The following is a 112,262-nucleotide window of genomic DNA, read 5'->3' as shown; positions in this document are numbered from 1 at the left end:
GCCGCGCAGCTGCGGCGGGAAGCGGCCGAGCAACCGCCGCTGTACTGATTGCCCCGCGCCAGCGGCATAATGCGGCTCGAACTTGAAGGAGCCGCATCATGCTGCAAACGGTGGAACAGGAAACCGGCGCCTCGCCGCAGTGGTCGGTGATCTGGTTGCACGGCCTCGGCGCCGACGGCCATGATTTCGCGCCGATCGTGCCGGAACTGGTGCGGCCGCACTGGCCGGCGCTGCGCTTCGTGTTCCCGCACGCACCCGTGCGGCCGATCACGATCAACAACGGCGTGCCGATGCGCGGCTGGTACGACATCGTGGGCATGGACTTCCGTTCGCGCGCCGACATGGCCGGCGTGCAGGAATCGGTGGTGCAGCTGGACGCACTGATCGCGCGCGAGATCGAGCGCGGCATCGCGCCGGAGAAGATCTTCCTGGCAGGCTTCTCGCAGGGTGGGGCGATCATCCTGACGGCCGCGCTCTCGCGTACCGCGCCGCTGGCCGGCCTGATCGCGCTGTCCACCTATCTGCCTGAAGCCGACAGCGCCACGCGTGTCGACGGCGCGGTGCAGGTGCCGGTGTTCATGGCCCATGGCAGTGGCGACCCGGTGATCCCGCAGGCCGTCGCAGCGCACAGCGCGCAGGCGCTGCGTACGCTGGGCCTGGATGTGGCGTGGCACAGTTACCCGATGGCCCACCAGGTCTGTGCCGAGGAGATCCAGGCACTGGGTGACTGGCTGCAGGAACGCCTGGGCGCCGCCTGAGCCATGTCGCCGGCCAGCACACCGCCGTGGATGCCGGAACTGTGCCGCCTGCCACGGCTGGCGGCGATGCTCGGCCTGGCCGAGCTGGTGGTGGTGGTACTGGCGCTGGCGCCGGACGGCAGCCGTCACTGGACCTTCGGCGAACTGCTGTCGGCCAGCGGATTCGCGCTGTGGCTGGCGCTGGCGGTGACCGCCAGCCTGTGCCTGCTGCGGCAGACCCTGTCGCGGCTGCCGCCGGTGCTGGGCGCCATTGCGGCGACCGTGCTGGCAACCCTGATCGCGGTGGTCTGCGCTGGCATCGTGCACGCGCTGTACGCGGTGCTGGGCGACAGCTTCGCCAGCGGCATCAGCTTCTGGCGTTTCACCCTCGGCAGCGCGGCAACCACGGCGCTGATCGCCGCGCTGGCGCTGCGCTACTTCTACGTAAGCGATCGCTGGGCCGCGCAGGTGCAGGCCAACGCGCGCGCGCAGGCCGACGCGCTGCAGGCGCGTATCCGCCCGCATTTCCTGTTCAACAGCATGAACCTGATCGCCAGCCTGCTGCATCGTGACCCGGCAGTCGCCGAGCGCGCGGTGCTGGACCTGTCCGATCTGTTCCGTGCCGCGCTGGGGGCGGGCGAGGGCGATTCCACCCTTCGCGACGAATGCGAGCTGGCCGAGCGCTACCTGTCGATCGAATCGCTGCGCCTGGGTGAACGCCTGCAGGTGCGTTGGCAGCGCGACGAGCCGCTGCCATGGGACCTGCCCTTGCCAAGGCTGGTACTGCAGCCGCTGGTGGAAAATGCCGTGCTGCATGGCATCTCGCGCCTGCCCGACGGCGGCACCATCGAACTGCAGCTGGCGCGCGAGGGCAATGAACTGCAGATCCGCGTACGCAACCCGGCACCCGATCCGCAGGCGCCGGGGCTGGCGCTGGCACGCGGCGCCGGCCATGCCCAGCACAGCATCGGCCATCGGCTGGCCTGGCGCTTCGGCAGCACCGCGCGGATGACGGCTGGCTGGAGCGAGGGCTACTATGCCTGCCAGGTGACAGTGCCGATCCAGTGAGGGAACGATCGTGAGGGTAGTCATCGCCGACGACGAACCGCTGGCGCGCGAGCGCCTGCGCAGCCTGTTGGCGGCACAGGACGGCGTGGACGTGGTGGCCGAGGCCGGCAACGGTGAGCAGGCCCTGCACGCGTGCGCGGAGCTGCAGCCGGACCTGGTCCTGCTGGATATCGCGATGCCCGGGCTGGATGGCCTGGAAGCGGCCCGCCACCTGGCCAGCTTCGAACCTCGGCCAGCGGTGGTGTTCTGCACCGCCTACGATGCGCATGCGCTGTCGGCGTTCGAGGCCGCAGCGATCGACTACCTGATGAAGCCAGTGCGTGCCGAACGGTTGGCGGCGGCGATCGCACGTGCGCGCACGTTCCTGGCCGGCCGCGATGGCCGGCCGCAGGAGCACAGCGGGCAGCAGGCACGCAGCGTGCTGTGCGCACGCCTGCGCGGCAGCCTGCGCCTGATTCCGCTGGACGATATCCACTACCTGCAGGCCGAGGAGAAGTACGTGGTGGTGCACCACGCACGCGGCGAGGACCTGATCGAGGAATCGCTGAAGTCGCTGGAAGAAGAGTTCGCCAGCCGTTTCATCCGCATCCATCGCAACTGCCTGGTGGCACGCCACGAGCTGGTGGAGCTGCGTCGAGGCTCGGGCGGGCAGGTGCAGGCGGTATTGCGGCATGGCAAGCAGCCGCTGGAAGTCAGCCGCCGGTGCGTGGCGACGCTGAAGCAGGAACTGCGGCATCTGTGAGTGGTCCCGCGCGGCCTGCGGCCGCGACTGCTTACGAGCAACGTCTGGAGCAACGGCAACTGCAACTGCAACGGCGGTTGGTCGGCGCGTTGGTGCTACGTACTGGGTCGGGCCGGGGTGGGGTGGCGGGACACGCTGCAAGTACATCCCTGTAAGCTCGATGGCGCCATCCATGGCGCCAACGGTCCCGCCACCCCACCCCGGCCCAACCCTCTCGTTTTTCCCGCGTCGGACGGCAAAGGCATTGTTGTTATCGGGTGGGGAAAGAGGGGTCAGATCCCTTTTCCTGCGGAAAAGGGATCTGACCCCGGAAGCAATCGGCTTTTGATTCTTTCTTTTGATCTTCCGTGGCTGGCGCACACGGAAACTGTCAGAGGCCGGGCGGGGTGGGCTGCGCAGGGGCGTGAGCCGCATGGATGCGGCGACCGAGCTTACATGGACGTACTTGCAGCGTCCCCTGCGTGGCCCACCCCGCCCGGCCACGCGCGGCTGTTGCTTTCATGACCCCTCCACCAGCCACGAGGGGCTCCGCCGTTGGCCGTATCCGCGCCGGAGGCGCGATAATGACCGGATGGAAACCGTCCGCATCGCCACCCGCAAGAGCCCGCTCGCCCTCTGGCAGAGCGAACACGTCGCCGACCGCCTGCGCCAGGCCCACCCCGGCCTGCACGTGGAACTGGTGCCGATGAGCACCCGCGGTGACGAGGTGCTGGACCGCTCGCTGGCCGCCATCGGTGGCAAGGGCCTGTTCCTGAAGGAACTGGAGCTGGCCATGCTGCGGGGGGAGGCCGACTGCGCCGTGCACTCGCTGAAGGATGTGCCGATGGAACTGGACGCGCCCTTCGCGCTGCCGGCGTTGCTGACCCGGCACGACCCGGCCGATGGTTTCGTCTCCAACCTGTACGCCTCGCTGGACGCGCTGCCGATCGGCGCGCGGGTCGGCACCTCGTCGCTGCGCCGCCAGGCCCAGCTGCGCGCGCTGCGCCCGGACCTGGAGCTGCTGGACCTGCGTGGCAACGTCAACACCCGCCTGGCCAAGCTCGACAACGGTGGCTACGACGCCATCGTGCTGGCGGTGGCCGGCCTCGAGCGCCTGGGCCTGGGCGAGCGCATCGTCGCGCGCCTGCAACCGCCGCAGTGGTTGCCGGCGCCGGCGCAGGGCGCGGTGGCGGTAGAGTGCGACGGAGGCAACACGCGCCTGATGGCGCTGTTCGCCACGCTTGATGACGCCGCCACGCGCGCCTGCGTGGAAGCCGAGCGGGCCATGAACCGCGCGCTGCATGGCAGCTGCCACGTGCCGGTGGCGGCGATCGCGCAGTGGCAGGGCGACGACCTGCACCTGCAGGGCCTGGTCGGCAGCGCCAGTGATGGCCGCGCCGTGCGTGCCGAAGCGGTGGGCCCGGCCCGTGATCCGGAAGCGCTGGGCCAGCGGGTGGCGAAGCTGCTGCTGGACGGTGGTGCTGGCGAACTGCTGAACGTCTGAGGCACCGCAGGTAGTGCCGGCCGCTGGCCGGCAACCTCATGCCGCCGATTGAACGCTGTTGCCGGCCAGCGGCCGGCACTACCGAAATGAAGAACGGGCGCCTTGGCGCCCGTTTCTTATTTGAACTTGTAGACCACGTTCATCGTGGTCAGCGTATCGGTCTTGCGCTTGTCGACAGCGACGTCGCTGTTGTAACGCGCCTGCCAGCCGGCCTTCAGCGCCAGGTGCTCGTTCATGCTCACCGAGACGCCGAAGTCGTTCTGGCCGAAGGTGTTGTACGAACCGGATTCGACCAGCAGCGTGTTCACCAGGTCGGTGTTGTCGGTCAGCGAGTATTTCAGGTCGAACTGGCCGCGGCCGATCATGCCGGTACGGGTGCGGTCATCCTCGGTGCTGTGGGTACGGCGCACGCCGGGGCCGATCTGCGCGTCGAAATAGAAGCGCTCGGTGTTCCACAGGCGGGTGCCGTAACCCAGACCGAACGAGCTCTGGCGGTCGTAGGTGGCGAAGTCGTCGCGCTCGGTACGCACCGTGGCCGTCAGCTGGCGGTGCTCGCCCAGCTGCAGCGCGCTGCCCGCACTGCCGGTGTAGCGGTTGGCAGTGGTGTTGCTGCGGCGGGTGGTGGTGCCGTCGTCGTTGGTCTCGGTCACCTTGGAGCTGGAGCGCAGGCCGAACAGGTCCATGCTGTGCACCCAGTCGCCGTCGGTGTAGCGCAGGCGCAGGCGGCCGTTGAAGCTCTCGGTGCTGCTGTTGCCGCGTGCCGAGGCAAAGCCGAGCTCGCCGCCGCTGCCGCTCCACGGCGAGGACATCGCCGCCAGTTCGGAGGCATCCTGCGCGTATGCGAGCGGCGCACACAGCAGCAGGGGGATCAGCAGGGACACGCGCAGGGACATCGAGGCTTCTCCGGAACGGTTAACAGCCGGTGATGATACTGGAAGCGTGATGGCGGTCCGAATCGATCCAAAGCGTGCTTCAGCGAACGTTGCCGCGATCGCCTATTCAGGGCAGATCGACACGCAATGCGGGGTCGTTGAAGCGCGAATAGCGCAGGCGCAGCTGGAAGCTGCGGCCATTGCTGCTGCCGCTGCGCACGATCTGGCGTGGCAGGCCCTGGGCATCCACCCAGTACTCCAGGCGTTCGCCGGGCTGGTTGCCGCGCAGCGGGTAGTGACGGGTCTCGACCCCGTCCAGCGCCTGGCTGCCGAGATCTTCGGCCTTCAGGTCGGCGGGCAGGGCGTCGGCCGGCAGCGGGTTGCGCCACTGCTCGAGCAGGCCGGGCGGGGCCGGCACCTGGCGGATCGCACCGTCGGCCTGCAGGAACAGGGTGTCGCCGATGATGGTCTGCGGCCCGGCCGGGGTCTCCACCCGGAAACGGTCGGGTGCAACGAAGTCCATGGCGCTGCGTATCCGCTGCGGCGCGCCCAGCACTTCCAGTTCGGCGTGGAAGCTGCGCAGGGCGGCGAAACGCTGGCTGGCGCCCAGCACCGCCTGTGCCGGATCGGCGGCAGGTACCGGGGCCTCGGTGCCCGCCGGCGCCGGCGCGCGATCGCAGGCGGCCAGCAGCAGGCAGGCCAGCAGGGACAGGGCAGGCAACCGGCGCATCGGGCATTCCATGGGGTGGGGGCGACCACGATAGCCCAAACGTCCCACACAAGACCCGCGACTCGGACATAATCGGGGGTATGGACCGATACGAACGCATCACCGCCCTGCATCGTCTGCTCAAGTCCGCGCGCTATCCGGTGACGGTGGCGACCCTGCAGGACAAGCTCGGTTGTTCCCGTGCCACCGTCTACCGCGACCTGGCCTTCCTGCGCGATGCGCTGATGGCACCGATCGAGGGCGACGGCGAGGCCGGCTTCCGCTACCAGGCCGACGAGAGCGATCGCTTCGAGCTGCCCGGCCTGTGGCTCAGCTCGGAGGAGCTGCATGCCCTGCTGGCCTCGCAGCACCTGCTGGCGCGTACCGGCGGCGGCGTGCTGTCGTCGGTGCTGGCCCCGCTGCAGCAGCGCATCGAGAGCCTGTTGGCAGCCCAGGCCGGTGTCTCCAGCTGGCCGGTCGATCGCGTGCGGGTGATTCCGCACCGTGGCCGCAAGTTCGATGAAGGCAGCTTCCGCAGCGTGGCCTCGGCGGTGCTGGAGCGCCGTCAGCTGGCGTTCGAGTACCGCGCCCGTTCCACCGACGAGCCGACCAAGCGCACCGTCTCGCCGCAGCGCCTGACCCATTATCGCGACAACTGGTACCTGGATGCCTGGGACCATGACCGCGAGGCGCTGCGCAGTTTCGCGGTGGACCGCATCCACAAGGCACGGGTAATCGACAGTGCCGCCCGCGATGTCGCCGACAGCGAGCTGGACGAGCAGCTCGGCGCCAGCTATGGCATTTTTTCGGGTGCGCCGAAGGGCTGGGCGACCATCCTGTTCAGCGCCAAGGCTGCGCGCTGGGTGGCCGACGAGCACTGGCATTCCAAGCAGCAGGGTCGTTTCCTGGCCGATGGCCGCTACGAACTGAAGGTGCCGTACAGCGTCTCGCGAGAGTTGCTGATGGACGTGCTGCACTATGGTTCGGATGCAGAGATCATCGAGCCGATCATGCTGCGCGAGCAGGCCAAGGCGCTGCTTGAGCTGGCCCTGAGCAACTACGAAAAATCCTGACACTCCCCCCGAGAACCCCGTCCCCCATGAAGAAGACCCTGTTGCTGTCCCTGCTCGCCGCTGCGCTGGCCCTGACCGCCTGCGGCAAGTCCGGCGAGCCCTCGCAGAAGCTGGTGGTGGCCGCCACGGCCGTGCCGCATGCCGAGATCCTCGAGGTGGTCAAGCCGATCCTCAAGCAGGAAGGCGTGGACCTGGACGTGCGCGTATTCAACGACTACGTGCAGCCCAACGACCAGCTGGTGCAGAAGCAGGTGGACGCCAACTACTTCCAGACCGAGCCGTACCTGGATGCCTACAACCGCGACCGCAAGACCGACCTGGTGAAGGTGATCGGCGTGCACATCGAGCCGTTCGGTGCGTACTCGCGCAAGGTCAAGTCGCTGGCCGAGCTGCGCGATGGTGCCGACGTGGTGATCCCGAACGATCCGAGCAACAACAGCCGCGCGCTGATCCTGCTGCACAAGGCCGGCGTGATCGAGCTGAAGGACCCGGCCAACGCGCTGTCGACCCAGCGTGACATCACCGCCAACCCGAAGAACCTGAAGTTCCGCGAGCTGGACTCGGCGATGCTGCCGCGCGTGCTGGACCAGGTCGATCTGGCCCTGATCAACACCAACTATGCGCTGGACGCCGGCCTCAACCCGACCAAGGATGCGCTGGCGATCGAGAGCAAGGATTCGCCGTACGTGAACTTCCTGGTCGCGCGCCCGGACAACAAGGACGACGCCCGTGTGCAGAAGCTGGCCAAGGCCCTGACCAGCCCGCAGGTGAAGGCCTTCATCGAGAGCAAGTACAAGGGCGCGGTGCTGCCGGCGTTCTGATTGCGGCTGATCTGTTGATTTGAATGGTGGGTGTCGACCTTGGTCGACACTGCCTGCCCTGTAGAGCCGAGCCCACGCTCGGCTCTGCTGTTTCCGGCATTTCACCAACGGCAGCCGAGCATCGCTCGGCTCTTCCGTGTCACTCCACGTGCCGCAGCAGGGCAGGGCATTGCAGTTTCAATCGACGTGGAAGGCGAGGGTGGCGGCAACTGCCTGCTGCCATCCCGCATACAGCTTCTCGCGCCGCGACACCTCCATCTGTGGCTCGAAGCGCCGGTCCAGGCCCCACTGTGCAGCGATCTGTTCGCGGCTTGACCAGAACCCGACGGCCAGGCCGGCCAGATAGGCCGCACCGAGCGCGGTGGTTTCGGTCAACCGCGGCCGCAGCAGCGGCACACCGAGGATGTCTGCCTGGAAGCCGGCCAGGAAGTCGTTGCCGATCGCACCGCCATCAGCGCGCAGCTCGGTCAGTGCGATGCCCGCATCGGACTGCATGGCATCGAGCACGTCGCGGGTCTGGTAGGCCATCGCTTCCAGCGCGGCGCGCACGAAATGCGCCTTGCCCGTGCCACGGGTCAAGCCAAACATCGCACCGCGCACATCACTGCGCCAATAGGGCGCACCCAGGCCGACAAACGCCGGCACCAGATAGGCGCCGCCGCTGTCGGGCACCTGCGCGGCCAGTGCCTGGCTGTCGCTGGCGCGTTCGATCATGCGCAGTCCGTCGCGCAGCCACTGCACCACCGAGCCGGCGATGAAGATCGACCCTTCCAGCGCATACTCCACGCGCCCGTCCAGGCCCCAGGCAATGGTGGTCAGCAGGCCGTTGCGCGACCGCACCGCCTGCGCGCCGGTATGCATCAACATGAAGCAACCGGTGCCATAGGTGTTCTTGACCATGCCCGGCTGGAAACAGGCCTGGCCGAACAGTGCCGCCTGCTGGTCACCGGCGATGCCGGCGATCGGGATCGGGTGGTCGAAGAAGAACTGCGGCCGGGTGTGTGCGTACACCGCACTGGAGTCGCGCACCTGCGGCAGCATCGCGCGCGGGATGTCGAGCAGGGCCAGCAGATCGTCATCCCAGTCCAGCGTGTGGATGTTGAACAACAGCGTGCGCGCCGCGTTGCTGTAGTCGGTCACATGCGCCTGGCCGCCGCTGAGGTTCCACACCAGCCAGCTGTCGATGGTGCCAAACAGCAGCTCGCCACGTTCGGCGCGCTGCTGCGCACCTTCCACGTGGTCGAGGATCCAGCGCACCTTGGTCGCAGAAAAATAGGCATCGATCAGCAGGCCGGTCCGCTCGCGGATCAGCGCTTCATGGCCTTCGGACTTCAGTCGTTCACAGATGGCGTGGCTCTGCCGCGATTGCCAGACGATGGCGTTGTGGATCGGCTGGCCGGTGGCACGGTCCCAGACCACGGTGGTTTCGCGCTGGTTGGTGATGCCCAGTGCGGCGATATGGCGCGGGTCGATCTGCCCGCGACTGAGCAGTTCGGTCAGCGTGGCATAGACGCTGGTGAGGATCTCGCGCGGGTCATGCTCGACCCAGCCGGGTTGCGGGAAGATCTGTGCAAACTCGCGCTGCGCGCTGCCGATGATGTCGCCGGCACGGTCGAACAGGATCGCGCGCGAACTGGTGGTGCCCTGGTCGATGGCCAGCACGTAGCGGGGCGTCATGCAGCGTCTCCGGTAGAGCAGTCAGGGTAACTTACCTTTCTCTCTGTAGAGCCGAGCCATGCTCGGCTGCATTTGCACAACGCAGCCGAGCATGGCTCGGCTCTACAGAGTGGAGTGTTCGATCCACGCCTGCAGCCGTGTCACCTGCGCAGCGTCCAGCCGCAACCCCAGCTTGCTCCTTCGCCACAGCACGTCCTCGGCAGTGCGCGCCCACTCATGCTCGCGTAGAAAGGCCACTTCCCGGGCATGCAGGCCGCCGCCAAACGCCTCGCCAAGATCGTGCAGGCCCCGTACACCCTGCAGCAGTTCCGCGCTTCGACTGCCATAGGCCCCGGCCCAGCGTCGCGCGATACCTGCGGGCAACCAGGGTGCCGATACCTGCAGATGCGCGCCCGCCTGCGCGGCGTCGCCCCAGTCGCTGCCTGGCAGCGGGTCCCCGTCTGCTGTCCACGCCGCTCCCATCTGCGGCAGGGCGGGCCGCAGCAGCTCCAGCGCTTCCTCGGCCAGCACCCGGTAGGTGGTCAGCTTGCCGCCCAGCACATGCAGCGCCGGTGCCGGGTCCACCTGGAGCTGCAGGCGGTAATCGCGGCTGAGTCTTGCCGCGCGCGGATCGGGATCAGCCAGCAGCGGGCGGACACCGGCGAACTGCCAGACCACATCTTCCGGCGCGATGGGTTCATGCAGGTAGCGGTTGGCCGCTTCGCACAGGTACGCCACCTCTGAAGGCAGCACGCCGCAGCGCGCCGGGTCGCCGCGATAGTCGGTGTCGGTGGTGCCAACCAGCAGGTGGTCGTGGGCGAAGGGCAACAGGAACACCACGCGTCGATCGGGTTGCTGCAGCAGGCACGCGCTGTCATCGGGCCAGGGCCGGCGCAGGACGATGTGGCTGCCTTGTACCAGCCGCAGCGCGGGGCCGCCACTGCGTGCCTCCATCCGTTCCAGCAGGCCGCCGGCCCACGGCCCTGCCGCATTGGCGACGGCGCGCGCGGTCACCTGCTGCTGGCCATCAGCGGATTCCAGCACCGCCTGCCACCGGCCCTGCAAGGGCTGCAGGTCGATGCAGCGGCTGCGCACACGCACCTGTGCGCCCCGCTGCGCGGCATCCAGGGCGTTGAGCAGCACCAGTCGCGCGTCATCGACCTGCGCGTCGGCGTAGCTGAAGGCCTGCCGCAGATCCGGGGAAAGCCAGGGGCCGAGCGGATCGCGCTGAAGGTCCAGGGCGCGCGAGGCGGGAAATGCCGGGCTGCGACGGCCCAGGTGGTCATACAGCCACAGTCCCGCGCGTAGCATCCAGCGTGGGCGCAGATGGGGTTCCCACGGCAGCACGAAGCGCAATGGATGGACCAGATGGGGCGCCTGCCGGCGTACCACCTCGCGTTCGCCCAGCGCCTTGCGCACCAGCCCGAGCTCGCCCTGTTCCAGGTAGCGCAGGCCGCCGTGGATCAGCTTGCTGCTGGCGCTGGAGGTATGCGCGGCCAGGTCGTGCTGCTCGCACAGCAGCACGCGCAGGCCGCGGCCGCTGGCGTCACGGGCGATGCCGGCACCGTTGATGCCGCCACCGATCACCAGCAGGTCGACGTCGTCCATCGTGTCTCCGCGTCCTGTGTCTGTAGAGCCGAGCCGCGCCACCATTGACCGTGGGCGCCATTGAACGTAACGCATCGCAATGCGCGCGGAGCCCGCCGCTCGACTCGGGATAGGGGGCTTGGCTCGACTCTACAAAAAGGCAGTCGAGCATGGGCTCGACTCTACAGAACGCCGGTGACGGAAACGACGACGGGCCCCGAAGGGCCCGTCGCGTTGCATCAGTGAAGCAGGTGCAGCCTGGATCAGAAGCGGGCGCCGATGCCGAAGCCGACGGTCCACGGATCCATCTTGGCTTCGCCGATCTTCTCGCCGCCAACCTTGATGTCCGGGCGGGCGCGCATGTAGCGGGCGTCAGCACGGGCAAACCAGGTGGAGTTGATGTTCATGTCGACGCCGACGGTGCCGATCACGCCCTTGGCATCCTTGAAGCGGATGTCGGTGTCAGCGCCGTTGCCCAGCTTCTCGTTGCTGAAGCTCGACTGGTAGTAGCCGACGCCCACGAACGGACGGAACACGTTGTCAGCCTGGCCGAAGTGGTACTGGCCGCTCAGCGCGACCGGCTGCTGCTCGACCGAGCCCAGGCGGGCGTTGTTCGGGCCCTTGAACTTGTTGTCGAACTTGTCAGCGGCGCCCCACAGTTCAACGGCCCAGTTGTCGTTGATGTAGTAGCTGAAGCTGACGGTCGGCGCCGGACCACCATCGGTCTTCTTCACGCCGGAGATCGGGTCGTTCTTCGGTTCCAGCAGCGAGATGCCGCCAACAACGGCAAAATGCTTGCCCGACGCGGTGTCGGTGCTGCTGCTGTCCTGGGCGAAAGCGGCCGGCGCGAAGGCGGCGGAGGTCAGCAGGGCGAGACTCAGGATACGGATGGAGCGCATGGGGGTATCTCCTAATGTTTCTTGTTTTGGGCCCCCGGTTGCGGGGCGAGCACACCGTAGTCGCCCCAACATGAATCGAATCCGACGCACGTTAAAAAATAGTTTTCCTTGTTCAGCGACCGGTACGGAACGCCTGTATTCATGGGGTTTCTGGCGCTCGGGGACATTCATGCAGTTGGAGAAGATGTGAGCACAGCAACGTTGTGCATTGGCTTGCAAGCGCAGGTGAACGTGGAGTGCAGGGTGCTGCTGCTGGGCTCGATGCCGGGCGTGGCGTCCCTGCAGGAGCAGCGCTATTACGCCCATCCGCGCAACCGCTTCTGGCCGCTGATGGCCGACATCTGTGGTTTCGACGCGGATCTGGCCTACGCCGCGCGGCTGCAGGCATTGAATGCCGCGGGCATCGGTCTGTGGGATGTGATCGGTCGCTGCGAGCGCCGAGGCAGCCTGGACGCGGACATCGTGCGTGGCACGGAAGTGGCCAATGCACTGCCGGAACTGATCGCCACGTTGCCTGAGCTGACGCTGATCGGCTGCAATGGCGCTGCATCATGGCAGGCGTTCCACCGCTGGGTGCTGCCGCAGCTGGAGGCCCCGCCACAGGTGGTTGCATTGCCCTCGACCAGCCCGGCCAATGCGGCGTGGTCGTTGCCGCGCCTGCGCCAGGCCTGGCAGCCGGTTGCAGACGCACTGGCGACATGAAGCGGACATCGTCCGGACAATACGCTACCGACTGGTCGCGGCCGGGACCCGTGGGCAACAGCCTGTCCCGGCTGCGTGCGTACTGAAAACACCTGTAACGGTTGGCGCTGGACCCCGCTGGCCGCACAATAGACGTTTCCCTACACCAGATTGCCGGAGTTATCCCCATGGCCGAAATCAAGGAAGCACTTGTCCCCGATATCGGTGACTACAGCGATATCCCGGTAATCGAGGTGCTTGTCGCCGTCGGCGACACGGTCAAGAAGGACCAGGGCCTGGTGACGCTGGAAAGCGACAAGGCGACGATGGAAGTGCCGTCCTCGGTGGCAGGCGTGGTCAAGGAACTGAAGGTCAAGGTGGGCGACAGCCTGTCCGAAGGCAAGGTCGTGGCGCTGATCGAAGTGGCCGAAGGCGAAGCCGCCGCGCCGGCCGCCGCCGCACCGGCACCGGCCAAGTCCGCTGCCCCGGCTGCCGCCACCCAGAGCGCGCCGGCCCCGGCCGCCGCTGCGGCGGCCGCTCCGGCCACTCCGGCCACTCCGGCCGCCAGCGGTGGCGCAGTGGAAGCGCTGGTGCCGGACATCGGCGACTACGCCGGCATCCCGGTCATCGAAGTGCTGGTCGCCGTTGGCGACACGGTCAAGAAGGACCAGGGCCTGGTCACGCTGGAAAGCGACAAGGCCACGATGGAGGTGCCGTCGTCAGTGGCCGGTGTGGTCAAGGAGATCAAGGTCAAGGTGGGCGACAACCTGTCGCAGGGCGACGTGGTTGCCATCATTGATGCCGAAGGCGCTGCCGCGCCGGCACCGACCAAGGCGGCGGCTGCCGCTGCTCCGGCTGCCGCCGAGACCGCCACCAAGGTCGAGCCGGTCGCTGTGCCGGCACAGCCGGACAAGCTGGCGGCGCGCGAGATCGCTTTGGCCGGCACCCCGTCCAGCCCGCCGGTGCAGTTCAACGCCGATGGCGTGCTGCCGGCCAAGGTGCCGTACGCCACCCCGGCGGTGCGCGTGTTCGCCCGCGAGCTGGGCGTGGACCTGCTGCAGATCAACGGCACCGAGAAGGGGGGCCGCATCACCAAGGCTGACGTGCAGAAGTTCGTCAAGGCCGCACTCAGTGGTGGTGTGCCAGCAGCTGCCGGTGGCGCCGTCGCCGCCGGTGGTGGCCTGAACCTGCTGCCGTGGCCGAAGGTCGACTTCAGCAAGTTCGGCGAGACCGAAGTCCAGCCGCTGTCGCGCATCAAGAAGATCTCCGGCGCGAACCTGGCCCGCAACTGGGCGATGATCCCGCACGTCACCCAGTTCGAACAGGCCGACATCACCGACCTGGAAGGCCTGCGCGTGGCGCTGAACAAGGAAAACGAGAAGGCCGGCATCAAGCTGACCATGCTTGCCTTCCTGATCAAGGCCAGCGCCGCGGCGCTGAAGAAGTTCCCGGAATTCAACGCCTCGCTCGACGCCAGCGGTGAGAACCTGACCCTGAAGAAGTACTTCCACATCGGCTTTGCCGCCGATACGCCGAACGGCCTGGTCGTGCCGGTCATCCGCGACGTGGACAAGAAGGGCGTGGTGCAGATCGCGCAGGAAACCGGCGAGCTGGCCAAGAAGGCGCGCGACGGCAAGCTGGGCCCGGCCGACATGAGCGGCGGCTGCTTCTCGATCAGCTCGCTGGGCGGCATTGGCGGCACCGCGTTCACTCCGATCGTCAATGCACCGGAAGTGGCCATCCTGGGCGTGTCCAAGTCCTCCATCCAGCCGGTCTGGAATGGCAAGGAGTTCGCGCCGAAGTTGATGCTGCCGCTGTCGCTGAGCTACGACCACCGCGTCATCGACGGCGCTCTGGCCGCACGCTTCACCACGTACCTGTCGCAGGTGCTGGCCGACATGCGCCGCGTGCTGCTGTAAGGCATCGCTTCGCCCCCACCGTGCGGCCGCTGCCCCTGGCGCGGCCGCGTGAACAGATGCAGTGACAGCCCGCCGGCCATGCCGGCCGGGCACAAGGAAAACCACCATGGCCACGATTGAAGTCAAGGTTCCCGACATCGGCGATTACAGCGATGTGCCGGTGATCGAAGTGTTGGTCGCCGTCGGCGACACGGTGAAGAAGGACCAGGGCCTGGTGACCCTGGAGTCGGACAAGGCCACCCTGGAAGTGCCGTCCTCGGCGGCCGGCGTGGTCAAGGAGATCAAGGTCAAGCTGGGCGATACCCTGTCCGAAGGCGCCGTGGTCGTGGTGCTGGACGCTGAAGGCGCCGCCGATGCCCCCGCCAAGGCCGCTGCGCCGGCTCCGGCTGCGGCCGCTCCGGCCAGCAAGCCGCCGGTGACCCCCTCGCACCGCGCCCCGGCCGAGCCGGTGGCACCGAAGCCGGCGCTGTCCAGTGGCAAGCCGGCCGACATCGAATGCGAAATGGTCGTGCTGGGCTCCGGCCCGGGCGGCTACACCGCCGCCTTCCGCGCCGCCGACGTCGGCCTGGATACGGTGCTGGTCGAGCGCTACGCCAGCCTCGGCGGCGTCTGCCTCAACGTCGGTTGCATTCCGTCCAAGGCGCTGCTGCACGCTGCCGCGGTGATCGACGAAGTGGCCCACGCCGGCGATTTCGGCGTCGAGTTCGGCAAGCCGACCATCACCCTGGACAAGCTGCGCCAGTACAAGGAAAAGGTCGTCAACCAGCTGACCAAGGGCCTGGCCGGCATGGCCAAGCAGCGCAAGGTCCGCAACGTGCAGGGCGTCGGCAGGTTCCTCTCGGCCAACGAACTGGAGATCACCGCCGCAGACGGCAGCACCCAGCTGCTGCGCTTCCAGAAGTGCATCATTGCCGCTGGTTCGCAGGCGGTGAAGCTGCCGAACTTCCCGTGGGACGACAAGCGCGTGATGGATTCCACCGACGCGCTGGAGCTGGCCGAAGTGCCGGGCTCGCTGCTGGTCGTCGGCGGCGGCATCATCGGCCTGGAAATGGCCACTGTGTACAGCGCACTGGGCAGCAAGGTCACCGTGGTCGAGTTCATGGACCAGCTGATGCCGGGCGCCGACAAGGACCTGGTCAAGCCGCTGGCCGACCGCCTGAAGAGGCAGGGCATCGAAGTGCACCTGAAGACCAAGGCCTCGGGCGTCACCGCCGATGCCAAGGGCATCACCGTGACCTTCGAGGCGGCCGAGGAAGGCCAGGCACCGGCGCTGGCGCAGGGCACTTTCGACCGTGTTCTGGTGGCCGTCGGGCGTTCGCCGAACGGCAAGAAGATCGATGCCGAGAAGGCCGGTGTGCAGGTCACCGAGCGTGGCTTCATCCCGGTTGATCGCCAGATGCGCACCAACGTGCCGCACATCTTTGCCATCGGCGACATCGTCGGCAACCCGATGCTGGCCCACAAGGCCACCCACGAAGGCAAGCTGGCCGCCGAAGTGGCCGCTGGTCACAAGAAGGAGTGGGTGGCCCGCGTGATTCCGTCGGTGGCCTACACCAACCCGGAAATCGCCTGGGTGGGCGTGACCGAGACCGAAGCCAAGGCCAAGGGCCTGAAGGTCGGCGTGGCCAAGTTCCCGTGGGCCGCCAGCGGCCGCGCGATCGGCATCGGTCGCACCGAGGGCTTCACCAAGCTGATCTTCGATGAGGAGACCCACCGCATCATCGGCGGCGCGATCGTCGGCGTGCATGCCGGTGACCTGCTGGCCGAGATCGGCCTGGCCATCGAGATGGGTGCCGAAGCCGAAGACATCGGCCACACCATCCATGCGCACCCGACGCTGAGCGAATCGGTGGCGATGGCCTCGGAAATCTACGACGGCACGATCACCGATCTGTACATGCCGAAGAAGAAGTAAGGCGCCCGCGCCTTCACGAACGAAAAGCCCTGGCATCTGCCGGGGCTTTTTGTTGAGCTTCGATCACTCTCATTGCGAGCGTTCGGGCCGCTGCGCGGGTGGCCGGCGTCTGGACAAATGTCCCCCGTCGTCCGCCTGCGGCGGTCGCCTCCTCCTTTACTTTGTCCAGACGCCGGCCACCCACGCAGCGGCTCGGCTTGCGGGTAGTCGAGAGCCACTGCCTGGGCCGCCTGGATGCCTGACACGCGGAGGGAGCGGGGGCTGGGTGCGAAGTAAAGGAGGAGGTGACGGCCGTAGGCCGGCGCCGGGGGACATTCGCAGCCAGCCCCCGCTCCCTCCAGCGCTCGACCACGCCTGCGTCTACGGCAACTGCCACCGCGAAGGTCTGGGCCGCAGCGCAGGTGGCAGGCGTCTGGACAAATGTCCCCCGTCGTCCGCCTGCGGCGGTCGCCTCCTCCTTTACTTTGTCCAAACGCCTGCCACCGGCGCTGCGGCTCGGCTTGCGGATAGTAAGAGCCAGTGCCAAAGCCGCCTGGATGCCTGACACGCGGGGGGAGAGGGGCTTGCGTGCGAAGTAAAGGAGGAGGTGACGGCCGCGGGCCGGCGCCGGGGGACATTCGCAGCCAGCCCCCGCTCCCTCCAGCGCTCGACCACGCCTGCGTCTACGGCAACTGCCACCGCGAAGGTCTGGGCCGCTGCGCAGGTGGCAGGCGTCTGGACAAATGTCCCCCGTCGTCCGCCTGCGGCGGTCGCCTCCTCCTTTACTTTGTCCAGACGCCGGCCACCCACGCAGCGGCTCGGCTTGCGGGTAGTCGAGAGCCACTGCCTGGGCCGCCTGGATGCCTGACACGCGGAGGGAGCGGGGGCTGGGTGCGAAGTAAAGGAGGAGGTGACGGCCGCAGGCCGGCGCCGGGGGACATTCGCAGCCAGCCCCCGCTCCCTCCAGCGCTCGACCACGCCTGCGTCTACGGCAACTGCCACCGCGAAGGTCTGGGCCGCTGCGCGGGTGGCAGGCATTTGGACAAATGTCCCCCGTCGCCCGCCTGCGGCGGTCGCCTCCTCCTTTACTTTCTCCAGACGCCGGCCACCCACGCAGCGGCTCGGCTTGCGGACAGTCCAGAGCCACTGCCTGGGCCGCCTGGATGCCTGACACGCGGGGGGAGAGGGGCTTGTGTGCGAAGTAAAGGAGGAGGTGACGGCCGTAGGCCGGCGCCGGGGGACATTCGCAGCCAGCCCCCGCTCCCTCCGGCGCTCGACCACGCCTGCGTCTACGGCAACTGCCACCGCGAAGGTCTGGGCCGCTGCGCAGGTGGCAGGCGTCTGGACAAATGTCCCCCGTCGTCCGCCTGCGGTGGTCGCCTCCTCCTTTACTTTGTCCAGACGCCGGCCACCCACGCAGCGGCTCGGCTTGCGGACAGTCCAGAGCCACTGCCTGGGCCGCCTGGATGCCTGACACGCGGGGGGAGAGGGGCTTGTGTGCGAAGTAAAGGAGGAGGTGACGGCCGCAGGCCGGCGCCGGGGGACATTCGCAGCCAGCCCCCGCTCCCTCCAGCGCTCGACCACGCCTGCGTCTACGGCAACTGCCACCGCGAAGGTCTGGGCCGCTGCGCAGGTGGCAGGCGTCTGGACAAATGTCCCCCGTCGTCCGCCTGCGGCGGTCGCCTCCTCCTTTACTTTGTCCAGACGCCGGCCACCCACGCAGCGGCTCGGCTTGCGGGTGGTCGAGAGCCACTGCCTGGGCCGCCTGGATGCCTGACACGCGGAGGGAGCGGGGGCTGGGTGCGAAGTAAAGGAGGAGGTGACGGCCGCAGGCCGGCGCCGGGGGACATTCGCAGCCAGCCCCCGCTCCCTCCAGCGCTCGACCACGCCTGCGTCTACGGCAACTGCCACCGCGAAGGTCTGGGCCGCTGCGCAGGTGGCAGGCGTCTGGACCAATGTCCCCCGTCGTCCGCCTGCGGTGGTCGCCTCCTCCTTTACTTTCTCCAGACGCCGGCCACCCACGCAGCGGCTCGGCTTGCGGACAGTCCAGAGCCACTGCCTGGGCCGCGTGGATGCCTGATACGCGGGGGGAGAGGGGCTTGTGTGCGAAGTAAAGGAGGAGGTGACGGCCGCAGGCCGGCGCCGGCGGACATTCGCACGCAAGCCCCTCTCCCCCCGCGCTCGACCAACCTGCTTCTCTGCTCGACGATGCCACAAAAAACGCGGCCCCGATGTTCCGGAGGCCGCGCCAGGAGAGAGAGAGCCGTGGAAGGGGCGGGTGTCAGAACACGAAGCTGACGCCGGCCACCGGGCCCTTGAATTCCTGCTTCAGGCCGATGGTGCCGTCGCTGCCCTTCTTGTCCGCATCGAGCTTGAACCAGTCGTAGCCGGCGAACACACCGAAGTTCCTGGTGAAGCGGTAATCGACGATGGCGTTGGCGCGGCTCAGATCGCCCTTGTAGTCATCGAAGCTGCCCCAGCGCGTGTTGAGGTACTGGCCCTGCAGGGTGATCATCCACTTCTCGGACGGGGTGAAGCTCAATCGCGCACCGACCACTGGCGCCACGCCGTCGGTCTTCTCGTTGAGGAACTGGCCTTCGTACACGGTGCCGAGGTCGGCGTAGGCCTTGGTGCTGACCTTGGCGTACTCGGCACCCAGCTGCAGGCCGAGGTCGAACGTATCGGTGTCCACCACCGAGTAGTCATAGACCAGGCTGGCCACCTGGTACTTCAGTTCGCCCTTGACGAAGCTGCCGGACGGCACGTTGACGTCACCGAAGGAGATGTCCTGGCCGAGGGTCTCGCGGCGGTCCTTGTCGTACTTGAAATAGTTGAACAGCAGGCGCTGGCGGTTGCTGATGCGGAACATGCCGTCAATGCGCGGCTCCCACTCCTTGCCACCCAGCTTGAAGTCCTCGGAGAAACCGATGTCCTGCCCGGCGACATTGGTCTTGCCGCGGAGCGTGTTGTCCGAGTCGATGTTCATCGCACCCAGGCGCAGGGCAAAGCGGTCGTCGCCTTCGGCGGCGTGGGCAGCGGTGGCGAACGAGGCGCCGGCGGCGATCAGGGAGAGAGCGAGCAGGGTGGGTACGGGGCGCATCGAAGAGTCCTTGCAGTGGTTCATCAGAATGAAGACCACTGTGCCGGACAGGCCCGTCCACCATCCGTGAACGTATGGTCCACGGCATGTGCACGGTTCAGTGCTGTCGCGACGATGCAAAAAGATGGCCCCGGAGACGGGCTTCGGGGCCATCGTGGGACCTGCGGGGTGGAGCCGACGAGGATGCTGCAGGCAGGTCGAAAGATCGGACCCGCGCATCCGGCGAAAGTTCCTCGCCTGCGACCAAAGTTCAATACTGCGGTGCAGCATCATGCGGACGTCATTGTCCCCCGGGTGGTACGCAAAAATGTAACCGTTACCGCAACTTGCGGCTTCCCGGGATGAACAGGCAGCGGTTGTCTCGCAAATTGTCCCATTGCTATAATTTGGCGGCTCGATGAGGCCCCCCTGCTGTAGCCGCCTCAGCCTTCCACTTGCAACCACGCGGGACGTCCTGTGCTGAACTCCGTTGATGCGGGTCGGCGACTGATGCTGCGCGCCGCGGTCTACCCGCTGGCCGCGGTCGCTGTCCTGGCCCTGGCCTTCCTGCTGGTCGGTCCGAAATATGCCCTCGGCGCGCTGGCGTCCGGTGTGGCCATTTCGGCCGGTGGCTGGGTGGCGGCAAGGATGGCGCTGGGGGGTGGTGCGGTGGCCGCAGGATCGGCGATGGCTCGCCTGATCATTGCGATCGTGGCCAAGTGGGTCGTGGTTTTCGGCGTCCTGCTGGTGGGGTTCCTGGTCTTCAAGCTGCCTGCATTGGCGCTGTTGGCCGGTATCGCCGTCGGCTTGATGTTCCAGGTCCTGGCGATGGCCAGGCGTTGACAGAATTCAATTAACTGAAGGTTCCGGACACATGGCGGGCGAGGCTCTAACCCCTACCAGCTACATCCAGCATCACCTGCACAACCTGACCGCGCCGGTCGGCAAGGGTGAGGGTATGTTCTGGCATATCCACGTCGATACCTTCCTCACCGCGGTCCTGATGGGCCTGGTGATCGTTGTCGCGTTCTGGCTGGGCACCCGCAAGGCCACCGCCGGCGTGCCGGGCAAGTGGCAGGCCTTCGTCGAGATCTGCCTGGAGTTCGTCGACCGCCAGGCCAAGGACACCTACCACGGCAAGAGCAAGCTGGTCACGCCGATCGCCATCACCATCTTCTTCTGGATTCTGCTGATGAATCTGCTGAAGATGATCCCGGCCGATTTCATTGCCAAGCCGCTGGAATGGGCGGGCGTGCACTACTGGAAGCCGGTCCCGACCGCTGACGTCAATGCCACACTGGGCATGGCCATCAGCGTGTTCTTCCTGATGCTGTTCTTCGCACTGAAGTCGAAGGGCCTGGGCGGCTTCATCAAGGAATTCCTGACGGCGCCGTTCGGCAAGTGGATGATGCCGTTCAACCTGATCCTCAACATCGTCGAGTGGCTGAGCAAGCCGATCTCGCTGGCGATGCGACTGTTCGGCAACATGTTCGGCGGCGAAATCGTGTTCCTGCTGATCTGGGTGCTGGGTGGTGCCGGTTTCTTCGGTGCCATTGCCGGTGGTGTGTTCGGCCTCGGCTGGATGCTGTTCCACCTGCTGGTGATCCCGCTGCAGGCCTTCATCTTCATGATGCTGTCGATCGTGTACCTGAGCCTGTCGGAAGACGCTCACTGAGTTTCAAGCTTCAACGCGTTTCAACCTTCATCCGTTTCATCACCCTTAGCAACTTAAGTTCCTGGAGATAACCATGTACTTCGCCGTCCTGACCAACTTCGCGCAGATTCAGAGCTCCACCGCCCTTGCCGTCGGCATCATGATCGGCCTGGCCGCGCTGGGCGCCGGTCTGGGTCTGGCCATCATGGCTGGTAAGTTCCTGGAGTCGGCCGCCCGCCAGCCGGAACTGATCCCGGTCCTGCAGGTCCGCATGTTCATCACCGCCGGCCTGATCGACGCCGCGTTCATCATCTCGGTCGCCGTTGGCCTGCTGCTGGCCTTCGCCAACCCGCTGTCGGCTGCCTTCGCTGGCGCCGTCACCAAGGCTCTGGCCGGCTGATACAGCGGTTTGAGACGACCGGGTGCTGATGCACCCGGTTTCGGATGAAGGCCGGATGTGCCGCTTCGGCGGCGCGTCCACCCCGAAACCAGCGATCGAGCTAACCATGAATATCAATTTCACCCTTCTTGCGCAGGCGCTGGCCTTCGCTGGTCTGATCTGGATCATCGCGACCAAGATCTGGCCGCCGCTGATGAACGCGATCGAAGAGCGCCAGCAGAAGATTGCTGAAGGCCTCGCTGCTGCCGACCGCAGCCAGAAAGATCTGGCCCAGGCGCAGGAGAAGGTCAACGAAGCGCTGAAGGAAGCCCGCACCAAGGCCAACGAGATCATCGATCAGGCCCATGCGCGTGCCAACCAGATCGTTGATGCTGCCCGCAACGAAGCGATCACCGAAGCCACCCGTCAGAAGGAACTGGCCCAGGCTGAAATCGACGCCGCCGCCAACCGTGCCCGTGAAGATCTGCGCAAGCAGGTGTCCGCGCTGGCCGTGACCGGTGCCGAAAAGCTGCTCAAGCGCGAAATCGACGCCAACGCCCACAAGGCGCTGCTCGACGAGCTGGCCTCGGAGATCTAAGGATGAGCCAGGCCCTCACGCTTGCCCGCCCGTACGCCCGCGCCGCGTTCGCGACCGCGCGCGACGAAGGCGCGTTCGCGCCGTGGTCGGACGCCCTGGCGTTCTCCGCCCACGTCGCCGCCGACCCGCGCGTGGCGGCCCTGCTCGCCAACCCGGAGCTGGGTCGTGACGACGCCGTCGCCCTGCTGGCGCCGGTGTCCCACGGCGAGACCTACTCGCGCTTCCTGGCCATCCTGGCCGAATCGCATCGTCTGCCGCTGCTGCCGGAAATCTCCGGCATGTTCGACGCCCTGCGCGCCGAAGCCGAGCACGTGGTCAAGGCCACCGTCACCTCGGCTGCCGAGCTGTCGGCCGGCGAGCTGGACGCGATCAAGGTCGCGCTGCGCAAGCGCTTCAACCGCGAGGTCGACGTGACCACTGCGGTCGATGCTTCGCTGATCGGCGGCGCCGTGATCGACGCCGGCGACGTGGTCATCGATGGTTCGCTGAAGGGCAAGCTGGCCCGTCTGCAGACCGCGCTCGCTAACTGAATTCATTTAACGTCCGGCCCCGCTGCCGGCACTAGGACTTGACGATGGCAACCACGCTCAACCCCTCCGAAATCAGCGAACTGATCAAGAACCGCATCGAGAAGGTCAAGCTGGCCGCGGAATCGCGCAACGAAGGCACCGTGACCAGCGTGTCCGACGGCATCGTGCGCATCTTCGGTCTGGCCGACGTGATGCAGGGCGAAATGATCGAACTGCCGAACAACACCTTCGCCCTGGCCCTGAACCTGGAGCGCGACTCGGTCGGCGCCGTGGTCCTGGGTGACTACGAGCACCTGCGCGAAGGCGACGTCGCCAAGACCACCGGCCGCATCCTGGAAGTGCCGGTCGGTCCGGAACTGCTGGGCCGCGTCGTGAACGCGCTGGGCGAGCCGATCGACGGCAAGGGCCCGCTGGGCACCGACCTGACCGCTCCGGTGGAGCGCGTTGCTCCGGGCGTGATCTGGCGCAAGTCGGTCGACCAGCCGGTGCAGACCGGTTACAAGTCGGTCGACTCGATGATCCCGATCGGCCGTGGCCAGCGCGAGCTGATCATCGGTGACCGCCAGACCGGCAAGACCGCCATGGCGATCGATGCGGTGATCAACCAGAAGGGCACCGGCATCAAGTGCGTGTACGTTGCGATCGGCCAGAAGGCGTCGACCATCGCCAACATCGTGCGCAAGCTGGAAGAGAACGGCGCGCTGGCCCACACCATCGTGGTGGCCGCGACCGCTTCCGAATCGGCTGCCATGCAGTACATCAGCGCCTACTCGGGCTGCACCATGGGTGAGTACTTCATGGACCGCGGCGAAGACGCGCTGATCGTGTACGACGATCTGTCCAAGCAGGCCGTCGCCTACCGCCAGATCTCCCTGCTGCTGAAGCGTCCGCCGGGCCGCGAAGCCTACCCGGGTGACGTGTTCTACCTGCACTCGCGCCTGCTGGAACGCGCTGCCCGCGTGTCCGAGGAATACGTCGAGAAGTTCACCGAAGGCAAGGTCACCGGCAAGACCGGCTCGCTGACCGCGCTGCCGATCATCGAAACCCAGGCCGGCGACGTGTCCGCCTTCGTTCCGACCAACGTGATCTCGATCACCGACGGCCAGATCTTCCTGGAAACCGACCTGTTCAACGCCGGCATCCGCCCGGCCGTGAACGCCGGTATCTCGGTGTCGCGCGTCGGTGGCTCGGCCCAGACCAAGATCATCAAGAAGCTGTCGGGCGGTATCCGTATCTCGCTGGCCCAGTACCGTGAGCTGGCTGCGTTCGCGCAGTTCGCCTCGGACCTGGACGAAGCGACCCGCAAGCAGCTGGAGCGTGGCCAGCGCGTCACCGAGCTGATGAAGCAGAAGCAGTACGCGCCCATGTCGATCGCCAACCAGGCGCTGTCGATCTACGCCGTCAACGAGGGCTACCTCGATGACGTGCCGGTCAACAAGCTGCTGGCGTTCGAAGAAGGCCTGCACGCCCACTTCGCCAATACCCAGGGCGAGCTGATCAGCAAGGTCAACGCTACCGGCGGTTGGGACAACGACATCGAAGGTGCCTTCAAGAAGGGCATCGCCGAGTTCAAGACCACCGGCAGCTGGTAATCGCGGTCCTGTAGAGCGGAGCCCCAGGCTCCGCTGGACCAGATGACAAACGGTTGAACAACGCGGGGCATCAGCCCCGCGCCACGGGAAACAAGAGATGGCAAGCGGACGCGAAATCAAAACCAAGATCAAGAGCGTGCAGAACACCCGCAAGGTGACGCGCGCCCTGGAAATGGTCTCGGCCTCCAAGATCCGCAAGGCGCAGGATCGGATGAAGACCTCGCGTCCGTACGCGCAGGCGATGAAGCAGGTGATCGGTCACCTGGCCCAGGCCAGCACCGACTACCAGCATCCGTTCCTGGTCGAGCGTGAGCAGGTCAAGCGGGTCGGTTTCATCGTGATCTCCTCCGATCGCGGCCTGGCCGGCGGCCTGAACAACAACCTGTTCCGCAAGATGCTGGGCGAAGCCAAGGCATGGCAGGACAAGGGTGCCGAAGTGGACCTGGTGACCATCGGCCAGAAGGCTTCGACCTTCTTCCGCCGCGTGAAGGTCAACATGGTCGGCAGCGTGACCCACATCGGCGACGTGCCGAAGCTGGAATCGCTGATCGGTGTGATCAAGGTCATGCTCGACGCCTTCACCGAAGGCAAGATCGACCGCGTGTACCTGGTCTACAACCGCTTCGTGAACACCATGGTGCAGAAGGCCAGCTTCGATCAGCTGCTGCCGCTGCCGCCGGCCGAGAAGCAGGTCGCTCACCACGACTGGGACTACCTGTACGAACCCGATGCCGCGACCGTGCTGGAGCACGTGATGACGCGTTACATCGAGTCGCTGGTGTACCAGGCACTGCTGGAAAACGTCGCCTCCGAGCATGCCGCACGCATGGTTGCGATGAAGGCGGCGAGCGACAACGCCAACAAGCTGATCGGCACTCTGCAGCTCGTCTACAACAAGGCGCGCCAGGCAGCGATCACCCAGGAAATCTCCGAAATCGTCGGCGGCGCGGCAGCAGTCTGACCGCGTTCGTTCAAAGCACACATTAGAGGATGCAGCAATGAGTCAGGGCAAGATCGTTCAGATCATCGGCGCGGTCGTCGACGTCGAATTCCCGCGTGAATCGGTGCCGAAGGTGTACGACGCACTGAAGGTCGAAAACACCGAGATCACCCTCGAAGTCCAGCAGCAGCTGGGCGACGGCGTGGTGCGTACCATCGCCCTCGGTTCCACCGACGGCCTGAAGCGCAACCTGGTTGCCGTCAACACCGGCCGCGGCATTTCGGTGCCGGTCGGCGCCGGCACCCTGGGCCGCATCATGGACGTGCTGGGCCGTCCGATCGACGAAGCCGGCCCGGTCGCTGCCAGCGACAACTGGGAAATCCACCGCGCTGCGCCGTCGTATGAAGACCAGTCCCCGGCCACCGAGCTGCTGGAAACCGGCATCAAGGTCATCGACCTGATGTGCCCGTTCGCCAAGGGCGGCAAGGTCGGCCTGTTCGGCGGCGCCGGCGTCGGCAAGACCGTCAACATGATGGAACTGATCAACAACATCGCCAAGGCGCACAGCGGCCTGTCCGTGTTCGCCGGCGTGGGTGAGCGTACCCGTGAGGGCAACGACTTCTACCACGAAATGAAGGACTCCAACGTCCTGGACAAGGTGGCGATGGTGTACGGCCAGATGAACGAGCCGCCGGGCAACCGCCTGCGCGTCGCGCTGACCGGCCTGACCATGGCCGAGTACTTCCGCGACGAGAAGGACGAAAACGGCAAGGGCAAGGACGTCCTGTTGTTCGTCGACAACATCTACCGCTACACCCTGGCCGGTACCGAAGTGTCGGCACTGCTGGGCCGTATGCCGTCCGCGGTGGGTTACCAGCCGACCCTGGCCGAGGAAATGGGCGTCCTGCAGGAGCGCATCACCTCGACCAAGAACGGCTCGATCACCTCGATCCAGGCCGTCTACGTTCCCGCGGACGACCTGACCGACCCGTCGCCGGCGACCACCTTCGCCCACCTGGACTCGACCGTCACCCTGTCGCGTTCGATCGCCTCGCTGGGTATCTACCCGGCCGTCGATCCGCTGGACTCCACCAGCCGCCAGATGGATCCGCTGGTGATCGGCCACGAGCACTATGACACCGCCCAGCGCGTCCAGCAGACCCTGCAGAAGTACAAGGAACTGAAGGACATCATCGCGATCCTGGGCATGGACGAACTGTCCGAAGAGGACAAGCAGGCCGTGTCGCGCGCCCGTAAGATCGAGCGCTTCTTCAGCCAGCCGTTCCACGTGGCCGAAGTGTTCACCGGTTCGCCGGGCAAGTACGTGCCGCTGAAGGACACCATCCGTGGCTTCAAGGCCATCGTCGATGGCGAGTACGACCACCTGCCGGAGCAGGCGTTCTACATGGTCGGCGGCATCGAAGAAGCGGTCGAGAAGGCCAAGAAGATGGCCGAGAAGGCCTGATCCGGGACGGGCGGGAGCGATCCTGCCCGACCTGACGCCGGCGCCGGGCAACCGCCCGCGCCGGTGGACCCCCACGGTGGCATTGCGCCGCCGCGAACAGCGAAGAGATTTGCATGAGCACGATCCGTTGCGACATCGTCAGCGCCGAGCAGGAAATCTTCCGTGGCGAAGCGACCCTGGTCGTGGCCACCGGTGAGCTGGGTGAACTGGGCATCGCGCCCAAGCACGCGCCGCTGATCACCCGCCTGAAGCCGGGCAAGGTGGTGGTCACCACGCCGAACGGCGAGCAGCTGGATTTCGCCATCTCCGGCGGTATCCTGGAAGTGCAGCCGCAGGTGGTGACCGTGCTGGCCGACACCGCGATCCGCGCGCAGGACATCGACGAAGCCTCGGTCCGCAAGGCCAAGGAAGAAGCCGAACGCATCCTGGCCAACCGCGGCGAAGCGATGGAAGTGGCCGAAGCCCAGCAGAAGCTGGCTGAAGCCGTCGTCCAGCTGCAGGCACTGGAACGCCTGCGCAAGAATCTCAAGCACTGAGGTTCGCGCTGCATCCACGAGAACGCCGGCCCTGTGCCGGCGTTTTTGTTTGGGGCGGGGCAGGGCCGATTGGGTAGAGCCGACGGGGGTAGAGTCGACTGTCAGTCGACTACCGCGCGCAGCTCGGGATTTTCGCGACCTCACGGAAGAGCAGTCGACTGACAGTCGACTCTACCGTTCCGGTTCCCGCCCCCAATCCGGCATCCCGATTCCCGCCTCGTCTCAGCGATACACCACGTAGCGCATCAACAGGAACGACACGCATGCCAGCCCGCCTTCCACCAGCGGCTTGGCCAGCCACGTGAATTGCAGGCCCAGCGCCTGGTCGACCAGGCTGACCAGCAGCGTGCTCGTCGCCGTCAGCAGCAGCCACAGCCCGAAGAAACGTGCAAAGCGCTTCCATCCCAGCTTGCGGGTGCCGGCCTCGGCAAAGGTGTAGCGGCCGTTGAGCCAGAAGCCCAGCAGCATGCCGGCCAGGCGACCGGCGATGTTGGCCGGCGCGACCGGCATGCCCAGCGCGGTGGCGACCACGAACACCAGCCAATCGACCAGCAGCTGCACGAGCCCGATCACGAGGTAGGTGCTTCCCTGGCGGAGCAGGCTCATCGGCGTGGTGAAGGAGGAGGGATGCCCATGTTAACGGCCCACGCTCTAGAATCACCGGCAACGAACTACGGACTGCTGCTCCCATGACCCAAGCCCTGCACGTCATCATCCTCGCCGCCGGCGCCGGCAAGCGCATGAAGTCGGTGCTGCCGAAGGTGCTGCAGCCGATCGCCGGCCAGCCGATGCTGGCGCACGTGATCGATACGGCCCGCGAGCTGCAGCCGGCGGCCATCCACGTGGTTTACGGCCATGGTGGCGAGGCGGTGCGTCAGTACTTCGCCGGCCAGCCCGACCTGCAGTGGGCCGAACAGGTCCAGCAGCTCGGTACCGGCCACGCAGTGGCGCAGGCAATGCCGCAGGTTCCCGATGCCGCGCAGGTGCTGGTGCTGTACGGCGATGTGCCGCTGATCCGCGCGCAGACCCTGCGCGACCTGCTGGCGCAGCCGGGCCGGCTGGCAGTGCTGGTGGCCGATGTCGATGACCCGACCGGGTACGGCCGGGTGCTGCGCGATGCAGAGGGCAAGGTGGGCTCCATCGTCGAGCAGAAGGACGCCACCGACGACCAGCTGCGCGTGCGCACGATCAACACCGGCATCATCGCCGCAGAGTCGACCGCGCTGCGCCGCTGGTTGTCGCAGCTGTCCAACAGCAATGCGCAGGGCGAGTACTACCTTACCGATGTGTTCGCGTTCGCCGCGCATGAGTACACCCCGGCCGAGATGGCCCTGGTCGCCGATGCACAGGAGGCCGAGGGGGCGAATGATCCATGGCAGCTGTCGCAGCTGGAGCGCGCCTGGCAGCGCCGTGCGGTGCGTGCACTGTGCGCTCAGGGCGCGCGCGTGCGTGACCCGGCACGACTGGATATCCGTGGCACCGTCACCGTGGGCAGCGATGTACTGATCGATGTCGACGTTGTTCTTGAAGGCAACGTCGTGCTCGGTGACGGCGTTACCGTAGGCCCGTTCAACCGGCTGAAGGACGTCAACCTGGGGCCCGGCACCGAAGTGCGCGCGCATTGCGACCTGGAAGGCGTGGTGACCGAGGGTGCCGCGCAGATCGGCCCGTTCGCACGCTTGCGGCCGGGTACCGTGCTGGCCGATGGCGTACACGTCGGCAACTTCGTCGAAACCAAGAAGGTCACCCTCGGCGTCGGCAGCAAGGCCAACCATCTCACCTACCTGGGTGACGCGGTGATCGGCAGCAGGGTGAACATCGGTGCCGGCACCATCACCTGCAACTACGATGGCGTGAACAAGTCGACCACCACCATCGGCGACAACGCCTTCATCGGCTCCAACAGCTCGCTGGTGGCACCGATCACCATCGGCGAGGGCGCGACCATCGCTGCCGGGTCGGTCATCACCCGCACCGCGCCGGACGGCAAGCTGACGCTGGCACGTGCACGACAGGAAACCATCGATGGCTGGAAGCGCCCGGTCAAGAAGTCCTGAGCCACGGGTTCCGCGCACCGATGAGCTGGGTGTGCTGCCGGCGATCGAACAACGTGCCGGCGAACTGCTGAGGGGTCACGAGGCCTATCCGGTGTTTGCCAGCCACGGCCTGGACCTGCCGACGCTGCAGGAAGGCCTTGAGCGTGGGCAGCTGTGGGTGGTGGATGGCGCCGCCGGCGGTGTTGCCGGCTACCTGCTGGCCGGCGACCTGGCAGGCGAGTTCCATGTCCTGCAGATGGATGTGGATCCAGCGCACGCGCGTCGTGGCCATGGCCGTGCATTGCTGCGGCATGCCTTGGCGCAGGCCAGGGCCACTGGCTTTGCTGCAGCGGTGCTGACCACCTTGAGCGATGTGCCGTGGAATGCAGCCTTCTACGCCAGCGAAGGGTTCGAGGTAGTGCCCGAGGCGCAGTGGAGCGAGGGCCTGCGCGCGGTGATGGCCGAAGAGGCCGCGCTGGGATTTCCAATGCATCTGCGGGTGGCGATGCGGCAGGTCTGGTAGGTGCCGACCCTGGTCGGCACATCCACGCATGGCGTGGCTCTACTGACAGACCGAGCCAAGTCGGCAACTCACCCCATCGGCAACAGGATCGACACGCACAGCCCGCCATCACCGCGGTTCTGCAGCGACACCCGCCCACCGTGCGCCTCCACGATCTCGCGGGTCAGTGCCAGTCCCAACCCGGTACCGTTGCGCTTGGTCGAATAGAACGGCATCAGCGCGTTCTGCAGCACCTGCTCGTTCATGCCCTTGCCACGGTCCAGCACATCCAGGCGCAGCCATTGCGGCAACCGCGTCAGCTGCACCTGCACGTCATCATTGGGCGGATCGGCTTCGGCACAGGCTTCATGCGCGTTCTTCAGCAGGTTCAACAGCGCCTGCCCGAACTGCGCGATGTCGATCCGGCTGCTCAGTTCCTCGTCCGGTTCACGTTCCATGCCGAACGGAATCTGCTGGCGCAGGCTGGACAGGAAGGGCGCCCAGTGCACGGTCTGCAGTTGCGGTTGCGGCAGCTTGGCGAAGCGCGCATAGCCACGGATGAAGCCTTCCAGGTGGCGCGCGCGGTCTTCGATGGTGGTGAAGATCTCCGGCAGCCGATCGAAGCGCTCGCGCTGTACCAGCACGCCGCCGGAATGGGCCAGCGAGGCGATCGGCGCCAGCGAGTTGTTGAGCTCGTGGCTGATCACCCGGATCACCTTCTTCCACGTCTGCACTTCCTGGCGGCGCAGTTCGGCGGTGAGCAGGCGTACCAGCAGCAGGTCGTGCGGGCGGCCGTTGAGCTGGAAAGATCGGCGTGAGAGGTGATAGACCTGTTCGTCGTCCTCATCGCCGTCTTCGCCTTCCGCATGCACCGCGAACAGGCTGTCGCCGCCACGGGCGATGGCATCGCGCAGCTCCACCGGCACCTGTTCCAGCACCTCTTCCAGGCGCTGGCCTTCCAGCTTCCAGCCGCCATGCAGCAGCTTGCGCGCGGCCAGGTTGGAGAACACCACGCGGGCGATGCCATCGCCGCCGGAAGCAATCAGCAGCATCGCCACCGGGGTGTTCTGTACCATGGTGTCCAGCAGCAGTTCGCGCTGCACCAGGCCTTGCCGCTGCTCGCGCAGCACGTCGCCCAGTTCGCGGTGCGCCTGCACCAGGTCACCCAGTTCGTCGTTGCCTGGCCAGTACACACCGAAGTTGTACTCACCGTCGCGGTAGCTGCTGGTGGTGCCGGCCAAGGCGCGCATCAATGAACGTACCGGCGCGGTTGCACGGCGCAGGGTCCACCACATCAGCGACAGCAGGATCAGCGCCGACACCGTGGTCACCACCCAGCCATGGTCCATCCAGTAGGCCAGCAGCCACGGCAACGCGGCGGCCAGCGCCAGCACCGGCAGCAGGCGCAGGAACAGGCGGAAGGTGAACGAGCGCCGTTTCATTCGCGTGGGATGCCGTGCCGGTCCATGCGCCGGTACAGTGCCTGGCGGCTCAGGCCGAGTTCGGCGGCGGCCTGGGCGATGACGCCGTGGTTGCGCGCCAGCACATCCTCGATGCGCGCACGGTCAGGATCATTGCCGGCACTGGCTGCCGGTCGCGGTGCAGGTGCGGCACGCGGCAGGTTCAGGTCGGCCACTTCGATGCGGTTGCCGGTCGCCAGCAACTCGGCCCGCTGGATCACGTTGCGCAGTTCGCGCACGTTGCCGGGCCAGGGGTGCCGTTGCAAGGCCGCGGTGGCGGCGCTGGAAAGTGGCTTGCCGGCGGTCAGGAAGCGCTCGGCCAGGGGCACGATGTCGCCCGGGCGCTCGGCCAATGGTGGCAGTACCAATTCCACCGTATTGAGGCGGTAGTACAGGTCTTCGCGGAAGGTGCCGTCGCGGATCATCGCCGGCAGGTCGGCATTGGTCGCGCTGACCACACGGACTTTGACCTGGCGCTCGCGATTGGAGCCAAGACGCTCGAAGCGCCCTGTTTCCAGCACACGCAGGAGCTTCATCTGGCCGCCCAGCGACAGGTTGCCGATCTCATCCAGGAACAGCGTGCCGCCGTCGGCGGCTTCGAACTTGCCCTCGCGTGCCTTGTTGGCGCCGGTATATGCGCCGGCTTCGGCACCGAACAGTTCGGCCTCGATCAGTTCCGAGGGCAGGGCGCCGCAGTTGACCGTGATGAACGGGCCCTTGGCCACCAGCGAGTTGGCCTGGATGATCTGCGCGATCTTTTCCTTGCCGGCACCATTGGGACCGGTGATCAGCACCGGCAGGTCGGAGCGCGCGACCTGGCAGGCCAGGGCAATGACGCGCTCGCTGGCCGGATCGGCGAAGACCGCACCACACAGCTCGTACTTTTCTTCCAGCGCATTGCGCTGGCGCAGCTCACGGCTGCGGCGGCGGTCCAGCTCGCGCCGCGCCTCGGACAGCTCGAGCAGGTTGTTGACCGTGGTCAGCAGCTTGCGGTCGTCCCAGGGCTTGGCCAGGTAGTCGGCGGCACCGGCCTTGACTAGGTCCACCGCACTGCTCAGGTGGGTCCAGGCGGTGAGCAGGATCACCGGCAGGTCCGGGTGGCGTGCGCGGATCTGTGCGAACAGGTCTTCGCCTTCTTCGCCGGAGGTGGTGTCCTCGCTGAAATTCATGTCCTGGATCACCAGGTCGACCGGCTGCGACTCGAGCAGGGCCAGCCCTTCGGCCGGGGTCTGCGCCTGCAGGGTGTCGATGTCATGCAGGGAGAACAGCACGTCCAGCGCGGTGCCCACGCTGGCGTTGTCGTCGATGATCAGGATCGAAGGCATCAAGCAGTTCTGCAGAAAGGGATGGGCGGCGCCGATGGAGCCGTGTTCGTATCCATACGCCGGGAGAGCCCGGCGCCACCCATCAAGCATAGCCAAAGCCGTGGCGACGAGGGCGGGCTGGTTTCAGCGCCGCGCTGGTGGAGGCGGTGGTGCCGGCGGTGGCGGAGCGGCCAGCGCCAGCCGCCACGAGGTGGCGTCCACCGGGACGGTGAGCTCGCGTTTGTCGCGGCGCAGCAACAGGTACACAGTCGGGGCACTGGAATGCCGCAGTGCATCGGCAAGATGCTCGATCCGCCGCACGGCCGTATCGTCCAAGCGCAGGATGCGGTCGCCGCTGCGCACGCCGAAGCGGGCTTCCGGACGCGCGGCGTCCACCCGTAACTGGCCCTCGGTCGAGCGGAGCGCCAGGCGGGCATCATCCTGGCGCCATTCCAGCGTCTGCGAGCTGCCACCGCCGGCCAGCGCCGGCAGTGGCAGCAGTGCCATCAACAGCATTCGGCAGGCACGCACCTCACGCGCCCCGCGTGGCGACTGCGGGCGGGACCGCTGCCGCGCGCCGGGCCGGCCCGAACACCGCGATCTGGCCCAGCACCCACAGCAGAAGCGCGCCCAGCGGCAGGTAGTACAGGGGCATGCGTGGCAGCTCGTAGAGGTTCATCAGTGCCAGGTTGATCGCGTAGGCTGCCAGCATGCCCAGCACGATGCCCAGCGAGGCCAGCAGGAAGTTCTCGGTCTGGAAGTAGCGCAGGATCTGGCCGCGGGTGGCACCGAGTGCGCGGCGGATGCCGATCTGCTTGCTGCGCTGCTGCACCCAGAAGCTGGCCAGGCCGATGATGCCCAGTGCGGTCACCACCAGCAGCGAGACGCTGACGGTGATCAGCAGGCCAACCATCGCGCGGTCGTTCTTGAAGAAGTCCTTGCGCTGGTCTTCATAGGTCAGCTTGTCGCGCATCAGCCGGTTGGGGTCATTGCGCTCCAGTACAGCAGCCCCCGCATCAAGCACCTCCTGGCGGCGTTCCGGCGAAGTGCGCAGCACATAGGTGCCACCCTCGTCGAAGGTGCGCCGCATGGGCAGCAGCATGGAGTTCGTCCAGTTGTCATTCCAGCCGTTGGGCGTGCTCAGCGTGTCGACGATGCCGACCACATGCAGCGGCTGCTTGCCCATGTAGTAGGTCTTGCCCAGCGCGCTGCCGTTGGGTTCCATCTTGGCGGCGGTGGCCTGGGTGAGGATGACCGGGATGGCGTTTTCCTTGGCGCCCCCCTTGCTGGCGTCTTCGAAGTTCTGGTACTCGCCGGGCAGGAAATCGCGGCCGGCGATCAGGTTGATGCCCATCGTGGCCAGCCCGTTCTCGGACAGGGTGTACATCGAGGCGTTGGTGGTCGGCCGTTCCTGGTCGATCTCCCGCGAGATGCTGCTGCTGGACGAGCCGTTGCGGAAAGGCACCTGGTTGATGATGGTGACGTTGCTGACGCCGGGAAGCGCACGCAATGACGCCAGGTCCTCACGGGTGCGGGCCATGGCATCGGTCTGCTTGCCGATGCCGCTGACGCGGAGCATCACCAGTTCGTTCTCGGCGATGCCGCTGGGCATGCTGATCTTCTCCACGCGCTGGCTGACCAGGAACAGCGCGTTGCAGACGATGGCGCAGGTTAGTGCGACTTCCAGCACGATCAGGGCAGCGGCAGTCTTGTGCCGGCGCAGCGTGCTGAGGATGGGGCGGATGTCCATGGGAGTCCTCGTTCGGGTGCTTACTGCGACTTGAGCTGGATGGCCGGAGTGACCTGCATGGCGCGCCAGGCAGGCAGGAAACCGGCGGCAAGGCTGGCGAACAGGGTCAAGCCCAGCGCAAGCAGTAGCATGTTGCCGTCCAGGTGGGCCAGCTTTGCGTACTCCACCGGTTGCTGGCGCACCGCGAACAGGCCCAGCAGGGCCAGGCCGATGCCCAGCACGCCCCCGACCACGCCGACCGCGCCGGCTTCCACCAGGCACTGCAGGAAGATCTGGCCACGGCTGGCACCGAGTGCGCGGCGCACGCCGATCTCACCACTGCGGCGCAGGAACTTGGCCAGCAGCAGGCCCACCGTGTTGACCAGGCAGACCCCCAGGAAACCCAGTGCCAGCCACAGCTGCAGGCGCACATCGCTGGGCACCGCGCCGTTGAAGTCCAGCCATTCCATCACGGTGCGCAGGCGCACGTTCGGCGGGTGCTTGAAGCGGCCGGCCTGGCGCTGCTGGCTCGAATAGTTCTCCAGGTAGCGGCGGTAGTCGGCGGCCTTGGCCGGGTCCATCTCCACCCAGTACTGCAGCCACGCGCACGGCGCATTGAGCGAGTAGCTGTTGCCGTCGGGATTTTCGCCGAAGCAGTTCATGTTGCCGTTGCTGCCCAGTTTCAGGTCGAAGGACGTGGAAATCGGCAGCAGCAGGTCCTCGTTCTTGCCGTAGCTGCCGGTGGTCAGGTCGTAGAAGTGCGGCTCCGGGCTCCACTCCTTCATCACGCCGACGATGCGGTAGCTCTGGCCTTCCATGCGCAGGTCGCGGCCTACGCTGTTGGCGCCCTGGTAAAGCTTGTCGTTGAGCGCCTTGGAGATGACCACCACGCGTGCGCGGCCTTCGTCGTCCTCGCGCGTCCACGGGCGGCCGTACTGCATGGGCACCTCGAACATCGGGAAGAAATCGGCCGAGGTCCAGCGGGTGTCGATGCTGAAGGGCTTGAGGGTGCTGTTGTCCGGTTCGATGGTGCCGCCGCCGCCGCTCATCAGCGCCTGGCGCTCGCCCTTGGCTTCGCGCAGCAGGGCTTCACCGTCGAAGCGGGTCAACTGTGTTTCCGGCTCCTCGCCCGCGACATAGGCGCCGGTCGCGGCATCGAGCTGCACATAGAACAGCCGGTCACTCTTGCCGGGGATCGGGTCGCCGGACAGCACGTGGAATACGGTCAGGGTGGTCATCGAGGCACCGATGCCGAGGGCGATGGCTACCACCATCAGCGCAGTCAGGACCTTGTTGCGGCGGAAACTGCGTACCGCCAATCGGGCGTAGTAGGCGAACATGGGAATGCCCTCACTCGTTGACGGCGACGATGTGGCGCGGCGTGGCCAGCACCGGCTCGCGCACCAGGTCGGTGACCTGGCCGTCGACGATGTGCACGTTGCGCTGCGCACGCGCGGCCAGTTCCGGGTCGTGGGTGACCATTACGATGGTGGTGCCGGCGGCATTGATCTCCTCCAGCAGTTCCATCACGCCACGCGCCATCTGCGTATCCAGGTTGCCGGTCGGCTCGTCGGCCAGCAGCAGGCGCGGGCTGCCGGCCAGTGCACGCGCGATCGCCGCACGCTGCTGCTGACCGCCGGACAGCTCATTCGGGTAGTGCTTCATGCGCGAGCCCAGGCCGACCTGGGTCAGCGCCTTCTCGATGCGTTCGCGGCGTTCGTTGGCGCTCATCTTCCGATAGCGCAGCGGCACGTCGACGTTGTCGAACAGGTTGAGGTCGGGGATCAGGTTGAAGCCCTGGAAGATGAAGCCGATCTTCTGGTTGCGCAGGCGGCTGCGGGCGTCATCGCCCAGCGTGCTCACATCCTGCCCGTCCAGCATGTAGGTACCGCTGGTGAAGGTTTCCAGCAGGCCGGCGATGTTGAGGAAGGTGGTCTTGCCGGAACCGGACGGACCGGTGACGGCGACGAACTCGCCTTCCTTGACCTGCAGTTCCAGGGAGCGCAACGCGTGGGTTTCCACCTGTTCGGTGCGGAAGACCTTGGCGACCGAACGCATTTCGAGCATGTACATGGGGTGTCCTCTCTCCAGGATTCAGGTATCAGTTGACGGAGACGCGTTCGGCGTCCTTGAACAGGTCGCTGCCGGAGACCACGATGCGGTCGCCCGGCTGCACACCCGACTTGATTTCCACTTCGCCCAGGCTGCTGACGCCCAGTTCCACCGGGCGGCGCACGGCGGTGCGGCCATCCATCACGTAGGCCATGCCGTTGCCCTGTTCGACGAACGGGCCGCGCTCGACCTTCAGCACGTTCTTGCGGGTATCGAGCAGCACGCGCACCGACATCCGCTGGCTCTGGCGCAGGCCTTCCGGCTGCGCGCTGGCGAAACGCACGCGGGCATTGACCTCGCCGTTGACCACCTCCGGCGACACCGCGCTGATCTCGCCCGGGAACGGCTGGCCGTTGCCGCCGGTCAGCTGGGCCGGCATGCCGATCGCCAGGTCGCGGGCGAAGCTCTCCGGCACCTTGATCTCGACCTCGAACTTGGACAGGTCGACCACGCCCAGCACCGGCGCGTTGGCGGCCAGGTTGGTGGACTGCACCGCCTGGACCTGGCCGACCTGGCCATCGAACGGGGCGCGCAGGGTCAGTGCATCGACCTGGCGTTGCACTTCGGCCACCACGGCCTTCTGGCGGTCGGCCAGCAGGCGCTTGTTGCGGGCATCCAGGTCGGCGCCCTGGCTCTGCAGGCGCGCGTCGGTGGTGGCGTTGGCCAGGGTGATGTCGGCCTTCTTCAGCGAGTCCTTCGCCTTGGCCAGGTCGATCTGCGGCACCGCACCGCCGTCGTAGCCGCGCTGGTAGCGCTGCAGGTCGCGGTCGGCGGCCTGGCGTTCGATGGTGGCCTGGTCGGTTTCCTTGCGTGACTTGGCACGGGCCAGGGTCGCGTCCAGCGCGGCGCGGCTGGCCTCGGCTTCCAGGCCGGCCAGCGTTGCCTGTTCCTGGGCCAGCTTGCTGCGCAGTTCCGGGCTGTCGATGATCGCCAGCTCCTGGCCCTTCTTGACCACGTCACCGGCGACGACCTTCAGGTCCACGGTACCGGCCGAGATCGCGTACAGGATCGGGCTGTTGGCGGCGATCACGCGGCCGTCGGCAGCGATGTCACGGACCAGGTCGCCCCGCTTCACCTCGGCGATGCGCACGCGGCTGCTGTCGAAGGAGCGGCTGGCATTGGACCAGGCATGGACCGCCCAGCCGATGCCGGCGAGCAGCGCAATGGCGCCCAGCGCCGGCCAGCGGTAGCGATGCCAGCTGGCGCGGGTGGTGCCGGCCGGGGCGGAGGAAACGATCTGGTCCTGTGCGGAAGTGTCGCGGATCATCGGGTGCGTGCCTGACGGTGGTAGCCAATACCAAGCACGTAGCGTGCCAACCTTATTTCCTTTCAGGTCAAGGGGTTGGGGATTTCGGGGGAGTGTCCGGGTGTCCGCGGACACCTTTCCGGACACTTTCATTAAGCGGACAGGAGGGGGAAGCCAGGCAGGCGGGCTAGAATGCGCCGATCGTCTCCAAGGAATCGCGTGACATGTGTGGAATCGTGGGTGCAATCGCTGATCGCGATGTGGTGCCGGTACTGATCGAAGGCCTGAAGCGGCTCGAGTACCGTGGTTACGACTCCTCGGGCATCGCAGTGATCGACCACGCCGAGCGCCCCGAAGTCCGTCGCGTCCGTCGTACCGGTCGAGTGTCGGAAATGGCCACGGCGGCCGAGGCCGAGGGCTTCAATGCGGTGCTGGGCATCGGCCACACCCGCTGGGCCACCCACGGCGGTGTCACCGAGGCCAATGCACATCCGCACATCAGCCACGGTGTGGCGCTGGTGCACAACGGCATCATCGAGAACCACGAAGAGCAGCGCGAGAAGCTGCGCGCGCTGGGCTACACGTTTGAATCGCAGACCGACACCGAGGTCATCGCGCACCTGATCCACCATCATCTGAAGGGCGGCGACGACCTGCTGGTGGCGCTGCAGCACACGGTGAAGGAGCTGACCGGTGCCTACGCGCTGGCCGTGGTCAGCCGCGCCGAGCCGGAGCGCTTCGTCTGCGCGCGCATGGGCTGCCCGCTGCTGGTCGGCCTGGGCGAGGGAGAGAACTTCGTCGCCTCCGACGTCTCGGCCGTGATCTCGGCCACGCGCAAGGTGATCTTCCTGGAAGAGGGCGACACCGCTGAGATCCGGCGTGATGGCGTGCGCATCTTCGACGAGCACGACCAGCCGGTCGAGCGCGATGTGCACCTGTCCGACGTGTCGCTGGCATCGCTGGAGCTGGGCCCGTACCGCCACTTCATGCAGAAGGAAATCCACGAGCAGCCGCGCGCGCTGGGCGACACCATCGAGGCGGCGATCGATGCCGGTGGTTTCCCGGCCGGGCTGTTCGGCAAGAACGCCGAAGCGGTGCTGTCGGGCATCGAAGGCGTGCAGATCATCGCCTGCGGAACCAGCTACTACGCCGGCCTGACCGCGCGCTACTGGATCGAAGCCATCGCCGGCCTGCCGTGCAGCGTGGAAATCGCCAGCGAGTACCGCTATCGCGCGGCCTACGCGAACCCCAAGCATCTGATCGTGACCATCTCGCAGTCCGGCGAAACGCTGGATACGATGGAAGCGCTGAAGTACGCCAAATCGTTGGGCCACCAGCACACGCTGTCGATCTGCAACGTGCCGGAAAGTGCGATCCCGCGCGCCAGCGAACTGGTCTGCTACACCCGCGCCGGCGCCGAGATCGGCGTGGCCTCGACCAAGGCCTTCACCACCCAGCTGGCCGCACTGTTCCAGCTGACCGTGGTGCTGGGCAAGCTGCATGGCCGCATCGACGCGGCGCAGGAAGCGGACTACCTGGAGCAGCTGCGCTTCCTGCCGGGCAGCGTGCAGCACGCCCTGAACATGGAGCCACAGATCGCCGCCTGGGCCGAGCGTTTCGCGCGCAAGAGCAGCGCATTGTTCCTGGGCCGCGGCCTGCATTACCCGATCGCGCTGGAAGGCGCGCTCAAGCTCAAGGAAATCTCCTACATCCACGCCGAGGCCTACCCGGCCGGTGAGCTGAAGCATGGTCCGCTGGCGCTGGTGGACGAGGACATGCCGGTGGTGGTGATCGCGCCGAACGACAGCCTGCTGGAGAAGGTGAAGTCGAACATGCAGGAAGTGCGTGCGCGTGGTGGCGAGCTGTTCGTGTTCGCCGACCAGGACAGCAACTTCAACGCGTCCGAAGGCGTACATGTGATCCGCACGCCGCGCCATGCCGGCGTGCTCAGCCCGATCGTGCACACCATCCCGGTGCAGCTGCTGGCCTACCACACCGCGCTGGCACGCGGCACCGACGTGGACAAGCCGCGCAACCTGGCCAAGAGCGTGACGGTGGAGTAAGGCATTCCCGGAGCTGTGGGATGCTGCATGCGAAAGGGGCCTGCGAGGCCCCTTTCGTTTGTGCCGGACGCAGTACGAAGTGGGACAGCCTCCGGGCGTTCTGTCCGTCGTCGGCAGCAGGCAATCATTCTTTAATGCGCGAAGCCGCCTGTATTCAGCGGCGGTTTCAGCCACGGTGCCATTCTCTGGATCGTCAGTTGGTTCCCACGACGAACTGTCCTATCGATGCCGGTAGTGACCGAGGGTCGCAGTCGTAGAATCGATCTGGCCGAGGTTAGGGTTGAGCGATTGAACCCGCCTCGTTCGCGTTGCAGCACATCGTCTGCCGAGTGATTCCAAGCGGCAGACGGGTGCGCCAGACGTGCGCTGAAAGGTCTGTTCCCGGGGAGGGGGCGTATCGGAAGAGCACACTTTTTTGACTTCAGTGACCTGCACCAGGAAACAAGAATGAACGTCCGCGAACTCCTGCAATCCAAGAAAGAAGCTGTCATCACCATCGATGCCGAAGACACGATCGGTGCCGCCGCCCACAAGATGAGCGCGAACAGGATCGCTGCGCTGGTGGTGATGAAGGACGATGCCCCGGTCGGCATCATTTCCGAGAAGGACATCGTGCGCACCCTGGCCGACGACGGCCCGCAGGCCGGCCGCCGGGTGATTTCCAGCCTGCCGTCCACCGGTCTGGAGGGCATTGCGCCGGACGCCACGCTGAAACAGGCCATGTCATTGATGACGTACTCGCGGCGCCGTCACCTGATGGTCACTGAAGGCACCCGCCTGGTCGGCATCCTCAGCCTGGGCGATATCGTGAAGAACCTGCTGGGCGAGCTGGAACTGGAAAAGGCCGTGCTGCAGGACATCTACATGGCCGCCCACTGAGGGCCGCAGCGCTGGAAGCAGAGAAGCCGGGCATTGCCCGGCTTCTTCATTCACGGCGCCGGTGATATCAGAAAGTGACCTTCACCGAATCGGCGCTGTAGTTCGCCGGCCCGTGATAGACCACTTCGATGTTGTTGCCATCGGGGTCGAGCACGAAGGCGCCGTAGTAGCCCGGGTGGTAGGGGCGTTCGCCTGGCGCGCCATTGTCGGTACCGCCGGCGGCGATCGCGGCAGTGTGGAAGGCATCAACAGTTGCGCTGTCGCGCGCCTGGAAGGCGAGATGGTGGCGGCCGGTCAACTGGCCGGCGGCGGCACGGCTGCTGGCGCTGGAAATGAACAGCTCGTCGGCCCAGAAGAAGTCTGGCCCTTCGCCGCCCAGTGGGATGCCGATCGTATCGAACACTGCCTGGTAGAAGCGGCGGCTGGCGGCCAGGTCACGCACCACCAGCTGGATGTGGTCGATCAGGCGGCCACGGTGCAGTTCCATCGTTTCCATACGAACCTCACAGAAAAAGGGGACGGAGGGGATTAAGTCGCTTCCAGCACAATAGTGCCAGAAACGGCTTAATCCCCTTCGTCCCCTTTTCGGGGTCAGACGTTGGCGATGATCTCGACCCAGTAGCCGTCCGGGTCCTTGATGAAGGCCAGGTTCTTCATGCGGCCGTCGGTCAGGCGCTTCTGGAAGGTTACCCCGAGGTCCTCGAAGCGCTGGCAGGCCGCCTCGATGTCCGGCACCGACACGCAGATGTGGCCGAAGCCGCGCGGGTCGCTGTTGCCGTCGTGATAGACCGCACCGTCCTGGCTCTCGGTGCCGTGGTTGTGGGTCAGTTCCAGCACGCCCGGCAGGCCGGCCATCCACAGGCGGCGCTGGCTGTCATCTTCCGGAACCGCCACGCCAGCTGGGACGTAGGCCAGGAAGTACAGGCTGAACTGGGCTTCGGGAAAGTCGCGCTTGTCGATCAGCTGGTAGCCGAGCACGCGGGTGTAGAAGTCCAGCGAGGCGGTGATGTCCTTCACCCGCAGCATGGTGTGGTTGAACACGAAGCCGGTGGTTTCGGCCGGGGCCTGGGCGGCGACGCCGGGGACATCGCGCAGGGCGGGAATGGTCATGGGGGAGGTCCTTCAGACAGGGCCGTTGCCGGCCGGATGGGGGCATTCTACCGGCCAGCACCTGACGGTACCGCGACGTACAATGGCCGGATCGCACCGTTCCGTCCTGACAACGATTGCCCGCCATGTCGCAGCGTGAATGGGTGGCCGCCGCCATCCGCAAGATTGAAGCCGATTTCAACCGCTCCGCCGATACCCACCTGATCCCGCTGGCGCTGCCCGGGTTCGAGGGCATCGATGTGTACCTGAAGGATGAGTCGAGCCATCCCACCGGCAGCCTCAAGCACCGGCTGGCGCGCTCGCTGTTCCTGTATGCGCTGGCCAATGGCTGGCTGCGCGAAGGGCGACCGGTGATCGAAGCGTCCAGCGGCTCGACGGCGGTGTCCGAAGCCTATTTCGCGCGCCTGCTGGGCCTGCCGTTCATTGCAGTGATCCCGGCCACCACCTCGCCTGAAAAGATCGCCGCGATCGAGTTCCAGGGCGGCCGCTGCCACCTGGTCGAACGTGCCTGCGACCTCAACTGTGATTCGGAAAAGCTGGCCCGTGAAACCGGTGGCCACTTCATGGACCAGTTCACCTACGCTGAGCGCGCGACCGACTGGCGTGCCAACAACAACATCGCCGAGTCCATCTTCAAGCAGATGGCCGAAGAGCCCAGCCCGGTTCCGGAATGGATCGTGTGCAGCCCCGGCACCGGCGGTACCGCCGCCACCCTGGGCCGCTATGTCAGCTACCGCCGCCACGATACCCGCATCCTGTGCGCGGACCCGGAAGTGTCGGTGTTCTTCGACGGCTACCGGGCCGCTGTGGCCGGTGGACAGGACTGGCGCGACCTGACCTGCAGTGGTGGTTCGCGCGTGGAGGGCATCGGCCGGCCACGGGTGGAGCCGAGCTTCATCCCGACCAGCGTCGATGCGATGGTCAAGGTACCCGACGCGCTGAGCCTGGCCGCGATGCGCCATGTCAGCCGCCAGCTCGGCCGCCGCGTCGGTGGCTCCACCGGCACCAACTTCATCGGCGTGCTGCAGGCCGCGCAATGGATGCGCGAGGCGGGCCACCAGGGCAGCATCGTCAGCATCCTGTGCGACAGCGGCGAACGCTACGCGCAGAGCTATTACGACCCGGCGTGGTACCTGCGCCAGGGCATCGATGTCGACGGCGCCGATGCACAGCTGGCCGCGGCGGTGGCCGGGCAGGGGTTGCCCGAGCTGCCGTGGTGCAGCCTGGAAGCGCTGTAGCATGGACGACGCTCTCGCCGGGCCATGCCGGCGATGCCAGGGGGGCACCGCAGAGGCGTGCGTCGATTGGTAGAGTCGACTGTTAGTCGACTGCTCTACGTTCAGGTCGCGAAAATCCCGCGCTGCGCGCGAAAGTCGACTCTACCCGGTCGCCGGGGCGTCTCAATATCCCGCCGCGGTGAAGGCGTCGAGCACCGCGTCGCGCAGTGCATCGGGCAACGCCTCGATGTCCATCGCACGGTCATCCAGGTGCAGGGTGGGATCCAGGATGCTGGCGCGGCCCTGGGCCAATGCCTGCAACCACAGCAACACGCAGATCACGAACTCGCGCTCATGGCCCAGCTGCAGCTGGCTGGCGCCGCGCTCGACTACTTCGAACGGGTACCACTCCTGGCTTTCATTGAACGTGCCGCCCTGCTGCAGCACCGCCTGCAACTGCTGCAGGTGGCGCGGGGCGTCGTCGCCGGCATCGCACAGCGCGGCGATCCAGGCCAGTTCGGCCGCGCTGGCAGACAGTGCCAGCGACCGCGCCGGTGAGGCGGATGCAACTGCAGCCAGACCTTCCATGTGGGGCCTCGTTCGGTACGTGCCGCTGCGGACTCCCCCGCACCCAGAGCTTCGGGGGGCGCGCGTAAGGCCGATGTGAATACCGTGCCCCCTTGTCAGCGATGCCTGGCAGCGCCATATCTACCGGGCTGCCCGCCTGCCGGGCCCGTACTCTGGAGACCTGCCGTGACCGTTGCCAACCCCCTGCTCGATTTTTCCGGCCTGCCGCGCTTCGAGGCGATCCGCCCGGAGCACGTGGCGCCGGCGCTGGATGTGCTGCTGGCCGAGGCCGAAGCCGCCGTCAGCGCAGCCGAGCAGGTGCAGCCGGTCACCTGGCAGACCTTCGTGACCCCGCTGGACGATGCCACCGAGCGCCTGTGGCGCGCCTGGGGCCTGGTCGGCCACCTGCAGGGCGTGGTCAACACCCCGGAGCTGCGCGAGGCCTACAACAGCAACCTGCCGCGGGTGACCCGCTTCGCCAGTGTGCTGGGGCAGAACCTGGCGCTTTACCGCCAGTACCAGGCGCTGGCCGCCAGCCCGGAGGCGGCGCATTTCGATGAAGCCCAGCGCAAGGTGCTGGACAACACCCTGCGCGACTTCCGCCTGGGCGGCGCCGAGCTGGCGCCCGAGGCGCAGCAGCGTTTTGCTGCGATCAAGGAAGAACTGTCGGCGCTGTCGGCGAAGTTCTCGCAGAACGTGCTCGACGCTACCGATGCCTGGTCGCTGATCATCGAAGACGAAGCGCGGCTGAAGGGCCTGCCGGAAGACGTGAAGGCCGCCGCGCATGCCGCAGCACAGAAGGACGGCAAGGCCGGCTGGAAACTGACCCTGCAGATGCCGTGCTACCTGCCGGTGCAGACCTGGGGCGAGGACCGCGACCTTCGCGAGATCCTGTACCGCGCCAGCGCCCAGCGTGCGTCCGAATTCGGCGATGACGCACTGGACAACAGCGGCAACATCGACCGCATCCTTGCCCTGCGCGCCGAACTGGCTGCGTTGCTCGGCTTCGATTCGTACGGCCATTACTCGGTGGCGACCAAGATGGCGCAGGACCCGGCCGAAGTGCTCGGTTTCCTGCGTGACCTGGCCGCGCGCGCCAAGCCGTTCGCCGCCAGGGACCGCGCCGAGCTGGAGCAGTTCGCGCGCGAACAGCTCGGCATCGACAGCCTGCAGGCCTGGGACCTGGCCTTCGCCGCCGACCGCCTGAAGCAGGCGCGTTACAGCTATTCCGAGCAGGAGGTGAAGCAGTATTTCACCGAGCCGAAGGTACTGGGCGGCCTGTTCTCGGTGATCGAGCAGCTGTACGGCCTGCGCGTGCAGGAGGACAGCGCGCCGGTGTGGCACGAGGATGTGCGCTTCTTCCGGTTGGTCGATGCGCAGGGTGCGCTGGTTGGCCAGTTCTACCTGGACCTGTACGCCCGCGAGGGCAAGCGCGGCGGGGCGTGGATGGATGATTGCCGCAACCGTCGCGTGCGCACCGACGGCAGCGTGCAGACGCCGCTGGTCTACCTGGTGTGCAACTTCGGCCGCGGTGCCAACGGCAAGCCGGCCACCTTCAGCCACAACGAAGTGACCACGCTGTTCCATGAGATGGGCCACGGCCTGCACCAGCTGCTGACCCGCATCGGCGAACTGGGCGTCGCCGGCATCAACGGCGTGGAATGGGATGCGGTGGAGCTGCCCAGCCAGTTCATGGAGAACTTCTGCTGGGAATGGGATCACTTGCAGGCGATGACCGCGCACGTGGACAGCGGCGAGCCGCTGCCGCGCGCGCTGTACGAGCGCATGCTGGCCGCGCGCAACTTCCACAGCGGCATGGCCACCGTCCGCCAGCTGGAGTTCGGCCTGTTCGACATGCTGCTGCACAGCCAGTTCGAACCAGCGCAGGACAGCGTGCTGGCACTGTTGGACCGCGTGCGCGCGGAAGTGGCGGTGAACCACCCGCCGGCCTGGAACCGCTTCCCGCACCAGTTCAGCCACATCTTTGCGGGCGGTTACGCCGCGGGTTACTACAGCTACAAGTGGGCCGAGGTACTCAGCGCCGACGCCTATGCCGCTTTCGAGGAAGCGCCGCAGGCACTGGCTGAAACCGGTGCACGCTTCCGTGATGAGATCCTGTCGCGCGGTGGCAGCCGCCCGGCGGCGGACAACTTCAAGGCCTTCCGCGGCCGTGCTCCGCAGATCGATGCGCTGCTGCGCCACTCGGGCATGGCGTAAGGCGTCGGGTAGGTGCCAACCTTGGTTGGCACTTCACCGCCATCCACGCATGGCGTGGATCTACCGGAATGCCGGCCAGCGGCCGGCACTACCGGTGGCGGGTCATTCGGCGTAGATCATCTTCCGGGTCATGCCGCCGTCGACGATGAAATCCTGGCCGGTACTGAAACCGGACAGTGATGACAGCAGGTATACGGCCAACGCACCGATGTCCTCCGGCTGGCCGACGCGGCCGACCGGGTGTTGCGCATGGTCGGTGGCCGAATACTCCGGTGCGTGTCGCCGTGAGGGTGCCTGCCACTCGCAGGTGCCGATCCAGCCGGGACTGATGCTGTTCACCCGCACCGCCGGGCCGCTGCTGATCGCCAGCGCATGGGTGAAGCCCACCAGCCCGCCCTTGGCTGCGGCATAGGCTTCGCTGTGTGCTTCGGATTGCCAGGCGCGGGTCGAGGCGATGTTGATGATCGCACCGGCGGCGCTGGCGGTCAGCGCCGGCAACGCATGCTTGCTGCACAGGAACGCGCCGTGCAGCGAAGACAGCCGGCGCTGCCACTCGTCCCAGTCCATGTCCTGCAGCAGCGTGCCGTGCGGGCTGGCAATTCCCGCGTTGTTGACCAGCCCGTCGATGCGGCCGAAACGCTGCAGGGCCACGGCGATGAAGGCGCGCACGCTGGCTTCGTCGGTGATATCCAGGCGCTGGAACACGGCATCCTCACCACGCTGCCATTCCGCCAGGCACGCCTCGCCGGCCTCCATGTCGAGGTCGCCGATCAGCACGCGGCCACCGGCGCCGAGCACGGCCTGCGCGATGCCACGGCCGATGCCGTTGGCACCGCCGGTGACCAGCACCACCTTGCCCGACAGCGGCGCGGCCGGCCAAGCGGCAATCGGCGGTACCGTGCTCACGACAGGTCTTCGCCACGCAGGCGGCGATGCCAGCCGTCCACGCCGATGCGGTCCAGGGTCTGGATGTTGCGCTCGACGATCACATCCGGATCCGGATAGACGTCCACCGCGCGCGCCACGCTGTCTTCGCGCAGCAGGTGCAGGGTGGGGAAGGGCGCGCGGTTGGTGTAGTTGCTGGCGTCGTCGGCAGCCACGCCCTCGAACTGGTAATCCGGATGGAAGCTGGCCACCTGCAGGATGCCCTGCAGGTCCAGCGCCTCGATCGCCGCGTCGGCGTTGTCGAGGAAGTCGTTGTAGTCGAGGAAATCGGTCAGCACCTGCGGATGCACGATCAGCGTGGTATCGATCTGCTCGGCCGGCGTATCACGCAGCAGGACCAGTTCCTCGGCCAGCTGCTCAACCAGGGCTTCCGTCGTGGTCGCATCGCTGAGCACGATGCGGACCTGGTCCTTCACGTAGACCGCCTTGGCGAACGGGCACAGGTTCAGGCCGATGACGATGCGTTCCAGCCACAGGCGGGTGGCGGCGATCGGGTCCTCGGTGGGCAGTTGGGCGTCGGTCATGGCGGGCACGTCGGCTGGCGGGGCGGACATTGTAGGCTCGTCGCTTGCAACGCGCCGTCGTACCGCAGGTGCCGGCGCCGGGCCATGCCCGGCGGCCAGATCAATCGCGGAAATTGTTGAACTGCAGCGGCAACTCGAACTTGCCGGCCTTGATCACGGCGATGGCGTCCTGCAGGTCGTCGCGCTTCTTGCCCTGCACGCGCAGCTTGTCGCCATTGATCTGGCTTTCAACCTTCAGCTTGGCTTCCTTCAGCGCAGCGGCGATCTTCTTGGCGATCTTCTGCTCGATGCCCTGCTTGACGGTGATCTTCTGCCGGGCCTGGGCCAGGTTGGTCTCGATGTCGCCGAACTCCAGGCTGAGCACGTCGATGCCGCGCGCGGCCAGGCGTGCACGCAGGATGTCGTTCATCTGCTTGAGCTGGAATTCGGTCGGCGCGAACTGGTTGATCACATCGCCATCGCGTTCGAACTTGGCATCCACGCCCTTGAAATCGAAGCGGGTGGCCAGTTCGCGGTTGGCCTGGTCGATGGCGTTGGTCAGTTCGTGGGTGTCGACTTCGGACACGACGTCGAAGGAAGGCATGGGCGATGCTCCGCAGGATTCAGTGGCAGCCATTCTATCGCGAGGGCCCCATGCCCGCCGTTTGTAGAACCGAGCCCACGCTCGGCTGCTTTTTGAAGAGCGGCCGAGCTCTACAGAATGCGACGACCGGGCGATAATGGGCCATGAACGTGCAACGCTCCCCCTCTCGCGCGGTGGCCTGGATGGTCGCTGCGGTCGCCTGCTTCTCGCTGATGGATGCTGGCATGAAGCAGCTGTCGGCCAGCTACCCCACCCTGGAAGTAACCTTCCTGCGCGGCGCGGCCTCGTTGCCGTTCGTGCTGGTCTGGGTGCTGGCCAGCGCCGGGCCACGTTCGCTGGTGCCGCGCCGCTGGGGGCTGCACCTGCTGCGTGGTGCGCTGGGCATGGCGATGATCGGCTGCTTCGTGTTCGCCCTGCGCGACCTGCCGTTGTCCACTGCCTACACCATCTATTTCGTTGCCCCGCTGCTGATCGCCGCATTGTCGGTGCCGCTGCTGGGCGAGCGGGTCGGGCCACGGCGCTGGGTCGCCATCGGGATTGGCCTGGTCGGCGTGCTGGTGGTGCTGCGGCCGGGCGTCGATGGCTTCATCTCGGTGCCGGGGCTGATGGTGCTGGCCGCGGCCACCGCCTATGCCATTGCGGCGATCACGGTCAGCCTGCTGACCCGCACCGATACCTCGCAGTCGATGGTGGTCTGGTTCCTGGTGATCATGGCCATCGGTGCCGGCCTGCTGGCCCTACCCGGCTGGGTGCCGCTGCAGCTGGCACATGCGCCGCTGATCGGTGGCATGGGCCTGGCCGGGGCGCTGGGCCAGATCGCCCTGACCAGGGCCTTCCAGCTGGGCGAGGCCTCGATGATCGCGCCGTTGGAGTACAGCGGGCTGGTCTGGGTGATCGGTTGGGACCTGGCCTTCTGGGGCCAGCTGCCCGATGGCTATACCTGGGTGGGCGCGGCGATCATCGTGGCTTCGGGGCTTTACCTGCTGCACCGCGAGCGGGTCAACCGGCAGGAACCACCGAAGCCGCTGGATCATCCCTGAACCGGTTTGGCCGGGAAGCGAGGTCAGAGCCCCTGCGGGGATCCGACCCCGGAACCCGCGCCGGAGCAGGTACGTTAGAACCAAAAGGAATAACATTCTGGCCCATGGCGCGGGCGCGCGACCGCCTGCGCTGGTAGGCTGCACGCCCCCTTCCGTCACCCAGCCGGTGAGCCACGCCCGTGATCGAGTTCCAGCGCCTGCACAAATCCTATGCCGTTGCCGGCCGCGAGATCAGCGCGCTGCAACCGTTGGACCTGACCATCGAGGCCGGTGAGGTTTTCGGCATCATCGGCCATTCCGGCGCCGGCAAGTCGACCCTGATCCGCATGATCAACCGCCTGGAAGAACCCAGCGGTGGCCGGCTGCTGATCGGTGGTGAGGATGTCACCGCGCTGGACGCGGACGGCCTGCGCGCGCTGCGTCGGCGCATCGGCATGATCTTCCAGCACTTCAACCTGCTGTCGTCGCGCACGGTGGCGGGCAATGTCGCCTTCCCGCTGGAACTGGCCGGCACGCCGAAGACGGAAATCGACGCGCGCGTGGCCGAGCTGCTGCAGACCGTGGGCCTGGAAGCGCATGCGCAGAAGTATCCGGCGCAGCTGTCCGGTGGCCAGAAGCAGCGCGTCGGTATCGCCCGCGCGCTGGCGACCCGTCCACAGATCCTGCTGTGCGACGAGGCCACCAGTGCGCTCGATCCGCAGACCACCGCTTCGGTGCTGTCGCTGCTGTCAAAGATCAATCGCGAGCTCGGCCTGACCATTGTGCTGATCACCCACGAGATGGACGTGATCCGCCGTGTCTGCGACCGCGTTGCGGTGCTCGATGCCGGCCAGATGGTCGAAACCGGTCCGGTCACCCGGGTGTTCCTGCACCCGCAGCATCCGACCACCCGCCGTTTCGTCAGTGAGTCGGAGCATGTGGACGAGGGGGCGCTGCACCGTGATTTCGATGCCGTTGGCGGCCGTATCGTGCGCCTGACCTTCCTCGGTGGCGACACCTACGAACCCCTGCTCGGCAGTGTCGCGCGGCAGACCGGGGTCGACTACAACATCCTGTCCGGCCGCATCGACCGGATCAAGGACACCCCGTATGGCCAGCTGGTGGTCGCCCTGGTGGGCGGTGACCAGTCCGCCGCGCAGGCCGCGTTCGTGGCCGCCGGCGTGCATGTTGAGGAACTGCGTCGATGATCATTGCTGCTGCCGGCGGCTTCTTCCGCCACCTGGATGCGGGCAAGTGGGCCGACATCGGCCAGGCCACCATCGACACCCTGCTGATGCTGCTCGGTTCGCTGCCGCTGACCCTGGCCATCGGCCTGCCGCTGGGTGTGCTGCTGTACCTGTTCGGCGCACCGCAGATGAAGCGCCGGCCGTTCGCCTATGGCGTGCTGGCGCTGGTGGTGAACCTGCTGCGTTCAGTGCCTTTCATCATTCTGATGATCGTGCTGATTCCGGTCACCCTGTTCCTGATGGGGACGTCGCTGGGCGTGCGTGGTGCGATCGTGCCGCTGGTTATTGGTGCCGCACCGTTCTATGCGCGCCTGGTCGAGACCGCGTTGCGCGAGGTTGACCGCGGCGTGATCGAAGCTACCCAGGCAATGGGCGCCACTACCTGGCAGCTGGTTACCCGCGTGTTGCTGCCGGAAGCGCGCCCGGGCCTGATCGCCGGTGCGACGGTGACCACCGTCGCGCTGATCGGTTTCACCGCGATGGGCGGCGCCATCGGTTCCGGCGGCCTGGGCGATCTGGCGTTCCGCGACGGCTACCAGCGTTCGCACACCGACGTGGCCCTGGTCACCGTGGTCCTGCTGCTGGTCCTGGTGCAGCTGCTGCAGATGCTCGGCGACCGCCTGGTCGCGCATTACAGCCGCAAGTAACCGCTACGCCTGCTGGTAGCCGGCCAGCGGCCGGCTCTACCCCATTGCCTGGAAACGGTAGTGCCGGCCGCTGGCCGGCAATTCCACGTGCGGTCAACGCGCGTTCGGTACTTCGTAGCCCAGCTTGCCGACCTGTTCCGGATGCTGCGGCACGCGCTTGAGCTTGTCGGTGTTCACGCCGTACTCGTCGCGCAGGCGCTCGGCCAGCTCCTTGTACAGCGCTTTGTCCATGTCCGGCGTGCGCGAGAAGATCCAGGCCATCTCACGGCCCGGGTAGCCGATCAGTGCCCACGAATAATCCGGGGCGACGTCCAGCACCCGGGAGTGGGTCGGCACCACGCGGTAGAACCAGGTGCGCCAGCCGTGGTTGCCGCTGTCCGGGTCGACGCTGGCGCGTGCACGGATCTCCTGCAGGGGTTCGCCGAAGCCGTCGCGGTAGCGGTAGGTGATGCCGACCTTGTGCTCGTCGCGCAACTCGTACTCGTTGACGCTGGCGACGTGCCCGCGTTCGATGAAGTTCGGCACGCGGCCGATCACGTACCAGGTGCCCATGAAGCGCTTGAGGTCGATCGGGGCATCCGGATCGGCGCGCGGGACGCTGGCACGGGGTGATGGCGGCTCACCGACCGCCATGGCGGGGCCCGCCAGGGACAGGGCCAGCAACACGGCGCAGAGCGGGCGGATCGAAGTCATGCGGGAGCGGGCTCAGGAGGGCTTTGCCTGAGCATGGTCGACTGAGCGTGCGCGATCCGTCAATGGTGTCGCAATCTGTGAGAAGGGGCTTGCCCAAGCTGTGTTGCATTGTCTACCGGAGAAGGCCCATGAACACACGTTCCGTCCGTCGCCCTGCAACTGAACGCATCATCGAACGCGCCGACCCGCGCCTGCTGCGTGGCGTGCGGCAACTGGCGCTGGCCGGACTGGCGCTGGTACTGGTCTGGCCAGCGGCACGTGGCAGCAGCGCGTGGTTGGGCTGGCTGCCGATGTGGCTGATTGGCATGCCGCTCGCGGCCTGGTGGGCGCTGCTGCGCTTCCCGCTGCCGCGCCTGTCGGGGCTGCCGAAGGTGCGGCGTACCGGTGGACAGGCGCGTCGCCGGCGCGGCCCGGCGGCCACGGCCTGACCTTCGACACGGGGGAGGCCGCGGCATTCCGTGCTAGCGTTCCACGGCTTATGACTGCCTGGAGCTGCAATGTCACGACTCGCTTCCGCCTGCCTGTTGGCCGGCATGATGACCGCTGCCTCGGTGGGGACCGCCGTGGCCGCTGAGGATACAGACCGCTACGCCTGGCTGGAGGACGTCACCGGCGACAAGCCGCTGTCCTGGGTCAAGGAACAGAATGCCAAGTCCGAGGCGCGCCTGGCGCAGACCCCGGCCTTCAAGCAGATGGAGACCCGCATCCGCGAGGTGCTCGACTCCGATGCCAAGATTCCGGGCGTGCAGAAGATCGGCGACTACTACTACAACTTCTGGAAGGACCAGCAGCACGAGCGCGGCCTGTGGCGGCGCACCACCCTGGCCGAGTACCGCAAGGCGTCGCCGCAGTGGGAGACCGTGCTGGACCTGGATGCACTGAACAAGGCCGAGGGTGAGAACTGGGTCTGGCACGGTGCCGATTGCCTGCGCCCGGATTACAGCCGTTGCCTGATCGCGCTGTCGCGCGGCGGCGCCGACGCCGACGTCACCCGCGAGTTCGACCTGGTCAACAAGACCTGGATCAAGGACGGCTTCTTCCGCCCGGAGTCGAAGGGGGGCCTCAACTGGGTCGATCGCGACACCGTGTTCGTCTACACCGACTTCGGTGCCGGCACGATGACCACGTCCGGCTATCCGCGCGTGGCCAAGCTGTGGAAGCGCGGCACGCCGATGGCCTCGGCCACGACGGTGTACGAAGGCAAGCCGGAAGACATGTACATCGCGGCGATGCACGATGACACCCCGGGCTTCGAGCGCAACCTGGTCAGCCGCACGCTGGCGTTCTACAACAACGAGCTCTACCTGCGTGGCGACGACGGCACGCTGACCAAGATCGACGCGCCGAACTCGGCCGAGAAGGGCCTGCACAAGCAGTGGCTGACCCTGGAGCTGCGCGATCCGTGGACCGTGGGCGGCAAGACCTATGCGTCCGGTTCGCTGCTGGCGACGAAGCTGGACGACTTCCTGGCCGGCAAGCGCGACTTCGAGGTGCTGTTCACCCCGACCGCGACCACCTCGCTGGCCAGCGCCACCTGGACCAGGAGCCACCTGGTGCTGAACGTGCTGGACGACGTCAAGAACCGCCTGTCGGTGCTGACCCCGGGCGCCAACGGCTGGCAGACCAGCCGCTTCGTCGGCGCACCTGCCTTCGGCACGCTGGGCGTGGCTGCAGTGGACAGCAATGACAGCGACGCGGTGTGGCTGACCGCCACCGACTACCTGACCCCGACCACGCTGGCGCTGGCCGAGATCGGCCAGGCCCCGGAAACACTGAAGACCATGCCGGCCTTCTTCGACGCCAAGGGCAAGGTGATCGAGCAGCACTTCGCCACCAGCAAGGACGGCACCCGCGTGCCGTACTTCGTGGTGCACGACAGGGCGATGAAGCTCGATGGCTCCAATCCGACGCTGCTGTACGGCTACGGTGGCTTCGAGATCTCGCTGACCCCGAGCTATTCCGGTGGCATGGGCCGCGCCTGGCTGGAGAAGGGCGGCGTGTACGTGGTGGCCAACATCCGTGGTGGCGGCGAGTACGGCCCGCGCTGGCACCAGGCGGCGCTGAAGCAGAACCGCCACAAGGCCTACGAAGACATGGCCGCGGTGGCGCGGGACCTGGTCAAGCGCAAGATCACCAGCGCCAAGCACCTGGGCGTGCAGGGCGGCAGCAACGGTGGCCTGCTGACCGGCAACATGCTGACCCAGTACCCGGAGCTGTTCGGTGCGGTGGTGGTGCAGGTGCCGTTGCTGGACATGAAGCGCTACAGCCACCTGTTGGCGGGTGCCTCGTGGATGGCCGAGTACGGCAACCCGGATACCAGTGACTGGGAGTTCATCAAGACCTTCTCGCCGTACCACCTGTTCAACGCGAAGAAGAACTACCCGCCGGTGCTGTTCACCACCTCGACCCGCGACGACCGCGTGCACCCGGGCCATGCCCGCAAGATGGCGGCGAAGATGATCGACGCCGGCAAGGACGTGACCTACTACGAGAACATCGAAGGGGGTCACGGCGGCGCCGCCAACAACGCGCAGGCCGCGCACATGTCGGCACTGGCCTACAGCTTCCTGTGGGAGCGGTTGGGCGGCAAGTAAGCAGAACGGAAAACGCCGCCCCAGGGCGGCGTTTTTCCTTATCCGGTAGGGCCAGCGGCCGGCACTACCGTCAACGTGATCCCTGCCAACGCTTCAATCCGCGCGCAATCCGCGCCACCGCCTCCTGCAATCGCGGTACCTCCTGGGTATAGGCCAGGCGCACGTGCTGGTTGGCACGATGGAAGCCGAAATCCAGGCCCGGGGTGAACGCCACGTGCTCGGTTTCCAGGAAATGCGCGCAGAATGCCTGCGCGTCGTCGGTGAATGCACTGACGTCGGCGTACAGGTAGAACGCGCCCTGTGGCTCGACTTCGATACGGAAGCCCAGCTCACGCAGTGCCGGCAGCAGGAAGTCGCGACGCTGGCGGAACGCGTCGCGGCGCTGCTCGAAGATCGCCATGGATTCCTCGCTGAAGCAGGCGAGCGCGGCGTGCTGGGCGATGCTCGAGGCGCTGATGTACAGGTTCTGCGCCAGCTTCTCCAGATCCGGTACTGCGGACGGCGGCGCCACCAGCCAGCCCAGCCGCCAGCCGGTCATGCCAAAGTACTTGGAAAAGCTGTTCAGCACGAAAGCGCTGTCATCCACCTGCAGCACGCTGGGGGCATCCAGGCCATAAGTCAGGCCATGGTAGATCTCGTCCACCACCAGGTGGCCGCCGCGCGCATGCAGTGACGTCGACAACGCCGCCAGCTCGCCTGCGGACAGCACGGTGCCGGTGGGGTTGGCCGGTGAGGCAACCAGCGCACCGACGCTGTCGGCATTCCAGTGCCGTTCGACCAGTGATGGCGTCAGCTGGTAGGCGGTCCCCGGCCCGACCGGGACCAGTTGTGCGCCGCCTTCCACCAGGCGCAGGAAGTGGCGGTTGCAGGGATAGCCGGGGTCGGCCAGCAGCCAATGGCGGCCGGGATCGACCAGCAGGCTGCTGGCCAGCAGCAGTGCACCGGAACCGCCCGGGGTGACCAGGATGCGTTCGGGATCGATGTCCAGACCGTAGTGGCTGCGATAGAAGCCGCTGATCGCCTGCCGCAGCGCTGGCAGGCCGCGTGCGGCGGTGTAGCGGGTGTGGCCGGCGGCCAGCGCGGCCTGGCCGGCACGGACGACGGGCTCGGCGGTGGTGAAATCCGGTTCGCCGATTTCCAGGTGGATCACATCGTGGCCGGCCTGTTCCAGCGCCTGCGCGCGCGCCAGCAGGGACATCACGTGGAACGGGGCGATTTCATGGCTGCGCCGGCTGAAGCCCGGCGTGTGGGGCAGGGTACTCATGCCCGCATGGTACGCCGGTCGGCATGACCCATGACGATCCGCAGGGTTGCCGCATTGCAGGGATTGGGGTCAGATCCCTTTTCGGGAAAAGGGATCTGACCCCGCCGAAGACCATTGCATTGACGCGCCTGGAGCCTTACTTCATGAAATCCACCCTTTGCCTGTTGCTTGCCAGCCTGATGACCACGACTGCTACCGCTGCCACTCCGCCCGTTCCGCCGGATGCCGCCCGGCACCCGCATGTGGTCAAGGCGCCGTTTGGCGCGACCCGCAACGATGACTATTACTGGCTGCGCGACGACAAGCGCGAGAACAAGGACATGCTGGCCTACCTGCAGGCCGAGAACGCTTACGCCGACCAGTTGCTGGCGCCGCTGAAGCCGCTGGAAGACACCCTGTACAAGGAGATCGTCGGCCGCATCAAGCAGGACGATTCCAGCGTTCCGGCGCGTGAGCGCGGCTACTGGTACTACAGCCGCTTCGAGACCGGCCAGGACTACCCGATCCACGCCCGCCGCAAGGGCAGCATGGAGGCCGCCGAGGAAATCCTGCTCGACGTCAACGCGATGGCCGCCGGCAAGGGCTACTTCAACGTCGGCGCGATGGAAGTGAGCCAGGACAACCAGCTGCTGGCATGGGCCGAGGATGACGTCGGCCGCCGCCAGTACACCCTCCGTTTCAAGGACCTGCGGACCGGCCAGGTGCTGCCCGACGTCATCACCGGCAGCTCCGGCGACCTGGTCTGGGCCGATGACAACCGCACCGTGCTGTACGTCGAGAACGATCCGGAAACGCTGCTGACCGTGCGCGTGAAGAAGCACGTGCTGGGCACCCCGGCCAGCGCCGACACCGTCGTCTACGAAGAGAAGGACGACAGCTTCTACATGGGCATCGGCCGCACCCGTGACGATCGCTTCATCACCATCGGCGTGCACAGCACCGTGTCCTCCGAAGAGCGCTACGCGCCGGCCAGCGACCCCACCACCTTCGCCGTGCTGGCGCCGCGCCAGCGTGACGTCGAGTACGACGCCGACCACTACGATGGCCGCTGGGTGATCCGCACCAACGATGGCGCGAAGAACTTCAAGCTGGTCACCGCACCGACCGACGCCACCTCGCGCGCGCAGTGGAAGGACTGGATCGCGCACGACGAGGCGGTGTTCATCGAAGGCTTCGAGCTGTTCGAGGGTTATACCGCCATCGCCGAACGCTCCGAGGGCCTGGAGCGCATCCGCCTGCTGTTCAAGGACGGCCGCAGCGACTACGTGAAGGCCGATGAACCGGCCTACTCGATGGGCCTGGGTGACAACACCGAAGCCGAGACGCCGTGGCTGCGCTACGTGTACACCTCGATGACCACGCCGACCACGGTATTCGAGCTGAACACCGCCACCGGTGAGCGTCGCCAGCTGAAGGTGCAGCCGGTGATCGGCTATGACGCATCGAAGTATGAAACCGACCGCGTCTGGATCACCGCGCGCGATGGCGTGAAGGTGCCGGTGTCGCTGGTCTACCGCAAGGGCTACCAGAAGGATGGAAAGGGCGCACTGTTCCAGTACGCCTATGGCAGCTACGGGATGTCGATGGACCCGTACTTCAACCAGACCGCGGTGAGCCTGCTCGACCGCGGCGTGGTGTATGCCATTGCCCATATCCGCGGTGGCCAGGAAATGGGCCGCGACTGGTACGAGAACGGCAAGCTGCTGCACAAGCAGAACACCTTCAACGACTTCATCGACGTCACCCGCGGCCTGGTCGCACAGGGCTGGGCGGCGAAGGATCGCGTCGCTGCGTCCGGCGGCAGCGCCGGTGGCCTGCTGATGGGCGCGGTGGCCAACCAGGCGCCGCAGGATTACCGGGTGATGGTGGCGCAGGTCCCGTTCGTCGACGTGGTCACCACCATGCTCGACCCGACCATTCCGCTGACCACCAACGAATACGATGAGTGGGGCAACCCGGAGCAGAAGCCGTATTACGACTGCATGCTGTCCTACTCGCCCTACGACAATGTGAAGCAGCAGGCGTACCCGGCGCTGTTCGTGGGTACCGGCCTGTGGGATTCGCAGGTGCAGTACTGGGAGCCGGCCAAGTGGGTGGCCAAGCTGCGTGATCACAACACCGGCCCCTACCCGATCCTGTTCCGCACCAACATGGAAGCCGGCCATGGCGGCAAGTCGGGGCGCTTCCAGCGCTACCGCGAGCTGTCCGAGTCGTACGCGTTCGTGCTGCAGCAGCTGGGCATCGCCCAGCCGTAACGGCGAAGGGGTGCCGGGCGTTGCCGGGCACCCCGAACCGTTATCCTTGCGGCCATGAGCCTGCCCGAGCCCTCCGCATCCCGCGATACCGCCACGCCACCGCGCGTGGTGCGTTTCCGCTGGGCGTGGTGGCTGCTGGCCTATGTCAGCCTGGGCACCGGCATCGTCGGCATCTTCGTGCCGGGCCTTCCGACCACCGTATTCATCCTGATCTCGGCGTGGGCTGCGTCACGTGGGTCCGAACGCCTGCACACCTGGCTGCTGCAGCACCCGCGCTTCGGCCCGGCCATCGCCAACTGGCAGGCACACGGGGCGGTCAGCCGCCATGGCAAGTGGATGGCCACGATCACCATGGCGGTGTGTGCCGCCATCATGCTGTGGTGCGTGCCGATCGCCTGGGTGAAGTGGTTCTCGATCGGCAGCATGACCGTGGTCGCAATCTGGCTGTGGACGCGGCCGTTGCCGCCACCGCCCACAGATTGAGCGCCGGCGGTAGTGCCGGCCGCTGGCCGGCAACCCGATTCCCTGCACCAACCGCTCAGCCGCCAATGGCTATACTCGGGGCATGAAGATCCCCCATCGAAACGCCATCCTGATTCCGCTGGCAGCGGCCTCGCTGCTGCTCCTCGCCGCCTGCGGCAACAAGGGCCCGCTGGTACTGCCGCAGAAGCCGGTGCCGGTGGAGGAAACCGTCGAACCCGCTGCCGAGCCCGCCACCGAGGCGACCCCGGCGGAGGCCCAGGGCGCCGTTGCCCCCACCACGACCGTCGACCCGGCTGCAACGACCACTCAGCCGGCACCCGCGCCAGCGAAGAAGGCGGGCGTCGGGAATGAGTAAGGCCGGTTCCAGGGCCTTGCGCTTCAGCAAGATGCATGGCGCGGGCAATGACTTCGTAGTGATCGACCTGCGTGACGGTACTGCGCCGCCCACGCCTGAACTGGCCGCGCGCCTGGCCGACCGCCACACCGGCGTCGGCTGCGATCAGATCCTGACCATCGAGGCGCCACGTGCGGAAGGCTCGGTGGCCTCGTACCGCATCTGGAACGCCGACGGTTCCAATTCCGAGCAGTGCGGCAATGGCGCGCGCTGCATCGCGGCCTGGCTGGTGCGCGAGGGCAGCGCGCAGGGCGATGCATTCGTCATCGACAGCCCGCTGGCCAGCCATGAGGTGAAGGTGCTGGGTGAAGGGCAGTTTGCGGTGACGATGGGCGTGCCTGCCTTCGAGCCGGCCAACGTGCCGCTGATGGGCTTCGCCCACCCGCGCGAGGAATACCTGCTGCCGCTGCAGGGCGAGAGCGTCCGCTTTGCTGCGGTGTCGATGGGCAACCCGCATGCGGTGATCGAAGTGGGCTTGATCGATGCCGCTCCGGTTGAACGCGTGGGTTCGCTGCTGCAGCAGCACGCGTCGTTCCCGCGCTCGGTGAACGTGGGCTTCGCCCAGGTGATGAGCCCGGCCCACGCCCGCCTGCGCGTGTTCGAGCGCGGTGTCGGCGAGACCCTGGCCTGCGGCAGTGGCGCCTGCGCCGCCGCCGTGACCCTGATGCAGCGCGGCCGCCTGCAGCGCGATGCGCGCATCAGCCTGCCCGGAGGTGACCTGCGCATCCAGTGGCCGGGCGATGGCCAGCCGGTGGTGATGGCGGGCCCGACCGCATTCGTCTTCGAAGGGGAGTGGATGGCATGACCGAAACCGTCGACAAGCTCGGGGCCCATGAAGTCGCTGCCTGGTTGCGGCGACATCCCGGCTTCCTCAAGCAGTTCCCGGACCTGGCCCTGACCCTGGTGGTGCCGCGCGATGACGGCCCGACCGCATCGCTGGCCAGCTACCAGCTGGAAGTGCTGCGCGAGAAGAACCGCGAGCTGGCACGACGGTTGGCCGATCTGGGCGCCACCGCCCAGGTCAATGAACGCCTTGCGGTGCGCACGCACCAGCTGACCCTGGCACTGATGAAGCAGGACAACGCGGCCGATACCCTGCGCGCGATGGCCGCATCGCTGCAGGAAGACTTCGCCGGCGACCTGGTGCGGCTGGTGGTGCATGCGCCGGTGGCCGGGCTGGAACAGGCCGACTGGCTGCAGGTGATTGCTGCCGATGATCCGCAACTGGGCCCGTTCCGCGATTGCCTGAACGACGGCGAGCCGATCTGCGGCCGCCTGCAGCCGGAAAAGAATGCCGTCCTGTACGGCGTGCGCAGCGAGGAAGTGCAGACCACCGCGCTGCTGCCGTTGCCGGGCGTCGGCCTGATCGCAGTCGGCAGCCACGACCCGAACCGCTTCTACCCGGGCATGGGCACGCTGTTCCTGCGCATGATGGGCGACGCCCTGGCCACTGGCCTGAAGCGCTTCCACGACTAAGCAGGACCGGACGACGATGAGCGCGGTACAGGCCTTCCTGCAGCATCTGCAGGTGGAGCGGCGGATGTCGGCGCATACGCTTGACGCCTACCGCCGCGACCTGGACGCGCTAGCGGTCTGGGCCGAACCGCGTGGCGTAGCGGTGGAGGCGCTCGATGCCGATGCGTTGCGCCAGTTCGTCGCCGACGAGCATCGCCGCGGCCTGTCGGCCAAGAGCCTGCAACGCCGCCTGTCGGCCTGCCGCAGCTTCTATGCCTGGCTGCTCAAGCACGCGCACATCGAGGTCAGTCCGGCAGCGACGCTGAAGGCACCGCGCGCGCCACGCCGGTTGCCACAGGTCCTCGACGCCGATGAGGCGGTGCAGCTGGTCGAGCTGGAGCCGGAAGGTGAGCTCGGCCGCCGTGACCGCGCGCTGCTGGAACTGTTCTATTCCTCCGGCCTGCGTCTGAGCGAAGTCTGTGCGCTGACCTGGCGCGACCTGGATTTCGACAGCGGGCTGGTCAACGTGCTGGGCAAGGGCAACCGCCAGCGCCGCGTGCCGTTCGGGCGGCCGGCACGCGAAGCGCTGCAGGCGTGGCGCGCGGAAAGTGGCGGTGGTCCGGCATCGCCGGTGTTCCCCGGTCGCAACGGGCCAATCAGCCAGCGTGCGGTGCAGATCCGCATCCGCCAGCTGGCGCAGCGCCAGGGCCTGTTCAAGCAGGTGCACCCGCACATGCTGCGGCACAGTTTCGCCAGCCACATCCTGGAATCGTCCGGCGACCTGCGTGGTGTGCAGGAGCTGCTGGGCCATGCCGACATCGCCACCACGCAGATCTATACCCACCTCGATTTCCAGCACCTGGCCAAGGTCTATGACGCCGCGCATCCGCGCGCGAAGCGTCGACGCAGCACCGAGGGCAGCGGAGAAAGCTGAACGTTGGCCCTGCGTCAGCCGGTCGCGGGTGGCTTGAAGGGCGCAGCGCAGTCCCCACCTCTGGTTCTGTCACCCCGGAGGCATCATGGACCCCAGTCAGAACCCCAACGTTTTCCACGCCACCACCATCGTCTGCGTCCGTCGCGGCGAGCACGTGGCCATTGCCGGCGACGGCCAGGTCACGCTGGGCCACACCGTGATGAAGGGCAACGCGCGCAAGGTGCGCCGCCTTGGCCGCGACGGCCAGGTGCTGGCCGGCTTCGCCGGTGCCGCTGCCGATGCCTTCACCCTGTTCGAGCTGTTCGAGGCCAAGCTGGAAAAGCACGGCCAGCTGCAGCGCGCCGCGGTCGAGCTGGCCAAGGATTGGCGCACCGAGCGCCGCCTGGGCAAGCTCGAAGCCCTGCTGGCAGTGGCTGACAAGGAAACCTCGCTGATCATCAGCGGCACCGGTGATGTGATCGAGCCGGAGGACGGCATCATCGCCATCGGCTCCGGTGGTTCGTACGCCCTTTCGGCTGCGCGGGCGCTGATGGCGCACACCGAGCTGGATGCACGCACCATCGCCAGTGAAGCGATCGGCATTGCCGGCGACATCTGCATCTACACCAACCGCAACGTGGTGGTCGAGGAGCTGTGAGGGTCGTGCCGGCTGCTGGCCGGCAACCTCATGTCCCCCGCACGCGTGCCTGGTTGCCGGCCAGCGGCCGGCACTACCGACAATGAATCCGTGAGCACAACCATGTCGAAGATCGAAGTTTCCTCCGCCACCATGACCCCGCGCGAGATCGTGCAGGAACTGGACAGGCACATCGTGGGCCAGCACGACGCCAAGCGCGCGGTGGCCATCGCCCTGCGCAACCGCTGGCGTCGCATGCAGCTGCCGGCGGAGCTGCGCAATGAAGTGATGCCGAAGAACATCCTGATGATCGGCCCGACCGGTGTCGGCAAGACCGAGATCGCGCGCCGCCTGGCCACGCTGGCCAACGCACCGTTCGTGAAGGTCGAAGCCACCCGCTTCACCGAAGTGGGCTACGTCGGCAAGGACGTCGAGCAGATCATCCGTGACCTGGCCGACACCGCGGTCAAGCTCTATCGCGAACAGGCCAAGGTGCGCGTGCGTACCCAGGCCGAAGAACGCGCCGAAGACCGCATCCTCGATGCGCTGCTGCCGCGTCGTAGCGGCGGCATCGGTTTCGATCCTGAAGTCGCCCGCAACGAACCGTCGGCGCAGGACAACGAGACCCGCATCAAGTTCCGCAAGATGCTGCGCAACGGTGAGCTGGACGAGCGTGAGATCGAGCTCGACCTGGCGGCCAATGTCAGCATGGACATCATGACCCCGCCGGGCATGGAGGAAATGGGCCAGCAGCTGAAGTCGATGTTCGCCAACCTCGGCGGCGGCGCGAAGGCGCACAAGCGCACGCTGACCATCAAGGCCGCGCGCCCGCTGCTGATCGAGGAAGAAGCGGGCAAGCTGGTCAACGAGGATGACATCCGTACCGCCGCAATCGAGGCGTGCGAGCAGCACGGCATCGTCTTCATCGATGAGATCGACAAGGTCGCCAAGCGTGGTGACAACGTGGGCGGTGGCGACGTGTCCCGCGAAGGCGTGCAACGCGACCTGCTGCCGCTGGTGGAAGGCTCCAATGTGTCCACCAAGTACGGCACGATCAAGACGGACCACATCCTGTTCATCGCGTCGGGCGCGTTCCACCTGGCCAAGCCCAGCGACCTGATTCCGGAGCTGCAGGGCCGTTTCCCGATCCGCGTGGAACTGGGTGCGCTGAGCAAGAATGACTTCGTGCGCATCCTGACCGAGCCGAAGGCCGCGCTGACCAAGCAGTACGAAGCGCTGCTGGCCACTGAAGGTGTCAAGGTCAGCTTCACCGCCGATGCCATCGACCGCCTGGCCGAAATCGCCTTCCAGGTGAACGAGCGCCAGGAGAACATCGGTGCCCGACGCCTGCATACAGTGCTGGAACGCCTGCTGGATTCGCTCAGCTACGAGGCACCGGACCGCGATGGCGAAACCCTGGCCATCGACAGCGCCTACGTCGATGCACACCTGGGTGAGCTGGTGCAGGACCCGGACCTGAGCCGCTACATCCTGTAACGCCCGATCCGGTCGGATCCCTCGCCACGGCGAGGGCCCTGACGCCATCCGCTGCAACAGAAAAGGCCGCCGAAAGGCGGCCTTTTGCGTTGGCGGTCAGCGCGATTGCCGCGTGCGGTAGGCCTGCAGTACCTGATCGATCACCGCACTGGTGCGGGCGGCGCTGATGCCGTCCGAGGGCGAGTGCCCGTTGCCGCGCAGTTCATCCACGAGAGAGGCAATCAACGGTTGCTGGATCGACGACGGGTTGGGAATGTCGAAGGCCTGCACACCGGCTCCGGTCTCCAGCACCACCGGAACATCCTCGAAGGTCGCAAAGCGCAGCTGGCCGCGGTCGCCGGTGATCTCGATCTCATCCTGGCGGCGGAACGCGCAGAAGCTCCATTGCGCGATGCCGTGCGCGCCCGCTCCAGTGCGGAAGCACATCGAAACGCTGTCCTCGGCGGCATAAGCGCCGGTCAACGAACTGGCCAGGCCGCGCACATCGCTCAGCGGCCCCAGTAGATGATCGAGCAGGTCCAGGGTGTGCGAGCCCAGATCGACGAACAGCCCGCCGCCGGAGATTGCGGGATTGGTCCGCCAGAAGTCCGGCGATGCGGCGTTCACCGAATGCGGCCGATGCAGGGTGGCGCGAACGCTGCGCGGTGTACCGATCGCGCCGCTGTCCAGCAGCTGCTTCACCTGCGCGAATCGGGGCAGGGCGCGGCGGTAGTAGGCGACGAACACGGGCACGCCACGGCGTGCACTGGCTTCCAGGATGCGCTCGCATTCGGCGAGGTCCAGGGCCATGGGTTTCTCGATATAGACCGGCTTGCCCGCCGCAATCGCCTGCAATGCGTACTGCATGTGCGTGGAGGGCGGTGTTGCAACGTACACCGCGTTCACGTCCGGATCGCCGATCAGCGCGTCGGCATCCGTGTACCAGCGTGGCACCGCGTGGCGCCGCGCATAGTCTTCGGCCAATGCGGCATTGCGGCGCATGACCGCCGCCACCCGTGAGCCGGGTGTGCTGGCCAGGGCGGGGCCGCTCTTCTTCTCGGTGACGCTGCCGCAGCCGATGAAGCCCCACACCACGTTGTCCAGGATCATGGGTCTGTCCTCACAGTGGGGCTGCGGTGGCGGCAGTGAACCCGCTCATGCCTCGGGCAGCGGCTCGGGCACGGTGCCGGGAACGAACACGCCGTCCTTTACGTAGGCGGCCAGGGTCATGTCCAGTGCGAGCATGCCATCGCGCTTGAGGTCCATCAGTTCCGGTTCGACCATCGCACCGTGCAGTACGCCCAGCACGGTGGCGTGCAGCATGCGTGCGGCGATCTTCGGGTCTGCACCCTCGCGCAGCTGGCCCAGGTCCTTTGCCCGGCGCAGGGCACGTTCCATCCGGTCCAGTCCATCGCGGAAACCGGCCTGCTGCAGTTCGGTCAGCACCCGGGTATCAGCCGACGCATCGCTGCGCAGCATGATCTCCATGGTCTTGCGCAAGCGCTCGTCCTCGGACAGTTCGATGAACGAGTGGATCATCACCGCGCGCAGGTCGTGCACCGGCGTGTTGCGCTGGTCGGTCGAGGTGCGCTCCAGCTCCTGCATGAAAGGCAGATGCACGCGCTCGACGATCGCGGCCAGCACCTCGCTCTTGTTCTTGAAGTGCCAGTAGACCGCACCGCGGGTATAGCCGGCGCGGGCACCGATCATCTCCAGCGTGGTACGGGCCACGCCGTGTTCATGGAAGCAGGCTTCGGCGGCGTCAAGGATGCCTTCCCGGGTTGCCTGGGTGTCCTCTTTGGTCTTGCGGGCCATGGATGGGTACGAGTGCGGGTGAAACGTGGCTGAATTGTACCGGTTTACAAACAAACAATCATGTATGTATATTTCGATCCCATCATTCCCGTCGTGTGCGTGGCAGGCCGGTCCGGTTACCACTCCCCGCTGGTGAGCGTTGCCTGCTGGCGCTTTCGGCCTGTATCAGCGCGATTTGAGATTCCTTCCCCTAAGAGCCTTTCCGTCATGTTGCTGAGCCGAATCCGACCCTTTGCACTGTCGCTGGCGATCGCCGCGACCGTGGCTGCCTGCGGCGGCCAACCCCAGGCCCCCGAGCAGGGCCCGGGTGACGTCACTGTGGTCACGCTGAAGTCCGAGACCGTGGGCCTGACCCGCGAACTGCCGGGCCGTACCAACGCCTACCTGGTCGCCGAAGTGCGCCCGCAGGTCAATGGCATCGTTGCCAAGCGCCTGTTCACCGAAGGTGGCATGGTCAAGGCCGGCGAGCCGCTGTACCAGATCGAGGACGCCAGCTACCGCGCCCAGGCCAACAGTGCCCGCGCCCAGCTGGCCCGCGCCGAGGCCACCGCCAACGCCGCCCGGCTGAGCGCCAAGCGCATCACCGAGCTGGCCAAGGTCGATGCGGTCAGCCAGCAGGACCTGGAAAATGCCGTGGCCGCGCAGAAGCAGGCCGAGGCGGATGTCGGTGCCGCGAAGGCATCGCTGGACGCAGCCAACGTCACCCTGGGCTACGCCCGCATCACCGCGCCGATCAGCGGCCGCATCGGCAAGTCCAGCGTCACCCAGGGTGCGCTGGTCAGTGCCGGCCAGGCCAATGCACTGGCTACCGTGCAGCAGCTGGACCCGATCTATGTCGACCTGACCCAGTCTTCGGCCGAGCTGCTGCAGCTGCGCCGCGAACTGGCCGCCGGCCGCCTGCAGGACAACCAGACCCTGCCGGTCAGCATCCTGATGGAAGACGGCAGCACCTTCGAGCACAAGGGTACGCTGGAGTTCTCCGAAGTCAGCGTCGATCCGACCACCGGCAGCTTCGGCCTGCGCGTGAAGGTGGACAACCCGGACGGCCTGCTGATGCCGGGCATGTACGTGCGTGCGGTGATCGGCGGCGGCGTGCGCAGTGATGCAGTGCTGGTGCCGATGCAGGGCATCGCCCGCGATCCGAAGGGCGACACCACGGCGATGGTGGTCGGCAAGGACAACAAGGTCGAAGTGCGCCCGGTCAAGGTCAGTCGCACGGTCGGCGACAAGTGGCTGGTCGAGGACGGCCTGAAGGCCGGTGACAAGGTCATCGTCGAAGGCCTGCAGAAGATCGGCCCCGGCATGCCGGTCAAGGCCACCGAAAAGGGCGACGCACCGGCCAAGCCGGCGGCCGATGCCCAGCCTGCCGCCCCGGCCGGCGACGCGAAGTAAGCGGAGAACCCCATGGCACGCTTTTTCATCGATCGACCCATCTTCGCGTGGGTGATCGCCATCATCATCATGCTCGCCGGCGGCCTGGCCCTGTTCAAGCTGCCGGTCTCGATGTACCCCAACGTCGCACCGCCGGCGGTGGAAATCAGCGCCACTTACCCGGGTGCATCGGCCAAGGTGGTCGAAGACTCGGTGACGCAGATCATCGAGCAGAACATGAAGGGCCTTGATGGCCTGATCTACTTCTCCTCCAACAGCTCGTCCAACGGCCAAGCCACCATCACCCTGACCTTCGAGAGCGGCACCAACCCGGACATCGCCCAGGTGCAGGTGCAGAACAAGCTGCAGCTGGCCATGCCGCTGCTGCCGCAGGAAGTGCAGCGGCAGGGCATCAACGTGGCCAAGTCCAGCTCGGGCTTCCTGAACGTCATCGCGTTCGTGTCCGAGAACGGCAGCATGGACGCCAACGACATCGCCGACTACGTCGGTTCCAATGTCGTCGACCGCCTCAGCCGCGTGCCGGGCGTGGGCAACATCCAGGTATTCGGTGGCAAGTACGCCATGCGCATCTGGCTGGACCCGAACAAGCTGCATACCTATGGCCTGTCCGTCGCGGAAGTGACTGCGGCGATCAAGGCGCAGAATGCCCAGGTGGCGATCGGCCAGCTCGGCGGTGCGCCGTCGGTGAAGGGCCAGCAGCTCAACGCCACCATCAACGCGCAGTCGCGCCTGCAGACCCCGGAACAGTTCCGCAACATCATCGTGCGCGGCGCGCAGGACGGTGCCGAGCTGCGCCTGGGTGATGTCGCCCGCGTCGAACTGGGTGCCGAGTCCTACGACTTCGTCACCCGCTACAACGGCCAGCCGGCCAGCGGCCTGGCGGTCACACTGGCGACCGGCGCCAATGCGCTGGATACCGCTGCCGGCGTGGATGCTGCGCTGGACGACATGAAGAGCTTCTTCCCGGCCGGATTGAAGGCCGAGATCCCGTACGACACCACCCCCTTCGTGCGCGTGTCGATCAAGGGCGTGGTGCAGACCCTGCTCGAAGCGATCGTGCTGGTGTTCGTGGTGATGTACCTGTTCCTGCAGAACTTCCGCGCCACCCTGATCCCGACCATCGCCGTGCCGGTGGTGCTGCTGGGTACCTTCGGCGTGCTGGCGATGCTGGGCTTCTCGGTGAACATGCTGACCATGTTCGCGATGGTGCTGGCGATCGGCCTGCTGGTGGACGATGCCATCGTGGTGGTGGAGAACGTCGAGCGCATCATGTCCGAGGAAGGACTGTCGCCGCTTGAAGCGACCCGCAAGTCGATGGGCCAGATCACCGGTGCGCTGGTGGGTATCGGCCTGGTGCTGTCGGCGGTGTTCGTGCCGATGGCCTTCATGAGCGGATCCACCGGCGTGATCTACCGGCAGTTCTCGGCCACGATTGTCTCTGCAATGGCGTTGTCGGTACTGGTGGCGATCGTGCTGACCCCGGCACTGTGCGCGACCATGCTCAAGCCGTTGAAGAAGGGCGAGCATCATGTTGCCCACCGCGGCCTGGCCGGTCGCTTCTTCAACGGTTTCAACCGTGGCTTCGACCGCACCAGTGAAAGTTACCAGCGTGGTGTGCGCGGCATCATCCATCGTCCGTGGCGCTTCATGGGCATCGTGGCGGCACTGTTCGTGCTGATGGGCGTGCTGTTCGTGCGCCTGCCCAGCTCGTTCCTGCCCAACGAAGACCAGGGCGTGCTGATGGCGCTGGTGCAGGCCCCGGTCGGCGCCACCCAGGAGCGCACGCTGGAATCGATCGCGGCATTGGAGAACCACTTCCTGCAGAACGAGAAGGATGCGGTGGATTCGGTGTTCTCCGTGCAGGGCTTCAGCTTCGCCGGCATGGGCCAGAACGCCGGCATGGCGTTCGTCAAGCTGAAGGACTGGAGCGAGCGTGACGCCAACAATGGCGTGATGCCGATCACCGGTCGTGCGATGGCAGCCCTGGGACAGATCAAGGATGCCTTCATCTTCGCCTTCCCGCCGCCGGCCATTCCGGAACTGGGTACCGCCTCGGGCTACACCTTCTTCCTCAAGGACAACAGTGGCCAGGGCCACGAGGCACTGGTGGCCGCGCGCAACCAGCTGCTCGGCCTGGCCGCCGGCAGCAAGAAGCTGGCCAACGTGCGCCCGAACGGCCAGGAAGACACGCCGCAGTTCCGCATCGACATCGACGCGGCCAAGGCGACCTCGCTGGGGCTGTCGATCGACCAGATCAACGGCACGCTGGCCGCTGCGTGGGGCAGCTCGTACATCGACGATTTCGTCGATCGTGGCCGCGTCAAGCGCGTGTTCGTGCAGGCCGACCAGCCGTTCCGCATGATCCCGGAGGACTTCGACCTCTGGTCCGTGAAGAACGACAAGGGCGAGATGGTGCCGTTCAGCGCGTTCGCCACCAAGCACTGGGATTACGGTTCGCCGCGCCTGGAGCGCTACAACGGTGTGTCGGCGATGGAAATCCAGGGCGAACCGGCCCCGGGTGTTGCCTCCGGCGATGCCATGGCCGAGATCGAGCAACTGGCCAAGCAGCTGCCCGCGGGCTTCGGCATCGAGTGGACGGCGATGTCCTACCAGGAACGCCAGGCGGGCTCGCAGACGCCGTTGCTGTACACGCTGTCGCTGATGATCGTGTTCCTGTGCCTGGCCGCGATGTACGAAAGCTGGAGCGTGCCGACGGCGGTGCTGCTGGCGGCCCCGCTGGGTATCCTCGGCGCAGTGCTGGCCAATACCTTCAAGGGCCTGGAGCGCGACATCTATTTCCAGGTGGCGATGCTGACCACGGTAGGCCTGACCAGCAAGAACGCGATCCTGATCGTCGAGTTCGCCAAGGAAAACCTGGAGAAGGGCGCGGGCCTGATCGAGGCGATCATGCATGCGGTGCGCGACCGCCTGCGCCCGATCGTGATGACCTCGCTGGCCTTCGGCATGGGCGTGGTACCGCTGGCGATCTCCACCGGTGCCGGCTCCGGCGCCAAGCAGGCGATCGGCACCGGCGTGCTCGGCGGCATGATCGTCGGCACCGTGCTCGGCGTGTTCTTCGTACCGCTGTTCTTCGTAGTGGTGCAGCGCGTGTTCAAGCGCAAATCCACGACGTGATCGAAACGGTAGTGCCGGCCGCTGGCCGGCACTACCTCCTGCCATCCGGCAGTACCGATGGAAGTCATTCCCATGAAAAGTGCATCCCTGTTCCTTTCCATTGCCGCCGCGCTCGCGCTGCCCGGCTGCTCCACTCTGGTGCCGAAGAACACCGCCGTCGCTCCGGCAATTCCGGCGCAGTGGCCGGCCGAGGCTGTACAGGGCCAGGCGGCCGATGTCGCCGCCGTAGGCTGGCGCGACTTCTTCACCGATGCGCGCCTGCAGCAGGTGATCGAGCAGTCGCTGCAGAACAACCGCGACCTGCGCGTGGCCGTGCTCAACGTTGAACGCGCGCGCGGCCAGTACCGCGTACAGCGCGCCGACCGCGTGCCCGGTGTGGCCGTCACCGGCCAGATGCAGCGCCAAGGCACCGACGCCGGCGTCACCGAGCAGTTCACCGCCGGTGTCGGCGTGGCCGAGTTCGAGCTGGACCTGTTCGGCCGCGTGCGCAACCTCAGCGAAGCGGCACTGCAGCAGTACTTTGCCGTAGCTGCCAATCGTCGCAACGCGCAGCTGAGCCTGGTGGCCGAGACAGCGACGGCGTGGCTGACCTACGGTGCCGATGCCCAGCGTCTGAAGATCGCCGATGCCACGCTGAAGACCTACGAGGATTCGTTGCGCCTGGCCGAGGCCCGCCACGAGCGTGGTGGTAGCTCGGCGCTGGAGCTGACCCAGACCCGCACGCTGGTGGAAACCGCGCGTACCGACGCCGCGCGCCTGCGTGGCCAGCTGGCCCAGGACCGCAACGCGCTGGCCCTGCTGGCCGGTGGCCAGTTGGATCCGGCGCTGCTGCCGGACGGCATCGAACCGCAGTTGCTGGCACTGGCGCCTCCGCCGGCCGGCCTGCCCAGCGATGTGCTGCTGCAGCGCCCGGACATCATGGCCGCCGAACACCAGCTGCTGGCCGCCAATGCCAACATCGGCGCGGCACGTGCCGCGTTCTTCCCGAGCATCTCGCTGACCGGCAGCATTGGCAGTGGCTCCAGCGAATTGTCCAGCCTGTTCGACAGCGGCACCCGCGTATGGAGTTTCCTGCCGAAGATCACCCTGCCGATCTTCCAGGGCGGCAAGCTGCGCGCCAACCTGGCCGTCGCCAACGCTGATCGTGATATCGCACTGGCGCAGTACGAGAAGTCGATCCAGGTGGGCTTCCGCGAAACCGCCGATGCGCTGGCGTTGAATGTCAGCCTGGATGAACAGGTGAGTTCACAGCAGCGCCTGGTGGAAGCGGCCGAACAGGCCAACCGCCTGTCGCAGGCACGTTACGACGCCGGCCTGGACAGCTTCGTGACCCTGCTGGACGCACGACGTACTGCCTACAACGCGCAGCAGACCCAGTTGCAGGCGCAGTTGGCCCAGCAGGCCAACCGCATCACCCTGTACAAGGTGCTGGGCGGCGGCTGGCACGAGCGCGGATGAAAGAAAGCCGGCCGGCGGCCGGCTCTACCTGGATGATCGATGGTAGTGCCGGCCGCTGGCCGGCATTGTCATTCCGGGGCCTGCTACACCGCTTCATCGTCGCGCCGCGCCGCATGGCAGGCACGGACGCGCGCCAGCGCATCGCCTGCTTCGCGGGCCATCTGCTCGTACTCGGCACGGATCTCTTCCAGGCGCGCTTCGTCCAGTTCTTCCAGATCCAGCAGTTCATTGTTGGCTTCGGCCGTCGCCCGGATCAGCTCGTCCAGCTTGATCTGCATCGCGGCAGTGTCGGCGTTCTGCGTGTGCTGGATCAGGAACACCATCAGGAAGGTGATGATGGTGGTGCCGGTATTGATCACCAGCTGCCAGGTGTCGTTGAAACCGAACACCGGGCCGGTGATGCCCCAGATCACCACGATCGCTACTGCAGCCAGGAAGGTCCACGGTGAGCCGGTGGCTGTCGCGGCCTTCTTGGCGATCGTATTGAACAGGTTGCGTGCTTTCATCGTCGTCGTGTGCCCACTCAGGTGACGAGGATGATCGGCAGTGACCCGTGCAGGTGCCGTGCAGCGCCGGTCAGGCGCGCATGCGCTGCAGTCGTGGCGCCTGCAGGCTGCGCACCGGGCTGCTCTGGTAGACGTGCTGCCAGCAACGGTCGACGAACTCACGGGCCTGGGCTTCGCTCAGCCGCGGCATGATCTGCAGGGCGTACTGGGTCTGGAACATCTCGTCACGTTCGGCCTCGCTGGCGCGCGGCTGGGTGATCAGCGAATCGCAGGCGAACTTGATCCACGGCACGTACGAGCCGAACGAGTTGTGCGGCAGTGCGCCTTCGGCATGCTGGCGGCGCCAGTGGTCAAGCTCGGCGTCTACGTTGATGACCGGAGGAATGGTGGGGACTTCAGCGTGCATGACAATCCAGTTCGGTTGAGTGGAAAGGGAGTGGGGGTTCATCGGAGTGTGGCGTATGTGGCGGTGCATGCCGCGTCAGCGGGATGTGGAGCCGGCGTGGCGATTGCCGATCAATTGCGCATGCTCGACCGCACCGAGGTCCTCGGCCATGTCGGCCATCGCATTGCACAGGCGCTCCTGGTCGAGCGGGTGGCGGCGGACCAGCTCCAGTTGCATGTGCTGATAGGCAGTCCAGAACAGCGCGCCGCGCCGGTGCAGTGCATATTGCTGCTGCAGGCGCTCGCGGATGGCATCGAGGATCGGGTCGGGCGGGGGACGTACGGCGTGCGCGCACATGGCTGGCTCCGCCGGGGAAAGGGACCCCGGTAACCCCACCCTAGGCGCCTCGGCCGGGTGGGGTGTTACCGCAGTGTATGCACGCAGCGCAGCTGACTGTGCACGGGTTCACGGCATCGGCCGCAAACGCTGCGGGCACTAGAACGTGCCCGCGCTGAAGCGTTCATTAAACGGGTTCAACGACACGTTGCACGGTGCTTATTCACCGATGTCTTCATTCCAGATCTCCGGATGCTGCGCAATGAAGCCACCCAGCAGGTCAACGCATTCCTGGCTGTCGAGGTCGATCACGTTGACACCGTTCTCGCGCAGCCAGTCGATGCCGCCCTGGAACGTGCGCGATTCGCCCACCACCACGGTGCCGATGTTGAACTGGCGCACCAGACCCGAGCAGTACCAGCACGGCGCCAGGGTGGTGACCATGATGGTGTCCTGGTAGCGGCGCTGGCGGCCGGCCTTGCGGAAGGCGTCGGTTTCGCCGTGCACCGATGGGTCGCCTTCCTGCACGCGGCGGTTGTGGCCGCAGCCGAGCAGGCGGCCGTCGTTGTGGTACAGCGCCGCGCCGATCGGCACGCCGCCCTCGGCCAGGCCCTGGCGGGCTTCGGCGATGGCGGTCTGCAGCAGGGCCTGGTAGTCGGGCGTGGTGATCATGCGGGGGCTCCGGTCAGTCGTGGCCCGCCATGATACGGGCAGGGGGTGCCGCTGGCCCCCGGCGGTGCGATAATCGGGGCCATGAGCGAATCCCCCTACAAAGCCGGTACCACCCATTTCGGGTTCCGCGACGTCGCCGCCAAGGACAAGCAGAAGCTGGTCGGCCAGGTGTTCACCTCGGTCGCGCGCAACTACGACCTGATGAACGACCTGATGAGCCTGGGCGTGCACCGGGCGTGGAAGCGCTACTACGTGGCGACCGCGCAGGTGAAGCCGGGCGACCGCGTGCTCGATCTGGCCGGCGGCACCGGCGACATCGCCGCCCTGCTGAAGGAACGCGTCGGCGCCGAGGGCTCGGTGGTGCTGGGCGACATCAACGCCGGCATGCTGTCGGTCGGCCGCGACCGCCTGACCAACCGCGGCCTGGTGCTTGGCCTGGACTACGTGCAGTGCAACGCCGAAGCCCTGCCGTTCCCGGACAACAGCTTCGACCTGGTCACCATTGCCTTCGGCCTGCGCAACGTGACCGACAAGGACGCCGGCCTGCGCGAGATGTACCGCGTGCTGAAGGTGGGCGGCCAGGCCCGCGTGCTGGAGTTCTCCGAAGTCACTGCCGACTGGTTCAAGCCGATCTACGACTTCCACTCGTTCAAGATCCTGCCCAGGCTGGGCAAGTTGTTCGCCAACGATTCGGACAGCTACCAGTACCTGGCCGAGAGCATCCGCAAGCATCCGCCGCAGGACGAACTGAAGGCGATGATGGGGCAGGCCGGCTTCGAGCGCTGCCACTACAAGAACCTGACCGGCGGCATCGTCTCGATCCACTCCGGCTACAAGCTGTAGGCCCGGTGTTCCGGTAGTGCCGGCCGCTGGCCGGCACCTGCGCGGGCAACCACCGGGCGACGGGGTTGCCGGCCAGCGGCCGGCACTACCGGCGCTGTGCCCGCCATTACCCCGCACCGCGCAACGCCTGCCGGGCCCGAGGGAGGTACCATTGGGGTTTGATCCCCGTAACGGTCCCGATTCATGCGTAATCCGCTGATGCTCCTTCCGCTGGCCGTGGCCCTGGCCGCCGGCTGCTCCCAGGAGGCGGCCGCGCCCGCCGCCGCCCCGACTGCCGCAAAGGCCCCTGCCGCCCCCGTGAACGCCGAGAACCGCAGCCACGACGAGAGCTCGTACGCCGAGCCGGACAAGGTCGTCATCAAGGACATCGCGCTGGATCTGAAGCTGGACTTCGACCAGAAGCAGATCGGCGGTACCGCCACCTACACCCTGGAATGGAAACAGAAGGACGCCAGGCAGCTGGTGCTCGACACCCGCGAGCTGACCGTGTCCAAGGTCGAGGCCGTTGCCGCCGACGGCGCGCGCAGCCCGCTGAAGTTCGAACTGGCCCCGGCCGACAAGGTGTTCGGCAGCAAGCTGACCATCGAGGCTGCGGAGCAGCCGGCCAAGGTGGAAGTGACCTACCACACCGCACCGACCGCCTCGGGCCTGCAGTGGCTGGCGCCGTCGATGACCGAGGGCAAGAAGCTGCCCTTCATGTTCAGCCAGTCGCAGGCCATCCATGCCCGTTCCTGGGTGCCGCTGCAGGATACCCCGAGCGTGCGCTTCACCTACAGCGCGCACGTGGTCTCGCGCCCGGACGTGATGGTGCTGATGAGCGCCGACAACGATCCGAAGGCCGCGCGTGATGGTGACTACACCTTCAAGATGCCGCAGCCGATTCCGTCCTACCTGCTGGCCATCGCCGCCGGCGACCTGGTGTTCGAGCCGATCTCCGGCCGCTCCGGCGTCTGGGCCGAGCCGACCATGGTCAACAAGGCCGCCAAGGAATTCGAAGACACCGAGAAGATGATCGGTGCCGCCGAGAAGCTGTACGGCGAATACCGCTGGGGCCGCTACGACATGCTGGTGCTGCCGCCGTCGTTCCCATTCGGTGGAATGGAGAACCCGCGCCTGACCTTCGCCACCCCGACCGTGATCGTCGGCGACAAGTCGCTGGTCTCGCTGGTCGCCCACGAACTGGCGCACAGCTGGTCGGGCAACCTGGTGACCAACGCCAGCTGGAAGGACATCTGGCTCAATGAAGGCTTCACCACCTACGTCCAGGGCCGCATCACCGAAGCTCTGTACGGCAAGGAAATGGCCGAGATGGAGAAGCAGATCGACCAGACCGACCTGCTGGCCGAAGTGAAGGACATGAGCCCGGCCGACCAGGCGCTGGCGCTGCCGCCGCTGAACGAGCGTGATCCCGACGAAGCCCTCAGCCAGGTGGCCTACGTCAAGGGTTCGTGGTTCCTGGAGTTCCTGGAACAGCGCTTCGGCCGCGAGACCTTCGATCCGTTCCTGCGTGGCTGGTTCGATGACCATGCCTTCCAGAGCGCGAACACCGACCAGTTCGTCGATTACATGAAGAAGAACCTGCTGCCGAAGAATCCGTCGGCCGTGACCGAGGCCGAACTGAAGGCATGGCTGGACGAGCCGGGTATCCCGGCGTTCGCGGCCAAGGCGCAGTCGCGCAACTTCAGCAGCGTCGATACCGCGCGCATCGCCTTCGCCAGCGCCGGCACCGTGCCGAGCAGCCAGGTCATCGCCGACTGGAGCACGCAGGAATGGGTGCGCTTCATCGATGGCCTGGGCGCGACCCAGCCGCTGGACAAGCTGGCCACGCTGGACAAGGCCTTCCACTTCACCGGCACCCCGAATGGCGAGATCGCCATGCGCTGGTACCCGCTGGCGATCCGCAGCGGCTACGAGCAGGCCAATGAAGGCGCGGCGGCATTCATCGAGCGCGTCGGCCGTCGCAAGCTGATCCTGCCGATCTACGCTGAACTGGTGAAGACCCCGAAGGGGCTGGAGCTGGCCAAGCAGGCCTTCGAAAAGGCCAAGCCGGGCTACCACCCGATCACCACCGCCTCGGTCCAGGACATGCTGGCCAAGGCTGAAGCCAAGTAAGCAGAAGCGCCGGGCATCCCCCGGCGCTTTTTTTTGTAGAGTCGAGCCATGCTCGACTGGTTTTTCAACAGCAGTCGAGCATGGCTCGACTCTACAGAAAAGCGAAAACACCAAGGACCTCCGCCATGAAACGACTGATCCTGCTCACCGCCTGCACCCTGGCGCTGGCCGCCTGCAGCAACCCCGAGGAAGAACGCAAGGCGCAGGAAGCCGCCGCAGCCGCCGTGCAGGCGCAGAAGGAGGCCAAGGCCGAAGACGTGGCCAAGCAGTACGACATGGCCGTGGCCGCGCAGGACTGGGAACGCGCGCGCCTGCACGGCGCCTCGCTGCTGGACCAGTACAAGGACACCGCCGCCGCCGAGCGCATCGCCGCGGGCTTCGACGAGGTCAAGGCCAAGGGCGATGCCGCGCGCGACCTGCGGCGCATGCAGGCGCTGTGGCAGTACAACCAGATCCCGGTGGGCAGCAAGGGCAACCAGGTTTCGGCGCAGATCTACAGCAAGGAACGGGTGGACGTGGATGGCAGCGGCGCCAAGCCGGTGCAGCTGGTGTTCCGCGATCATCCGGAGTGGAAGCGGCATGCCTACCTGGTGCTGCAGGCCGGCGATTTCCGTTGCCCGCAGTGCACGGTGAAAGTGACCGTGGACGACGGCAAGCCGGTGTCGATGGCCGCGTGGCGCCCGAAGACCGATGAAGCCATCGCCCTGTTCATCACCGATCAGAAAGCGCTGTGGAAACTGGCGCGCAAGGGCAAGTCGATCAGCATCGAGTTCCCGGTCAAGGCCGGAGGCACCCGTACGGCGGTGTTCGAGACCGGCGGCGTCGACGCCAGCCGCATGCCGCAGTGGTGGCAGTGATGGTCGCGACGGGCAGCGCGGTGCACGCGTTGTCCGCGATCCGGCACTGGGTGTTCGACATGGACGGCACGCTGACTGTAGCCGTGCATGATTTCGCCGCGATCCGCCGCGCACTGGAGATCGCCGCCGAGGAAGACATCCTCGACCATATCGCGGCGTTGCCGGATGCACCGGCGCAGGCCAAGCGTGAGTGGTTGCTGGATCACGAGCGCGCGCTGGCCGAGGACGCGCTGCCGGCGCCGGGTGCGGTGAAGCTGCTGCGCGCGCTGGCGGCGGCTGGCTGCCGGCTGGGCATCCTGACCCGCAATGATCATGCGCTGGCGAAGCTGACGCTGGAGGCGATCGGGGTCGGGGCGTTGTTCGACGATGCCGACATCATTGGTCGCGATGAAGCGGTGCCCAAGCCCTCGCCGGAGGGCCTGCAGCAGCATCTGCGGCGATGGGGCATCGGGCCTGCGCAGGCGGTGATGGTGGGTGACCACGCCTACGACCTGGAGTGCGGCCGTGCGGCCGGCACGCATACCGTGCTGGTCAACCTGCCAGAGAACCCTTGGCCGGGCCGCGCCGACTGGCATTTCGCCGATTGCCGCGCGCTGCTGGCCGCCTGGCAGGCCGCATGACCGGCGCGCGCAAGCCGAGCATGGGCTCGGCTCTACAGAGAGCAGGCAACGTGTCGGTCGGAAGTTCCGGTAGTGCCGGCCGCTGGCCGGCAGTGTCGACCCAGGTCGACACCTACCCACAGCATTCCCAGCAGCGCATCGGATGCAAAGCCCCCTTGTTGTTCAAGGGGGCGCGCCGAAGGCGCGGGGATAAGGTGGAATGCGCGGGCAGTTCGGCTTACGCGCCCAGCGCGTAACCGAACTGCTGCTTGAACTGCTCGTTGAACTCATCGAAGGTGAAACGCTGGTTCTGCGTGCCCGGATGCTCGACCTTCAGTGCGCCCATCAGGTTGCCCATGCGGCCGATGGTCAGCCAGTCGTAGCCCTTCTGGATGCCGTAGATCAGGCCTGCGCGGAAGGCGTCGCCACAGCCGGTCGGGTCGACCACGCGGCGCTCGTGCGCCGGCGGGATGTCGTAGCTCTTTTCCGGAGTGTGGATGACCGCGCCCTTCGGGCCACGGGTGGTGATGTAGGCCTTGACCCGGCTGACGATCTCCTTCTCGTCCCAGCCGGTGCGCTCCTGCAGCAGGTTCGACTCGTAGTCGTTCACCACCACGTAGTCGGCCTGCTCGATGAAGGCGCGCAGTTCCGGGCCGTTGAACAGCGGCATGGCCTGGCCCGGGTCGAAGATGAACGGGATGCCGTCTTCGTGGAATTCCTGCGCGTTCTGGATCATGCCTTCGCGGCCGTCCGGGCCGACCAGGCCCAGGGTGACGCCCGGCACCCCACGCACGTGGTTCTCGTAGGAACGCATCATCGCGCCCGGGTGGAAGGCGGTGATCTGGTTGTTGTCGTGGTCGGTGGTGATGAATGCCTGCGGGGTGAACAGCTCATCGATCACGCGCACGCGCGACAGGTCGATGCCCAGGCCTTCGAAGTATTCGCGGTACGGGCCGAAGTCCGAGCCCACGGTGCCCATCGGGATCGGCTGGCCGCCCAGCAGGTGCAGGTTGTAGGCGATGTTGCCTGCGCAGCCGCCGAACTCGCGGCGCATGCGCGGCACCAGGAAGGACACGTTCAGGATGTGCACCTTGTCCGGCAGGATGTGATTCTTGAACTGGTCCGGGAACACCATGATGGTGTCGAAGGCAAGAGAACCACAGATCAGAGCGGACATCGATGTAAGCCTATGCGGTGAATTTTGGGGTGGGCCGGCCCGGTTCAGCGGGCAAGCAAACGGCGCCCTTGGGCGCCCGACGGCGCAAAGGTTACCCGCTGGTGCCGCTCAGGGCCAGAACCGGGTGAGACCCGATCAGGCCGAAAGCCTGTGAAGACGCGGGTTCAGCTAGTTTTTTCCTTGCTCGGCGGCAGGCGGGTTGCTAGGCTTGTCGGCCTCGATTTCTGCCCATTTTTTCGCCATCCCGCGGCGGGCACGACACCCCTCAGGACTCCTTCCTCAGATGTTCAAGAAACTCCGTGGCATGTTCTCCAACGACCTGTCCATCGACCTGGGCACGGCCAACACCCTCATCTACGTGCGCGGGCAGGGGATCGTGCTGAACGAGCCGTCGGTCGTGGCCGTGCGCCAGGACCGTGCCATCGGTGGCACCCGCTCGGTGGCAGCCGTCGGCGCCGAAGCCAAGCAGATGCTGGGCCGTACCCCGGGCCACATCACCACCATCCGCCCGATGAAGGACGGCGTCATCGCCGACTTCACCTATACCGAGGCGATGCTCAAGCACTTCATCAAGAAGGTGCACAAGTCGCGCGTGCTGCGCCCGAGCCCGCGCGTCCTGGTCTGCGTGCCGGCCGGCTCGACCCAGGTCGAGCGCCGCGCGATCAAGGAATCGGCCGAGGAAGCCGGTGCCCGTGACGTGTTCCTGATCGAAGAACCGATGGCCGCCGCGATCGGCGCCGGCATGCCGGTCACCGAAGCCCGTGGCTCGATGGTCATCGACATCGGCGGTGGCACCACCGAAGTGGCGGTCATCTCGCTCAACGGCATCGTCTATTCGGCCTCGGTCCGCATCGGCGGCGACCGCTTCGACGAGTCCATCACCAACTACGTGCGCCGCAACCACGGCATGCTGATCGGTGAAGCCACCGCCGAGCGCATCAAGGTCGAGCTGGGCTGCGCCTACCCGCAGGCGGAAGTGATCGAGATGGAAATCTCCGGCCGCAACCTCGCCGAGGGCGTGCCGAAGATGATCAAGATCAGCTCCAACGAAGTGCTCGAGGCCCTGCACGAACCGCTGTCGGGCATCGTCAGCGCGGTCAAGCTGGCGCTGGAGCAGACCCCGCCGGAACTGTGCGCCGACGTCGCCGAGCGCGGCATCGTGCTGACCGGTGGTGGCGCCCTGCTGCGCGACCTGGACCGCCTGATCTCCGAGGAGACCGGCCTGCACGTGCAGGTGGCCGACGACCCGCTGACCTGCGTGGCGCGCGGTGGCGGTCGTGCGCTGGAGTTGGTGGACATGCACGGCAACGAGTTCTTTGCGCCGGAATAAGCCGTCCCGGCCGTTCCTGCCCGCCGCGCCCTTCCGGGGTGCGGCCCGCCGTGATGGCGGGCCGGCACCGGCGGGGCGCCCGCGTGTTTCCCTTCCGCCTTCTGCCAGTTGAATCGTTGCCGTGCCGCCCTACGCCGGTCCTCCCGTCGCCTCCCGATCCGGTGATGCCGCCAGCCCCCTGCGGTTGCTGGCCTATCTCGCGTTGGCCATCACCCTGATCGTGCTCGATGACCAGGCTGGCTGGCTGGCACGCCTGCGCGAGCAGGCCAACAGCCTGGTACAGCCGGTGTGGGCACTGGCTGGCCTGCCCGGCAAGCTCGGCAACCAGGTCAAGGATTCCGCCGCCAGCCATACACAGCTGGTCACCGAAAACCGTGAACTGCGCAACCAGCTGCTGCTGGCCAACGCGCGCCTGACTCGCCTGCAGACCGCCGCGCTGGACAACGCCCAGCTGCGCGAACTGCTGAACGTGGCCGAGCGCAGTGGCCTGGACGTGCAGCTGGCGCCGATCCTGGACATCGACCTGGACCCGGTGAAGCAGCGCCTGGTGCTCGACGCAGGCAGCCGCGAGGGCGTGCACGTCGGCCAGGCGGTGATCGACGCCGGCGGCTTGATGGGGCAGGTGATCAGCGTCACCGGTGGCACCTCCACCGTGCTGCTGCTGACCGATCCCGACCACGCGGTGCCGGTCACCGTGGCCCGTAACGGCGTGCGCCTGATCGTCTATGGCCGCGGCGACACACTGGAACTCCGCGACATCCCGCTCAGCGCCGGCGTGGAAGTGGGCGATGAGATCGTCACCTCCGGCCTCGGCGGGCGCTTCCCGGCCGGCTTCCCGGTCGGCACCATCACCGGCCTGCGCCCGGACGACACCCACGCCTTCCTGGTCGGCGAACTGAAGCCGGCGGCCCAGCTCGACCGCGGCCGCGACGTGCTGCTGCTGCGCCCGGGCGCGGCGATCCGCATTCCGCCGGAGCTGCGCCTGCAGCTGGAAGAAACCGCCCCGGGGGGCCCGGCCACCGGCGCCAGCGTGTCTGCGGGAGCCGCGCCAGCGGCAACGACGCCAGCTCCGGTCAGCTCCCCGGTAGCGCCGGTCGCTGGCCGGCAACAGCCCTCGTCGCAGACGAGGACTGTTGCCCCCGCATCCTCCCTTAACCCCGCGCCTCAACAAGAGGGGGGCTCTCCCCCAGCTGGATCCACGGTAGTGCCGGCCGCTGGTCGGCAACCGACCACGCCGGAGGCCCAGCGATGAGCCGCCTGCGCGACAACCCGTGGGTGCTGCCGGCCAGCCTGGTGGTGGCGCTGCTGCTGGGCCTGCTGCCGCTGCCGGCGCTGCTGCAGCCGCTGCGCCCGTACTGGCTGGCGCTGGTGCTGGCGTACTGGGTGATCGAAGCTCCTGAGCGCGTCGGCCTGGGCATCGCCTTTGCCAGCGGCGTGGTGGCCGACCTGCTGTACGGCGGCGTGCTGGGCGAACAGGCACTGCGGCTGGTAATGCTGGCCTTCATCCTGCAGCGCTTCCGTGCCCGCATCCGCTTCTTCCCGATGTCCCAGCAGATGCTGGCCATCGGCGGCCTGCTGTTCAACGATCGCATCGTCAGCGCGCTGGTCCACATCGTGGTGGATGAGCCGACCCTGCCCTGGTCGTACTGGTGGGCGCCTCTGCTGGGCATGGGCCTGTGGCCGCTGGTGTTCGTGCTGCTGGACGCGGTGCGCTTCGGCAAGCGCGGGCGCTGAGCCATGATCCCGCGCCGCCAGGTCAAGAACCCGCACGCCGAAGCCGAACAGTTCCGCCGCCGTGCGGCGCTGGGTTTCCTGGGCGTGCTGGTCTGCCTGCTGGGCCTGGGCGGCTGGTACTTCAAGCTGCAGGTGCTGGACCACGACGTGTACGCCACGCGCTCGGAAGCCAACCGCATCAAGCCGCGGCCGGTGGTGCCAGGGCGCGGCATGATCTACGACCGCAACGGTCGCCTGCTGGCCGAAAACGTGCCGGCCTTCCGCCTGGACGTCACTCCGGACAAGGTCAAGGACATGGATGCCACCCTGGAAGGGCTGGCGAAGATCATCAGCATCAGCCCGGAAGAGCTGGAAGCATTCAACAGGTCGCGCAAGGCGCGCCGCAAGTTCCTGCCGGTCACGCTGAAGCTGCGCATGAGCGACGAGGAGATGGCGCGCTTTGCCGTCGACCGCTGGCGTTTCCCGGGGGTCGAGCTGGAACCCTACCTGACCCGGCGCTATCCCTATGGCGATCTGTTCGCGCACATCATCGGCTACGTCGGCCGCGTTGATGACAAGGATCTGGAGATCCTCGGCGAAGGCAATGCCGCGCTGACCCACATCGGCAAGTCCGGCCTGGAACGCTATTACGAGCAGCAGCTGCGCGGCAAGGTCGGCTACGAGCAGGTCGAGACCAACGTGCAGGGTCGCGCGATCCGCACCATCGGCCGCGTCGCCGCGCAGTCCGGTGCCGACCTGCGGCTGTCGATCGACGCCGACCTGCAGCGCGCGATGGTGGCCGCGTTCGGCGACCAGGAGGGTTCGGCGGTGGCGATGGATCCGCGCACTGGCGAAGTGCTGGCGATGGTCAGCCTGCCGTCCTACGACCCCAACCTGTTCGTCAACGGCATTTCCCATGCCGACTTCAAGGCCTTGAACGAAAACCCGTCGCGGCCACAGTTCAACCGCCTGGTGCTCGGTGGCGTCGCTCCCGGTTCCACGCTGAAGCCGCTGATCGGCCTGGCGGGACTGGACTCCGGCGTGCGCCGCCCGGAAGACAAGGTGCTCTCCACCGGCATGTTCTACCTGCCGGGCACCTCGCGCGGCTGGGGTGACGCCCACCGTGGCGGCCACGGCTGGACTGATCTGCGCAAGTCCATCGCGGAGTCGGTCAACACCTATTACTACAAGCTGGCGCTGGACCTGGGCATCGAGCGCTTCGACCATTACATGGAGTACTACGGCTTCGGCCAGCCGACCGGCATCGACCTCACCGGCGAGATCGGCGGCATCCTGCCGTCGCCCGCCTACAAGCGGAAGAGCCGCAAGGAAGCCTGGTATCCCGGCGATACGGTCAACATCAGCATCGGCCAGGGTGACTGGAAGGTCACCCCGCTGCAGCTGGCGCGCGGCGTCAGCGGCCTGGCCGACGGCCAGCTGCGCACCCCGCACCTGGTGATCCAGCAGCGCGAAGGCTTCGACAGCGACTGGACGGCGATGCCGCCCGGCGAGAGCAAGCCGGTCAGCCCCAATCCCAACAACGTGCAGGCCGTGCGCGAGGGCATGATGGCAACCATGCGGCCCGGCGGCAGCGGCTGGCGCGTGGCCGTCGGTGCGCCGTACGTGATGGCCGGCAAGACCGGTACCGCACAGGTCATCAGCCGCAAGGGCACCGCCGCCGTGAATCCGAAGAGCCTGCCGATGCATCTGCGTCACCGCGCACTGTTCGTCGGCTTTGCGCCGGCGGACAGCCCGGTCATCGCAATTGCGGTGGCAGTGGAAGGTGGTGGCTATGGTGGTTCGGCCGCGGCACCGATCGCACGCAAGGTGTTCGACGCTTACCTGTTGGGCAAGATGCCCGAAGGCATGCAGCCGCTGGACAGCGAGCGCGGCACCACCGCCATCGGCGCCACCGCGTTCGACAACGAAGACGCGGGCGCGCGCCAGGCCGGTGACCTCGCCGCTGCACAGGTGGGAGAGCATCCGGTGCTGATTGGTGCACCCGCACCCGAGCCGGCGCCTGCGCCGCAGCCGGGTGCGCCGGCCGCCGCGCTGCCAGCCACGCCGCGCCCGGCCCCTGCGGAGCCTGCACGATGAGAGTGTTCCTGCGCTGGGCCGGCGACATGCTGCGCCGCTTTTTCAGCACGCTGGACTGGGTGCTGTGCCTGGCCCTGGGCGCGCTGATGGTGATTGGCCTGGCGACCCTGAAGAGCGCTGGTGGCGACAGCCTGGTGATGGCGCAGGGCGCGCGTTTCGCGGTGGGCATGGCCGCACTGTGGGGCATCTCGCGGGTGCCGATCCTGCGCATCCGCTCGGCCACGCCGATGATCTACGCGATCTCGATGATCCCGCTGCTGGCGGTGTTCGTGCTGGGCACCGGTAAATATGGCCGGCAGTGGCTGGACCTGAAATTCTTCTACCTGCAGCCGGCCGAGCTGCTGAAGGTGAGCCTGCCGATGATGGTGGCGTGGTACCTGCACAAGATGCCGCTGCCGCCGCGCTTCAGTACCGTGCTCGTGGCCTTGATCATCATCGGCGTACCCACCGGCCTGGTGATGCTGCAGCCGGACTTCGGTACTGGCGTGCTGATCGCCGCCAGCGGCGTGTTCGTGCTGCTGCTGGCGGGCCTGCCGTGGTGGTGGGTTGGGCTGGGCGTGGGCGGTGTGGCTGCGGTCGCGCCGGTGGCCTGGTTCTGGTTGCTGCGGCCGTACCAGAAGGACCGCATCATGATGTTCCTGGACCCGGAGATGGACGCGCTTGGCGCCGGCTGGAACATCATCCAGTCGAAGATCGCCATCGGTTCCGGCGGCTTCGATGGCAAGGGCTGGGGCGAAGGCTCGCAGTCGCACCTGAACTTCATTCCCGAGCAGACCACCGACTTCGCGTTCTCGGTGCTGAGCGAGGAATTCGGCTGGATCGGCGTGGCCACCGTGCTGGCGCTGTACCTGGTGGTGATCGGGCGTTGCCTGTGGATCGCCAGCCAGTCACGCGATTCCTATTCGCGCCTGCTGGCGGGTGCCACCGGCCTGGCGTTCTTCGTCTACGTGCTGGTGAATGGCGGGATGATTTCCGGCCTGCTGCCGGTGGTAGGCGTGCCGATGCCGCTGATCAGCTACGGTGGTACTTCGGCGGTGTCGCTGCTGGCCGGTTTCGGGCTGGTGATGGCGGTGCGCAGCCACAATCCAGTGCACGGCGGCTACGGTTGAGTCCGGCGTCGGGGTCAGATCCCTTTTTCCACAGGAAAAAGGGATCTGACCCCGCAGCTCGGCTACGGAGAGCAGGAGCACCCTGACAGCTTCACGCAAGCCCCCGTTGCTACCGTGCCCGCGTGAAATGGAAACGACTGCCTGGCGGCTGCCGTGAGGCGCTGCGCACGATCGATCTGCCGTTGCTGGGCGCGTTGTTGATCCTGATGGGCGCCGGCCTGGCGGTGCTGCACAGCGTGTCCGGCCCGGTGGCCGGGCAGGCGGCACGCTTTGCCGGTGGCCTGTTGGCGATGTGGCTGCTGTCGCGTGTTTCGCTGCTGCGATTGCGTGCGTGGACCCCTGCGATCTACGCGCTGTCGATGCTGCCGCTGATGGCGGTGTACGTCATCGGCACCGGCAAGTACGGGCAGCGCTGGCTGAACCTCGGCGTGTTCTACCTGCAGCCGTCCGAGCTGCTCAAGCTCAGCCTGCCGCTGATGATGGCGTGGTACCTGCATCGGCAACCACTGCCGCCCTCGCCGCGCACGGTATTGACCGCCGCGCTGCTGATCGGCGTGCCGGCGGTGTTGATCCTCATGCAGCCCAACCTCGGCACCGCCACGTTGGTCACTGCCAGTGGCGTGTTCGCGTTGTTGCTGGCTGGCTTGCACTGGGGCTGGTTGGCGACCGGGGCGGCAGGGCTGGCAGTGGCTGCACCCCTGGCGTGGTTCGGCTTGCTGCGGCAATACCAGAAGGATCGTGTGCTGACCTTCCTCGACCCGGCGGCCGACCCGCTTGGTACCGGCTGGAACATCCTGCAATCGCGCATCGCGATCGGTTCCGGGGGCTGGCAAGGACGTGGCTGGGGGCAGGGCACACAGGCCACGCTCGATTTCCTGCCCGAGTACACCACCGACTTTGCGTTCTCGGTGCTGGCCGAAGAGTTTGGCTGGATCGGCGTGGCGACGCTGTTCGCGCTGTACCTGTTCGTGGTGGGGCGTTGCCTGTGGATTGCGGTGCACGCGCGCGACACGCACGCGCGATTGCTGGCCGGTAGCCTGGGGCTGGCGTTCTTCGTCTACGTGCTGGTGAACGGCGGAATGATTTCCGGCCTGCTGCCGGTGGTGGGCATTCCGATGCCGCTGATCAGTTATGGCGGGACCTCGGCGGTTTCGCTGTTGGCCGGCATCGGGCTGGTGATGGCGGTACGCGGGCATCGGCCCGTGCACGGGGGATAGCGTTTCCAGCCAACGGCGCAGCCCCCTCGTGGGTGGTGTCTGGGTGGTCGCGGAAAGCAGAAGCGGCGGGTGGGCCGGTCGGGTTGGGTACGCGGGGGACGCCGTGAATCCGTCCCTGGAGGCTTGGCAGCCGCATCCATGCGGCTGACTGATCTGGCCCCCCGTCAGCGGACGCCAAGAAGCGATACTTTGATCGCACTTGGAGGTCCCTTATGTCCCGTATCACCCGTCGTAGCTATACCGATGAGTTCAAGCACCAAGCCGTGGAGTTGGCCGAGTCGCTCGGGCCTGCCGCAGCAGCCCGTCAGCTGGAGATGTCGGTCAAGACGCTGGCAAATTGGCTTGACGCGGTCCGTGCTGGCCGGTCTCTGACCTCTGAGGCTCGCAGGCCAACCACCGACCTGGAAAGCGAGATCAGCCGCCTTCGGGCCGAGAACGCCAATCTGAAGATGGAGCGGGAAATCCTAAAAAAAGCGGCGGCGTTCTTTGCCAGAGAGTCCAAGTGAGGTACGCCTTCGTCGCCAGTCAAAGGACTCACTACCCGACCAGGTTGTTGTGTCGGGTTCTTGGGGTTTCTGTCTCTGGATTCCATGATTACCTGCGTCGGCAATGTGCCCAAGCGTGCGATGCCGATTCGGCCCTGCGTACCGAGCTTCGGGCCATTCATGTGACCAGCAAGCGCAGTTATGGGCGACGTCGGCTGGTCAGGGCCTTACGAGCCAGGAATCATCCAGTCGGCCACAAGCGCGTGGCACGGTTAATGGCCGAGGAGCGAATCCAGGGCAAGACCAAAGGCCGATTCCGACCCAAGTCCTCCGGCGGCTCATCTCAGCTCGCCCCCAACCTGCTGGATCGGCAATTTGCCCCCGGAACCGGACCGACGGCGTGGGTCGGGGATATCACGTATGTCCCCACCCGCCAGGGATGGCTGCATCTGGCCGTGGTCATCAGCGTCCAGACCCGGCAGGTGCTGGGCTACAGCGTTTCCAAGCGTCTGACTGAAGAGCTGGTGGTGAAAGCATTTGCCAATGCCTGGGCTCTGCATCCACAACGACCCGGCCTGATCTTCCATTCAGATCGTGGTGGGCAGTACTGGGGGAACGAGTTTCGCCAGCTGCTGCAGTCCCATGACGTGGTCCAAAGCATGAGCCGGCCTGGCAATTGCTGGGACAACGCGGTGGCCGAGAGCTTCTTTGCGACGCTCAAGACAGAAGAGGCTGCCGAGCCTTACGCCAGTAGGGAACAAGCCAGCCAGTGCATCGCTGCTTACATCCACGGCTTCTACAATCCAGCCCGGCTACACTCGGCGCTGGGCTACCACTCGCCTAACAACTACGCCCGGCAGCTCCGGGCTGCCGCCTGAAACGGCTTCATGGCGTCCGTTTTCAGGGGGCCAGATCAGACACCCCCGCGTACCCAACCCGACCGCCCTCTGACAGATTTTGGCGGTCTGCCACCCACGGAGAAGCAAGAGAAAATCAAAAGCGGGTCACGGCGCTGCGCTTGCTCGTGAGCCGAGCATGGCTCGGCTCCGCACAAGGCAATGAAGCGACCCGCCAAACCGCTTTTGCTTTTGATCTTCTCTTTTCTTCTCCGTGGGTGAACGCGCCCGAAAACTGTCAGCGGCCGGGTGGGTGGGCAGTGCGGGGTGTCCGCGGCATGGATGCCGCGGCCAAGCCCCCATGGATGGGTTCACGGCGTCCCCGCACTGCCCACCCACCCGGTCAGCTCTCAGCAATCCGGCTTTCTGCGACCACCCAGACACCACCCACGAGGGGCTGCGCCGTTGGCCGGAGACTTCCTGGCGCTGCGCAATGCCCGTTGTGGAAGCGTTCTCACAACAATGCGACGCAACACGCTCTCCGACCAAAGTCCGCGAAAAACGTTATCTGGTTCACATTTTTACACTGCGTTGATCTTGATCAATGGACTTGTCGTAATCGGCCTGCACAATGGCGGCCCGTTCGGCACGGCGCGCCGTCAATCGATGCAGCGCGAGGGGGCGTCGGGCGGGAGCAGTACTGATCCAACGGGTACAGGGAGCGCGGGGAACTGCCACTGGGGAGCGGCAGCCGCGCAGGTACCGACCGGATCCGGTCGCCGGTTGCGTCTGCGGGGATGGGGACGCAACCGGCCACCTCTATCTGAATGGGGAAGCTTGATCACGACGTCTTCACATTTCCCGCTGAACGCGGGCAAATCGTTGTGATTCATGGTGTTAGGGGTTTTAATTCATCCATGACCTGCTAACCTGCGACGATGATTCGACGCACTCTGGCCTGCATGCTCACCCTCGGCCTGGTCGCCTGCGCGACCCAGCCGAAGTCCCCACCGTCTTCGCCCCAGGCCAGCAGTACGCCGCGCCAGCCCGCCACCAAGGCCCACGGCCCGGCCGAAGCCGCTCCCGAAGCGGCCGCTGCTACAGCGCCGCCGGTCGATCTCACTCCGGTGCCGTTCGAGGTCGCACGGGCCCGCTTTGTTGCCGATACGGCCAAGCGCTATGGGCTGAAGCCGGAGCAGATCAGCAGCGTGCTCGATCAGGCGCAGGTGCGCCAGCCGATCATCGCCGCCATGTCGCGCCCGGCCGAACGGGTCAAACCGTGGAACGAATACCGGCCGATGTTCATCAGCAAGGCACGCATTGATGGCGGCCGCGCGTTCCTGGCCCAGCATCGTGCCGAACTGGATCGCGTGCAGCAGCGCACCGGCGTGCCGGCCGAAGTGATCGTGGCGATCATCGGCGTGGAGACCAGTTACGGGAAAAATGCCGGCAATCACCGCGTGCTCGATGCGCTGTACACGCTGGCGTTCTACTACCCGCGCAGTGGCGACCCGGCCAAGCTGGAACGCGAAGTGCGCCGCGAGCTGTTCTTCCGCGATGAGCTGGCCAAGCTGTTCGAGCTGGGCCGTGAGGAAAAGCTGGACATCACCACGCTCAAGGGCAGCTATGCCGGTGCGATGGGCATGGGCCAGTTCATGCCGTCCAGCTATCTCGATTACGCCGTGGACGGTAATGGCGATGGCCGTCGCGACCTGTTCACCAGCTACGACGATGTGTTCTCGTCCATCGCCAATTATTTCGTGAAGAAGGGCGGCTGGGTCCGTGGTGGCCAGGTGGCCGTACCGGCCACGCTGGCGCCGGGTCGCGAGGAGTTCAACCCGACCGAATGGATGCCGACCTGGTCGCTGGCCGACCTGGCGCAGCGCGGCTACCAGCCCAGCGCTGCGGTGCAGCCGGGCGCCACCGCAACGCCGATCACGCTTGAGGGCAGCACCGGCAAGCAGTACTGGCTGGGCTTCCAGAATTACTACGCGATCACCCGCTACAACCTCTCGAAGATGTACGCGATGGCCGTGTTCCAGTTGTCGCAGGCCATCGCCGGACAGGAGCTGCCCCCGGCATGAACATCAGATGGCTGGTCCCGAGCTTGATCGTCCTCGCGCTGGCTGCCTGCAGCAGTGCGCCGAAGAAGCCGGCCACGACCGGCCACGGTGGCAAGCCCAGCGGCACGGTGGTGCAGGGTCGCGGCTCGCGCCCGGCGCATTGCCCGGAGGGCTCGCCCTATGCTGCGGCCAAGGAAGACCCGAACACGCGCGGCAACTACACCGCCGGGGGGCTGTACAAGCCAGGCGTGCGTGACAGCACCCCGGACTACATTCCCAACGTCGCCTGCATTCCCGAGCCGGAAGTGACCGCCGAAGAGCGTTCGGCCATCGGCAACAAGTCGCCGTACGTGGTGCTGGGCAAGTCGTACAAGGTGCTCGACGACACCCGCAACTATGTCGAGCGCGGTACGGCCTCGTACTACGGCGCCAAGTTCCACGGCCGCCTGACCTCCAACCGCGAGGTCTACGACATGTACCAGTTCACCGCCGCGCACAAGACGCTGCCGCTGCCCAGCTTCGCCCGCGTCACCAACCTGGACAACGGCGAGTCGGTGATCGTGCGCGTCAACGACCGTGGCCCGTTCCATGATGGCCGCGTGGTCGACCTCAGTTATGCCGCCGCGGTGCGGCTGGGCATCACCCAGCGCGGTACCGGCAACGTGGAAGTGCGTGCGCTGCAACCGGGCGAGAGCAACCTGCTGGCCCAAAAGCCGTCGCGCCGCGAGCGCCGTGCCGCCGAAACGGCTGTCGCGGCGGCCAGTACGCGCCCGGTAACGGCTGCGCGTGCCACCGCCGACAGCGACATTGATCGCCTGGTCAAGCGCCTGCCGGCCGACGCCATGCCTGCGCGTGGCCAGCCGGCCACCATCCAGGGCGTGGCCAGCGCCGTGCCGGACGTGGCGGTCAGCAGCCTGCCGCCGAGCGCACCGCCGGCGCGCAGCGCCCCTGTGGCACCGGTTGCCGTCGCCAGCGCCGCGCCGCGCGCGGTCACGCCGGCGCCGGCGCGTACAACGCCGGCCACACCGACCGCCCCCAGCCTGTCGCAGCAGGTAGTGGGCGCGGTGATGGTGCAGGTCGCCAGCTTCTCCAGCCGCGACAATGCCAACCGCGCAATGGGCCAGCTCAACGCCGCCGGCATCGTCGGCGCGACCATCAGCGACATCGCCGCCGGTGGCCGCACCCTGTTCCGCCTGCGCGTTCCCGCCAGCGACCATGCCAGTGCCGCGGAACTTGTCGGCCGCATTGCCGGTCTGGGCCTGGGTTCGCCGCAGATCGTCAAGGATTGACCCACCCGGGCCGGTGCTGCCGGCCCATGCTGCCCCGGCCTTACAATGGCCACTACGTTCCACCCTCCATTCCTGGCCGTCCCCTGGAGCCTGCTGTCCAATGAATTTCCGTTCCGCCGCCACCGCCCTGGCCGCCACCCTGGTGGTGGGCCTGGCTTCCGCCCAGACCCCGCTGCCGACCCCGGCCACGCCGGCGCCCGCCGCCGCTGCCGCCCCGGTCACCGTTGCCACCCCGCCGGCGCCGGTGCCGAGCGTATCCAAGGCCTGGGTGCTGATGGACTACGCCACCGGCCAGGTGCTGGCCGGCGAGAACATCCACGAGCAGCTGGCCCCGGCCAGCATCACCAAGGTGATGACGTCCTACGTGATCGCCGCCGAGGTCAAGAACGGCAAGGTCCGTGCGGATGACCAGGTGATGATGAGCGAACGCGCCTGGCGCGAAGGCGGCGCGGGTACCGACGGCAGCTACAGCGGCTTCCCGGTCAACCAGACCGCACGCCTGGAAGACATGGAAAAGGGCATGGCGATCCAGTCCGGCAATGACGCCGCGATCGCCCTGGCCGAGCACGTGGCCGGCAGCGAAGAAGCCTTTGCGTCGCTGATGAACAGCTACGCCGCCAAGATCGGCATGAAGAACTCCCACTTCGTCAACGCCCACGGCCTGACCGCCGAAGGCCACCACAGCACCGCCTACGACCTGGCGCTGCTGGGCCGCGCGATGGTGCGTGATTACCCGGAAACCTACGCGTACAACAAGATCAAGGAATTCCAGGTCGGCAACATCAAGCAACCGAACCGCAACCTGCTGTTGTGGCGCGACGGCAGCGTGGACGGCATCAAGACCGGCCACACCTCCGAAGCCGGGTACTGCCTGATGAGTTCGGCGCAGCGTGGCGACCAGCGCCTGATCGCCGTGGTATTGGGGGGGGAGTCGGAAAAGCAGCGTGCCGATGACAGCCTGGCGCTGCTGAACTGGGGCTTCCGCTTCTTCGAGACCCACCGTCTGTATGAACCGGGCAAGGCCGTGGCCGAGCACAAGGTCTGGAAGGGCACCACCGACAAGGTGCAGCTGGGGGTGGCCCAGCCGATGCTGGTGAGCGTGCCGCGCGGCCGCTACAACGACCTGAAGCCGAGCATCGATGTGCCCAAGACCCTGGAAGCACCGTTCACCGCCGGCCAGAAGATCGGCACCGTGAAGGTCACCCTGGATGGCAAGGTCGTCGCCGAAGCGCCGCTGGTGGCCGTGGCCGCCGTTGAGCAGGCCGGCTTCTTCAAGCGCCTGTGGGACAGCTTCTGGATGTGGTGGGAATCGGAATGATCCACGCCCCGGCGTGGTGAACGAAAAGGCCGGCGAATGCCGGCCTTTTTCTTTGCCTGTATCGACGCTGTCGGGCCGGGTCCGGCGCGTGGAATTGGTACACGTCCGATGGGTTTGCCGGCGTGTCAGGTCGAGCATGTACGCAACAGGACTGCCGGGCACTGCGGCTTTCCGTCCCATTCCACAGGAGTACATGCCAATGACCATTCGCACGCTGATATCCGTGATTTCTCCAAAGACGCGTTGCACTGCGCGCCGCACCCCGCTGGCATTGGCGTTGGCAGGTGCCTTGATGCTGCCAGCAGCTCTGGCTGCAGCAGCGGACAGGGGGGACTGCGCCAATGAAGCAACCGATGCGGAGCGAGAGCGCTGCACCAGTGACCAGGGGGTGACGTGGTCGAGTGTGCTTGCCACCAAGGTTGAACTGGGCGATGACGCCGTAGCGGGGGGCGCGCGCGACATTGCCATCGGCAATTCAGCAAGGACGGACAGCTTACTTTCGCCGGGCACTGATTCGCCGGACTACTCGATTGCGATCGGACCCGGTGCGCAGGTCGTGGGTGGAGGATCGCTGGCTATGGGCGGGGGCGCGAGCGTGCTCGGGGCCCCAACCACCAAGATGAAGGCAGTAGCCCTGGGCAATGCCAGTACTGTTTCGGCCGAAGGTGGCGTAGCGGTGGGCTACGATGCGACCGCCAGCCACAGTAACAGCGTCGCCTTGGGAGCCGGGGCGACCACCAATGCGGCCAACACGGTATCGGTGGGCAATGGCGTTGACAACCGCCGCATCACCAACATGGCTGACGGTGTGATCGCTGCAGGCAGTGCCGATGCCATCACCGGTGCGCAGCTGTTCTCGACCAATGAGCGCGTTGGGCGGGTGGAGAGTGACATCGACACGATCAAGGACGATGCCTCGAAGCTGGGTGCCCAGGTGGGTTCGCTGGAGAGCGACGTTGGCGGATTGCAGACGCGCATGTCCGGCGCAGAAGGCTCGCTGAAGACGCTGAGTGATGACGTCGCGGGCCTTGCTGACGGCTCCTCCGGCATCGTCACCCATGATTCCGGTACGGGCGTGGTGAGCGTGGCTGCCGGCAAGGGCGGTACTGTGGTGGATTTCGCAGGCGGGGATGGCTACCGGCGCCTGAGCGGCGTGGCCAACGGCGTCAACGAAGATGACGTGGTGACCATCGCGCAGCTGCGGGCGGCTGGCGCGATTGATCCCGTCAGTGGTGAGACGCTGAGCGTGCTCACTTACGACGATGCAAGTCTGTCCCGGGCCTCGCTCGGCGGAACGGGTGGCACGGTGCTGGACAAGGTCGCCGCCGGCCAGATTGGCCAGTTCAGCATGGAAGCCGTCAATGGCAGCCAGCTGTGGCAGATGAATGCCAACTGGGAAGCCCAATGGCGACAGATGGACGACCGGCTGGGTTCGATCGAGCGTGGGATCGAGGATGGTTCCATTGGTGGCCCGGGGACCGGAAATCCCGGCACGGGCAATCCGGGTGTCTCCCCCGGTACCGGTGAGGGATCGGTGGCCATTGGCGAAGGGAGCGATGCTTCCGGCAAGGGCGCGATCGGCCTTGGCAATGGAAGCGCGGCGTCCGGCGTGGGCGCAGTGGCCGTGGGCGAGGGTAGTGTGGCCTCGGGTACGGGCTCGGTGGCCATGGGCGAAGGCGCCAGTGCGACGGGCAACAATTCGGTTGCTGTCGGTGCCGGATCTACGGCTGACCGCGACAGTGAGTTCTCGGTGGGCTCCCAAGGCAATGAGCGCGTCGTCAGCAATGTCGCGGCCGGCGTACGCCCGACCGATGCGGTGAACGTGCAGCAGATGGATGATCGTTTCAAGGCCGAGCGTGAGTACACCGATGGCCGCTTCAACGCGATGGACACGCGGCTTGACCGCATGGGGGCGATCAGCGCGGCCTATGCGGGCATGGCAATCAACACCGCCGGTTTGAGCGGCGACAACCGCGTGGGTGCGGGTGTCGGTTCGCAGAACGGGCGTTCGGCGTTGGCCGTGGGTTACCAGCGGATACTGGGCGAGAAGAAGAACGTCTCGGTGTCCTTGGGTGGCGCCTTCAGTGGTAGTGACCAGAGCGTTTCTGCCGGCGCGGGTTTCAGCTGGTAGGCACGCGAGGTGTCCGCCGGGCAACACCCGGCGGAACCGAGGCTGGGCCTACAGCGCACGGCTGATGGTGAAGCTGCCGAACACCGGCGCCTCGCGCTGGCCGTTGAATTCGCGCGTGCTGTGATAGCGCGCGGCAGCGAACTTCCAGCGGCCGTACATCACCGCCACGCCGTACCCGCCGTAGGCCACCACATGGCGCTTGTCCACGCTGTGACTGTTGCGGAAGGTGTTGCCATCCAGGGTGATATCGCGGATCACCCAGGCAGCGTCCGAGGTCGCGAACAGGTGCCAGGACCACCCACTGGCGCGGCCGCGGCGGGTCGGCGCCGTGTTCTCACCGGCCGGGCGCAACGGCGTGCTGCCGAAGTCGTCTGGCAGCTTCCAGCCAAAGCGCACTTCACCGCCGAAATTGGCCTTGGTTTCCAGGTTGCCGATCGACCCGCCGTAGTGGCTGATCGCGTCCCAACCCCAACCGTCGGCATTGACGCTGGCATCGCCCGGCCAGCGGCGCATGCGCTCATGGGTCAGCATGAACAGTGGTTCGTTGTGCAGCTGGTTGTCCCAACCCTTGAATTTTTCGTCGCCCAGCACGTCGTGCACGGCATTCTGCACCTGCTTGCCCTGTGCCCACGGACCGACCACGCCCAGTGTCAGCTGGGTGGTCTGCAGGCGGTCGCCGCTGCGCGCGTTGAAACCGAAGTTCGCGATCAGCACGCCGGCGTAAGGGCGGTCGTCCTCGATCAGGTCCCTGCGAGTGAAATCGGTCGGGGTGAAGATCCCCTGGCCGATGCTGAAGATCATGTTCTGCTGTTCGAACTTGCCCGGATGCAGCCCTTCCAGGTACCGGTTCACCCAGCGCGCCATGCGCGGCAGGCAGGGGTCGTCGGTGTAATCGACCAGATTGGGGGAAACCAGGGTCAAAAGCGCACCGTTGGTATAGCCCTGATCCTGGTGGCGGCCGCCGAACAGGTCGTTGTCGACGCGGAAATTGACCTGCGGCGGGTGGTCGCGCATGGCGTCCGGGCCACATTGTTCGGCCGCCTGGGCGGCAAGGGGGAGGGCAGAGGCCAGCAGGCCGGCGAGCCCGAGAGCTGCGACACTACGCATGGATGGAATGCTCATGGGGAAGGGGGCGGTTTTCAGTCGTTTTCTGCAACGCTACGGTACTCGTGCCCGCGCGTCGGAACGAGCACGTCCGGATCACTTGTCTGTTCCGAAAACAACATTGTCCGGCGGGCACAATTTGTTACCCGCGTACGCGCCGCAGGCCGGGCGTGAAGGCGGTCGCGGGCCGCCCGTACGATGTTCGCGTTGGTGACGGTCAGGAGATTGCAGTCAGCTGCCGTTGGGCCTCAGGCCCGTCCCTTGGGCTGCCTGCAACGCAGCAGACCGCCGGTGCGGTCCTGGCGTTGATGAATACTCTTGGGTTTGTTGCCCTGCGGCCCGATAATGGGGCCATGGAAATCAAGTCCGACAACCCCGACCACGGCTTCCAGTTCCCCGGCCAGTTCGAGCTCAGCGCCATGGGCCCGGCCAACCGCGGCCTGGAGCATGAGCTTCCCCGCCTGTTGCTGGCCGCCGGCATCGATGTGGTGAACGAACGCATCAGCTGGAAGCACTCCTCCAACGGCAAGTACGTGTCCGTCCGCATCGTGTTCAAGGCCGGGAGCCGCGAACAGTACGACCTGGCGCACCAGGCGCTGCGTGACCACCCGGAAGTGAAGTGGACGCTGTAGCCGACTCCTGCCCGGCCGAAGCCGCCCCGGAGGACCGTGCGCCGCGTCCGGCGCTGGTCCGTGACCTCGGCCGCCAGCCCTATGAACCGGTGTGGCGCGCCATGCAGCGCTTCACCGACCAGCGCAGCGACGCCGATGCCGACGAGCTGTGGGTGGTCGAGCACGATCCGGTGTTCACCCTGGGCCAGGCCGGCAAGGACGAGCATGTGCTGGCGCCGGGCGACATCCCCGTGCTGCACGTGGACCGCGGCGGCCAGGTGACCTATCACGGTCCCGGCCAGATCGTGATCTATCCGTTGCTGCGCCTGCCACGGCTGGGTATCGGTGTGCGCGACTACGTGTGTCGCATCGAGCAGGCGCTCATCGATACCCTGGCCGAGTGGAACATCGGCGCCGAACGCCGCGAGGGCGCCCCAGGCGTCTACGTCGGTGGTGCCAAGATTGCCGCACTCGGCATCCGTGTGCGCCGCGGCTGCACCTTCCATGGGCTGGCCTTCAACGTGGCCATGGACCTGGAACCCTTCCACCGCATCAATCCCTGTGGCTATCAGGGGTTGCAGGTGACCTCGGTGCTGGACTTGGGCGGCCCCTCCGGGATGGAGGCCGTCAAGCCAGTGCTGCTGGACCACCTGGCCCGCCAGTTTGGCCTGCTGCTGCAGCACACGCCCGAACTGCCCGATCTTTCTGCGGCCGCCTGACCGCCCCCCGGAACTGCCATGACTGAAACCACCGCCCGTTCCATTCCCCTGCAGATCGTGCAGGGCGATTCTCCGTCCACCGCGCCGTTGCAGGCCGGGGTCAAGCAGCTGGGCGGTGACAAGATCAACCGTTCGCCGGTGCAGTTCGCCGATGCGCCGGTACTGCGCAAGCCGTCCTGGATCCGCGTGCGCATTCCTTCGGGCAATGCCGTGCAGAACCTGAAGGCCAAGCTGCGCGAGAACCGCCTGGTGACGGTCTGCGAGGAAGCCAGCTGCCCGAACATCCATGAGTGCTTCGGCCACGGCACCGCCACCTTCATGATCCTCGGCGAGGTCTGCACCCGGCGCTGCTCGTTCTGCGACGTCGCCCACGGCCGCCCGAAGCCGCCGGATGCCAACGAACCGGCCAGCCTCGGCCAGACCGTGGCCGACATGGGCCTGAAGTACGTGGTGGTGACCAGCGTCGACCGCGATGACCTGCGCGACGGCGGTGCCCAGCACTTCGTCGACTGCATCACCGCCATCCGCGAAAAGTCGCCGGGTACCCGCATCGAAGTGCTGACCCCGGACTTCCGCGGCAAGGGCCGCATGGAACGTGCGCTGGAGATCCTGGCGCAGAACCCGCCGGATGTGTTCAACCACAACATCGAGACCGTGCCGGACCTGTACCGCAACGTGCGCCCGGGTGCGGACTACCAGTGGTCGCTGAACCTGCTGAAGAACTTCAAGGCGCAGCACCCGGACGTGCCAACCAAGAGCGGCATCATGCTGGGCCTGGGCGAGGACTTCGAACAGATCAAGGCCACGATGCGTGACCTGCGCGCGCACGATGTGGACATGATCACCATCGGACAGTACCTGCAGCCGACCGCGCACCATCACCCGGTGCTGAAGTACTGGACCCCCGACGACTACAAGGCACTGGAAGACTACGGTTACGAGCTGGGCTTCAGCCACGTGGCGTCCGGCCCGATGGTGCGCTCGTCGTACCACGCCGACGTTCAGGCCAAGGGCGCAGGGGTTTCCTGACACCCTCCCGGTGGGTGGGAGCTGCTTCTCCTGTGGGTGCGGACCGTTGGTCCGCACACCTCTGCCTGCGGTAGAGCCGAGCCCATGCTCGGCTGCTTGCTGCCGGCCAGCCGAGCATGGGCTCGGCTCTACATGCATTCACAATTTGCTACACCGGCCCCGCTAGGCTGGTTTTCCACCGAGCGCGGCCGGGTGACAAACCCGGCAACTTTCGGCACTGTCGGGGTGTCTGAACACCCTGCAGTCTCCCCCTTGGCAAGGCGCCTTCGAGCACGTCAATGAAATTCAAAGCCCCCGCATTCCTGATGGCCCTGGCGCTGGTCGCGCCGCTGGCGCTGGCGGCCAAGGCCGACTCGCCTGCATTGCCCGCTGCGGCGACTGCCGATCAGGTGACCACCTCCAAGCTGGTGTATGGCCTGTTGTCCGACAGTCGTTACGCCTACCGCCCGCGTGCGCTGGACGAGGCCACCTCCAAGGACGTGTTCAAGCGCTATCTGGAGACGCTGGACGGCGCCAAGCAGTATTTCACCCAGGCCGACGTGGCGCGCTTCGCGCCCTTCGAAGCCAACATCTCCTCGGCCATCCGTGGCGGCGAACTGGAACCGGCGTTCCAGGTGTTCGCGGTCTACAAGCAGCGTGTCGGCGAACGTGTGGCCTTTGCGCGCAAGCTGCTCAAGCAGGAGCCGGACTTCACCACCGACGAGCGCTTCGAGTACGACCGCAAGAAGGTGCCGTGGGCGGCCAGCAGCGCCGAGCTGGATGAGCTGTGGCGCAAGTCGGTGAAGAACGACTGGCTGCGCCTGAAGCTGGCAGGCAAGAAGCCGGACGATATCCGCAAGACGCTGGACAAGCGCTACGCGACGCTGGAAAAGTCGGTCAACGAGCTGAAGGGCGAAGACGTCTTCCAGTTCTTCATGAATTCGTACACCAGCGCGGTTGATCCGCACACCGATTACTTCACCCCGCGCACGGCCGAGAACTTCAACCAGGCGATGTCGCTGTCGCTGGAAGGCATCGGTGCGCAGCTGCAGCGCCAGGACGACGTGGTGGTGATCCGCGAGATCATCGCCGGCGGCCCGGCTGCGGTGGACGGCACGCTGAAGCCGGGTGACCGCATCGTCGGCGTTGGCCAGGGCAAGTCTGGCCAGGTCGAGGACGTGATCGGCTGGCGCATCGACGATGTGGTGGCCAAGATCCGCGGCGCCAAGGACACCCAGGTCAAGCTGGAGTTCATTCCGGCTGCCGAAGGTGCCGATGGCAAGCACCACACCCTGGTGCTGACCCGGCAGAAGGTGCGCCTGGCCGAACAGGCCGCCAAGGGCGAGACCATGACCATTCCGGCCGCCAACGGCGAGCCGGCACGGAAGATTGGTGTGATCAAGCTGCCGACCTTCTACCAGGATTTCGAAGGCCGCCGCCGCAACGCCGCCGACTATGCCTCGGCCACCCGCGACGTGGCCAAGCTGCTGGCTGGTTTCAAGAACGACAAGCTGGACGGCGTGGTGCTGGACCTGCGCAACAACGGCGGCGGTTCGCTGGATGAAGCCATCGAACTGACCGGCCTGTTCATCGAGCAGGGCCCGGTGGTGCAGGTGCGTGAGTCTGGTGGCCGCGTCACCGTCAACAGCGACCGCAACCAGGGCGTGGCGTGGGATGGCCCGCTGGCGGTGCTGATCAACCGCGGTTCGGCTTCGGCCTCGGAGATCTTCGCTGGTGCGATCCAGGATTATGGTCGTGGCCTGGTGATCGGTGAAACCAGCTTCGGCAAGGGCACCGTGCAGAACATCGTCGACCTCGACCGCTGGCCGAGTGGCGAGACCCAGCGCTTCGGCCAGGTCAAGCTGACCATCGCCCAGTTCTTCCGCATCAGCGGCAGCAGCACCCAGCACAAGGGCGTGGTGCCGGACCTGGCCTTCCCGGCCAGCGTCGATGCCACCGAGTTCGGCGAGAGCACCTACGATAACGCCCTGCCGTGGACCCGCATCGCCGCCGTGCCGCACACCCAGTACGGCAACTTCGCGCCGCTGCTGCCGAAGCTGGAGGCCCGCCACGACGCGCGAATCGCCACCGACAAGGAATTCCAGTGGTGGAACGAGGACGTGCAGCAGTTCCGGACCGAGGCGGCGAAGAAGTACATCTCGCTCAACGAGGCCACCCGTCGCGCCGAACGCGAGCGCCAGGACGCCCAGCGCAAGGAACGCCAGCTGCAGCGCAAGGAGCTGGGCCTGGCCCTGGACCCGCTGGCCGATGACAGCAGTGATGATGGCCTGACCGGCAACGAGCGCGACATCGTCAAGGATGCCGCCCGCGAGAAGGCTGCCGAAAAGCGTCCGGACCCGCTGCTACGCGAGTCGGCCTCGATCCTGGCTGACGCGGTGAACCTGCTGGCTAATGACCGTCCGCTGTCGGCCCAGGTGCTGCCGCAGTCCACCGGCGCGGGGCGTTGGGCGGACTGAGCCGGAGGCGGCGCACGACATCCGCAGGGGCCGGCATTGCCGGCCCCTTTCTGTTTTGGAAGCCCATTCCCGGTCGCGCCGGGCCATGCCCGGGCCAGTGAAGTGCCGCAAACGACTTGATCCCCTCCGTCCCCTTTTACGTGCATGAACCGGGAGCAACGTGGGGGGCCATATCGACCTGCCGCACACGGGGGCGGGACTACCCTTGGTGCTTCCGTTCTCGCAGGAGTAACCATGCGGGCCTCCCGTCTTTCCAGCGCTGCCGTGGCGTGCGCCAGCGCCTTGATCCTTTCGGCCTGTGGTGGCCGCGCCGCCGACAGCACCGTGCTGCGCGAGTCTTTCGATTCCGGCGATACCTTCTCGCGCACCGTTGAGGGACGCCCCGGCGAAGCCTGCGAGGCCGCGCGCCGCACGCTGCTCAGCCAAGGCTATGCCATCGCCCGTTCCGATGATGCACAGGTGGAGGGCAGCAAGAACTTCCAGCCGCGCGAGGATGACCATGAGCAGCTGGTGCTGCGCATCTCGTGCGCCCCGCGCGGCAGCCAGACGCTGGTATTCGTCAGTGCCGTGCAGGACCGCTACGCGCTGAAGAAGAGCCCGACCTCGGCCAGTGTCGGCGTGGGTGCGCTGGGCTCGGTGTCGCTGCCGTTCGGCAGCAACGACGACTCGCTGGTGAAGGTGGCCAGCAGCACGGTCACGGATGCCGAGTTCTATCGTCGCTTCTTCCAGCGCCTGCAGCAGTATCTGCCGGCCGCGGCGGGCACGCCATCGCCATCGCCGGCCGCGGCGCCGGAACCCGCACCGGCGGTTACGGACCAGGGCTGAGAGTGCGCGGCAGGTGGCTGATTGCAGCCCTGCTGCTGGCGCCCGCGTGGGTCGTGGCAGCGCCATCCCCGGACTGTACGCAGGGCCTGCTGCAGCGGTTGGGGTGGCGCTTCGAAGAAGCGTCCCTCACCGCGCCGCAGGTGCGCGGTGGTCCCGTATGTACGCGTGCCTCGCTGGCTGATTCACAAGCGGCCGGCGACCTGCAGGTGCGGTGGCCGACGGCGTTGCCCGCTGCTGCTCGGCACGCACTTCTGCAGCAGCTGCTGGATGACCCCGCCACCGTCTGCGCCTATGCCTTTGAGCTGGGGGCGGCCACGCGGCGCGCGACTTCGGCATTGCAGGGCAATCCCACGTTCCGCTTCTCCGGCCCGCAGCTGGGATGGATCGGCTTCGGATTGCAGGGCGCACCGGCACAGGGTTGGCAGCGTACACGCAGTTTCGGTCGTGGCTTCGTGCCCCGCGCGGGCAACAGCCATGCGCTGGAGGCGTTCTACAGCGGTGCCGTGCGTGCCGAATGCGGTGTCGGCCGCCAGGTCGCACAGCTGGCCACCCAGCGCGAGCTGTATGGCGATGCTGCGTTCGACACAGGGTTCGCAGCGGAGGAACTGTCGATCGGCACCTTCCTCGCGCTGCACGACACCGACAGCATCCTGCTCGGCGCGCATGCGGGCGACTTCTTCGCCGATGGCAAGGCGGTGCGCACCTCGGCGATGGGGCGGCAGGCGTTCGTGGGCGTGCCCGGTTTCATCGAACATGTGTACGACAAAGGCACGCTGGACGACCTGAGCAACCAGGCCGAGAACTTCGTGGTGGTCGAGGTGGGCGAGGGCGCTGCGCAGGCGCTGGCACTGCACGCTGGCCTGGCCTGGTACGACCAGCGCAATGCCGAGCTCTGGAAACTGGCGCAGGACATCCCGCGCATCGGCCAGCGCTATTTCGAGCGCCTGCTGTTCGAGCGCGATCCACAGCTGCGCGCGCGCCTGGCACCGCGCTACCACGCGGCTCTGGTGCGCATGGATCAGCTGCTGGACGATCCGTTCTACCAGCAGTTCGTGATCTACGTGCATCCGCGCGGTATACGTCCTATCGGCTACCACATCGTCCGCCTGCTCGATCGCAACCCGAGAACGCCGTTTTCGATCGACCTGGCGGTGCACAATCTGCATACCACGCTCTACCGGCGTTGGCGCGAGGCGCAGCTGCGCCACTGCGCGGCTACCGGCAGGCCAGGCAGCCTGACCCTAGACCCCAACTGAAGGTGAAACAATGGATATTGCAATGATCGGCCTCGGCCGCATGGGCGCCAACATGGCCCAGCGCCTGCATCGCGGCGGCCACCGCGTGGTCGGCTACGACCCGGGCGAAAGTGCGCGCCAGCGTGCTGCAGAGGCCGGCCTGGAGGTGGTTGATTCGCTGGCCGCCGCCGTGGCCGCGCTGCCGGTGCCGCGCGTGGTGTGGCTGATGGTGCCGGCGGGTGAAACCGTCGACCAGACGCTGGGACAGCTGACCCCGCACCTGGCCGAGGGTGACATCGTCATCGACGGCGGCAACTCCAACTACCAGGACTCGATCCGTCGCGCCAAGGCGCTGGCGGAGGACGATCTGGGCTACGTCGACTGTGGCACCAGCGGCGGCGTGTGGGGCCTGCAGGAAGGCTACAGCCTGATGGTCGGTGGCGAAGCGCCGGTGGTGGAGCAGATCGCACCGCTGCTGCGCACGCTGGCACCGGCTGAAGATCGTGGCTGGGCGCGTGTTGGTCCATCCGGCGCCGGCCATTTCACCAAGATGGTCCACAACGGCATCGAGTACGGGATGATGCAGGCCTATGCCGAAGGCTTCGCGCTGATGGAGCGCAAGCAGGAGATGGCGCTGGACCTGGCCCAGGTAGCCGAGGTGTGGCGTCACGGCAGCGTGGTGCGCTCGTGGCTGCTGGACCTGAGCGCCGAAGCCCTCAAGCGCAATCCGTCGCTGGATGGCATCGCGCCATACGTGGAGGATTCCGGCGAAGGCCGCTGGACCGTGGCCGAAGCCATCGCACTGGACGTGCCGGCACCGGTGATCACGTTGTCGCTGCTGGAACGCCTGCGTTCGCGGGAATCCAATTCGTTCACCGACCGCCTGCTGTCGGCGATGCGCAATGAATTCGGCGGCCACGCCATCAAGAAGTCGTAAGCACTGCGGTGGGGTCAGAGCCCTTCGGCGTTGCCGAAGGGATCCGACCCCGGGCAGATCAGGGTGGGATCCCTTTCCGCAGGAAAGGGTTCTGACCCCATACAGCCAGTCGAGCATGGCTCGACTCTACAAAAGCCGTCTCCGATCGTTGCCACGTCATCCACGCATGGCGTGGATCTACTGGTCAGTGCAACGCGATCCGCCGCCCTTCGCGCGCGCTGTCCATGCCGGCCTGCAGCAGCCGCATCAACTGCAATGCCTGCATCGGGCTGACCGTCGCTTCGCCGTCGCCGTGCATCGCCGCTGCGAACTGCGCATACAACCGACGATAGTCGCCGGGCAGGTTGTCGACGGTGCTGCGCAGAACATTGTCTTCTGCATCACAGTGCACCAGTTCGCCATGCCGGGGATCGATGCCCCATCCGGGCGCACCCGGCGCTACGCCGCGGCGCAGCTGGGCCTCCTGCACATCCAGGCCGTACTTGATCCAGCTGGCCTTGCTGCCATGCACGCTGAAGTGCGGGGCAGGGGCAGCCACCAGCGAACCGGCATGCACGATGGCGCGATGCCGTGGGTAGTGCAGTACGGCGTGGAAGTAGTCGATGCCGGCGCCACCTTGGCGCTGCACGGCCAGATCCGCATCGATGGCGTCGGGCCAGCCGAACAGCACCAGCATCTGGTCCAGCAGGTGCGGGCCGAGGTCGTACCACAGGCCACTGCCTGGCCCGTCCTGTTCGCGCCAACGGTCGCGCACCTGCGGCCGGTAGCGGTCGAAATGCGCATGGCATTCGGCCACCTCGCCCAGCGTGCCTTCGGACAGCAGCGCCTGCAGCGTGAGGAAGTCGGCATCGAAGCGCCGGTTCTGGAACACGGTGGCGATGCGGCCGGCGTCGCGTGCTGCGGCCAGTACTGTTTCCGCTTCGGCCACATCCAGCGCAAAGGGTTTGTCGACCAGCACGTGCTTGCCGGCGGCCAGCGCGGCCATCGCCAGCGGCGCGTGCTGTTCGTTCGGCGTGGCGATCACCACCGCATCCACCGCTGGATCGTCGAACACGTCCTGTGGCGTTGCACGCACGTGTACGTTGCTGAACGTGCGCAGCAACGTGTCGCGCTGCGAGCTGACGATGCTGTGCAGGACAAGGCCGGGCGTGTGCTGGATCAGAGGGGCATGGAAGACGCGGCCGGCGAGGCCGTAGCCGATCAGGGCCAGGTGCAGGTCGGGGCGCATGGCAGAGCTCCGGCAGGGGGGAAGGGCAGGGTAAACGACAGATGCGGACAGCCCAAAACTGAACCGTTGCCGTTGGAAACGCTTCGATTCACGGCGGCATGACCACGACGCCACGCCTGCTCCACGTGCGCTTGTCCAGACTGGCAGCACATCCCGAAGGAGAACGACACGATGAGCAATACCACTCGCACGCTGATTGCTTCTGCCCTGACGCTGGGCCTGGCACTGTCCTCCTCGGCCGCATTCGCCAAGGACCCGGCCGCGAAGAGCCCGCCGACCACCAGCGCACATCCGGCTACCCACGCGGATCGCCATGATTCCAACGAACCGGTGACCGACAGCTGGATCACCACCAAGGTGAAGGCGGACCTGCTGACCAGCAGCAACGTCCCGGGCACCGAGATCAAGGTGGAAACGGTGAACGGCGTGGTCAGCCTGAGCGGCACCGTGGCCACCCAGGCCGAGAAGGACAAGGCGGTCACCACCGCCAAGGGCATCAAGGGCGTGACCCGCGTCGATGCCGCCGCATTGAAGGTCAGCGCTGCCGCCAAGCGCTGAACCGGTTGGGCGCCCCGCGTGGGGCGCCCGCTGACCTGTAGACCCGAGCCATGCTCGGCTGGCACTCCAAGGCAGCCGAGCATGGGCTTGGCCCTACAGGTCTGATTGCCAACCCGTTCAGCCGACCGCGCTGGAAATTCCAGAGTTGTGACCGCCTGCGCTATATTGCCGGTTCCGCCGCAACCGGGCTCGACCCGGCCAACGCGTCGCGGCAGAGCTGACGAGGAACTATGGCGCTGGTTTTCAGTGACGACATCTGGGACCGCTGGCGGTTGCCGGCCTTGGCGCTGGCCGCCGCCGCGATCATCGTGGTGCCGTGGTTGACCCTGCGTAAACTGCAGCAGGACAGCGAACAAGCGATGGCCTGGGTCAACCACACCCAGGCCGTGGGCGTGGCACTGCAGCAACTGCAGGCCGATGTGCGCGATGTCGAATCGGCCGCGTTGACCCTGTCCAAGGGCGTGGATGCCCCCGGCCTGCGCGAACGCATGGCCCGGGCCGATGAAATTCCCGGGCGCCTGGCCGAACTGGGCCGGATGACCCGCGACAATCCCGACCAGCTGATCCGCATCGGTCGGATCGAATCGATGCTGGAAGGCCGCATGGCACTTGCCCGCGAGTTGGCCAGGTCCGAACCGAACAGCGACCAGCGCGAGCTGGTGCAGGACCTGAGTACGCGCTATCCCATCCGCGGGCTGGTGGAAGAACTGCAGGCCAGCGAGCAGAAGCTGCTGGCGCTGCGCGCCGAGCAGGCGGCACGCCAGCGCAAGCAGACCGAACTGGTGTCGTGGAGTTCGCTGGTGATCCAGCTGGCGCTGCTCGGCCTGGTGCTGTGGCTGCTGCAGCGGCAGATCGGCCGTCGCCTGCATGCGGAGCGGCAATCGCTGCGCTCGGCTGCACGTGCGGCGTCGGTGCTGCAGACCGTGCGCGAACCGATCGTGCTGCTCGACCGCGACCTGCGCGTGCAGCTGCACAATCCAGCATTCGCTGAGCTGTACGGCCTGCAGGACGAGCGCGCCGACGGCCTGCTGCTGGAAAACGTTGGCGACAACGCATGGCAGGACCCGGTGGTCCGGCAGCGCCTGGCCGACGTACTGTCGCGCGGTCGCGAACTGTGGGACTTCGAGCACGAGCAGCGCACCGCCGACGGCATGGTGCGCTACATGCTGCTCAACGCGCGGCGCATGCCGCTGCCCGACAGCGATGACGAGGTGGTGCTGCTGACCATCAGCGACGTCACCATGCAGCGCGCAGTGCAGCTGCGCGTCGAAGAGCTGAACCGCCAGCTGGAAGGCAAGGTTGCGCAGGTGTCCGAGGTCAACCGCGAGCTGGAGGCCTTCAGCTATTCGGTCTCGCATGACCTGCGTGCACCGCTGCGCCACGTGGCAGGATTCTCCGACAAGCTGTCGCGCCACCTCGGCGACCAGGCTGATGACAAGAGCCGCCACTATCTGGACGTGATTTCCAGTTCGGCCCGGCGCATGGCAGCGTTGATCGACGACCTGCTGGTCTACTCGCGACTTGGCCGTGCGGCGATGCGGCAGCAGGCGGTGGACATGCAGTCGCTGGTGGCCGACACCCGCGCCATGCTCGATTCCAATCTGCAGGCCGAGGCCGAGAACAGCGGCCATGCGCACCAGGTGGAGTGGAGCATCGCGCCGCTGCCGATCGTGGTGGGCGACGAAAACATGATCCGCCAGGTCTGGCTCAACCTGCTCGGCAACGCAGTGAAGTACTCGGGCAACCGCGAACCGGCGAAGATCCGCGTTGACTACCAGCAGCAGCCCGACGGCGGCCATCAGTTCACGGTCAGCGACAATGGTGCAGGCTTTGACATGGCCTACGCCGGCAAGCTGTTCGGTGTGTTCCAGCGCCTGCACAAGGCCAGTGACTACCCGGGGACCGGCATCGGCCTGGCCAGCGTGCGCCGCGTGCTGACCCGCCATGGTGGCCGTATCTGGGCCGAGGCCGAACCGGACGTCGGCGCTGCTTTCCACTTCTACCTGCCCCCCGCGACCGACGCGGACAAACAAGGTCCCTCTGCATGACGACTCTGCGCACCATTCTTCTCGCCGAAGACAGCCCGGCGGATGCCGAAATGGCGATCGACGCCCTGGAAGAAGCGCGTCTGGCCAATCCCATCGTGCACGTCGAGGACGGCGTGGAAGTGATGGACTACCTGCTGCGCCGCGGCGCCTTCGCCAACCGCGAGGAAGGCTTGCCGGCGGTGCTGCTGCTGGACATCAAGATGCCGCGCATGGATGGCCTGGAAGTGCTGCGGCAGATCCGCGAGCACGAAGAACTCAAGCGCCTGCCGGTGGTGATCCTGTCGTCTTCGCGCGAGGAAAGTGACCTGGCCCGCAGCTGGGACATGGGCGTGAACGCCTACGTGGTCAAGCCGGTGGACGTGGACCAGTTCTTCGGCGCGGTGCAGACGCTGGGCAAGTTCTGGGCATTGATCAACCAGGCACCGGAACTCGAGTGAGCCCATGCCCCTGACCGGTCCCGCCCTGGGGGCGCTGCGCATCCTGCTGGTGGAAGACTCACCGGAAGATGCCGAGCTGATGTCCGAACAGATGCTCGACGCGGGCCTGGAGGCCCGCTTCGAGCGTGTGGAGAGCGAGGCGGAACTGCGCCAGGCACTGGCTGTGTTCCAGCCGGACATCGTGCTGTCCGACCTGAGCATGCCGGGGTTCTCCGGTGACGACGCGCTGCGTATCGTGCGCGAGACCTCACCGGAGGTGCCCTTCATCTTCGTCTCCGGCACGATGGGTGAGGAGAATGCGGTAGCGGCGCTGCAGAAGGGCGCCAACGACTACATCATCAAGCACCAGCCTGCGCGCCTGCCTTCGGCGGTCGCGCGTGCGATCCGCGATGCACGCAGTGCGGTCGAGCGCGCACGCGTGGAAACCGAACTGATGCGTGCGCAGCGCCTGGAAAGCCTGTCCCTGCTTGCCGCCGGGCTCAGCCACGACCTGCGCAACATCCTGCAGCCGTTGCTGATCATGCCGGACCTGCTGAAGGCCCGCACCGAGGATCCGCAGCTGCACCACCTGGCCGACGTCATCGCCGAGTGTGGCCGCCGCGGCCATGAGATGGCCGAGTCGATGCTGTCGTTCGTGCGTGGTTCGCGCAAGCCGAGCGAGCGCATCGAGATCGACGGCCTGTTCGACGCGGTGGCGCTGCTGTTGCGCAGCAACGTGCCCGATGCCGTGCGCCTGGAACTGCAGGTGCTGGACGAAGGCCTGGTGGTCGACGCCAACTACACCGAACTGCAGCAGGTAATGCTGAACCTGGCGCTCAACGCGATCCAGGCGATGCCCAACGGTGGCCGCCTGAGCCTGACCGCCAGCCATGCCGGGCAGCGCGATGGCGTGGACTGGATGCAGATCTGCGTGTCCGACGAAGGCATCGGCATGGATGCGGACACGCTGTCGCACCTGTTCAATCCGTTCTTCACCACCAAGGCCGATGGCACCGGCCTGGGTCTGATTTCCTGCAAGCGCATCGTCGAAGGCGCCGGCGGCAGCATCCATGTCAGCAGCCAGCCGGGGCAGGGCACCTGCTTCGAGCTGCGCTTGCCGATGCACGAAGCCAGCGACGGCAGCGAGCCGATCGAGCAGCTGGTGGCCCTGGGCAGTGGCCAGTCGATCCTGGTGGTCGACGGCGAAGCTACGCGCCTGTCGCTGCTCGGCAACGCGCTGTCCAGCCAGGGGTATCAGCTGCAGCTGGCCTCCGATGGCCCGGCGGCGCTGCGCTGGATGCAGCAGGAGGCGATGCCGGCGCTGGTGATTGCAGACGCCGGCTCAAAGCTGCTGCCGGCCAGCCAGCTGCTGGGCGAGATGGCTGCGCTGGGCTATCGCGGCCCGGCGCTGGTGCTGGAGGATGCGGCGGTGGCGGTGCCTGCCGATGCCTTCCCGGCCGGCGTGGACGTCCATGTACTGCGCAAGCCGCTGCAGATGCAACAGGTGTTCCGCGCAGTGGCCGAGGCGCTGGGCTGACAAAGGGTAGTGCCGGCCGCTGGCCGGCATCCCCGTGCGGTGGGATCATTGCGGTTGCCGGCCAGCGGCCTGCACTACCGGTCCAGCGTTTCCCAGGGGAACCGCGGCAGGGCGTCCACCGCCTGTTCCAGGCGCCGTGACCAGTTCTGGTGGATATCGGCGTACAGCGCTGAATCCGCGCCCAGCCGCAGTTGCTGGCCGATGCGCAGTTCACCGTCGCGCAGCAGCGCCAGGTCGATCGGCAGGCCTACCGACAGATTGGAACGGATGGTGGAGTCCAACGAGACGATCGCCGTGCGGGCGGCATCCTCCAGGCGCGTGGCGGGGCTGAGGATGCGGTCGAGGATCGGCTTGCCGTACTTGGATTCACCGATCTGCAGGTAGGGCGTCTCCGGTGAGGCGGCGATGGCGTTGCCGAGCGGGTAGATCATGTACAGCCCAGGCCGCTCACCGGCAATCTGGCCGCCGAAGATCAGCGTGGCCTGGGTATTGACCCCATCGTGGCCATGTTCACTGTGGCTGCTGTGCACCTGGCTGTCCACCAGCAACTGGCCAACGTACGCGGCGGCCTCGAAAAGGTGAGTCATGTCGCGCAGGTTGGGTGAGCGCCGTTCGTCGGCATCGCGCCCCAGGCGCGACACCAGCAACTGGGTGGTGGCCAGGTTGCCAGCCGCCATCAGCACGTAGGCTGCCTGGCCGGGATATTCGAACACGTGCAGCTTGCGATGCACGCGTACATCGTCCAGCGAGGCATTGGTCCGGGTGTCGGCAGCGAAGACCAGGCCCTCGTCCACCTCGATTCCAACGCAATAGGTCATGTCGGTGCCCTATCATGTGCGTCCCGGATTGTAGGCAGGCCGCCGTGACGACGGCATGTCCACGCCCCCATCGCTGCCACCTGAACCGCATGACGACCGTGCTCCTGAGCCTGGGCAGCAATGTCCAGCCCCGCCGCTACCTCCACGCCGCGGTGGCGGCCCTGCGCGAGCGCTTCGGCGCGCTGCAGGTCTCGCCGGCCTACCGTACCGCCGCGGTCGGCTTCGACGGCCCGGCCTTCCTCAACAACGCGGTGGCGATCGAGACGGACTTGCCGCTGCAGGAACTGGACGACTGGCTGCATGCGCTGGAAGACGCGCACGGCCGCGACCGCAGCGGGCCGCGCTTCTCCGACCGCACCCTGGATATCGACGTGGTGTTCTACGGCGACCTGGTGGTGGAAGGTCCCGGCCACCTGCGCATTCCCCGTCCCGAACTGAAGCATGCCTTCGTGCTGAAGCCGCTGGCCGACATCGCGCCAGACTTCATCGATCCGGTCAGCGGGCTGGACCTGGCCACGCTGTGGCGCGCGCACGCGCAGTTTGGCGAGGCGTTCGAGGTGGTTGACCTGGATTGATGGAGGTTGCCGGCAGCGGCCGGCATGACCGGTAGCGCCGGCCGCTGGCCGGCAACCTCTCAGCTGACCGTGCGCCCGCCATCCACGCGCAGCGTGTGGCCGGTGACGAAGCTGGCTTCGGCCACCAGCCAGTACACCGCTTCGGCAATCTCCTCGACCGTACCGATCCGCGCCAAAGGCGTGCGCGCCAGCAGCGCCTCGCGGGCGAAATCGTCCTTGCCCTGTTCGGGCCACAGGATCGCGCCGGGCGCCACCGCATTGACCCGCACTTTCGGCGCCAGCTCCAGCGCCAACGAACGGGTGGCCATCTCCAGCGCGGCCTTGGCCATCGTGTAGGCGATGTGGTCGCGCATCGGATCGGTGCCGTGCAGGTCGGTCAGGTTGACGATGCAGCCCTGCTGGCGGCGCAGGTAGGGCGCGGCCGCCTGTGACAGCAGCAGTGGCGCGCGCGCATTGACCGCATACAGCTCGTCCATCGCCTCGGCCGTGACCTGGCCGAGCGGGGTGGCATAGAAGTTGGAGGCGTTGTTGACCAGCGCGTCCAGGCGGCCGAAGTGGGTAACGGCCTGTTCCACCAGGTCGGGCAGGGCGTCGGCGTCACGCAGGTCGGCCTGCAGCGCAAGCACGCTGCCCGGCCGCACATTGTCGAAATCGAACGCGGCCTGCTGCAGTTCGGCGCTGGAGGTGTTGGCATGCAGTACCACCGACCAGCCACAGGCGTGGAACTGGCGGGCGATGGCCGCACCGATCCGGCGCGCGCTGCCGGTGATCAGGACCACGGGGTGGGTATCGCTCATCGAGGGTCCTCCAAGGCTCGGCTATCCTGTGCACCATTGTCACCGCATTCGAAGACGCCATGCAGCCCACCTTCCCCCTGCCCGAAGCCGATGCCCTGGCCCACAGCGACCAGCTGGCGGCCGCCCTGCGTGCCGAAATCCTTGCGCAGGGCGGGGCGATGCCGTTCTCGCGCTTCATGGAGCTGTGCCTGTACACCCCCGGCTGGGGCTACTACAGCGCCGGCGCCAGCAAGTTCGGTGGCAGCGGCGACTTCACCACCGCACCCGAGCTCGGCAGCCTGTTCGCCGGCAGCGTGGCCAATGCGCTGGCGCCGGTGTTCGCGCAGCTGGGCGCGCAGGCCCGCATGCTGGAACTGGGCGGCGGTACCGGCGCCTTCGCCGAGGCCGTGCTGCTGCGCCTGGCCGAACTGGACGCGCTGCCATCGCGCTACGCCATCCTCGAACCCAGCGCCGACCTACGCGAGCGCCAGCAGCAGCGCCTGCAGCAGAACCTGCCGGCCGAGTTGGCCGCGCGCGTGGGCTGGATCGACCGCCCGTTCGAGGAGGACTGGGAGGGCGTGGTGTTCGCCAACGAGGTGATCGACGCGCTGCCGACCCCGCGTTTCCTGATCCGGGACGGCGAGGTCTACGAGGAAACCGTCGAGCTTGATGGCGAAGGCAACTTCATCCGTGGCGCGCAGCCCGCTGACATCCTGCTCAACGGTGCGGTGCGCCACATCGAGCGTTACCTGGAAAAGCCCTTTGCCGACGGTTACCGCTCCGAGGTGCTGCCGCAGCTGCCGTACTGGCTGCAGGCAGTGGCTGGCGGCCTGCAGCGTGGTGCGATGCTGTTTGTCGATTACGGCTACAGCCGCAGCGAGTTCTACCAGCACGACCGCGACGATGGCACGGTCCGCGCGTTCTACCGCCACCACGTGCATAACGACGTGCATCGTTGGCCCGGCCTGCAGGACATCACCGCGTCGGTGGATTTCACCGCGATGGCCGAGGCGGGCATGCACGGTGGTTTCGAATTGGCGGGGTACTGCAGCCAGGCCAGTTTCCTGCTCGGCAACGGCCTGGACCAGGTGCTGCTGCTGGCCGAAGAGCGTACGGATGAGGTCGGCCGCATCCAGCTGCGTGACCAGGTGAAGAAGCTGACCCTGCCGACCGAGATGGGCGAGCGCTTCCAGGCCATCGGCCTGCAGCGTGGTGTCGATTTCGAGCCGGCGTTCGAACTGGGCGACCTGAGCTGGCGCCTGTGAGCAATGCGTTGCCGCTGATCAAGCCGCTGCGGCGGCAGCGGCTGTGGACCGCGCTTTGGACATTGGCGGTGTTGCTGGTGATCGTGGTCTGCCTGATCCCACCACCGCCGATCCCGCTGCCGGAAAACAGCGACAAGGGCGAGCACTTCCTCGCCTACTTCATCCTGGCCGGCAGCGCGGTGCAGCTGTTCCGGCCGGGGCGCCCGCTGCTGTGGGTGGGCGTGGGGCTGGTGCTGATGGGCGTCGGCATCGAGTTCGCGCAGGGTGCGCTGACCAGCAACCGCACTGCTGACCCGATGGATGCGCTGGCCAACACGATCGGCGTGCTGGCCGGCATGGCCACGGCGCTGACCCCGTTGCGCGATCTGCTGATGCGCTGGCGGGGCTGAGGTTCCTGTAGAGCCGAGCCCGTGCTCGGCTCCCTCCCGAAAGGCAGCCGAGCATGGGCTCGGCTCTACAGTAGATCCACGCCATGCGTGGATGGATTGCGCCAGGACAGGCTTGCGGTTACTTCTTCAGCGTGACCTCATCCAGCACCCACATCGCCGGGCGCGTATCGCCGGTGAAGTTGATGCACAGGTCACCCGTGCCCTGCGTGCCCTTCGGCAGCGCCGCACGCAGGGTCACGAAGCCACCGGCATCGGGCGTGGCCGGCAGCGGTACCTGAGCCAGCACCTTGCCCGTGCAATCACCGCGGCGGATCAGCATTTCGCCATGTGCGCTCCGGGCCTTTTCGAAGCGACGCTTGGGTTCATCGTGGGCCAG

Annotated in this window: 106 protein-coding genes (2 of these 106 running past the window's edge); 71 read left to right on the top strand and 35 right to left on the bottom strand. The window is 66.7% G+C overall.

Annotation, left to right across the window (positions count from 1 at the left end):
• From mdoH to hemC, 5 genes are all read left to right on the top strand, one after another.
• Positions 1-48 carry the 3' portion of a glucans biosynthesis glucosyltransferase MdoH gene (gene mdoH / locus ACEPA4_RS17560; RefSeq protein WP_005419550.1) on the top strand. It extends 1,878 nt beyond the left edge of the window, so only the last 48 of its 1,926 coding nucleotides appear in the window; its start codon lies beyond the left edge, outside the window; it ends in the stop codon at positions 46-48.
• 50 nt (positions 49-98) lie between these two features.
• Complete coding sequence (locus tag ACEPA4_RS17555; RefSeq protein WP_005419549.1) at positions 99-758, top strand: alpha/beta hydrolase; 660 nt, start codon at positions 99-101, stop codon at positions 756-758.
• A gap of 3 nt (positions 759-761) precedes the next feature.
• Complete coding sequence (locus ACEPA4_RS17550; protein WP_005419547.1) at positions 762-1,805, top strand: sensor histidine kinase; 1,044 nt, start codon at positions 762-764, stop codon at positions 1,803-1,805.
• A 10-nt stretch (positions 1,806-1,815) separates the two neighbouring features.
• Positions 1,816-2,547 (top strand): LytTR family DNA-binding domain-containing protein, encoded by a 732-nt coding sequence (locus tag ACEPA4_RS17545; protein ID WP_053497027.1) that lies wholly within the window; start codon positions 1,816-1,818, stop codon positions 2,545-2,547.
• A gap of 571 nt (positions 2,548-3,118) precedes the next feature.
• Positions 3,119-4,030: a hydroxymethylbilane synthase gene (hemC, locus tag ACEPA4_RS17540; RefSeq protein WP_164093234.1), complete on the top strand. Its 912-nt coding sequence runs from the start codon at positions 3,119-3,121 to the stop codon at positions 4,028-4,030.
• 116 nt (positions 4,031-4,146) lie between these two features.
• Here the strand turns inward: hemC and ACEPA4_RS17535 are convergent, their stop codons facing one another.
• Together ACEPA4_RS17535 and ACEPA4_RS17530 are read right to left on the bottom strand one after the other, a co-directional pair.
• Entirely contained in the window at positions 4,147-4,923 is a 777-nt protein-coding gene (locus ACEPA4_RS17535) for a YdiY family protein (protein WP_005419541.1), read from the bottom strand.
• Between the two features lie 106 nt (positions 4,924-5,029).
• Positions 5,030-5,632 carry a hypothetical protein gene (locus tag ACEPA4_RS17530; protein WP_262089896.1) on the bottom strand — a complete coding sequence of 201 codons (603 nt, stop codon included), beginning with the start codon at positions 5,630-5,632 and terminating at the stop codon, positions 5,030-5,032.
• Between the two features lie 80 nt (positions 5,633-5,712).
• On the opposite strand from ACEPA4_RS17530, the gene ACEPA4_RS17525 reads away from it, so the two are divergent.
• Together ACEPA4_RS17525 and ACEPA4_RS17520 are read left to right on the top strand one after the other, a co-directional pair.
• Positions 5,713-6,684 carry a YafY family protein gene (locus tag ACEPA4_RS17525; protein WP_005419539.1) on the top strand — a complete coding sequence of 324 codons (972 nt, stop codon included), beginning with the start codon at positions 5,713-5,715 and terminating at the stop codon, positions 6,682-6,684.
• 26 nt (positions 6,685-6,710) lie between these two features.
• Positions 6,711-7,505 (top strand): MetQ/NlpA family ABC transporter substrate-binding protein, encoded by a 795-nt coding sequence (locus tag ACEPA4_RS17520; protein WP_053500668.1) that lies wholly within the window; start codon positions 6,711-6,713, stop codon positions 7,503-7,505.
• Positions 7,506-7,682: 177 nt separating this feature from the next.
• Here the strand turns inward: ACEPA4_RS17520 and glpK are convergent, their stop codons facing one another.
• The 3 genes from glpK to ACEPA4_RS17505 all read right to left on the bottom strand — a co-directional run bounded on the left by glpK (position 7,683) and on the right by ACEPA4_RS17505 (position 11,647).
• The gene (gene glpK, locus ACEPA4_RS17515; RefSeq protein WP_065178005.1) at positions 7,683-9,182 is read right to left on the bottom strand and encodes a glycerol kinase GlpK; all 1,500 of its coding nucleotides are present in this window, start codon (positions 9,180-9,182) and stop codon (positions 7,683-7,685) included.
• 102 nt (positions 9,183-9,284) lie between these two features.
• On the bottom strand, positions 9,285-10,769 hold the full coding sequence (glpD, locus tag ACEPA4_RS17510) for a glycerol-3-phosphate dehydrogenase (protein ID WP_262089895.1): 1,485 nt from the start codon (positions 10,767-10,769) through the stop codon (positions 9,285-9,287).
• A 242-nt stretch (positions 10,770-11,011) separates the two neighbouring features.
• Positions 11,012-11,647, bottom strand: a complete 636-nt coding sequence (locus ACEPA4_RS17505; RefSeq protein ID WP_005419535.1) for an OmpW family protein — start codon at positions 11,645-11,647, stop codon at positions 11,012-11,014.
• A gap of 186 nt (positions 11,648-11,833) precedes the next feature.
• Between ACEPA4_RS17505 and ACEPA4_RS17500 the strand changes: the two genes are divergently transcribed.
• The 3 genes from ACEPA4_RS17500 (at position 11,834) to lpdA (ending at position 16,162) form a co-directional block, all read left to right on the top strand.
• Entirely contained in the window at positions 11,834-12,349 is a 516-nt protein-coding gene (locus ACEPA4_RS17500; RefSeq protein ID WP_164093231.1) for a DNA-deoxyinosine glycosylase, read from the top strand.
• A 167-nt stretch (positions 12,350-12,516) separates the two neighbouring features.
• Positions 12,517-14,247: a dihydrolipoyllysine-residue acetyltransferase gene (gene aceF, locus ACEPA4_RS17495; RefSeq protein WP_353088907.1), complete on the top strand. Its 1,731-nt coding sequence runs from the start codon at positions 12,517-12,519 to the stop codon at positions 14,245-14,247.
• 106 nt (positions 14,248-14,353) lie between these two features.
• Positions 14,354-16,162 (top strand): dihydrolipoyl dehydrogenase, encoded by a 1,809-nt coding sequence (gene lpdA, locus ACEPA4_RS17490; RefSeq protein ID WP_262089891.1) that lies wholly within the window; start codon positions 14,354-14,356, stop codon positions 16,160-16,162.
• 2,260 nt (positions 16,163-18,422) lie between these two features.
• Here the strand turns inward: lpdA and ACEPA4_RS17485 are convergent.
• On the bottom strand, positions 18,423-19,241 hold the full coding sequence (locus tag ACEPA4_RS17485) for a hypothetical protein (protein WP_005419516.1): 819 nt from the start codon (positions 19,239-19,241) through the stop codon (positions 18,423-18,425).
• Positions 19,242-19,697: 456 nt separating this feature from the next.
• Here ACEPA4_RS17485 and ACEPA4_RS17480 point away from each other — a divergent pair, with 456 nt between their 5' ends.
• From ACEPA4_RS17480 to ACEPA4_RS17440, 9 genes are all read left to right on the top strand, one after another.
• Positions 19,698-20,063 (top strand): hypothetical protein, encoded by a 366-nt coding sequence (locus ACEPA4_RS17480; protein ID WP_014648497.1) that lies wholly within the window; start codon positions 19,698-19,700, stop codon positions 20,061-20,063.
• 31 nt (positions 20,064-20,094) lie between these two features.
• Positions 20,095-20,895, top strand: coding sequence for a F0F1 ATP synthase subunit A (atpB, locus tag ACEPA4_RS17475; protein WP_005411134.1), 801 nt, complete (start codon positions 20,095-20,097; stop codon positions 20,893-20,895).
• A 73-nt stretch (positions 20,896-20,968) separates the two neighbouring features.
• Positions 20,969-21,274, top strand: a complete 306-nt coding sequence (gene atpE, locus ACEPA4_RS17470) for a F0F1 ATP synthase subunit C (RefSeq protein ID WP_005411133.1) — start codon at positions 20,969-20,971, stop codon at positions 21,272-21,274.
• 106 nt (positions 21,275-21,380) lie between these two features.
• The gene (locus ACEPA4_RS17465; protein WP_005419512.1) at positions 21,381-21,851 is read left to right on the top strand and encodes a F0F1 ATP synthase subunit B; all 471 of its coding nucleotides are present in this window, start codon (positions 21,381-21,383) and stop codon (positions 21,849-21,851) included.
• 2 nt (positions 21,852-21,853) lie between these two features.
• Positions 21,854-22,381: a F0F1 ATP synthase subunit delta gene (locus ACEPA4_RS17460; RefSeq protein WP_005411131.1), complete on the top strand. Its 528-nt coding sequence runs from the start codon at positions 21,854-21,856 to the stop codon at positions 22,379-22,381.
• A 44-nt stretch (positions 22,382-22,425) separates the two neighbouring features.
• Entirely contained in the window at positions 22,426-23,973 is a 1,548-nt protein-coding gene (gene atpA, locus ACEPA4_RS17455; RefSeq protein WP_005419511.1) for a F0F1 ATP synthase subunit alpha, read from the top strand.
• 97 nt (positions 23,974-24,070) lie between these two features.
• Entirely contained in the window at positions 24,071-24,934 is an 864-nt protein-coding gene (gene atpG / locus ACEPA4_RS17450; RefSeq protein WP_005411129.1) for a F0F1 ATP synthase subunit gamma, read from the top strand.
• Positions 24,935-24,971: 37 nt separating this feature from the next.
• A complete protein-coding gene (atpD, locus tag ACEPA4_RS17445) occupies positions 24,972-26,378 on the top strand; it encodes a F0F1 ATP synthase subunit beta (protein WP_005419510.1) in 1,407 nt (468 codons plus the stop codon).
• Positions 26,379-26,491: 113 nt separating this feature from the next.
• A complete protein-coding gene (locus ACEPA4_RS17440) occupies positions 26,492-26,914 on the top strand; it encodes a F0F1 ATP synthase subunit epsilon (protein ID WP_005419509.1) in 423 nt (140 codons plus the stop codon).
• A 222-nt stretch (positions 26,915-27,136) separates the two neighbouring features.
• Here ACEPA4_RS17440 and ACEPA4_RS17435 read toward each other — a convergent pair whose 3' ends face one another.
• Positions 27,137-27,520 (bottom strand): GtrA family protein, encoded by a 384-nt coding sequence (locus tag ACEPA4_RS17435; RefSeq protein WP_005419508.1) that lies wholly within the window; start codon positions 27,518-27,520, stop codon positions 27,137-27,139.
• Between the two features lie 83 nt (positions 27,521-27,603).
• Here ACEPA4_RS17435 and glmU point away from each other — a divergent pair, with 83 nt between their 5' ends.
• Together glmU and ACEPA4_RS17425 are read left to right on the top strand one after the other, a co-directional pair.
• Positions 27,604-28,971, top strand: a complete 1,368-nt coding sequence (glmU, locus tag ACEPA4_RS17430) for a bifunctional UDP-N-acetylglucosamine diphosphorylase/glucosamine-1-phosphate N-acetyltransferase GlmU (protein WP_065186211.1) — start codon at positions 27,604-27,606, stop codon at positions 28,969-28,971.
• Complete coding sequence (locus ACEPA4_RS17425) at positions 28,940-29,473, top strand: GNAT family N-acetyltransferase (RefSeq protein ID WP_053497585.1); 534 nt, start codon at positions 28,940-28,942, stop codon at positions 29,471-29,473. Before glmU ends, ACEPA4_RS17425 begins: the two co-directional genes overlap by 32 nt.
• A 68-nt stretch (positions 29,474-29,541) precedes the next feature.
• Here the strand turns inward: ACEPA4_RS17425 and ACEPA4_RS17420 are convergent, their stop codons facing one another.
• The 7 genes from ACEPA4_RS17420 to ACEPA4_RS17390 all read right to left on the bottom strand — a co-directional run bounded on the left by ACEPA4_RS17420 (position 29,542) and on the right by ACEPA4_RS17390 (position 37,324).
• Positions 29,542-30,894 (bottom strand): PAS domain-containing sensor histidine kinase, encoded by a 1,353-nt coding sequence (locus ACEPA4_RS17420; protein WP_065186213.1) that lies wholly within the window; start codon positions 30,892-30,894, stop codon positions 29,542-29,544.
• Positions 30,891-32,237 carry a sigma-54 dependent transcriptional regulator gene (locus tag ACEPA4_RS17415; RefSeq protein WP_065178012.1) on the bottom strand — a complete coding sequence of 449 codons (1,347 nt, stop codon included), beginning with the start codon at positions 32,235-32,237 and terminating at the stop codon, positions 30,891-30,893. Before ACEPA4_RS17415 ends, ACEPA4_RS17420 begins: the two co-directional genes overlap by 4 nt.
• A 123-nt stretch (positions 32,238-32,360) precedes the next feature.
• On the bottom strand, positions 32,361-32,732 hold the full coding sequence (locus ACEPA4_RS17410) for a PDZ domain-containing protein (RefSeq protein WP_164093227.1): 372 nt from the start codon (positions 32,730-32,732) through the stop codon (positions 32,361-32,363).
• A 16-nt stretch (positions 32,733-32,748) separates the two neighbouring features.
• Entirely contained in the window at positions 32,749-33,966 is a 1,218-nt protein-coding gene (locus ACEPA4_RS17405) for an ABC transporter permease (protein WP_005419491.1), read from the bottom strand.
• Positions 33,967-33,986: 20 nt separating this feature from the next.
• Positions 33,987-35,285 (bottom strand): ABC transporter permease, encoded by a 1,299-nt coding sequence (locus tag ACEPA4_RS17400; protein WP_005419489.1) that lies wholly within the window; start codon positions 35,283-35,285, stop codon positions 33,987-33,989.
• 10 nt (positions 35,286-35,295) lie between these two features.
• Positions 35,296-36,018 carry an ABC transporter ATP-binding protein gene (locus tag ACEPA4_RS17395; RefSeq protein WP_005419487.1) on the bottom strand — a complete coding sequence of 241 codons (723 nt, stop codon included), beginning with the start codon at positions 36,016-36,018 and terminating at the stop codon, positions 35,296-35,298.
• 28 nt (positions 36,019-36,046) lie between these two features.
• Positions 36,047-37,324, bottom strand: coding sequence for an efflux RND transporter periplasmic adaptor subunit (locus ACEPA4_RS17390; RefSeq protein ID WP_005419485.1), 1,278 nt, complete (start codon positions 37,322-37,324; stop codon positions 36,047-36,049).
• Positions 37,325-37,527: 203 nt separating this feature from the next.
• Between ACEPA4_RS17390 and glmS the strand changes: the two genes are divergently transcribed.
• Positions 37,528-39,366, top strand: a complete 1,839-nt coding sequence (glmS, locus tag ACEPA4_RS17385; RefSeq protein ID WP_164093226.1) for a glutamine--fructose-6-phosphate transaminase (isomerizing) — start codon at positions 37,528-37,530, stop codon at positions 39,364-39,366.
• Positions 39,367-39,813: 447 nt separating this feature from the next.
• Positions 39,814-40,245, top strand: coding sequence for a CBS domain-containing protein (locus ACEPA4_RS17380; RefSeq protein ID WP_033834978.1), 432 nt, complete (start codon positions 39,814-39,816; stop codon positions 40,243-40,245).
• 67 nt (positions 40,246-40,312) lie between these two features.
• Here the strand turns inward: ACEPA4_RS17380 and ACEPA4_RS17375 are convergent, their stop codons facing one another.
• Positions 40,313-40,741: a VOC family protein gene (locus tag ACEPA4_RS17375; RefSeq protein ID WP_019660719.1), complete on the bottom strand. Its 429-nt coding sequence runs from the start codon at positions 40,739-40,741 to the stop codon at positions 40,313-40,315.
• A 95-nt stretch (positions 40,742-40,836) separates the two neighbouring features.
• Positions 40,837-41,355: a lactoylglutathione lyase gene (gene gloA / locus ACEPA4_RS17370; RefSeq protein WP_033834977.1), complete on the bottom strand. Its 519-nt coding sequence runs from the start codon at positions 41,353-41,355 to the stop codon at positions 40,837-40,839.
• A 125-nt stretch (positions 41,356-41,480) separates the two neighbouring features.
• On the opposite strand from gloA, the gene ACEPA4_RS17365 reads away from it, so the two are divergent.
• On the top strand, positions 41,481-42,593 hold the full coding sequence (locus tag ACEPA4_RS17365) for a PLP-dependent cysteine synthase family protein (RefSeq protein WP_005419477.1): 1,113 nt from the start codon (positions 41,481-41,483) through the stop codon (positions 42,591-42,593).
• A gap of 162 nt (positions 42,594-42,755) precedes the next feature.
• Here ACEPA4_RS17365 and ACEPA4_RS17360 read toward each other — a convergent pair whose 3' ends face one another.
• Entirely contained in the window at positions 42,756-43,160 is a 405-nt protein-coding gene (locus ACEPA4_RS17360) for a hypothetical protein (protein ID WP_005419475.1), read from the bottom strand.
• A 165-nt stretch (positions 43,161-43,325) separates the two neighbouring features.
• Between ACEPA4_RS17360 and ACEPA4_RS17355 the strand changes: the two genes are divergently transcribed.
• Positions 43,326-45,356 (top strand): M3 family metallopeptidase, encoded by a 2,031-nt coding sequence (locus ACEPA4_RS17355; RefSeq protein WP_033835682.1) that lies wholly within the window; start codon positions 43,326-43,328, stop codon positions 45,354-45,356.
• Between the two features lie 102 nt (positions 45,357-45,458).
• Here the strand turns inward: ACEPA4_RS17355 and ACEPA4_RS17350 are convergent, their stop codons facing one another.
• The 3 genes from ACEPA4_RS17350 to ACEPA4_RS17340 form a co-directional block, all read right to left on the bottom strand.
• Positions 45,459-46,262, bottom strand: coding sequence for an SDR family oxidoreductase (locus ACEPA4_RS17350; RefSeq protein WP_005419471.1), 804 nt, complete (start codon positions 46,260-46,262; stop codon positions 45,459-45,461).
• Positions 46,259-46,825, bottom strand: a complete 567-nt coding sequence (locus tag ACEPA4_RS17345) for a DUF1415 domain-containing protein (RefSeq protein WP_033834530.1) — start codon at positions 46,823-46,825, stop codon at positions 46,259-46,261. The genes ACEPA4_RS17350 and ACEPA4_RS17345 overlap by 4 nt, the downstream gene beginning before the upstream one ends.
• A gap of 100 nt (positions 46,826-46,925) precedes the next feature.
• The gene (locus ACEPA4_RS17340) at positions 46,926-47,408 is read right to left on the bottom strand and encodes a YajQ family cyclic di-GMP-binding protein (protein WP_164093225.1); all 483 of its coding nucleotides are present in this window, start codon (positions 47,406-47,408) and stop codon (positions 46,926-46,928) included.
• A gap of 143 nt (positions 47,409-47,551) precedes the next feature.
• Here ACEPA4_RS17340 and ACEPA4_RS17335 point away from each other — a divergent pair, with 143 nt between their 5' ends.
• The 3 genes from ACEPA4_RS17335 (at position 47,552) to ACEPA4_RS17325 (ending at position 50,321) form a co-directional block, all read left to right on the top strand.
• The gene (locus ACEPA4_RS17335) at positions 47,552-48,448 is read left to right on the top strand and encodes a DMT family transporter (RefSeq protein WP_005419466.1); all 897 of its coding nucleotides are present in this window, start codon (positions 47,552-47,554) and stop codon (positions 48,446-48,448) included.
• A gap of 179 nt (positions 48,449-48,627) precedes the next feature.
• Complete coding sequence (locus ACEPA4_RS17330; RefSeq protein WP_033834529.1) at positions 48,628-49,635, top strand: methionine ABC transporter ATP-binding protein; 1,008 nt, start codon at positions 48,628-48,630, stop codon at positions 49,633-49,635.
• Positions 49,632-50,321, top strand: coding sequence for a methionine ABC transporter permease (locus ACEPA4_RS17325; protein ID WP_164093224.1), 690 nt, complete (start codon positions 49,632-49,634; stop codon positions 50,319-50,321). Before ACEPA4_RS17330 ends, ACEPA4_RS17325 begins: the two co-directional genes overlap by 4 nt.
• Before the next feature lie 93 nt (positions 50,322-50,414).
• Here ACEPA4_RS17325 and ACEPA4_RS17320 read toward each other — a convergent pair whose 3' ends face one another.
• Positions 50,415-51,014: a lipocalin family protein gene (locus tag ACEPA4_RS17320; RefSeq protein ID WP_005419460.1), complete on the bottom strand. Its 600-nt coding sequence runs from the start codon at positions 51,012-51,014 to the stop codon at positions 50,415-50,417.
• Between the two features lie 128 nt (positions 51,015-51,142).
• Between ACEPA4_RS17320 and ACEPA4_RS17315 the strand changes: the two genes are divergently transcribed.
• Both ACEPA4_RS17315 and ACEPA4_RS17310 read left to right on the top strand, forming a co-directional pair.
• Positions 51,143-51,442: a hypothetical protein gene (locus ACEPA4_RS17315; RefSeq protein ID WP_065178019.1), complete on the top strand. Its 300-nt coding sequence runs from the start codon at positions 51,143-51,145 to the stop codon at positions 51,440-51,442.
• Between the two features lie 69 nt (positions 51,443-51,511).
• Positions 51,512-53,608 carry a prolyl oligopeptidase family protein gene (locus tag ACEPA4_RS17310; RefSeq protein WP_139727688.1) on the top strand — a complete coding sequence of 699 codons (2,097 nt, stop codon included), beginning with the start codon at positions 51,512-51,514 and terminating at the stop codon, positions 53,606-53,608.
• A gap of 70 nt (positions 53,609-53,678) precedes the next feature.
• On the opposite strand, the gene ACEPA4_RS17305 is transcribed toward ACEPA4_RS17310, so the two are convergent.
• Positions 53,679-54,872, bottom strand: coding sequence for a pyridoxal phosphate-dependent aminotransferase (locus ACEPA4_RS17305; RefSeq protein ID WP_164093223.1), 1,194 nt, complete (start codon positions 54,870-54,872; stop codon positions 53,679-53,681).
• Between the two features lie 136 nt (positions 54,873-55,008).
• Positions 55,009-55,077, bottom strand: a complete 69-nt coding sequence (locus ACEPA4_RS17300; RefSeq protein ID WP_353088925.1) for a hypothetical protein — start codon at positions 55,075-55,077, stop codon at positions 55,009-55,011.
• Between ACEPA4_RS17300 and ACEPA4_RS17295 the strand changes: the two genes are divergently transcribed.
• The 8 genes from ACEPA4_RS17295 to hslU all read left to right on the top strand — a co-directional run bounded on the left by ACEPA4_RS17295 (position 55,052) and on the right by hslU (position 62,506).
• Positions 55,052-57,127, top strand: a complete 2,076-nt coding sequence (locus ACEPA4_RS17295) for a S9 family peptidase (RefSeq protein WP_353088916.1) — start codon at positions 55,052-55,054, stop codon at positions 57,125-57,127. The two genes, ACEPA4_RS17300 and ACEPA4_RS17295, sit on opposite strands and share 26 nt — an antisense overlap.
• A gap of 54 nt (positions 57,128-57,181) precedes the next feature.
• Positions 57,182-57,610, top strand: coding sequence for a YbaN family protein (locus ACEPA4_RS17290; protein WP_065186219.1), 429 nt, complete (start codon positions 57,182-57,184; stop codon positions 57,608-57,610).
• A gap of 82 nt (positions 57,611-57,692) precedes the next feature.
• Entirely contained in the window at positions 57,693-57,965 is a 273-nt protein-coding gene (locus ACEPA4_RS17285; RefSeq protein ID WP_065186220.1) for a lipoprotein, read from the top strand.
• On the top strand, positions 57,958-58,809 hold the full coding sequence (dapF, locus tag ACEPA4_RS17280; protein ID WP_032954541.1) for a diaminopimelate epimerase: 852 nt from the start codon (positions 57,958-57,960) through the stop codon (positions 58,807-58,809). Before ACEPA4_RS17285 ends, dapF begins: the two co-directional genes overlap by 8 nt.
• Positions 58,806-59,480 carry a DUF484 family protein gene (locus ACEPA4_RS17275; RefSeq protein ID WP_005419445.1) on the top strand — a complete coding sequence of 225 codons (675 nt, stop codon included), beginning with the start codon at positions 58,806-58,808 and terminating at the stop codon, positions 59,478-59,480. The genes dapF and ACEPA4_RS17275 overlap by 4 nt, the downstream gene beginning before the upstream one ends.
• Before the next feature lie 16 nt (positions 59,481-59,496).
• Positions 59,497-60,393: a tyrosine recombinase XerC gene (gene xerC / locus ACEPA4_RS17270; protein WP_005419436.1), complete on the top strand. Its 897-nt coding sequence runs from the start codon at positions 59,497-59,499 to the stop codon at positions 60,391-60,393.
• Positions 60,394-60,478: 85 nt separating this feature from the next.
• A complete protein-coding gene (gene hslV / locus ACEPA4_RS17265) occupies positions 60,479-61,030 on the top strand; it encodes an ATP-dependent protease subunit HslV (protein WP_005411093.1) in 552 nt (183 codons plus the stop codon).
• A gap of 102 nt (positions 61,031-61,132) precedes the next feature.
• Positions 61,133-62,506, top strand: coding sequence for an ATP-dependent protease ATPase subunit HslU (hslU, locus tag ACEPA4_RS17260; RefSeq protein WP_065178024.1), 1,374 nt, complete (start codon positions 61,133-61,135; stop codon positions 62,504-62,506).
• Positions 62,507-62,602: 96 nt separating this feature from the next.
• Here hslU and ACEPA4_RS17255 read toward each other — a convergent pair whose 3' ends face one another.
• Together ACEPA4_RS17255 and smeT are read right to left on the bottom strand one after the other, a co-directional pair.
• Complete coding sequence (locus tag ACEPA4_RS17255) at positions 62,603-63,595, bottom strand: Gfo/Idh/MocA family protein (RefSeq protein ID WP_065186221.1); 993 nt, start codon at positions 63,593-63,595, stop codon at positions 62,603-62,605.
• A 45-nt stretch (positions 63,596-63,640) separates the two neighbouring features.
• Positions 63,641-64,300: an efflux transporter SmeDEF transcriptional repressor SmeT gene (smeT, locus tag ACEPA4_RS17250; protein ID WP_065186222.1), complete on the bottom strand. Its 660-nt coding sequence runs from the start codon at positions 64,298-64,300 to the stop codon at positions 63,641-63,643.
• 207 nt (positions 64,301-64,507) lie between these two features.
• On the opposite strand from smeT, the gene smeD reads away from it, so the two are divergent.
• Genes smeD through smeF form a run of 3 tightly spaced genes read left to right on the top strand, consistent with a single transcriptional unit; the run spans position 64,508 to position 70,285 of the window.
• A complete protein-coding gene (smeD, locus tag ACEPA4_RS17245; RefSeq protein WP_005419428.1) occupies positions 64,508-65,692 on the top strand; it encodes a multidrug efflux RND transporter periplasmic adaptor subunit SmeD in 1,185 nt (394 codons plus the stop codon).
• A 12-nt stretch (positions 65,693-65,704) separates the two neighbouring features.
• The gene (gene smeE / locus ACEPA4_RS17240) at positions 65,705-68,827 is read left to right on the top strand and encodes a multidrug efflux RND transporter permease subunit SmeE (RefSeq protein ID WP_065186223.1); all 3,123 of its coding nucleotides are present in this window, start codon (positions 65,705-65,707) and stop codon (positions 68,825-68,827) included.
• A 57-nt stretch (positions 68,828-68,884) separates the two neighbouring features.
• Positions 68,885-70,285 carry a multidrug efflux RND transporter outer membrane subunit SmeF gene (smeF, locus tag ACEPA4_RS17235; protein WP_139727684.1) on the top strand — a complete coding sequence of 467 codons (1,401 nt, stop codon included), beginning with the start codon at positions 68,885-68,887 and terminating at the stop codon, positions 70,283-70,285.
• Between the two features lie 83 nt (positions 70,286-70,368).
• Here the strand turns inward: smeF and ACEPA4_RS17230 are convergent, their stop codons facing one another.
• The 4 genes from ACEPA4_RS17230 to ACEPA4_RS17215 form a co-directional block, all read right to left on the bottom strand.
• Positions 70,369-70,791 carry a low affinity iron permease family protein gene (locus tag ACEPA4_RS17230; RefSeq protein ID WP_065186225.1) on the bottom strand — a complete coding sequence of 141 codons (423 nt, stop codon included), beginning with the start codon at positions 70,789-70,791 and terminating at the stop codon, positions 70,369-70,371.
• A 70-nt stretch (positions 70,792-70,861) separates the two neighbouring features.
• Positions 70,862-71,197 (bottom strand): hypothetical protein, encoded by a 336-nt coding sequence (locus ACEPA4_RS17225; RefSeq protein WP_005411085.1) that lies wholly within the window; start codon positions 71,195-71,197, stop codon positions 70,862-70,864.
• A 75-nt stretch (positions 71,198-71,272) separates the two neighbouring features.
• The gene (locus ACEPA4_RS17220; RefSeq protein WP_065186226.1) at positions 71,273-71,533 is read right to left on the bottom strand and encodes a hypothetical protein; all 261 of its coding nucleotides are present in this window, start codon (positions 71,531-71,533) and stop codon (positions 71,273-71,275) included.
• 198 nt (positions 71,534-71,731) lie between these two features.
• A complete protein-coding gene (locus tag ACEPA4_RS17215; protein ID WP_005411083.1) occupies positions 71,732-72,184 on the bottom strand; it encodes a nucleoside deaminase in 453 nt (150 codons plus the stop codon).
• An 81-nt stretch (positions 72,185-72,265) separates the two neighbouring features.
• On the opposite strand from ACEPA4_RS17215, the gene ubiE reads away from it, so the two are divergent.
• The 4 genes from ubiE (at position 72,266) to ACEPA4_RS17195 (ending at position 76,616) form a co-directional block, all read left to right on the top strand.
• Positions 72,266-73,027, top strand: coding sequence for a bifunctional demethylmenaquinone methyltransferase/2-methoxy-6-polyprenyl-1,4-benzoquinol methylase UbiE (gene ubiE, locus ACEPA4_RS17210; RefSeq protein ID WP_005419407.1), 762 nt, complete (start codon positions 72,266-72,268; stop codon positions 73,025-73,027).
• Between the two features lie 183 nt (positions 73,028-73,210).
• Positions 73,211-75,139 (top strand): M1 family metallopeptidase, encoded by a 1,929-nt coding sequence (locus ACEPA4_RS17205; RefSeq protein WP_065178031.1) that lies wholly within the window; start codon positions 73,211-73,213, stop codon positions 75,137-75,139.
• 125 nt (positions 75,140-75,264) lie between these two features.
• A complete protein-coding gene (locus ACEPA4_RS17200) occupies positions 75,265-75,996 on the top strand; it encodes a hypothetical protein (RefSeq protein WP_005419405.1) in 732 nt (243 codons plus the stop codon).
• Positions 75,996-76,616, top strand: coding sequence for an HAD family hydrolase (locus ACEPA4_RS17195; RefSeq protein WP_005419404.1), 621 nt, complete (start codon positions 75,996-75,998; stop codon positions 76,614-76,616). The genes ACEPA4_RS17200 and ACEPA4_RS17195 overlap by 1 nt, the downstream gene beginning before the upstream one ends.
• A 217-nt stretch (positions 76,617-76,833) precedes the next feature.
• On the opposite strand, the gene ACEPA4_RS17190 is transcribed toward ACEPA4_RS17195, so the two are convergent.
• Positions 76,834-77,772, bottom strand: coding sequence for a carbohydrate kinase family protein (locus ACEPA4_RS17190; protein ID WP_005419403.1), 939 nt, complete (start codon positions 77,770-77,772; stop codon positions 76,834-76,836).
• A gap of 283 nt (positions 77,773-78,055) precedes the next feature.
• Here ACEPA4_RS17190 and ACEPA4_RS17185 point away from each other — a divergent pair, with 283 nt between their 5' ends.
• The 12 genes from ACEPA4_RS17185 (at position 78,056) to ACEPA4_RS17130 (ending at position 93,360) form a co-directional block, all read left to right on the top strand.
• On the top strand, positions 78,056-79,102 hold the full coding sequence (locus tag ACEPA4_RS17185) for a rod shape-determining protein (protein WP_005419402.1): 1,047 nt from the start codon (positions 78,056-78,058) through the stop codon (positions 79,100-79,102).
• 121 nt (positions 79,103-79,223) lie between these two features.
• Positions 79,224-80,354: a rod shape-determining protein MreC gene (gene mreC / locus ACEPA4_RS17180; RefSeq protein WP_065178033.1), complete on the top strand. Its 1,131-nt coding sequence runs from the start codon at positions 79,224-79,226 to the stop codon at positions 80,352-80,354.
• Positions 80,351-80,836: a rod shape-determining protein MreD gene (gene mreD, locus ACEPA4_RS17175; RefSeq protein ID WP_005419400.1), complete on the top strand. Its 486-nt coding sequence runs from the start codon at positions 80,351-80,353 to the stop codon at positions 80,834-80,836. Before mreC ends, mreD begins: the two co-directional genes overlap by 4 nt.
• Before the next feature lie 3 nt (positions 80,837-80,839).
• Entirely contained in the window at positions 80,840-82,912 is a 2,073-nt protein-coding gene (mrdA, locus tag ACEPA4_RS17170) for a penicillin-binding protein 2 (RefSeq protein ID WP_065196487.1), read from the top strand.
• Entirely contained in the window at positions 82,909-84,021 is a 1,113-nt protein-coding gene (rodA, locus tag ACEPA4_RS17165) for a rod shape-determining protein RodA (RefSeq protein WP_139727682.1), read from the top strand. Before mrdA ends, rodA (ACEPA4_RS17165) begins: the two co-directional genes overlap by 4 nt.
• Before the next feature lie 122 nt (positions 84,022-84,143).
• Positions 84,144-85,238 carry a rod shape-determining protein RodA gene (gene rodA, locus ACEPA4_RS17160; RefSeq protein ID WP_065178035.1) on the top strand — a complete coding sequence of 365 codons (1,095 nt, stop codon included), beginning with the start codon at positions 84,144-84,146 and terminating at the stop codon, positions 85,236-85,238.
• Positions 85,239-85,450: 212 nt separating this feature from the next.
• A complete protein-coding gene (locus ACEPA4_RS17155) occupies positions 85,451-85,744 on the top strand; it encodes a transposase (RefSeq protein ID WP_032954795.1) in 294 nt (97 codons plus the stop codon).
• Positions 85,741-86,601: an IS3 family transposase gene (locus ACEPA4_RS17150; RefSeq protein ID WP_065185370.1), complete on the top strand. Its 861-nt coding sequence runs from the start codon at positions 85,741-85,743 to the stop codon at positions 86,599-86,601. Before ACEPA4_RS17155 ends, ACEPA4_RS17150 begins: the two co-directional genes overlap by 4 nt.
• 896 nt (positions 86,602-87,497) lie before the next feature.
• Entirely contained in the window at positions 87,498-88,643 is a 1,146-nt protein-coding gene (gene mltB, locus ACEPA4_RS17145; protein WP_005419390.1) for a lytic murein transglycosylase B, read from the top strand.
• A complete protein-coding gene (locus tag ACEPA4_RS17140; protein WP_065186229.1) occupies positions 88,640-89,911 on the top strand; it encodes a septal ring lytic transglycosylase RlpA family protein in 1,272 nt (423 codons plus the stop codon). Before mltB ends, ACEPA4_RS17140 begins: the two co-directional genes overlap by 4 nt.
• Positions 89,912-90,011: 100 nt before the next feature.
• Positions 90,012-91,229: a D-alanyl-D-alanine carboxypeptidase family protein gene (locus ACEPA4_RS17135; protein WP_065186230.1), complete on the top strand. Its 1,218-nt coding sequence runs from the start codon at positions 90,012-90,014 to the stop codon at positions 91,227-91,229.
• 13 nt (positions 91,230-91,242) lie between these two features.
• Entirely contained in the window at positions 91,243-93,360 is a 2,118-nt protein-coding gene (locus ACEPA4_RS17130) for a YadA-like family protein (protein ID WP_196769392.1), read from the top strand.
• Between the two features lie 48 nt (positions 93,361-93,408).
• Here the strand turns inward: ACEPA4_RS17130 and ACEPA4_RS17125 are convergent, their stop codons facing one another.
• Complete coding sequence (locus tag ACEPA4_RS17125) at positions 93,409-94,467, bottom strand: lipid A deacylase LpxR family protein (RefSeq protein WP_262089872.1); 1,059 nt, start codon at positions 94,465-94,467, stop codon at positions 93,409-93,411.
• A gap of 350 nt (positions 94,468-94,817) precedes the next feature.
• On the opposite strand from ACEPA4_RS17125, the gene ACEPA4_RS17120 reads away from it, so the two are divergent.
• From ACEPA4_RS17120 to gnd, 7 genes are all read left to right on the top strand, one after another.
• Positions 94,818-95,096, top strand: coding sequence for a YbeD family protein (locus tag ACEPA4_RS17120; protein ID WP_065196483.1), 279 nt, complete (start codon positions 94,818-94,820; stop codon positions 95,094-95,096).
• Entirely contained in the window at positions 95,084-95,794 is a 711-nt protein-coding gene (gene lipB / locus ACEPA4_RS17115) for a lipoyl(octanoyl) transferase LipB (protein WP_065186232.1), read from the top strand. Before ACEPA4_RS17120 ends, lipB begins: the two co-directional genes overlap by 13 nt.
• An 18-nt stretch (positions 95,795-95,812) precedes the next feature.
• Complete coding sequence (gene lipA / locus ACEPA4_RS17110) at positions 95,813-96,823, top strand: lipoyl synthase (RefSeq protein WP_005419370.1); 1,011 nt, start codon at positions 95,813-95,815, stop codon at positions 96,821-96,823.
• 278 nt (positions 96,824-97,101) lie between these two features.
• Positions 97,102-99,279 (top strand): carboxy terminal-processing peptidase, encoded by a 2,178-nt coding sequence (locus ACEPA4_RS17105; protein WP_005419368.1) that lies wholly within the window; start codon positions 97,102-97,104, stop codon positions 99,277-99,279.
• A 234-nt stretch (positions 99,280-99,513) separates the two neighbouring features.
• Positions 99,514-100,104, top strand: a complete 591-nt coding sequence (locus tag ACEPA4_RS17100; RefSeq protein WP_164230294.1) for a DUF2242 domain-containing protein — start codon at positions 99,514-99,516, stop codon at positions 100,102-100,104.
• Between the two features lie 17 nt (positions 100,105-100,121).
• A complete protein-coding gene (locus ACEPA4_RS17095) occupies positions 100,122-101,360 on the top strand; it encodes a hypothetical protein (protein WP_134955848.1) in 1,239 nt (412 codons plus the stop codon).
• A gap of 10 nt (positions 101,361-101,370) precedes the next feature.
• Entirely contained in the window at positions 101,371-102,276 is a 906-nt protein-coding gene (gene gnd, locus ACEPA4_RS17090) for a phosphogluconate dehydrogenase (NAD(+)-dependent, decarboxylating) (protein ID WP_164230296.1), read from the top strand.
• A 184-nt stretch (positions 102,277-102,460) separates the two neighbouring features.
• Here gnd and ACEPA4_RS17085 read toward each other — a convergent pair whose 3' ends face one another.
• A complete protein-coding gene (locus ACEPA4_RS17085; protein WP_065196480.1) occupies positions 102,461-103,504 on the bottom strand; it encodes an oxidoreductase in 1,044 nt (347 codons plus the stop codon).
• Between the two features lie 171 nt (positions 103,505-103,675).
• Here ACEPA4_RS17085 and ACEPA4_RS17080 point away from each other — a divergent pair, with 171 nt between their 5' ends.
• From ACEPA4_RS17080 to ACEPA4_RS17065, 4 genes are all read left to right on the top strand, one after another.
• Positions 103,676-104,062: a BON domain-containing protein gene (locus tag ACEPA4_RS17080; RefSeq protein WP_053498227.1), complete on the top strand. Its 387-nt coding sequence runs from the start codon at positions 103,676-103,678 to the stop codon at positions 104,060-104,062.
• Positions 104,063-104,292: 230 nt separating this feature from the next.
• Positions 104,293-106,110, top strand: coding sequence for an ATP-binding protein (locus tag ACEPA4_RS17075; protein WP_005419357.1), 1,818 nt, complete (start codon positions 104,293-104,295; stop codon positions 106,108-106,110).
• Positions 106,107-106,547: a response regulator gene (locus ACEPA4_RS17070; RefSeq protein WP_005411057.1), complete on the top strand. Its 441-nt coding sequence runs from the start codon at positions 106,107-106,109 to the stop codon at positions 106,545-106,547. Before ACEPA4_RS17075 ends, ACEPA4_RS17070 begins: the two co-directional genes overlap by 4 nt.
• A gap of 4 nt (positions 106,548-106,551) precedes the next feature.
• On the top strand, positions 106,552-108,063 hold the full coding sequence (locus ACEPA4_RS17065) for a hybrid sensor histidine kinase/response regulator (protein ID WP_005419354.1): 1,512 nt from the start codon (positions 106,552-106,554) through the stop codon (positions 108,061-108,063).
• A gap of 74 nt (positions 108,064-108,137) precedes the next feature.
• Here the strand turns inward: ACEPA4_RS17065 and ACEPA4_RS17060 are convergent, their stop codons facing one another.
• The gene (locus tag ACEPA4_RS17060; protein WP_065178043.1) at positions 108,138-108,881 is read right to left on the bottom strand and encodes a 20S proteasome subunit A/B; all 744 of its coding nucleotides are present in this window, start codon (positions 108,879-108,881) and stop codon (positions 108,138-108,140) included.
• Between the two features lie 89 nt (positions 108,882-108,970).
• Here ACEPA4_RS17060 and folK point away from each other — a divergent pair, with 89 nt between their 5' ends.
• Positions 108,971-109,456, top strand: coding sequence for a 2-amino-4-hydroxy-6-hydroxymethyldihydropteridine diphosphokinase (gene folK, locus ACEPA4_RS17055; RefSeq protein ID WP_053498221.1), 486 nt, complete (start codon positions 108,971-108,973; stop codon positions 109,454-109,456).
• Between the two features lie 59 nt (positions 109,457-109,515).
• Here the strand turns inward: folK and ACEPA4_RS17050 are convergent, their stop codons facing one another.
• Positions 109,516-110,253 carry a pteridine reductase gene (locus ACEPA4_RS17050; protein WP_005419347.1) on the bottom strand — a complete coding sequence of 246 codons (738 nt, stop codon included), beginning with the start codon at positions 110,251-110,253 and terminating at the stop codon, positions 109,516-109,518.
• Positions 110,254-110,312: 59 nt separating this feature from the next.
• Here ACEPA4_RS17050 and ACEPA4_RS17045 point away from each other — a divergent pair, with 59 nt between their 5' ends.
• Positions 110,313-111,497 (top strand): class I SAM-dependent methyltransferase, encoded by a 1,185-nt coding sequence (locus ACEPA4_RS17045; protein WP_065178045.1) that lies wholly within the window; start codon positions 110,313-110,315, stop codon positions 111,495-111,497.
• Positions 111,494-111,886, top strand: coding sequence for a hypothetical protein (locus ACEPA4_RS17040; RefSeq protein ID WP_065178046.1), 393 nt, complete (start codon positions 111,494-111,496; stop codon positions 111,884-111,886). The genes ACEPA4_RS17045 and ACEPA4_RS17040 overlap by 4 nt, the downstream gene beginning before the upstream one ends.
• 118 nt (positions 111,887-112,004) lie before the next feature.
• Here ACEPA4_RS17040 and ACEPA4_RS17035 read toward each other — a convergent pair whose 3' ends face one another.
• A protein-coding gene (locus ACEPA4_RS17035; protein ID WP_164230298.1) for a family 20 glycosylhydrolase crosses the window boundary here: on the bottom strand, positions 112,005-112,262 show its end. 2,100 nt of this gene lie beyond the right edge of the window; the window shows 258 of its 2,358 coding nt (coding positions 2,101-2,358); the start codon falls outside the window, past its right edge; it ends in the stop codon at positions 112,005-112,007.

Origin of the sequence: Stenotrophomonas sp. P2112 (genome assembly GCF_041897515.1) — a bacterium.
In the GTDB taxonomy this organism is placed as follows: Bacteria; Pseudomonadota; Gammaproteobacteria; order Xanthomonadales; family Xanthomonadaceae; genus Stenotrophomonas; species Stenotrophomonas sepilia.
This window is presented reverse-complemented; position numbering and strand designations above follow the sequence as displayed.

Excerpts from the sequence above, each read along its gene's own strand:
- ACEPA4_RS17555 (WP_005419549.1), top strand. The coding sequence starts at position 99 with ATGCTGCAAACGGTGGAACAGGAAACCGGCGCCTCGCCGCAGTGGTCG.
- ACEPA4_RS17550 (WP_005419547.1), top strand. The coding sequence starts at position 762 with ATGTCGCCGGCCAGCACACCGCCGTGGATGCCGGAACTGTGCCGCCTG.
- hemC (WP_164093234.1), top strand. The coding sequence starts at position 3,119 with ATGGAAACCGTCCGCATCGCCACCCGCAAGAGCCCGCTCGCCCTCTGG.
- ACEPA4_RS17535 (WP_005419541.1), bottom strand. The coding sequence starts at position 4,923 with ATGTCCCTGCGCGTGTCCCTGCTGATCCCCCTGCTGCTGTGTGCGCCG.
- ACEPA4_RS17530 (WP_262089896.1), bottom strand. The coding sequence starts at position 5,632 with ATGCGCCGGTTGCCTGCCCTGTCCCTGCTGGCCTGCCTGCTGCTGGCC.
- ACEPA4_RS17525 (WP_005419539.1), top strand. The coding sequence starts at position 5,713 with ATGGACCGATACGAACGCATCACCGCCCTGCATCGTCTGCTCAAGTCC.
- ACEPA4_RS17520 (WP_053500668.1), top strand. The coding sequence starts at position 6,711 with ATGAAGAAGACCCTGTTGCTGTCCCTGCTCGCCGCTGCGCTGGCCCTG.
- glpK (WP_065178005.1), bottom strand. The coding sequence starts at position 9,182 with ATGACGCCCCGCTACGTGCTGGCCATCGACCAGGGCACCACCAGTTCG.
- glpD (WP_262089895.1), bottom strand. The coding sequence starts at position 10,769 with ATGGACGACGTCGACCTGCTGGTGATCGGTGGCGGCATCAACGGTGCC.
- ACEPA4_RS17505 (WP_005419535.1), bottom strand. The coding sequence starts at position 11,647 with ATGCGCTCCATCCGTATCCTGAGTCTCGCCCTGCTGACCTCCGCCGCC.
- aceF (WP_353088907.1), top strand. The coding sequence starts at position 12,517 with ATGGCCGAAATCAAGGAAGCACTTGTCCCCGATATCGGTGACTACAGC.
- lpdA (WP_262089891.1), top strand. The coding sequence starts at position 14,354 with ATGGCCACGATTGAAGTCAAGGTTCCCGACATCGGCGATTACAGCGAT.
- ACEPA4_RS17485 (WP_005419516.1), bottom strand. The coding sequence starts at position 19,241 with ATGCGCCCCGTACCCACCCTGCTCGCTCTCTCCCTGATCGCCGCCGGC.
- atpB (WP_005411134.1), top strand. The coding sequence starts at position 20,095 with ATGGCGGGCGAGGCTCTAACCCCTACCAGCTACATCCAGCATCACCTG.
- atpE (WP_005411133.1), top strand. The coding sequence starts at position 20,969 with ATGTACTTCGCCGTCCTGACCAACTTCGCGCAGATTCAGAGCTCCACC.
- ACEPA4_RS17465 (WP_005419512.1), top strand. The coding sequence starts at position 21,381 with ATGAATATCAATTTCACCCTTCTTGCGCAGGCGCTGGCCTTCGCTGGT.
- ACEPA4_RS17460 (WP_005411131.1), top strand. The coding sequence starts at position 21,854 with ATGAGCCAGGCCCTCACGCTTGCCCGCCCGTACGCCCGCGCCGCGTTC.
- atpA (WP_005419511.1), top strand. The coding sequence starts at position 22,426 with ATGGCAACCACGCTCAACCCCTCCGAAATCAGCGAACTGATCAAGAAC.
- atpG (WP_005411129.1), top strand. The coding sequence starts at position 24,071 with ATGGCAAGCGGACGCGAAATCAAAACCAAGATCAAGAGCGTGCAGAAC.
- atpD (WP_005419510.1), top strand. The coding sequence starts at position 24,972 with ATGAGTCAGGGCAAGATCGTTCAGATCATCGGCGCGGTCGTCGACGTC.
- ACEPA4_RS17440 (WP_005419509.1), top strand. The coding sequence starts at position 26,492 with ATGAGCACGATCCGTTGCGACATCGTCAGCGCCGAGCAGGAAATCTTC.
- ACEPA4_RS17435 (WP_005419508.1), bottom strand. The coding sequence starts at position 27,520 with ATGAGCCTGCTCCGCCAGGGAAGCACCTACCTCGTGATCGGGCTCGTG.
- glmU (WP_065186211.1), top strand. The coding sequence starts at position 27,604 with ATGACCCAAGCCCTGCACGTCATCATCCTCGCCGCCGGCGCCGGCAAG.
- ACEPA4_RS17425 (WP_053497585.1), top strand. The coding sequence starts at position 28,940 with ATGGCTGGAAGCGCCCGGTCAAGAAGTCCTGAGCCACGGGTTCCGCGC.
- ACEPA4_RS17420 (WP_065186213.1), bottom strand. The coding sequence starts at position 30,894 with ATGAAACGGCGCTCGTTCACCTTCCGCCTGTTCCTGCGCCTGCTGCCG.
- ACEPA4_RS17415 (WP_065178012.1), bottom strand. The coding sequence starts at position 32,237 with ATGCCTTCGATCCTGATCATCGACGACAACGCCAGCGTGGGCACCGCG.
- ACEPA4_RS17410 (WP_164093227.1), bottom strand. The coding sequence starts at position 32,732 with ATGCTGTTGATGGCACTGCTGCCACTGCCGGCGCTGGCCGGCGGTGGC.
- ACEPA4_RS17405 (WP_005419491.1), bottom strand. The coding sequence starts at position 33,966 with ATGGACATCCGCCCCATCCTCAGCACGCTGCGCCGGCACAAGACTGCC.
- ACEPA4_RS17400 (WP_005419489.1), bottom strand. The coding sequence starts at position 35,285 with ATGTTCGCCTACTACGCCCGATTGGCGGTACGCAGTTTCCGCCGCAAC.
- ACEPA4_RS17395 (WP_005419487.1), bottom strand. The coding sequence starts at position 36,018 with ATGTACATGCTCGAAATGCGTTCGGTCGCCAAGGTCTTCCGCACCGAA.
- ACEPA4_RS17390 (WP_005419485.1), bottom strand. The coding sequence starts at position 37,324 with ATGATCCGCGACACTTCCGCACAGGACCAGATCGTTTCCTCCGCCCCG.
- glmS (WP_164093226.1), top strand. The coding sequence starts at position 37,528 with ATGTGTGGAATCGTGGGTGCAATCGCTGATCGCGATGTGGTGCCGGTA.
- ACEPA4_RS17380 (WP_033834978.1), top strand. The coding sequence starts at position 39,814 with ATGAACGTCCGCGAACTCCTGCAATCCAAGAAAGAAGCTGTCATCACC.
- ACEPA4_RS17375 (WP_019660719.1), bottom strand. The coding sequence starts at position 40,741 with ATGGAAACGATGGAACTGCACCGTGGCCGCCTGATCGACCACATCCAG.
- gloA (WP_033834977.1), bottom strand. The coding sequence starts at position 41,355 with ATGACCATTCCCGCCCTGCGCGATGTCCCCGGCGTCGCCGCCCAGGCC.
- ACEPA4_RS17365 (WP_005419477.1), top strand. The coding sequence starts at position 41,481 with ATGTCGCAGCGTGAATGGGTGGCCGCCGCCATCCGCAAGATTGAAGCC.
- ACEPA4_RS17360 (WP_005419475.1), bottom strand. The coding sequence starts at position 43,160 with ATGGAAGGTCTGGCTGCAGTTGCATCCGCCTCACCGGCGCGGTCGCTG.
- ACEPA4_RS17345 (WP_033834530.1), bottom strand. The coding sequence starts at position 46,825 with ATGACCGACGCCCAACTGCCCACCGAGGACCCGATCGCCGCCACCCGC.
- ACEPA4_RS17340 (WP_164093225.1), bottom strand. The coding sequence starts at position 47,408 with ATGCCTTCCTTCGACGTCGTGTCCGAAGTCGACACCCACGAACTGACC.
- ACEPA4_RS17335 (WP_005419466.1), top strand. The coding sequence starts at position 47,552 with ATGAACGTGCAACGCTCCCCCTCTCGCGCGGTGGCCTGGATGGTCGCT.
- ACEPA4_RS17325 (WP_164093224.1), top strand. The coding sequence starts at position 49,632 with ATGATCATTGCTGCTGCCGGCGGCTTCTTCCGCCACCTGGATGCGGGC.
- ACEPA4_RS17320 (WP_005419460.1), bottom strand. The coding sequence starts at position 51,014 with ATGACTTCGATCCGCCCGCTCTGCGCCGTGTTGCTGGCCCTGTCCCTG.
- ACEPA4_RS17315 (WP_065178019.1), top strand. The coding sequence starts at position 51,143 with ATGAACACACGTTCCGTCCGTCGCCCTGCAACTGAACGCATCATCGAA.
- ACEPA4_RS17310 (WP_139727688.1), top strand. The coding sequence starts at position 51,512 with ATGTCACGACTCGCTTCCGCCTGCCTGTTGGCCGGCATGATGACCGCT.
- ACEPA4_RS17305 (WP_164093223.1), bottom strand. The coding sequence starts at position 54,872 with ATGAGTACCCTGCCCCACACGCCGGGCTTCAGCCGGCGCAGCCATGAA.
- ACEPA4_RS17295 (WP_353088916.1), top strand. The coding sequence starts at position 55,052 with ATGACCACGACTGCTACCGCTGCCACTCCGCCCGTTCCGCCGGATGCC.
- ACEPA4_RS17290 (WP_065186219.1), top strand. The coding sequence starts at position 57,182 with ATGAGCCTGCCCGAGCCCTCCGCATCCCGCGATACCGCCACGCCACCG.
- ACEPA4_RS17285 (WP_065186220.1), top strand. The coding sequence starts at position 57,693 with ATGAAGATCCCCCATCGAAACGCCATCCTGATTCCGCTGGCAGCGGCC.
- dapF (WP_032954541.1), top strand. The coding sequence starts at position 57,958 with ATGAGTAAGGCCGGTTCCAGGGCCTTGCGCTTCAGCAAGATGCATGGC.
- ACEPA4_RS17275 (WP_005419445.1), top strand. The coding sequence starts at position 58,806 with ATGACCGAAACCGTCGACAAGCTCGGGGCCCATGAAGTCGCTGCCTGG.
- xerC (WP_005419436.1), top strand. The coding sequence starts at position 59,497 with ATGAGCGCGGTACAGGCCTTCCTGCAGCATCTGCAGGTGGAGCGGCGG.
- hslV (WP_005411093.1), top strand. The coding sequence starts at position 60,479 with ATGGACCCCAGTCAGAACCCCAACGTTTTCCACGCCACCACCATCGTC.
- hslU (WP_065178024.1), top strand. The coding sequence starts at position 61,133 with ATGTCGAAGATCGAAGTTTCCTCCGCCACCATGACCCCGCGCGAGATC.
- ACEPA4_RS17255 (WP_065186221.1), bottom strand. The coding sequence starts at position 63,595 with ATGATCCTGGACAACGTGGTGTGGGGCTTCATCGGCTGCGGCAGCGTC.
- smeT (WP_065186222.1), bottom strand. The coding sequence starts at position 64,300 with ATGGCCCGCAAGACCAAAGAGGACACCCAGGCAACCCGGGAAGGCATC.
- smeD (WP_005419428.1), top strand. The coding sequence starts at position 64,508 with ATGTTGCTGAGCCGAATCCGACCCTTTGCACTGTCGCTGGCGATCGCC.
- smeE (WP_065186223.1), top strand. The coding sequence starts at position 65,705 with ATGGCACGCTTTTTCATCGATCGACCCATCTTCGCGTGGGTGATCGCC.
- smeF (WP_139727684.1), top strand. The coding sequence starts at position 68,885 with ATGGAAGTCATTCCCATGAAAAGTGCATCCCTGTTCCTTTCCATTGCC.
- ACEPA4_RS17230 (WP_065186225.1), bottom strand. The coding sequence starts at position 70,791 with ATGAAAGCACGCAACCTGTTCAATACGATCGCCAAGAAGGCCGCGACA.
- ACEPA4_RS17225 (WP_005411085.1), bottom strand. The coding sequence starts at position 71,197 with ATGCACGCTGAAGTCCCCACCATTCCTCCGGTCATCAACGTAGACGCC.
- ACEPA4_RS17220 (WP_065186226.1), bottom strand. The coding sequence starts at position 71,533 with ATGTGCGCGCACGCCGTACGTCCCCCGCCCGACCCGATCCTCGATGCC.
- ACEPA4_RS17215 (WP_005411083.1), bottom strand. The coding sequence starts at position 72,184 with ATGATCACCACGCCCGACTACCAGGCCCTGCTGCAGACCGCCATCGCC.
- ubiE (WP_005419407.1), top strand. The coding sequence starts at position 72,266 with ATGAGCGAATCCCCCTACAAAGCCGGTACCACCCATTTCGGGTTCCGC.
- ACEPA4_RS17205 (WP_065178031.1), top strand. The coding sequence starts at position 73,211 with ATGCGTAATCCGCTGATGCTCCTTCCGCTGGCCGTGGCCCTGGCCGCC.
- ACEPA4_RS17200 (WP_005419405.1), top strand. The coding sequence starts at position 75,265 with ATGAAACGACTGATCCTGCTCACCGCCTGCACCCTGGCGCTGGCCGCC.
- ACEPA4_RS17195 (WP_005419404.1), top strand. The coding sequence starts at position 75,996 with ATGGTCGCGACGGGCAGCGCGGTGCACGCGTTGTCCGCGATCCGGCAC.
- ACEPA4_RS17190 (WP_005419403.1), bottom strand. The coding sequence starts at position 77,772 with ATGTCCGCTCTGATCTGTGGTTCTCTTGCCTTCGACACCATCATGGTG.
- ACEPA4_RS17185 (WP_005419402.1), top strand. The coding sequence starts at position 78,056 with ATGTTCAAGAAACTCCGTGGCATGTTCTCCAACGACCTGTCCATCGAC.
- mreD (WP_005419400.1), top strand. The coding sequence starts at position 80,351 with ATGAGCCGCCTGCGCGACAACCCGTGGGTGCTGCCGGCCAGCCTGGTG.
- mrdA (WP_065196487.1), top strand. The coding sequence starts at position 80,840 with ATGATCCCGCGCCGCCAGGTCAAGAACCCGCACGCCGAAGCCGAACAG.
- rodA (WP_139727682.1), top strand. The coding sequence starts at position 82,909 with ATGAGAGTGTTCCTGCGCTGGGCCGGCGACATGCTGCGCCGCTTTTTC.
- ACEPA4_RS17155 (WP_032954795.1), top strand. The coding sequence starts at position 85,451 with ATGTCCCGTATCACCCGTCGTAGCTATACCGATGAGTTCAAGCACCAA.
- mltB (WP_005419390.1), top strand. The coding sequence starts at position 87,498 with ATGATTCGACGCACTCTGGCCTGCATGCTCACCCTCGGCCTGGTCGCC.
- ACEPA4_RS17140 (WP_065186229.1), top strand. The coding sequence starts at position 88,640 with ATGAACATCAGATGGCTGGTCCCGAGCTTGATCGTCCTCGCGCTGGCT.
- ACEPA4_RS17135 (WP_065186230.1), top strand. The coding sequence starts at position 90,012 with ATGAATTTCCGTTCCGCCGCCACCGCCCTGGCCGCCACCCTGGTGGTG.
- ACEPA4_RS17125 (WP_262089872.1), bottom strand. The coding sequence starts at position 94,467 with ATGCGTAGTGTCGCAGCTCTCGGGCTCGCCGGCCTGCTGGCCTCTGCC.
- ACEPA4_RS17120 (WP_065196483.1), top strand. The coding sequence starts at position 94,818 with ATGGAAATCAAGTCCGACAACCCCGACCACGGCTTCCAGTTCCCCGGC.
- lipA (WP_005419370.1), top strand. The coding sequence starts at position 95,813 with ATGACTGAAACCACCGCCCGTTCCATTCCCCTGCAGATCGTGCAGGGC.
- ACEPA4_RS17105 (WP_005419368.1), top strand. The coding sequence starts at position 97,102 with ATGAAATTCAAAGCCCCCGCATTCCTGATGGCCCTGGCGCTGGTCGCG.
- ACEPA4_RS17100 (WP_164230294.1), top strand. The coding sequence starts at position 99,514 with ATGCGGGCCTCCCGTCTTTCCAGCGCTGCCGTGGCGTGCGCCAGCGCC.
- gnd (WP_164230296.1), top strand. The coding sequence starts at position 101,371 with ATGGATATTGCAATGATCGGCCTCGGCCGCATGGGCGCCAACATGGCC.
- ACEPA4_RS17085 (WP_065196480.1), bottom strand. The coding sequence starts at position 103,504 with ATGCGCCCCGACCTGCACCTGGCCCTGATCGGCTACGGCCTCGCCGGC.
- ACEPA4_RS17080 (WP_053498227.1), top strand. The coding sequence starts at position 103,676 with ATGAGCAATACCACTCGCACGCTGATTGCTTCTGCCCTGACGCTGGGC.
- ACEPA4_RS17075 (WP_005419357.1), top strand. The coding sequence starts at position 104,293 with ATGGCGCTGGTTTTCAGTGACGACATCTGGGACCGCTGGCGGTTGCCG.
- ACEPA4_RS17070 (WP_005411057.1), top strand. The coding sequence starts at position 106,107 with ATGACGACTCTGCGCACCATTCTTCTCGCCGAAGACAGCCCGGCGGAT.
- ACEPA4_RS17065 (WP_005419354.1), top strand. The coding sequence starts at position 106,552 with ATGCCCCTGACCGGTCCCGCCCTGGGGGCGCTGCGCATCCTGCTGGTG.
- ACEPA4_RS17060 (WP_065178043.1), bottom strand. The coding sequence starts at position 108,881 with ATGACCTATTGCGTTGGAATCGAGGTGGACGAGGGCCTGGTCTTCGCT.
- folK (WP_053498221.1), top strand. The coding sequence starts at position 108,971 with ATGACGACCGTGCTCCTGAGCCTGGGCAGCAATGTCCAGCCCCGCCGC.
- ACEPA4_RS17050 (WP_005419347.1), bottom strand. The coding sequence starts at position 110,253 with ATGAGCGATACCCACCCCGTGGTCCTGATCACCGGCAGCGCGCGCCGG.
- ACEPA4_RS17045 (WP_065178045.1), top strand. The coding sequence starts at position 110,313 with ATGCAGCCCACCTTCCCCCTGCCCGAAGCCGATGCCCTGGCCCACAGC.